Below are 114,673 nucleotides of genomic sequence, written 5' to 3'. Positions count from 1 at the left end.
TCGCTCCCGAGCATGGTCCACTCACGCCGCACCCGCCCATCGGCACCGGCGGAGACCTCATCGATGTAACGGAGAGTGTCGGCATTGGCCTGACCCTCATCACGAAACCACCACCTGTGCGAGGAGCAGGGGGCCACAGCGTTGCGTCCGCCGCCGGCAGGCGCCCGGCGGCTCGTCCTCGTCCGCGTCAGCCGCGCTTGGGCGGCTCGGCGACGAAGGCGCCGACGGATCGCCAGGTGCGCCGGACCTCGCCCGACACCCCGCGCCACCAGGCCTCGGCCGGGAGCTTGCCCGCCGGTTCGAAGGGCTCGCCGGGCCGGGGCAGGGCCACGGCCTGGCCCGCCTCCTCGGCCGCCTCCTTCGTCCACTCCCCCGGCTCGGCCCACGGGTGCGGGGCGAGGTTGAAGGTGCCCCAGTGGATCGGCAGCAGCGCGCCGTGCGGGGCGCCGCCCTGGAGGTCCAGGTGGGCGCGCAGGCCCTCCTCGGGGGTCATGTGGATGTCCGGCCAGAACTCGCTGTACGCGCCGATCTGGATCATCGTGGCGTCGAACGGGCCGTGCGCCGCGCCGATCTCCGTGAAGCCGTCGAAGTAGCCGGTGTCGCCGCTGTGGTAGATCCGGTGCTCGTCGCCCGAGACGACCCAGGAAGCCCAGAGCGTGTGCTGGGTGTTGCGCAGACCGCGGCCGCAGAAGTGACGGGCGGGGGTGGCGGTGAGCGTGAGCCCGCCGACCTCGGTCGACTCGTGCCAGTCCAGCTCGCGCAGCCGGTCCGGGGAGACCCCCCAGTGCTCGAGGTGGGCGCCGACGCCCAGCGGCACCGCGAACACGGTGTCCGTACCGGCCAGGGCCCTGATGCTGGGCAGGTCCAGGTGGTCGTAGTGGTCGTGGGAGATCACGATCACGTCGACGTCCCCGAGCGCCGCCAGCGGCAACGGCACCGGGTGCAGCCGCTTCGGTCCCGCGAAGGGGAACGGGGAGCAGCGCTCGCCCCAGACGGGGTCGAACAGGACCCGCCGGCCGTCGATCTCCGCGAGCACGCTGGAGTGGCCCATCCAGGTCAGCCGCAGTCCCGTGGCGGGCGACTCGGCCAGGTCGGCGAAGGTCGTCGGGTGGACCGGGACCGTGCCCCTGGGGGCGCGCAGCGGCCGGGTCTCCTTGTCGAGGAAGACCTTCGCGAGGTCCAGCGTGGAGCCGGAGGGCCGGGTGCGGGCAGGCCCTCCGGGGTTCTGGAAGACACCGTCCTTGAAGTGCGGGGACCGGCGGATGCGCGCCATGCGCGCACCGCCCGGGTCCGCGCCGAAGGCCGCGGGCCGCAGCGCGCGGAGGCCGGAGCTCGTGGAACGCGGACCGGTCACGGTACCTCCAGGGGGAGTGGCTGAGGTCCTCCATTATGGTCGGCGCCTCCGATAAGCCCGCGGCGGCCGGGCGGCACCGTGGTTCCGGCGCCCGCTACTGAATGCCCATTCAGCAACATTGACACGCCCGGGAGCCGCTCCGGATACTGACCCAGTACTGACTCATGATTCAGTAGCACCCGTCTGGACCGCCCCGTCGAGCACCCCGCCGGGCACTCGCCCCCTGGGCAGGCGACGACGACTCCCGCCCCCGCACCTGCACTCCCCGCCGATCTCGTGCGAGCCCTCACCGAGACCCGCTGCCGGCCCGCTCCCCCACCACCGTCCCCGAGGAGACCCCATGACCGCCGCCGCTCCCCTGATGTCGCTCGAATGGACCGATCACGTCACCGGCCGCCGGGGCTTCCTGGTGGTGGACCGGCTGGTGCGGGGCGTGGCCAGCGGCGGGCTGCGGATGCGAGCCGGCTGCACGCTGGAGGAGGTGGCCGGGCTGGCCCGCGGCATGACGATGAAGGAGGCCCTGCACTACAACCCCGAGGGCCGCTACGTCCCGCTCGGCGGCGCCAAGGGCGGCATCGACTGCGACCCGCGGGACCCGGGGGCGTACGGGCTGCTCGTGCGCTACCTGCGCGCCGTGCGGCCGTACATCGAGAGCTTCTGGACCACGGGTGAGGATCTCGGGCTGACCCAGGACCTGGTGGACCGGGCGGCGGCCGAGGCCGGCCTGGTCTCGTCCATCCAGGCGGTGTACCCGCTGCTGGACGACGAGGCGGCGGCCCGCCGACGGCTCGCGGACGCCTTCGCGGTGGAGGTCGACGGGATCGGTCTGGACGAGCTGGCCGGCGGCTGCGGGGTCGCCGAGTCGGTGCTCGCGGCCCTGGACCGGGCGTCGGTGCCGTACCGGGGCACCCGGGTCGCCGTCCAGGGCCTGGGCACGATGGGCGGGGCGACCGCGCGCTTCCTCGCCCGCGCGGGCCTGACCGTGGTGGCCGTCGCCGACGTCAAGGGCACGATCGCGAACCCGGCCGGCCTCGACGTGGAGGCGCTGCTGGCCGCGCGCGACGCGTACGGCACCGTCGACCGGGGCGTGCTGCGCCCGGGCGACCGCGAACTGCCCGGCGACGCCTGGCTGTCCACCGACGCGGAGGTGCTGGTGCCCGCTGCCGTCTCCTACGCCATCGGCATCGCCGACCAGGAGCGTGTCACCGCCCGCTGGATCGTCGAGGCCGCCAACATGCCCGTGGTCCCCGAGGCGGAGGTCCTGCTGGCCGCGCGCGGGGTCACGGTACTGCCGGACGTGGTGGTCAACTCCGGTACGAACGCCTGGTGGTGGTGGACGCTGTTCGGCGACATCGGTGCCGACGCCGACGAGGCGTTCGCGCACATCCGCGGCTCCATGCGCGCCCTGATCCAGCTGATGCTCGACCGGGCGGAGGCCGACGGCACGAGCCCGCGCGCGGCCGCCCACGCCCTGGTGACCGACCGGCTGCCGGTGATCGCGGAACGCTTCGGCTGGTACCGGTGACGGGACCGGGCGAGACGCCCGGGACGGCCTCGAACGACGTAGACACGCCGACGGGCAAGGAGACGGAGAGGGGGTCGTAACACCGGGGCCGGAAGCAGGGGCCGGAGGGGTGCGAAGCCGGGGCCGGAGGGGCGCGTCGCGGGCGTCCCACCTCTCGCCACTATCAACCTATAGCGCACCGGGGGGCTTGCGGCAAGGCCCCGGTCGTCCCGCAGAATCGCAGGCCGACGCCGATCACCTGCGGAAATGGGAGATTCACCAAGTGCGTTCACCGATGTCGGCCGACCCCACGGGCGCGACCCCGGATCCAGCCGGTTCCAGAAGCTCCATGACGACCAGCGCGTTCGATCTTCCCGAGCGCCTCGCCCCCAAGGCCGACCCGGCCCTCATCGCGCGCGACGAGCGGCACTTCGCGGCGATCGCGGAGAGCCTGCGGCAGACGATCGCCGAACTGTCCGAGCGTCTCGACGCCGAGCTCAGGGCGCCGGGCGGCACCGGCCGGCAGGCCATGGACCGGGACGCGGAGGTGCACCGGCTGACGGGCCGTCTGGGCACCCTGCGCCGCTTCGGCCTGGACCTGTGCCTCGGGCACATGGTCGGCGCGGACGACGGCGAACCGGTGTACATCGGGCGACTCGGTCTGACCGACAGCACCGGGCGCCGGTTGCTGCTGGACTGGCGCGCCCCCGCCGCCGAGCCGTTCTTCGCGGCGACCCACGCCGATCCGATGGGCCTGGCCAGCCGTCGCCGGTACCGCTGGAGCGGCGGCCGGATCAGTGACTACTGGGACGAGGTGTTCACCGCCGACGGGCTGGAGGGCCATGCGGCGCTGGACGACCAGTCGGCCTTCATCGCCAGTCTCGGCGGCAGCCGGTCGGCCCGGATGCGGGACGTGCTCGCCACCATCCAGGCCGACCAGAACGCCGTGGTCCGGGCGGACTCCCGGGGCGCGCTCGTGGTCGACGGCGGCCCGGGCACCGGGAAGACGGTCGTCGCCCTGCACCGCTCCGCCTACCTGCTGCACTCCGACCCACGCCTCGGGCACCGGCGCGGCGGCCTGCTGTTCGTCGGCCCGCACCAGCCCTACCTGGCCTACGTCGCGGACGTGCTGCCCAGCCTCGGCGAGGAGGGTGTGCGGACGTGCACCCTGCGGGACCTGCTGCCCGAGGGTGCGGCGGCGCAGGAGGAGGCCGACCCCGAGGTGGCCCGCCTGAAGTCGTCCGCGGACCTGGTGCGGGCGATCGAGAAGGCCGTCGCGTTCTACGAGGAGCCGCCCACGGTGGGCATGACGGTCACGACCCCGTGGTCGGACGTCCGGCTGACCACCGACGACTGGGCGGAGGCGTTCCGCGCACCGGGCCCCGGCACACCGCACAACGAGGCACGCGACCTGATCTGGGACGAGCTCGTCACGATCCTCCTGGACAAGCTGGACGGCGACGTACCGCCCGACCTGTTCCGCAGGGCGCTGCTGCACGACGAGGAGCTGGTCGGCGCCCTGCACGGCGCGTGGCCGCTGCTCGAAGCGGCGGACGTCGTCGGTGACCTGTGGTCGGTGCCCGCCTACCTGCGGCTGTGCGCCCCCTGGCTCGGCCCGGACGACGTACGGAGGTTGCGGCGTGCGGAGGCGCAGGCCTGGACCGTGTCCGACCTCCCGCTGCTGGACGCCGCGCGGCAGCGGCTCGGCGATCCGGACGCGGCCCGGCGCGGGCAGCGGCACAGGGCCGTGCTGGACGCGCAGCGCGAGCGGATGGCGCAGGTCGTCGACAACCTGATCGACGCCGCGTCCGCCTCCGGCGCCGACGGTGACGACGGCGAGGGCCTGGTGCGGATGCTGCGCGGTCAGGACGCCGCGGTCAGCCTGGTCGACGAGTCCGAACTGCCCACGGCCGGCCGTGACCCGCTCGCCGGCCCGTTCGCGCACATCGTCGTGGACGAGGCGCAGGAACTGACCGACGCGGAGTGGCAGATGCTGCTGTCGCGGTGCCCGTCGCGGAGTCTCACCATCGTCGGGGACCGCGCCCAGGCCCGGCACGGCTTCACGGAGTCGTGGCGGGAACGGCTGGCGCGGGTCGGGCTTGACCGGGTCGACGTGGCCTCCCTGAGCATCAACTACCGCACGCCCGAAGAGGTCATGGCGGAGGCGGAGCCGGTCATCCGGGCCGCGCTCCCGGACGCCAACGTGCCGACCTCCGTCCGCGGCAGCGGTGTTCCCGTCGTGCACGGGGCCGCCTCGGAGCTGGAGTCGGTCCTCGACGGCTGGCTCGCCGCACATGACGACGGGATCGCCTGCGTCATCGGCGCTCCCTCGTTCCGGGCGACGCCCCGCGTCCGCTCGCTGACCCCGGAGCTGTCGAAGGGGCTGGAGTTCGACCTGGTGGTCCTCGTCGACCCGGAGGCGTTCGGCGCGGGGATCGAGGGGGCGGTGGACCGCTATGTCGCCATGACCCGGGCGACGCAGCGGCTCGTGGTCCTCACGAGCGGCCCGGCGGACTAGCCCCTGCCCCCTGCGTGCGCGTACGGCGGCCCGATGGCCGGAACGGCACCGGCGAGCGGGCCCACCTGGAGCGCGGTCACCCTACCGGGCGGGCTCCGAGCAGCCCGCCCGGTAGGGTGACCGCGTGGCGAGAGTGCGGTTGAGCGTGGCCGAGCGGCGGGTGGAACTGCTGCGGGCCGCCATCGAGCAGATCGAGGCGCGGGGCGTGGCGGCGGTGCGGATCGCCGACGTGGCCGCGGCGCTCGGGGTGAGCAACGCGCTGGTGCTGTACCACTTCTCGACCAAGGAGAAGCTGGTCGCCGCCGCGTTCACCCACGCGGCGCAGGACGACCTCGCGCACCTGCGCAAACTGCTGGGGCGGCGCACGTCGGCGCTGCGCCGGCTGCGGGCCGCGGTGCGCTGGTACGCGCCGACCGGTCAGGCCAAGGGCTGGCGGCTGTGGATCGAGGGCTGGGCCGTGGCGCTGCGCGAGCCGGCGCTGCGGGAGGTCACCCGGGACCTCGACAAGGAGTGGAAGGCCGCGCTCGTCGAGGTCATCGCCGAGGGCGTGGCGGCGGACGAGTTCGTGTGCGCCGATCCGGTCGGTACGGCGCTGCGGCTGACCGCGCTGATGGACGGGCTGGCCGTCCAGCTCACCTCGTACCCGGGCTCGGTGCCGCGGTCCCGGGCGCAGGAGTGGGTCGACGAGGCCCTGGCCCGTGAACTGGGCCTGGACCGCCAGGCGTTGGCCGGGCGCTGACGCATCGCGCCGTACCGGCCGGACGTGGTCGTGCCCCTCGCCGTGGGCCGCACGGGTCGGGGCACGAGGAACCACTCACCGGCACCGGTCACCGGCATCGGTGCCTCCGGGTCAGGCCACGGAGGCGATCCGGAGCTTGATGTCGTCCGGCGACAGGGGGCCCTTCGCCGTCACATGGTCGCCGGAGGACTCGCCCCGCAGCCGGCGGCCGATCCACGGCACGAGGTACTCGCGGGCCCAGTGGACGTCGTCCCGGCGGACCTCCAGGGTGCCCCGGGGCGGCAGTGGGGGCCACGGCTGCTCCGGGTCGGCCGGCACGTCGAGACCGAGGGCCTGACCGGCGCGCAGGGCCACGCGCGTGTGCCCCTCGGGCGAGAGGTGGAGCCGGTCGCTGTCCCAGGCCCTGCGGTCCTGCACGGACTTGAGGGACCACAGGTCGAGCACGGGGCAGCCGTACCGGTCGGCGATGGCGCGCACGTGCCCGTTGTACGTGGCGATCTTGCCGCGCAGGTGCTTGAGCAGCGGGACGCCACGGGTGTCGAACCCGGTCGTCACCATCACCGTGCCCGCAGCCTCGGCCAGCGGGGCGAGGGCGCGCTCGAACCGCTCGGCCACCTCGTCCGGGTCGGTGCCGGGGCGGATGATGTCGTTGCCGCCGGCGCAGAAGGACACGAGGTCCGGGGCGAGTTCGACGGCCTGGGGAAGCTGGTCCGCCACGATCTGGTCCAGCAGTTTCCCCCGCACGGCGAGGTTCGTGTACTGGAAGTCGCCCTCGGGACGCCGGTCGGCGAGCAGTACCGCGAACCGGTCCGCCCAGCCCACGAACGCCCCGTCGGGACCGGGATCGCCCACGCCCTCGGTGAAGCTGTCCCCCACCGCCACGTACGACCCGATCACTGATCTGTTGTCACTCTTCGAATCGTCTGCCACGTCGGACCATGATTCACCTTCGGATGTGACCTACGCGACCGTAGGCAGGGGTTGACGAACGGTGAGATGGGACACCTTTAAAGAGTTTGCCAACCGGGAATACCGAAGGCCGGACCCGGGGATCGGGGGTCCGGCCTTCGGTGGCGTGTCAGGCAGGTGGTTCGGGTGCGGGCCGGGTCAGCCGACGGGGACGCCGTGCTCGCGGAGGTAGGCGACCGGGTCGATGTCGGAGCCGTAGTCCGGCGTCGTGCGGATCTCGAAGTGCAGGTGCGGGCCGGTCACGTTGCCGGTGGCGCCGGACAGGCCGATCTGCTGTCCCGCCGTCACGGCCTGGCCGGCCGAGACGGAGAGCTGGGAGAGGTGGCCGTACTGGGCGTAGTGGCCGTCGGCGAGCTTGATGACGACCTGGTTGCCGTAGGCGCCGCCCCAGCCGGCGGAGACGACCGTGCCCGCGCCGACGGCCTTGAGGGGCGTGCCGGTCGGTACGACGAAGTCGACGCCAGTGTGGTAGCCGCTGGACCACATGCTGCCGGCCGTGTGGTAGGCGGTGCCGATGGTGGCGCCGGCCACGGGGAGGGTGAAGCCGGCGGGGGTCGTCGTGGCGGCGGACTCCGCCGGCTTGGCCGCCGAGGCCTGCCGCGGGGCGAGGGAGGCCTTGGCGGGGGCCGGGGTCTTCGCGGGGGCCGAGGGCTTCGCGGGGGCCGGGGTCTTCGGGGTGGCCGAGGTGCGCTGCGGGGCGGCGGGCTCGGTACGGGTCCGGGTGGCCTGCTCGCCGAGCGTGAGCTTCAGGCCCGGGTGGATCAGCGCGGGATTGTCGCCGACGGCCCGGCGGTTGTCGTCGTAGAGGCGGTGCCAGCCACCGCCGACGTGCTGCCGGTCGGCGATCGTCGCGAGGCAGTCGCCGGCCTTGACGGTGTACACGCGTGCCGTCGCGTCCGCCTCGGCGGTGGACTTCTTCGCCGCGGCCGGAAGGGACTGCACGGCCTTTCCGGAGACGGCCTGCGCCGTGGGGGCGGCGTGCGCTCCGGTGGCCCCGAGGAGCGGGAGGGCCAGGGCGGCGCCACCCGTTCCGGCGACGGCGATGGAGCGGGAAAAACGCGGGGTCTTGGGACGTCGGTGCTTACCCTTCGCGGGCATGGCGCATTCCTCTCCGACGCCTGCGAGGTCAGCTGCCGGGTTCGGGCTGGAGTCGCCCGGCCGTGCGGTGCGCGGCTTCACCCCTGGCCTGTCGCGAGAACCGGGACAGGCGGTCGTGCCTGGTGGGTCCCCCGCTCCTGCCGAACACGGGTCATTTGTGCGGGAACTCCGGGCGGCGGCAGGATTCGGCGTTCCGTCCGGATTGGTGGCGAACGTAAGCGAGCGGGGAGGGCGGAAACAAGCGATCGGTTCCCGCCGTTCCCTATTCGCAAGATCGAAGGCGGGAATACCCGGTGACCCTCCGTGCATTCCCGCCCTCCGGGTCCCTTCGATTTCCCTGTAGGGCACGGGAATTACGTGGACATGCCGCGCGACATACGGTCACGATATGACGCCCCTCACAGGGAGTCCCACCACGTCCGTTTATTTGCTGGCGAGTTGGACTTGAAGTGCCAATCGGGTTGGAACGTTCAGATGCGACGGAGTCGGACAACCGTCGCATCCAGGTCACCCTTCAGCCCCGTACGCAGGCCATGGTGCAGGAGTACGGCACCTCGGTGCACTTCGCCTGATTCGCGGCATTCGTACGATCCTGCCGGGTCGAGTCCGCGCAGCCGCACCGCCGGAACCGGCTCGCCGTAGCTCTGCGCCTGAAGCCAGGCGAGGACCACCGTCTCGTCCCCGAGGACGTACTGGACGGCGCTCAGCCCGCCCGCCGGGGGCCGCAGCCGGTACAGCTCGCCCCGCTGCACGACCGGGCGGATCTCCTTGTAGAGCTCCACCCAGCCCCTGGCCTCGGCCAGCTCCTCCGCGCTCCACGCCGTGAGGTCTCCGCCGACGCCCAGCACGCCCGCCATGGCGCTGACGAATCGGAACCGCAGCGAGCTGACCCTGCCGTTGAGCTGGGTGTTCGGGCTGTCGGTGACCCAGGCGGCCATCACACGCGCGGGGTGGATCTGACTGAAGCCGTGCTGGATGGCGAGCCGGTCCAGCGGGTCGGTGTTGTCGGAGGTCCACACCTGGTCGGTACGGCTCATCACCCCGAGGTCGATCCGGCCCCCGCCGCCCGAACAGGACTCGAAGGCGACCCCCGGGTGCGCCGCGCGCAGCCGGTCCAGCAGGGCGTACAGCGCGTGGACGTGATCGATCCACAGGCGCTGCGGATACGGCTCGCCGGGCCAGCCGGCGTCGGTGAAGCAGCGGTTGAAGTCCCACTTCACGTAGTCGATCGGGGTACTGGTGAGCAGCGCGTCCAGCTGCTGCCAGAGGTGCTCCCGGACGTCCTCGCGGGCCAGGTTGAGGACGAGCTGGTTGCGCAGCTCGGTCCGCCTGCGGCCCTGCTGGTACTGCACCCAGTCGGGGTGGGCCCGGTAGAGGTCGCTGTCCTGGTTGACCATCTCGGGCTCGACCCAGATGCCGAACCGCATGCCGAGGCCGTGCACCTGGTCGGCGAGCGGCTTGAGACCGTGCGGGAAGCGGTCGGGGTTGGGGGTCCAGTCACCCAGCCCGGCGCGGTCGCCGGTGCGGGCACCGAACCAGCCGTCGTCCACCACGAAGAGCTCGCAGCCGATCTCGGCGGCGCGGCGGGCGAGGGCGGTCTGCTGCTCCTCGGAGATGTCGAAGTGGGTCGCCTCCCAGGAGTTGAAGAGCACGGGCCGGTCCCGCTCCGCGTCCGGGACGACGTACGCGCGCTGGTAGGCGTGCCAGGTGCGGCTCGCGGCGCCGAACCCGCCGTCGCTCCACAGACCGGCGAAGACCGGGGTGGTGTACGAGCCGCCGGGCTCCAGGAGCAGCAGGCCCGAGTCGTCGTATCCGGCGCCGCCGGTGATCTGGACGCGCCCGTCGGGGAGTTGGGCCACGGCTATCCGCCAGGAGCCGGACCAGCCGAGCGCGCAGCCGTAGACCTCGCCGTGCTCCTCGGTGGCGTCGGTGTCGAGCGCCACCCAGGGCAGGTGCTGGTGGCCGGTGTGCCCGCGGCGGCTGCCGATGATCTTCTCGCCGTGGGTGAGCGGAGCGGTGGTGAGCCGGGACTCGGCGGCCCAGCGGCCGTGCAGCTGGGACAGCCGCCAGCCCTCGCGGTCGGGCAGGGTCCAGGTGGCGGCGTCGGCGCGCAGCAGCTCCACGCGCGCCCGGCCGCCGTTGGCCACGGTCACCCAGCGCTCGACCACGTCACCGCGCATCCGGTGGTGCAGGGTGATCGCCAGGCCGTCGTCGTCGAAGAGCAGCCGCAGCTCCTCCCCCTCGGCGGCGGTCCGGTACGACACGAAGCGCCATTCGGTGCCGCGGCGTTCCCCGGTGCGCACGGAGAGGGCGGGGCGGACGAAGCGGGGGCCGCCTTCGACCGGGTACTCCTCGCGGCCGTCGAGCGGGGACTCGAAGGGCCAGTAGCCGGGCAGGGGGTTCGCGGCCAGCGCCTCGGCGTCGGCGAGCGCGATCCGCGGCCCCCAGTGGAGGTGCAGCAGCTCGTCGGCCGCGGTGAGGTGCAGGGCATAACTGCTGGTGGGCCCCGACAGGAGCCAGGTACGACCGTCTTCGGCGACAACCACCATCGAGACCTCACAGGTGTCAACAGATCCGCTCAAGCGCGAACATCATCAGGCTCCGTCGCCCCTGGTGGCAACGCCTGTGGACAACTCATTGCCTGAGGAAAGTGATGTCGTATGGTCGACGGAGCGCCCGTCGGCGAGCCGCGCCGGCGGGGCCGACCGCGAGGAGCCCCCGTGACGCAGCAGGTCCCGTCGACCGAGCCGGAGCTGGCCGGTGTGCGCAATTTCCGTGACGTGGGCGGGCTGCCCACCGTGGACGGACGGCGGGTGCGCCAGGGAGTCCTGTTCCGCAGCGGTCATCTCGCGCACGCGACCGCGGCCGACGCGGCTTTCCTCACCACGCTGGGCCTGCACACGATCTTCGACTTCCGCAACGCGGCCGACCAGAAGCTGGAGGGCCCCGACGTCGAGCTGCCCGGCGTGCGGAACGTGAACCTGCCGCTGAGCGACCCGGCGGACGGGGCCGAGTTCTGGAAGATGGTGCGCGACGGCGATCTCGACCAGCTCCGCGCGATCCTGGACGGCGGGAAGGGCGCCGACCGCATGATCGCCTCCTACCGGACGATCGTGAAGCAGCGCACCGGCGAGCACTCCCGGGTGCTGCACGCGCTGGCGGAGGATAGTGTGCCCGCGCTGATGCACTGTGCGGCCGGCAAGGACCGCGCGGGCATCTCGATAGCCGTCACGCTGCTGGCCGTGGGTGTGGAGCGCGAGGCGATCGTCACCGACTACCTGGAGTCCAACGCCAAGCACCGGCGCTACAAGGTCCGCCGCAGCGGCAGCCAGGACAGCGCGTACACGCCCGAGGTGATGGAGCTGCTCAGCCCGCTCTTCGACGCGCGCGCCGAGTACCTGGAGGCGGCGTTCGACAGCATCGAGGAGACCTGGGGCGGCGTGGACGCCTACCTGGAGAAGGGCCTCGGTCTCTCCGCCGGGACCCGCGACCGCCTGCGCGCGCGGCTGCTCAACTGAGGGACAGGGGGCCCGGCGCCGGCGACTCCGGGCCCATCGTGTCAGCCCTTGGCGCCGACCGCGAAGAGCAGGTAGAGGAACGCGGCGAGGACATGGCCGAGGGCGATGTAGATGATCAGCCGGATCCAGAGGGAACGGGGGAACTTCTCCTCGAAGTCACTCATAGCAGTTCTCCGGTCAGCGGGCCCAGGCACAGGGTGGCCGTGGGGCTCTGCAGCAGGGTGTGGACGAACAGGAGCTCCACGCCGTCGTGGCCCTCGGCGGCGAGGCGGTGCGGGGTGAGCGAGTCGAAATGCGCGCTGTCCCCGGGCGCGAGCAGATGCGCGGTGTCCCCGAGGCGCAGCCGCAGCCGCCCCTTGAGGACGTACAGCCACTCCTCGCCCGGGTGGACACGCACGATGTCGCCCTGGGAGCCGTACGGCACCTGCACGCGCAGGGCCTGCATGGCCCGGCCGGGGGCCCCGGCCTGGAGGTAGGTCCAGCCGCCCGCCCGGGTCGGCTCCATGTCGGCGGACCGCACGATGGCGTCCCGGTCGGCGACCCGCTCCCCCAGCAGTTCGGAGACGGTCGTACCGTAGATACGGGCGAGCGCGAGGAGCATCGGCAGCGAGGGCTGGCGGTGCCCGGTCTCCAGGCGCGACAGGTGGGCCGGCGAGAGCCCGGCGGCGCGGGCCGCGGCCTCCAGGGTGAGGCCGGCACGCCGGCGCAGTGCGCGCAGCTGTGGCGCGACGGCCGGGAGGTCGTCGCCCTGGTCCGCCGGGGAGGCGGCGTCTGAGGCTTCCATGCCTCCATTGACGGTCATTTTTGCCTGTCTGGCAATTTTCTTGCCTCTGAGGCAAAACCCCTGGGATCGCAGCCGCTGCCTGCCGCCCTGCTACGATCACCCTTAGGATTTGAACACGTTCAAACCAGGGGGTCGCACCATGCCCAGGACCGTCACTCCGGCGTCCGCCGACAGTCCCGCCACCGCCCTCGGACCCACCGCGCTCGTGCTGGGCGCTCTGGCCGCGGTGGGCGTGTGGCCGACGCTCACGCTCGGGCTGCTGCCCGTGATGCTCATCGCCGGAGGGCTCGCCGTCACCTTCGGCCTGACGGGCCTCCACTACGCCCACCGGGGTGTCGGCCGGACGTGGACCTCCGTGGCGGGTGTCGTCCTCGGCGCGGTCGGACTGCTCTACCCCTTCGTCGTCTTCTTCCTGCCGCTCCCCTTCTGAGCACCGTCGCTCCCTTCCGGGACCGCCGGCTCTCCTCGGAACCGCCCGCACTCAGCGGTTGGCCACCGCCTGCTTGATCAGGGTCTTGCCGAAGTCCCACATCAGCCCACCGCCGCTGTGCGCGTCGTCCATGACGGCGGTGAAGGCGTCCACGAACCGGTCCACGTCGGCCTCGTCGATGATCAGCGGCGGAATCAGCTTGATCACCTCCAGATGGTCGCCCGAGACCTGGGTGAGGATCCTGTGCCGTTGCAGCAGCGGCACGACGACCATCTGCGCGAACAGGCCCTTGCGCGCCGCCTGGAGCATGGCCCACCGGCCGCGCAGCTTCATCGAGGTCGGCCTGCCGAACTCGATGCCGATCATCAGGCCGCGACCCCGCACGTCGGCGAGCAGCTCGTACTTGCCGATCAGCGCGGTGAGCCGGGACTTGAGCAGTTCGCCGGTCGTCCGTACGCCCGCGACGATCTGCTCGTTCTCCATGACGGACAGCACGGCCAGACCGCACGCCATCGCCTGGGCGCCCGAGCCGAAGCTCGCCGAGTGGACCAGGACGCGGTCCATGGACGAGTAGACCTTCTTGAAGATCCAGTCCTTGCCGAGGGTGGCACCGACGGGTACGTAGCCGCCGGAGAGCGCCTTGGCCACGCACACCAGGTCCGGTTCGACGCCGTCCTCGTGCTGGTAGGCGTAGAAGTCCCCGGTGCGGCCGAGGCCCGTCTGCACCTCGTCGGCGATGAGCAGCGCCTTGTGCCGGCGCAGCAGCTCCTGCGCGCCGCGCAGATAGCCGGGCGGTGCCTCGTGCACGCCCTTGCCCTGGATGGGCTCGACGATCAGGGCGGCCACATCGCCCTTCTTCAGCTCCCGCGCCAGGGCGTCGAGGTCTCCGAGGGGTACGGCGGTGTCCGGCAGCAGCGGGGCGAAGCCGTCGCGGAAGCCGCTCTCGCCGTTCACCGAGAGCGCGCCGGTGGTCAGGCCGTGGAAGGCGTGGTCGCAGTACAGGACACGCGGCCTGCCGGTGGCGTACCGGGCGAACTTCAGGGCCGTCTCGACCGCCTCGGTGCCGCTGTTGCCGAAGAACACCCGGTCCAGGTGCGGGCTGTGCGCGAGCAGCCGTTCGGCGAGCAGTCCGGGCAGCGGCTGGCAGTCGAAGCGGGTGAGGTCGGCGAGGCCGAGGTCGAGCACGTCGTGCAGCGCCTTGCGGACGACGGGGTGATGGCGGCCCAGGCCCATCACCCCGAACCCGGCGAGCATGTCCAGGTGGTCGTTGCCGTCCGCGTCGAAGAAGTGGGCGCCCTCGGCACGCTCGTAGACCTTGTCGAAGCCGATGGTGTGCAGCATGCGCGGGAGCTGCGGGTTGAGGTGCTTGGCGTGCAGCTCGTAGCGTTCGGCTCCGCGCTCGGCGAGCAGGGCGCCGAGGTCGAACTCGGTGGTCATTCACTCTCCTTGGCTGTGCCGCCGGAGTCCCTGACGGCCAGGCTCGCGCTGATCCGCCCGGCGATCTCGACGGGCGTGAGACCGATGTCGGCCAGCACCTCGCCGCGCTTGGCGTGCGCGAGGAACTGCTCGGGGATGCCGAACCGCCGTACCGGTACGTCCACGTCGGCGTCACCGAGGGCGAGGGCCACGGCCGAACCGACGCCCGCCGCACGGCTGTTGTCTTCCACCACGGCCACCAGGCGGTGCTCGGCGGCGAGTCCGGGCAGGGCGGGGTCGACGGGCTTGACCCAGCGGGGGTCGACGACCGTGCAGGTGATGCCCCGGGCGTCCAGGAGTTCGGCGGCCTGCAGGCACACCGGTGCCATCACGCCGACGGCCACCAGCAGCACCTCCGGGCGCTCGCCGCGGTGCAGGACGTCCAGGCCGCCCACCCGGTCGACCGCCGGGATCTCCGGGCCGACGGACTCCTTCGGGAAACGGACCAGGGTCGGCGCGTCGTCCACGGCGACCGCCTCGCGCAGCTGGGCCCGCAACTGGCCGGCGTCGCGCGGGGCGGCGATCCTGAGGCCCGGGACGACCTGGAGGACCGACATGTCCCACATGCCGTTGTGCGAGGCTCCGTCCACGCCGGTGACACCCGCCCGGTCCAGTACGAAGGTCACCCCGCAACGGTGCAGGGCCACGTCCATCAGCAGCTGGTCGAAGGCGCGGTTGAGGAAGGTGGCGTAGACGGCGACGACCGGGTGGAGGCCGCCGGTGGCGAGGCCGGCGGCGGAGACGGCCGCGTGCTGCTCGGCGATGCCCACGTCCCACACCCGGTCGGGGAAGCGCTCGGCGAACTTCCCCAGACCGACCGGGTGCAGCATGGCCGCCGTGATCGCCACGACGTCCTCCCGCTCCTGCCCGATCCGCACGATCTCGTCGCCGAACACCGAGGTCCACGACGGTCCGCCGGCCGGCGTGAGCGGCGCGCAGGTGAGCGGGTCCATCACCCCGACGGTGTGGAAGTGGTCCTCCTCGTGGGCGAGGGCCGGTTCGTAGCCGCGGCCCTTCTCCGTGAGGCAGTGCACCAGGACCGGGCCGTGGAAGCGCTTCGCACGACGCAGCGCGGACTCCACGGCGTTGATGTCGTGGCCGTCGATCGGACCGATGTACTTCAGCCCCAGGTCCTCGAACATGCCCTGCGGCGCGAAGGCGTCCTTGAACCCCTTCTTCGCGCCGTGCAGGGACTCGTAGAGCGTGCCGCCGACGACCGGGGTCCTCAGGAGCACGTCCTTCCCCCAGGCCAGCATCCTCTCGTAGCCGTCCGTCGTGCGCAGGGTGGCCAGGTGGTTGGCGAGACCGCCGATGGTGGGGGCGTACGAGCGCTCGTTGTCGTTGACGACGACGATCAGCGGACGGTCCTTGGCGGCGGCGATGTTGTTCAGCGCCTCCCAGGCCATGCCGCCGGTCAGCGCGCCGTCGCCGATGACCGCGACGACATGCCCCTGCTCCCGCTGCACCTGGCGGGCCTTGGCGAGGCCGTCGGCCCAGCCGAGCGCCGTGGAGGCGTGGCTGTTCTCGATGACGTCGTGCTCGGACTCCTCGCGCGAGGGGTAGCCGGACAGGCCGCCCTTCGAGCGCAGCTTGGAGAAGTCCTGCCGTCCCGTCAGCAGTTTGTGCACATAGCTTTGATGGCCGGTGTCCCACAGAATGCGGTCGACCGGCGACTCGAAGACCCGGTGGAGCGCGATGGACAGTTCCACCACCCCCAGGTTGGGCCCGAGATGACCGCCGGTCCGCGACACCGCGTGCACCAGGAACTCGCGTATCTCCTCGGACAGTTCGCCGAGTTCCGCCTCGGACAGCGCCTTCAGGTCGCGTGGTCCCCGGATCGTCTCCAGAATGGTCACGCTCGGGCCCCCTCTCGGTCCGTGCCTTGCCTCAACTCAACTGGTCTGCGGGGCCCGTCCGCTCGGCGAGCTTCATGGCCTCCTCGATGAGGGTCTCCACGATCCTGGACTCGGGGACGGTCTTGACGACCTCGCCCTTCACGAAGATCTGACCCTTGCCGTTGCCCGAGGCAACCCCGAGATCTGCCTCGCGGGCTTCGCCGGGACCGTTGACCACACACCCCATCACCGCGACCCGCAACGGCACCTCCATGCCGTCGAGGCCCGCGGTGACCTCCTCGGCCAGCTTGTACACGTCCACCTGGGCCCGCCCGCAGGAGGGGCAGGAGACGATCTCCAGGCGCCGCTGCCGGAGCCCGAGCGACTCCAGGATCTGGATGCCGACCTTGACCTCCTCGGCCGGCGGCGCCGACAGGGAGACCCGGATCGTGTCGCCGATGCCCCGGGAGAGCAGCGCCCCGAACGCCACAGCCGACTTGATCGTGCCCTGGAAGGCGGGGCCGGCCTCGGTGACCCCCAGGTGCAGGGGGTAGTCGCACGCCTCGGCGAGCTGCCGGTACGCCTCGATCATCACGACCGGGTCGTTGTGCTTGACGGAGATCTTGATGTCCCGGAAGTCGTGCTCCTCGAAGAGCGACGCCTCCCACAACGCGCTCTCGACCAGCGCCTCCGGGGTCGCCCTGCCGTACTTCTGCAGCAGCCGACGGTCCAGGGAGCCCGCGTTGACGCCGATGCGGATCGGCGTGGCGTGCTCCTTGGCGGCGCGGGCGATCTCCCTGACCTTGTCGTCGAACTGCTTGATGTTGCCCGGGTTGACTCGGACCGCGGCGCAGCCGGCCTCGATCGCGGCGAAGACGTACTTGGGCTGGAAGTGGATGTCCGCGATCACCGGGATCTGGGACTTCCTCGCGATGGTCGCGAGGGCGTCGGCGTCGTCCTGGGTCGGGCAGGCCACCCGGACGATCTGGCAGCCGGACGCGGTCAGCTCGGCGATCTGCTGCAGGGTGGCGCCGATGTCCGACGTGCGGGTCGTCGTCATCGACTGCACCGAGACCGGGGCGCCGCCCCCGACCGCCACCGGCCCGACCTGGATCCGCCGCGCATGGCGCCGCGGTGCGACCGGACGGGCCGGTACCTCGGGAACGCCCAAGGGAACGGCGGTCATCGGGTCACTCCCGGTTTCCGGAGACGGTCTCGCGCATGGCCCGCAGGGACTCCTTCAGGGAGCCCATCGTGGCGAGGACGGCGGTGGGCTCGTAGCCGCAGTGCGCCATGCAGTTGGCGCAGCGCGGGTCCTTGCCCCGGCCGTACTTGTCCCAGTCGGTCTTCTCGATGAGTTCCCGGTACGTCGGCACGTATCCGTCGCTCATCAGGTAGCAGGGGCGCTGCCAGCCGAAGAGCGAGTAGTTCGGGATCGCCCACGCGGTGCACGGGAAGTCGACCTTGCCCTCCAGGAAGTCCAGGAAGAGCGGGGAGTGGTTCAGCCGCCACTTGCGGCGGTTGCCGCCCGCGAAGGCCTTCTTGAACAGCTCGCGGGTCTGCTCCACGCCGAGGAAGTGCTCCTGGTCGGGAGCCTTCTCGTACGCGTAGGCGGGCGAGATCATCATCTCGTCGACCTTGAGGTCGTCGTTGAGGAAGTTGAGCACCTCGATGATGGTCTGCGGGGTGTCGGTGTTGAAGAAGGTCGAGTTGGTGGTCACGCGGAAGCCGCGCCGCTTGGCCTCCTTGATGGCCTCCACCGCCTCGTCGAACACCCCCTCCTTGGCGACGGACTCGTCGTGCCGCTCGCGCAGCCCGTCGATGTGGACGGCGAAGGCGAAGTACGGGGAGGGCGTGAACTTGTCCATCTTCTTGCGCAGGAGCATCGCGTTCGTGCACAGGAAGACGTACTTCTTCTTCGCCACCAACTGCCGCACGATCTCGTCGATCTGCGGGTGCATCAACGGTTCTCCACCGGCGATGGAGACCATGGGCGCACCGGACTCCAGCACCGCGCCCACGGCCTGGGCGACCGGCATGCGCTGCTTGAGCACACCCGCCGGATGCTGGATCTTGCCGCACCCCTCGCACTTGAGGTTGCAGGCGAAGAGCGGTTCCAGCTCGACGATGAGCGGAAACTTGTCCCGCCTGCGGAGCTTCTGTTCAGCCAGGTATGTAGCGACCTTGATGGACTGACGCAACGGCATGGCCATCTGGCTCACCTCCGGGGGAGCAGCAAGGAACGGTGCCATTCGGTAAATGCTGGAAGAACGGAACGCAGGACGCGGAAAGCCGATATTCCCCCGCGCACCGTGCCGATCCGGACGAGTTCGTGTTCAGGGGCGTCCACGACCACCCGTACAGCCGCGACGGGCCGGTCGCCGGCGCGCACCGCGCTCAGGAGCGTGGCCGCCGACTCCATGTCGACGGCGATCGCACCGGTCGCGAGCAGGTCGGAGCGCTCGGGGCCGCGGACGACGTGGTCGGAGCCGGTGAGCGGGCCGGTGTGGACCGTGCGCCCGGGCAGCAGGCGCGCGAGTTCCTTCACCAGCAGTTCGGTACCCACACAGGCGACCGTGCCGCGCGGGTCCCGGGTCTCCTCGGCGACGACCAGGTCGCCGGGGTGCATGCCGGGGGCGAGCCCGGCGCAGAAGCCGGTGGCCAGGACGGCCGCGTCGGCCAGCGCCGGGTCGCCGAGCCGCCCGGTGACGGAGCGTTCCGCCGCCCGGGGGCCCATGCCCGTGCGGACGACCGTGTACGGCCCGCCGGCGCCGCCGCGGTCGCCGGTGCGCAGGGCGAGGTGCTCGATGCCGAGCGCGCAGGCGATCAGCAGCGGGACCGGGCCGGGCTGGCTGGTCAACTCAGCCCCCCTGTGCCTCGACGAGGGCCTTGCCGGCCTTGGCGAGCGGGGGCCGCTCGAAGGGGTCGCCGTGCAGGTACCGGCCGAGCGCGGTGAGCGGGAACACCTGCCGGTACAGGTGGTAGTTGATGGAGAAGTCCCACGGGAAGCCGGTGCCGGTGAAGTACGGCTCGTCCCAGGTGCCGTCCTCCCGCTGGGTGTCGGCCAGCCAGCGGACGCCGCGCTCGACGGCCTTGGAGTCCTTCTCCCCCGCCGCGAGCAGCGCCATCAGCGCCCACGCGGTCTGCGAGGCGGTGGAGGCGCCGTGGCCGCTCCACTCCCCGGCGTCCTTGTAGGAGCGCAAATCCTCGCCCCAGCCGCCGTCGTCGTTCTGGACGTCCTCCAGCCAGGCCACGGCACGCCGGATCGCCGGGTGCGTGCCGGGCAGGCCGGCCGCGGTGAGCGCCGGCACCACGGAGCCGGTGCCGTAGATGTAGTTGACGCCCCAGCGGCCGAACCAGGAGCCGTTCGCCTCCTGTTCGGCGAGGAGCCAGGCGATGCCGCGCCGGGCACGCGGGTCGTGGGCGAGGCCCTCGGCCGCGAGCATCTCGACCACGTGCGCGGTGACGTCCGCGGACGGCGGGTCGATGACCTCGCCGAAGTCGCAGAACGGCAGCCGGTTCGGGAACGGGCTGGTGTTGTCGACGTCGAAGGCGCCCCACGCGCCGTTCTTCGACTGCATGCCGAGGTTCCAGCGCACGGCCCGTCCGATCGCGTGGTCGACGCGCTCGGGGTCGTGGTGCCTGACCCGGCGCAGCGCGAGGGCCACCTCGGCGGTGTCGTCGATGTCCGGGTAGTTGTCGTTGTGGAACTCGAACGCCCAGCCGCCCGGCGGGAGTCCGGGGCGCTTCACGGCCCAGTCGCCGGGGCGGACGATCTCCTCGCCGAGCATCCAGTCGGCCGCCCGGACCAGTTGGGGGTGGTCGGCGGGCAGTCCCGCGTCGGCGAGCGCGATGGTGGCGAGGCAGGTGTCCCACACAGGGGACTGGCAGGCCTCGATCATCCGGGCACCGTCCTCGCGCCATACGGCGAAACGGTCCAGCGAGGCGAGGCCCTCGCGCATCACCGGATGCCGGAGGTCGTAGCCGAGCAGGTGCAGGGCGATGACCGAGTAGACGGCCGGGGGCTGGATGCCGCCCCAGCAGCCGTCGTTCTCCTGCCGCTCGATGATCCAGCGGGCGGCGGCGTTCATCGCGGCCTTGCGCACACCGCGCGGCACGACCTTGCGCAGCTGGTGCAGCGCCTTGTCCAGCCGCTGGAAGGCGCCGTCCCAGCTGGCCACCGGCGCCAGGGGCCGGGCCGGGTTGGGGTCGGCCGGGTCGGTGTGCAGCTCGTCCAGCGGGAAGGGGGCCGGGCGTACCGGGCGCTTGGCGGAGACGACGGTGAGCGGCACGATCGTCTGCCGGGCCCAGCAGCCGAAGTCGTAGATGTTGAGCGGCATCCAGGTCGGGAACCAGATGAGCTCCGGCGGGAGTTCGGGCAGGTCCTCCCACTTCCACCAGCCGAACAGGGCGAGCCAGATCCGGGTGAACACGCGGGCCGCGGCGATGCCGCCGCGCTCACGGATCCAGGCGGCGGCCTTCGCCATGTGGGGGGCCTCGGGCAGGTCGCCGGCCAGGCGGAGGGCGACGTACGCCTCGATGGTGGTAGAGAGCTCGCCGGGTCCGCCGTAGAAGGTGGCCCAGGTGCCGTCCTCGCGCTGCTCGCCGCGGACGAACTTCGCGGCTGCCAGGGCCGTCGTCTCGTCGAGGATGCCGAGGAACTGACGGAGCAGCAGGTCCTCGGCGTCCATGGTGACGTTCGTCTCCAGGTCGCCCTTCCACCAGCCCTGGGCGTCCTGCCGGGCGAGCAGGAAGTCGGTGGCGCGCCTCGCGGCGTGCGCGGCGGCTTCCCGTACCCCGGCCGCCTCGGGGGTGGTGACGGTGGTGTCGCTGGCCGCGGCAGCGCGGGGCGGCAGGGTCGCCCCGGTGCTTCCGTCGGTCGTCGCTGTCATGGCTTCCCCTTCGTGCAGTCGTGCGAGTCGTGCTGCTGTGGGTCCGCCGTCGGCCGGTGTCCTGCCCCGTAAGGAGGCACCGGCCGGCGACTAAGCGAGGCGTGTCGAGCCGATGGCGATCATCTCTTCCGTACGACGACGAAGTCGGCGAGCGCCGTGAAGGAGGCCCGCACCGGGTCGGGCATGTGGACGGCGTCGAGGGCCTCGACGGCGATGACGTGCTGGCGGCGTGCTTCCCCGGCGGTCCACTCGCGGCCGCCGGCCTCCTCGATGAGGGCAGCGCGGGCCGCGAACTCCTCCTCGGAGAAGTTCTCGAAGTCGCTGCTCTTGGCATCGGCGGCGAGGATCTCGCCGAGCCGCTCCGAGGCCGGGCCGCCGGCCGCGAGGGCGGCCACCACCGGCAGGGACTTCTTGCGCTGGCGCAGATCGCTCCAGGTCTGCTTGCCGGTGGACTCCGGGTCGCCCCAGATGCCGAGGAGGTCGTCGACGGCCTGGAAGGCGAGGCCGAGGTGGTAGCCGTACTTCTCCAGCGCGTCGGCGGTGGCGTCGTCGGCGCCGCCGAGGACGGCGCCGATGGAGCTGGAGGCGGCGAGCAGGGCGCCGGTCTTGTTGCCCTCCATCTCCAGGCACTCCTCGACGCTGACCCGGTCGCGGTGCTCGTAGGAGATGTCCTGCGCCTGACCGTCGATCAGGGCGCGGGTGGCGGTGGTGAGCCGTCGGGTGGCGCGGCCGGCCTCGACGCTGCCGAGCTCCAGCAGGACCTCGTTGGCGAGGGCGAACAGGGCGTCGCCGACCAGGATCGCCTGGGCGGGGCCGTGCACCTTCCAGACGGTGTCGCGGTGGCGGCGCTGCTCGTCGCCGTCCATCAGGTCGTCGTGCAGCAACGAGAAGTTGTGGACGAGTTCGACGGCGACGGCGCCGGGGACGCCCACCTCGGGCGCGGCGCCGGTGACCTCGGCGGAGAGCACGGCGAGCGCGGGCCGTACGGCCTTGCCGCCGTCGCCGTCGGCCGGGTTGCCGGCCGCGTCGATCCAGCCGAAGTGGTAGGCGGCGACGGTGTCCATCGGAGGCGCCAGGCGGTCCACGGCCGCACGCAGGACCGGGGTGGCCAGGGTCCGGCCGCGCTCCAGCAGCGCGGTCACGTCCACCGCGGCCCGTGGAGCGGGCTTCGAGGCCGGGGGCACAGTGGGCACAGTCTCTCCTCTTGTTGCGGTACCGGGGGTGCGGGGGCCTGCCGCATGCTCCAGACCGGGCATCAGGCCGCCTCCTCGAACTCGAAGAGGTGGCGGGGGCGGGGCCGGCCCAGGGCGCTCAGCGCGGCGTCGGCCGCGCTCACTCCACTGCGGACCGCACTCTCCATGGTCGCGGGCCACCCTGTGGCGGTCCACGCTCCGGCCAGGTACAGGCCGGGGGACTTGGTGCGGGCGCCGGGCCGCAGCCGCCCGACGCCGGGGGTGGGGGCGAACGTCGCCGTGCGCTCCCGGGTCACGAAGAAGTCCTGCACCACGGCCGCCCGGGTGCCCGGGATCAGCCGCTCCAGCTCGGGCAGGTAGCGGTCGCGGAGGTCGGCGACCGGTGTGTCGATCTCGTCCTGGGCGGCGGACTGGGACAGCGCGAGGTACTGGCCCGTGCGCAGCCCCGAGGCGTCGGTGCGGTCGAAGACCCACTGCACGGGGGTGCCGAGGGCGGCGAAGAAGGGCTTCGCGAGCACCTTGCGGTCGTAGACGACGTGGACGTTGAGGATCGGCGCGGTGCCGATGTCCAGCAGCCGCCCCTGGTCGTCGAGGGCGCCGGGCGGCAGCAGGTCGTGGGTCTCGCGCTGGGGTACGGCGAGGACGACGGCGTCGGCGTGCAGCGTCTCGCCGGAAGCCTGAACGTTCCAGCTCCCGTTCTCGTTGGAGGAGATGGAGGTGACGCGTGTACGGACCTCGGTACGCACGCCCGCGGAGTCGAGCGCCTTGCGGGCCAGCCGGTCGTGCAGTTCGCCCAGCGGGACGTGGGACCAGCCGATGTCGGCCGCGCCCGGGTCGGACAGCAGACCGGTCTTGAACACCATCGCGGCGAGTCCCAGGGAGGCGTCGCCGGCGACCGCGTTGAGGGTGGCGACCCCGACCAGGTCCCACAGGGCCTCGACGGCGCGTGCCGACTGGCCGTGCGCGGTCAGCCAGCTGCCGAAGTCCTGGGTGTCCAGGGCCGGATCGGCGGGGTCGAGCCCCTGGAGCGCGAGCGCGGCCCGGCCCACGGCGGCACGCTCGGCGAGCGAGAGGTGCGGATAGGCGGCCAGGCTGCGCCCCAGGTGGAGGGGGACGGGCAGCGGGTCGCGCCGCAGCCGGCCGAGCCGGCGTCCCGCGGGTTTGTCGACGTCGACGACCGGCACGTCCAGGCGGTCCTGCAGGGGCGCCAGTGCCGCGCCCTCGATCCGGTCGAGGAACCAGCGGTAGGCGGTGCAGCAGCGCAGGTACACGTGCTGGCCGTTGTCGACGGTCAGCTCGCCGCGCCGGAAGGAGAAGGCGAGGCCGCCGAGCCGGGGTCTGCCTTCGAGCAGGGTGACGTGGACGCCCGCGTCGGCGAGTGCGAGCGCCGCGGTGATGCCCGCGAGGCCGCCGCCGACCACGACGGCACCGCGGCCGGGGGCCTGCGGGGTGCCGGCGCGCTCCTGCGCGGGGCGTGAGCCGTCGCTCATCGTGCGTCCTTCCGTGCGTGCCGAGCGTGCTGGTTGAACGGTGCACGCCCGGTCGTCGCAGTCAGGGACGCCACGCCGCAGCGGAGGGTTGCGTGCCGCATCGACGCCGGTTCGCTGGGGTCCATCAGGTGCGCCTCCTGACGGTCCGCCAGGAGGCGTGGCGGGTCACGTGCCGGGCGTCGAGACCGGAGAGGCCGCGCACGGCGACATAGGCCTTCTCGTGTCCGGGCAGCGAGACCCGGCCGCGCAGGACGGCCTCCGGGTCGCGCTCGATGCGGTCCAGCAGCCGGCGGTAGATGCCGGCCATGGCGGCCACGCAGGCGCCGCTGCGCCGGTCGAGCATCGGGAGGAGCCGGTAGCCCTCGGCGAACAGCGCCCGGGCGCGCCGCACCTCGAAGTGCACGAGGCCCGCGAAGTCGGAGCCCTCCGGCGGGGTCGGCCCGTCGAACCCGGCCGAGCAGCCGAACTTGGCGAGGTCGTCGGCGGGCAGATAGGTACGGCCGCCCTCGGCGTCCTCCCGGACGTCCCGGAGGATGTTGGTGAGCTGCAGCGCGAGTCCGAGGGTGTCGGCGTACTCGGAGGCACGCTCGGCGCCGCGCGCCCCCGGTTCGGTGCCGAACACGCCGAGCGAGAGCCGGCCGATGGCGCCGGCGACACAGCGGCAGTAGACCTTCAGGTCGTCCCAGGTCTCGTAGGTCTCCCCGCGCACGTCCATCTGGACGCCGTCGATCAGCTCGTCGAGGCCGCCGAGCGGGATGGGGAAAGCGCGTGCGGCGTGGCTGAGGGCGACGGCCACCGGGTCGGTGTCGTCCTCCCCGACCTCGCCCGCGCGGACGCGGGCGAGCAGCGCGCGGGTGTCGTCGAGCCGTGCCACCTTGACCTCGTCGGCCAGGTCGCCGTCGCCGATGTCGTCCACCCGCCGGGAAAGCGCGTACAGCGCCGACATGGCGCGGCGCTTCGCCGTAGGCAGCAGCCGGATGCCGTAGGCGAAGTTACGGGCCTGCTGCCCGGTGACGGCCTCGCAGTAGCTGTACGCGGCGAGTACCGGAGCGGACACGTGCGGCGGAGAATCCACGGTCCGGATCACCCCTCTCCTCGCAGGATCGCGCCCGCCTCACGCAGCAGCTGGACCTTGCCGGGTCGGGGCGGGCCGGGAAGTACGTCGTATTCGGCGGCGGCGATCGCCCGGATCGCCGCCCTCCCCCCCGCCACGAACCCCGCGAGCAGCAGCTTCAGCCTGCCGTTGACGCTACCCACCAGGGGGGCGCCTTCATTCAGCAGATCGCGGGCGCGTTGACCTTCGTATGCAACCAGGGCGCGCACCGATGCGCTCGCGGTTTTCGCGGCGAGATCCGTTTCCTGCACGTGAAAGCGCTTCATGTCCTCGGCGGGCAGGTAGATCCGGTCGCGGCCGAGGTCCTCGGCGACGTCCTGGAGGTGCTCCACGATCTGCAGTGCGGTGCAGACGGCGTCGGACCGCCGGATCCGTTCGGGGGTCGCGGTGCCGGTGACGGCGAGGACGAGGCGGCCCACGGGGTTGGCGGACAGCTCGCAGTAGGCGAGGAGGTCGTCGTAGGTCTCGTAGCGGCGGACGAGCTGGTCCTGGCGGTTGGCGGCGATCAGGCCGAGGAACGGCTCGGGGGTGAGGGAGCGGCGGCGGACGGTGGGCTGGAGCCGGCGCAGCAGCGGATGGCGCGGGGTGCCGTCGAAGACGCGGCGCAGGTCGGCCTCGAAGGCGTCGAGCAGGACGAGGCGGTCCTCGGCGTCGGTGGCCGACACGCCGAGCACGCGGGCGTCGGCGCCGCCGGGGGCCAGGTCGCCGTCGCCGATGTCGTCCACGAGGCGGGCGAAGCCGTAGACGGCCATGAGGTCGTCACGCCAGGCCCTGGGCAGGAAGAACGGGGCCACGGGGAAGTTCTCGCTCGTGGCCTTGTCCAGGGTGGCGCGTTCCAGATCCGGCGCCGTGTCGCCGGCCGTCACCGGGCGCTACCCGGCGCGGGGACGGCACATGCGGCGTTGAGCTGGGGAGTTTCCGTAGCCATTGCCGTCACATCTCCCGTTCTACACTGCCGACCCAATACACACTATTTCGGACACGCCGCCCGGTAATCCGCGGGAGCGCCCTGTCGGAGGGTGTCGCGCATTATCGCCCCACTTGCCGCTTTCCGGCACCGGTACAGCTTACGTTGTACAGCGCGGCCAGGTCCGTCGGGGTGTCCTGCGCATCACAAGAACACACCGATTGGCGCCAAGATTCCTAGCGCCAGGCGGAGTTGACGTTTCCTTTGCAGACGCAGGGCCCCGCCGGACGGTTGCCGGCGGGGCCCTGGCCGAAAGGGGCTACTTGCCCGTGAACTTCTCGTATTCCTTCAGGACCTCTTCGGTGGGCCCGTCCATACGCAGTTCGCCGCGTTCCAGCCACAGCACGCGGTTGCAGGTGTCGCGGATGGACTTGTTGTTGTGGCTCACGAGAAAGACGGTTCCGGCCTCCTTCCGCAGTTCCCGGATGCGCTCCTCGGAGCGCTTCTGGAACTTGCGGTCGCCGGTGGCGAGGGCCTCATCGATCATGAGGACGTCGTGGTCCTTGGCGGCGGCGATGGAGAACCGCAGCCGGGCCGCCATGCCGGAGGAGTACGTGCGCATCGGCAGGGTGATGAAGTCGCCCTTCTCGTTGATCCCGGAGAAGTCGACGATGTCCTGGTAGCGCTCCTTGATCTGCTCCCGGGACATGCCCATAGCGAGACCGCCGAGGATGACGTTGCGCTCGCCCGTCAGGTCGTTCATCAGGGCCGCGTTGACGCCGAGCAGCGAGGGCTGGCCGTCGGTGTAGACCTTGCCGCTCTCGGCGGGCAGCAGGCCGGCTATGGCACGCAGCAGGGTGGACTTGCCGGAGCCGTTGGAGCCGATGAGGCCGATGGCCTCGCCGCGGTAGGCGATGAAGGAGACGCCGCGCACGGCGTGCACCTTGCGCACCCCGCGCTCCTCGCCGCGCTTGACGATGCGGCTCAGCGCGGCGGTGGCGCTGCCCTTGCCGGTCTTGGCGCCGTTGACCCGGTAGACGATGTGCAGGTCGTCGGCGATGACCGTCGGGCGCCGGTCCTGGGTGTTCTGCTCAGCCACGGCCGTACCGCTCCTCCGCCTTCCAGAAGTACACGAAGCCACCCGCGAAGACGGCCACGGCCCAGAACAGGGCGATGGCCCACACGTGCGGCGGCAGGTTCGAGGAACCGTATCCGTCGATCAGGGCGAACCGCATCAGGTCCATGTAGACCGCGGCCGGGTTGACCTGGAGCAGCCGGACGATCCACTCGGGGCGGCCCGCCATCATCGTGCTGATGGAGAACATGACACCGGAGGCGTACATCCAGGTGCGCAGGACGAAGGGCATCAGCTGGGCGAGGTCCGGCGTCTTGGCGCCCATGCGGCCCACGATCAGCGCGAGCCCGGTGTTGAACAGGAACTGCAGCACCAGCACCGGGACGATCAGCAGCCAGGACAGGCCCGGGTAGCTGCCGAAGCCGATGGCCACGATGAACATCACGATCATCGAGAAGAGCAGCTGCTGCAGCTGCTGCAGCGAGAACGAGACGGGCAGCGAGGCGCGCGGGAAGTGCAGGGCGCGCACCAGCCCCAGGTTGCCGGAGATCGCGCGGACGCCCGTCATCACCGAGCTCTGCGTGAACGTGAACACGAAGACGCCCGTGACCAGGAACGGGATGTACACGTCCTTGGACATGCCCCGGCTGGCTTGCAGAATGACGCCGAAGATGAAGTAGTAGACCGCCGCGTTCAGCAGCGGGGTCACCACCTGCCACAGCTGGCCGAGCTTGGCCTGGCTGTACTGCGCCGTCAGCTTCGCCTGCGAGAAGGCGAGGATGAAGTGGCGGCGCCCCCACAGCTGAGCGACGTATTCGCCGAGCGAGGGCCGGGCACCGCTCACCGAGAGCCCGTACTTCGCGGCGAGGTCGGCCGGCGTCAGTCCCTCGTCGGGCGACGGGGCCGCGGTCACCGCGACCGTGCCGTCGTGCGTGGTCTCACTCACAGGTGGAAACTTTCGTCTTCGGGTTCAACTGCTTGCGCGCCGCCTTCTGGGCGGACGCGTTCACGAGCGCCGCGACGGTCGCCCTGTCGCGGCCTCTCACGTCGAGCTTGTCAGATCACCGGAGGGCGGCCCAGTCGTGTGAGCCGCCACACAGTGCGCCAGCGCATCGGACGGCGGGGGCCGCACGACGTGCTCCAGCCCTCCCGGAAACCGCCGAACCAGGCCTTCAGCGCCGGCCGGGAGGGGCGGCGCAGCAGCGTGAGCAGCAGCCAGACCCCCAGGTAGACCGGGACTAGAGGGGCGGGGAGGTTGCGGCGGGCGAGCCAGACCCGGTTGCGGGCGACCATGCGGTGGTAGACCGCGTGCCGCGAGGGCGCGGTCGTCGGGTGGTACAGCACCATGTCGGACCGGTAGTCGATCATCCAGCCCGCGTCGAGGGCCCGCCATGCGAGGTCGGTTTCCTCGTGGGCGTAGAAGAACGCGTCCGGAAGGCCGCCGACCTCCGCGAACACGCGGGTGCGGACGGCGTTGGCGCCGCCGAGGAACGTGGTGACCCGGGAGGAGCGCATCGGGTCGGAGGCGCGCAGCCGCGGCACGTGCCGGCGCTGGGTCTCGCCGGTCTCGGGGTCGGCGATACGAAAGCTGACGATGCCGAGCTCGGGGTCCGCGGCGAAGGCCTCGCGGCACAGCTCGGCGGTGTCGTGCCGGGCGAGCAGGCCGTCGTCGTCGAGGAAGAGCAATATGTCGACATCGCGACCGCCGGGGCCGAAGGCCTCTATGCCGACGTTCCGGCCGCCGGGGATGCCCAGGTTCTCGGGCAGCTCCAGCGTGCGCACGCCCTCGGGGACGTCCGGGACGGGCGAGCCGTTGCCGACGACCACCACCTCGACGCGGTCACCGTCCTGCTTGGCGACCGAGTCGAGCAGGGCGCGCAGCTCCTCGGGCCGGTTGCCCATGGTGATGACGACGGCGCCGACGCGCAGGGCCGTGCTCACTTCAGCCTGCTGGAGGCGAGGATGGACACGAGGTGCAGCAGGGTCTGCAGCAGCGCGATGCCGGCGAGCACCGCGACACCGAGCCGGGAGAAGAACAGGTCGCCGCGGGCCTGGTCGACGACGGCCAGGACCAGGATCAGCAGGGACGCCTCGATACCGAGGATCAGCCGGTGGAACTTCAGGGCGGCGGCCGCGCGGCGGGCCAGCGCCATGCCGGAGGTGCGCATCTCGGCGGCGGCCTCCTGCACCGGCGGCTTGCCGGCCTGGTGGCGGGCGACGCCGACGAGATCGGTCTCGGCCTTGATGAGGATGGCGCCGAGCGCGGCCAGGGTGCCGAGGAAGGCCCACAGCCAGTCGATACGGCCGCTGCCCCACAGGTCGGCGGCGCGCAGACCGAAGCCGACGAGGACCGCGGCGTCGGTCAGGTAGGCGCCGACCCGGTCCAGGTAGACGCCGTTCAGCGAGTACTGCTGCTTCCAGCGCGCGATCTCGCCGTCGACGCAGTCCAGCAGCAGGTACATCTGGACGCACACCACGCCGAGCACCGCGCCCGGGATCCCCGGCACCAGGAGTGCCGGGGCCGCGAGCACGCCGAAGACGGTCATCAGGTACGTGAGCTGGTTGGGCGTGACCCTGGTGTTGACCAGGTAGCGGTCGACCCGCAGGGAGACCTCTCGCATGTAGAGGCGCCCCATCCAGTGCTCACCGCTGCGCCGGTCCTTCACCCCCGCGGGGTGGACGACCGGACGGAGTTCAGCTACCGATGGCCTTGACATAGTCGGCGTAGACGTCCTTGATCTGATGGGTTTCGAGGGCGAGGTGTTCGAGGATCGTGTAGCGGCCGGGCCGGGTCTCCGGGGCGAACTCCACGACGCGGACGAACTCGTCCACGGTGAAGCCGATCTCCTCCGGAAGCACCGGAAGCCCGTGCCGGCGCAGCACCTCGGCCATGAACGCCGCCTCCTCGTGCGCCCCGCGCAGGTACATCGCGAAGGCCGCACCGAGGCCGCACTGCTCGCCGTGGGCGGCCGCCCGCTTCGGGAAGAGCAGGTCGAAGGCGTGGTTGATCTCGTGGCAGGAGCCCGAGGCCGGCCGGGAGTCGCCCGAGATCGACATCGCGACGCCCGTGAGGACCAGCGCCTCGGCGAGCACCTGGAGGAAGCCGTTCTCCCCGATGCCGCCCGGGTGCCGGAGCACCGCCTCGCCGGCCTGCCGGGCCATGGCGGCGGCCAGGCCGTCGATCTGCTCGCCCTTGACCCGGTTGGCCAGCTCCCAGTCCGCGATCGCGTTGATGTTGGACACCGCGTCGCCGATGCCGGCGCGCACGAAACGGGCCGGGGCCTCGCGGATGACGTCCAGGTCGATCACGGCCGCGATCGGGTTCGGCACACCGTAGGAGCCGCGGCCCGCGTCGTTGTCGAGGGTGGCGACCGGCGAGCACAGACCGTCGTGGGCGAGGTTCGTGGGGACGGCGACGAGGGGCAGGCCCACGCGCGCCGCGGCGAACTTCGCACAGTCGATGATCTTGCCGCCGCCGAGGCCGACGACCGCGTCGTAGCGGCCGGACTGCATCTCGCCGGCCAGCCGGACGGCGTCGTCCAGGGTGCCGCCGCCGACCTCGAACCAGGTGGCGCCGGGCAGCGAGGGCGAGATCCGCTCGCGCAGCCGGGCGCCGGAGCCGCCGCTGACGGCGACGGCGAGCCGGCCGGAGTGCGAGATGCGCTGGTCGGCGAGGACGCCCGCCAGGTCGTCGAGGGCACCCGCGCGGATGTCGACGACGACCGGCGAGGGGATCAGCCGGGTCAGTACTGGCACGCGATCTCCCGTCCCCGGGCGAGGTCGTCGTGGTTGTCGATCTCGACCCACTTGACGTCACCGATCGGTGCCACGTCGATCTTGAAGCCGCGGTTCACCAGCTCCTGGTAGCCGTGCTCGTAGAACTGCTGCGGGTCCGTCTCCCAGACCGTCTTCAGCGCGTCGGCCAGTTCGATGGCGGCGTCGCCCTCGATCAGGGTGACGCCGATGTACTCGCCGGTCGCCTCGGCGGGGTCCATCAGCTTGGTGATCTTGCGGACGCCCTTCTCGGCGTCGACGACGACCTTCATCTCCTCGTCCGCGAGGGACTTCACGGTGTCGAGGGCGAGGATGATCTTCTTGCCCTCGCCGCGGGCGGCGAGCAGCGTCTTCTCGACGGAGACCGGGTGGACCGTGTCGCCGTTGGCGAGGATCACACCGTCCTTGAGGGCGTCACGGCCGCACCACAGGGAGTAGGCGTTGTTCCACTCCTCGGCCTTGTCGTTGTCGATCAGGGTGATCTTGACGCCGTACTTCTGCTCCAGGGCCGCCTTGCGCTCGTACACGGCCTCCTTGCGGTAGCCGACGATGATCGCGACCTCGGTCAGACCGATCTCGGCGAAGTTGCCGAGGGTGAGGTCGAGCACGGTGATCGAGTCCTCCGCGCCCGCGGGCCCCACCGGCACCAAAGCCTTGGGAAGGGTGTCGGTATAGGGGCGCAGTCGCCGTCCGGCGCCTGCCGCCAGCACGAGGCCGATCATGCGGGTTCTCCTTCATCGTGTACGGCGGGCGCCCCAGCGGACACCCAGAAGCGGATGCTCTCGACGAGCACCACCAGGGCGACGGCCACGGCGAGCACCGTGAGCGCGACCTTGAACTGCGAGGCGGTGAGCACCGCGGCCAGGACGGTGACGAGCAGCGTCCGCCCTTCGTGCCCCCCGATGGCGCGCACCAGCCGGGCCGGCGGCGCGCCGGCGTTGCCGCGGATGCGGTACACCGTGTCGTAGTGATGGTAGGCGACGGCGGCCACCAGGCCGAAAGCCGCGGGGAGGGCCCCGTTCACCCCTGCTTTGCCCGCGAGGGCGAGGACGGTGCCGTACTCGGCGGCCCGGAAGACCGGCGGGACGAGCCAGTCGAGGGCGCCCTTGAGGGGGCGGGCGACGGCGAGGGCCGAGGTCAGGACGTAGACGAGGGCGCCGACGACGGGCAGCACGCTGCCGCGGCCGGTCAGGGCCGAGCAGGCCACGACGACGGCGCCGCCGAGCAGGGCGACCGCGGGGACGGCGAGGCCGGGCAGGCCCCGCTTGAGCGGGCGTCGCAGGGCGTCGGCGAGCGGACCGGAGTCGGCGAGGTCGGCGAGGGCCTGCGCCGCGCGGTCGGTGCGGCGGGCCTTGCGGGTCAGCGAGCGCAGCACACGGCCCGCCGTGGTGTAGGCCGCCGCGAAGGCGCAGCCGATCAGCAGCACGTAGAAGGTGATGCGGGGGGTGGTGGCCGCGGTGAGCACGGCGATCATCGCCCAGCGCTCGCCGATCGGCAGGACGATCATGCGGCGCACCCAGACCGTCCAGCCGACGCTGTCGAGCCGGTCGGAGAGGGCGGCGGTGGGGCTGGTGTTGGCGGTGGCGTCGTGGTTGGCCTCGTTGAACGAGAAGTCCACCACGTGCCGGCAGGTCTGCAGGACCATCGCGCCGAGCGCCAGGGCCCACACGTCGTCGCCGCCGCGGGCGGCGCCGAGGGCGAGGCCGGCGTAGTAGGCGTACTCCTTGGCCCGGTCGAAGGTGGCGTCCAGCCAGGCGCCGAGCGTGGAGTACTTGAGGGCGTAGCGGGCGAGCTGGCCGTCGGTGCAGTCCAGCACGAAGGAGGCGATCAGCAGCACACCGGCGGCGACGAAGCCGGCGCGGGTGCCCGTCGCCGCGCAGCCGGCCGCTATCAGGGCCGTCAGCAGCGAGGCGGTGGTGACCTGGTTCGGGGTGAGGCCCCGGCGCGCGCACCACCGGGCGAGGTAGCGCGAGTAGGGGCTGATGAAGAAGGTGGTGAAGAAGCCGTCGCGGGACTTCACGGCGGACTTCAGGCGTACGGCCTCGTCGTCCACGGAGGCGACGGCCTGCCGTGCCTCGTTGCGGGCCTGCGGGTCGTCGGGCACGGCCGCGACCAGGCTGCCCAGCTCGGGGCGGTGCACCTCGGCGCCGTCGGCGTCCAGGGCGGTGACGATGCCGTCGGCGAGGCTGTCCACGGCGAGGGCGGTGCCGCCGCCGGCGGAGGTCTCACGGGCCACGGCCCGGGTGAGGGCCTGCCGTGCGCCGGGCTGGGCGGTGACGGCGCCGGGTACGGCGGAGAGCGGGAAGCGCGGGTCGGTCAGGCCGAGGCGCAGGGCGTGCAGGTGGCCGACGAAGCGGGCGTCGACCACGGCCACGCGGTCCGCGGCGGGAGCGGCGGCGAGCAGGGTCTCCGCCCCGGAGGCGTCCGCTGCCACCTGGACGTCGAAGCCGAGGGACCGCAGATCGCTCTCGAGCGACGATCCGGGGACCGGCTGACCGGTGACGATGGCGGTCGGCAACCGAACTCACTCCCTGGGGGTCGGCGCGCGGGCGCCGGTCTGCGTGGTGGGGCGCCCTTGGCCGCGGGACCCGGGCGGCATGTCGGCAGAGGGTATCGGATGGGCGGAAGCCCATGTTCACCGGCCGTTCACGGCCCGGTCCACGGGGGCTGCCCCGTCCTTTGCCGCGATCATCATCGGTGATCCGGGGCCCGCCCCACAAACCCTGGGGGGCAGACCAGGGCAACCGGGACACCCCGTGGGCTCGGCATAGGGTGGACGACCATGACGTGGCTGATCACCGGCGGAGCCGGATACATCGGGGCGCATGTGGCACACGCCATGGCCGGCGCCGGAGAGAGCGTCGTGGCGCTGGACGACCTGTCGGCCGCCGTGCCCGCCCGGCTGCCCGCGGGGGTCCCGCTCGTCGAGGGCTCGACCCTGGACGGGGAGCGGCTGAAGCGGGTCTTCGCCGAGTACGGCGTGACGGGTGTGGTGCATCTCGCCGCCCGCAAGCAGGTCGCCGAGTCCGTGGCCCGGCCCACCCACTACTACCGGGAGAACGTCGGCGGGCTCGCCACGCTCCTGGACGCGGTGGCCGGGGCGGGCATCCGCCGGCTGGTGTTCTCCTCGTCCGCGGCCGTGTACGGCAACCCGGACGTGGAGCTGATCACCGAGGACACCCCGTGCGCCCCGGTGAACCCCTACGGCGAGACCAAGCTGGCCGGTGAATGGCTGGTGCGGGCGGCGGGTCGGGCGCACGGGATCTCCACCGTATGTCTGCGGTACTTCAACGTGGCGGGCGCGGCCGCGCCCGAACTCGCGGACACCGGTGTCTTCAACATCGTGCCGATGGTCTTCGACCGGCTCACCCGCGACGAGGCCCCGCGCATCTTCGGCGACGACTACCCGACGCCGGACGGCACCTGCGTGCGGGACTACATCCACGTGGCCGATCTCGCGGAGGCCCACCTGGCGGCCGCGCGGCGCCTGGCGGGCGGGGACCTGCCGGGCGATCTGACGCTGAACATCGGCCGGGGCGAGGGCGTCTCGGTGCGCGAACTGATCGACGTCATCGGCGAGGTCTCCGGGGACCGCAGGCCGCCCGTGGTCGAGGGGCGCCGCCCGGGGACGCGCCGCGCGCGGTCGCCTCGGCCGAGCGGGCCGCCGAGGCACTGGGCTGGCGGGCCCGGCGCGGGGTGCGGGAGATGATCGACTCGGCCTGGCGGGGCTGGCAGCTGCACCACGGGGCGTGAGCCCCCACCGCCCTGACCTGCGCATCGTTTGCGCAGGTCAGGGCAGATGACAACGGTGTTCAGTGCCGCGTTGCCCCATACCCCCCACCCGTAGTTCACTGGCTCGTGACCCACACGGAAGGCGGTAGTCATGGGGGCAGGGCACGACCACGGGCACGCGCACTCCCACGCGCCGCCCACGGGTACGGCCGCGGTCGCGTACCGGGGCCGGCTGCGCATCGCGCTGGGCATCACCCTCACGATCATGGTGGTCGAGATCGTCGGCGGTCTGGTCGCCGACTCGCTCGCGCTGGTCGCGGACGCGGCGCACATGGCGACCGACGCGGTGGGCCTCTGCATGGCCCTGCTCGCGATCGCCTTCGCGAACCGGCCGGCGAGCACGAACCGCACCTTCGGCCTCGCCCGCGCCGAGATCCTCGCCGCGCTGGCCAACTGTCTGCTGCTGCTGGTGGTCGGCGGGTACGTCCTCTACGAGGCGATCGAGCGGTTCGTCACACCCGCCGACACCCGGGGCGGGCTGATGATCGTCTTCGGTCTGCTCGGCCTGGCCGGCAACTCGGTCTCCCTGGTCCTGCTGATGCGCGGGCAGAAGGAGAGCCTGAACGTGCGCGCCGCCTTCCTCGAGGTGGCCGCGGACGCCCTCGGCTCGGTCGCGGTGCTGATCTCCGCGACCGTGATCCTGACCACGGGCTGGCAGGCGGCCGACCCGATCGCCTCGCTGGTCATCGGGCTGATGATCGTGCCGCGGACGCTGAAACTGCTGCGCGAGACGCTCGACGTGCTGCTGGAGGCGGCGCCCAAGGGGGTCGACATGGCGGACGTCCGGGCGCACATCGTGGCGCTGGACGGCGTGGAGGACGTGCACGATCTGCACGCCTGGACGATCACCTCCGGCATGCCCGTGCTCTCGGCCCACGTGGTGGTCAGCTCCGAGGTGCTGAACGCCATCGGCCACGAGAAGATGCTGCACGAACTCCAGGGCTGCCTGGGCGACCACTTCGACGTGGAGCACTGCACCTTCCAGCTGGAGCCGGGCGGGCACGCGGAGCACGAGGCGCGGCTCTGCCACTGACGCCCGGACTGCTGTTCGACGCATGTCCGGACGGTTCCCGGTGGCGAACGCCGGGCACGATGATCCATCGGATCCCACTTCCGGTGCCGCGCCGCGCGCGGACGTGCCGGGAAGTGCCGGGAGTGCCGGATTCGTACGGCAGACTTGGGGTGCGAAGACCGAGGCGAAGGATGGGTATGCCGATCACACCTGCCACCGCGACGCACAGCTCGTCGAACGGCACCGCAGAGGCGATTTTGCTGGAACTGGTCGACGAGAAGGGTGTGACGACCGGTACGGCGGAGAAGCTCGCCGCTCATCAGCCGCCGGGACAGCTGCACCGCGCGTTCTCGGTGTTCCTCTTCGACGAGCACGGCCGGCTGCTGCTCCAGCAGCGGGCCCTCGGCAAGTACCACTCCCCCGGTGTGTGGTCCAACACCTGCTGCGGCCACCCCTACCCGGGCGAGTCGCCGTTCGCGGCGGCGGCCCGGCGCACCTACGAGGAGCTGGGGATCTCCCCGTCGCTGATGGCGGAGGCGGGCACGGTCCGCTACAACCACCCGGACCCCGCCTCCGGACTGGTGGAGCAGGAGTTCAACCACCTGTTCGTCGGCCTGGTGCAGTCGCCGCTCGCGCCGGACGAGGAGGAGGTCGCCTCGACCGCCTTCGTCACGGCGGCCGAGCTCGCGGAGCGGCACGCCCGTGACCCGTTCTCGGCCTGGTTCATGACCGTGCTGGACGCGGCCCGCCCGGCCGTCAGGGAGCTGACGGGCCAGTCCGCGGGCTGGTGAGGACGTCCGGCGGCGCCGGAGGGCCGAGGCCCTCCGGTCCGGCCGCGCGGCCGGGCCCGGCCGCTAGGACAGCATCGCCGGTTTGAGCGGCAGGGCCGCCCAGATCACCTTGCCCCCGCTCGACGTGTGCTCCACGTCGACCACCCCGCCCGCCTCCCGGGTCACCTCCCGGACCAGGAGCAGCCCCCGGCCGCCGGTCTGGCCGTGGTCGGCCTCCAGCGCGGTCGGACGGTAGGGGTGGTTGTCCTCCACGGACACCCGCACCCATTCGGCCCCGACGGCCACCTCGACGGCCAGCATCGGCGACAGCAGGGCCGCGTGCCTGACCGCGTTCGTGACCAGTTCGGAGACGATCAGCAGCAGGCCGTGCACCAGGTCGTCGGAGACCGGCACGCCCTGGCGCAGCAGCAGGTCCCGTACCGCGCGCCGTGCCTGCGGGACCGATGCGTCAACGGCGGGCGCGGTGAACCGCCAGACCCCTTCGTAGGGCAGTGGGTCGGCCGGCCGTTCCGCGTCCCCCGCTGGGCGCGGGCCGTCCCCGCGCCCGTGGTTGTCCATCGTCCGGTCGCCACCCTCGCGCTCGATTGTCACCACACGTCGAGTGTTGGTAACGATCCGCCCCGGTCCGTCGGACTGAACACAAGTCAGCTGGTATCGAGCGGTTTCTGATCGACTGCGCATGACATGGGTACGGGTGCGACTGTTTCCCGGCCTCCGCGTGCCGGTTCGCGAACTATTCGGGTTGTAGGCGTTCGGTCCTCCCACCCGTGGCGGCGGCGTGCGCCGTGCCCGCGGGCCCCTCGTCGCACCGGCGCGCCCGGCGGCTACCATCCGGCGCATGGAGCCCCAGCTGTCGTACCAGGTCGCCGACTCCGTCGCCACCGTGGTCATCCGCCATCCGGCCAAGCGCAACGCCATGACGGCGGCGATGTGGCGGGCGCTGCCGCCGCTGCTCGACCGGCTCGCGCACGACCCGGACGTCCGGGTGCTGGTGCTGACCGGTGAGGGCGGCACGTTCTGCGCGGGCGCGGACATCAGCACGCTCCAGGGGTCGCCGGAGGAGGCGCAGGGGCTCGCGGTGGCCGCCGAGGAGGCCCTGGCCGCCTTCCCCAAGCCGGTCCTGGCCGTGGTGCGCGGCCACTGTGTGGGCGGCGGCGCGCAGCTCGCGGCCGCCTGCGATCTGCGGCTTGCGGAGGAGGGCGCGCTGTTCGGGGTGACACCGGCGCGCCTCGGCGTCGTGTACCCGTCGTCGTCCACGCGGCGGCTGGTGTCCCTGGTGGGGCCGGCCACCGCCAAGTACCTGCTGTTCACCGCCGAGTTGATCGACGCCGGGCGCGCGCTGCGCACCGGTCTGGTCGACGAGGTGCTGCCCGGCGGCGAACTCGACGAGCGGGTGGCCGAGTTGACCCGGATCCTGGTGTCGCGTTCCCAGCTCACCCAGGCCGCCGCCAAGGAGTTCGCCAACGGCCGCGACGACCGGGACGGTCACTGGACGACGCAGGCACGCGGCAGCGGCGACACCGCGGAGGGCGTCGCCGCGTTCCTGGAGCGCAGGCGGCCGGAGTTCACCTGGAGCGTGCCTACGCCAGGGTGAAGCGGCTGCCGGTGCGGAACTCCTCCACCAGGTGGGCGGGCGCCTTGTGCGGGGAGCCCGCGTCGTACGGCGGCTGCGGGTCGTACTCGGTCAGCAGCTGGACGGCCTGGGCGTGATCGTCACCGGCGATCCTGCCGACCAGGGTGAGTCCCATGTCGATGCCGGAGGAGACGCCGGCGGCGGTGACGTACCGGCCGTCGGTGACGACCCGCTCCTCCGTCGGTTCGGCTCCGTACTCCTTCAGCAGGTCGAGCGCGGCCCAGTGACAGGTGGCACGCCGGCCCCGGAGCAGCCCCGCGGCGCCGAGCAGGAGCGATCCCGAGCAGACCGAGGTCGTCCAGGTGCTCGTCGCGTCGACGGCGCACAGCCAGTCCAGTACGGCCGCGTTCTCCAGCTGCTCGAAGGTGCCGGGGCCGCCGCACACCACCACGACGTCGGGACTTCGGACCTGATCGAGGGACTTGTCCGCGGTGAGGGCGAGGAACCCGGTGTCGGTGCGCACGGGGCCGGGCCGCTCGGCGACGAAGTCGAGCCTCACGTCCGGGAGCCGGCTGAGGATCTCGTAGGGTCCGACGACGTCCAGGGCGGTGAAGCGGTCGTGGACGAGCATGGCGATGTGCACGGGCGTCTCCTGAGGGATCGGTGGGCGGGTTCAGTGGGCGGGTGCCGGGTGGAAGCGCCGGCGGTACTCGGCGGGCGGGGTGCCGAGCGTGCGGACGAACGCGCGCCGCATGGCCTCGGGGGTGCCGTAGCCGCTGGCGCGGGAGATCTCCTCGATGCCGTCGGTGGAGTCCTCCAGCAGCCGGCGGGCGTGCTCCAGACGGACCCGGTCGACGTAGCGGCCCGGGGTGGTGCCGGTCTCGTCCCGGAAGGCGCGGGCGAAGTGGCGCGGGGAGAGCCGGGCGCGGGCGGCGAGCGAGTCGACCGTCAGATCGCCGGCCGGGTGCTCGCTGATCCACCGCTGGACCTCCCGCAGCGGTGCGCGCCGGGCGGTCTGCGCGGCGAGCTGGGCGCTGAACTGGGCCTGGTTGCCGGGTCTGCGCAGGAAGACCACCAGGTGCCGGGCGACGGTCAGGGCGACGTCACGGTCCAGGTCCTCCTCGACCAGGGCGAGCGCGAGGTCGATGCCCGAGGTCACGCCCGCCGAGGTGGCGACGTGGCCGTCACGGACGTAGATCGGCTCGGGGTCCACGCGCACGGCCGGGTGGTCGCGGGCGAGCGTGTCGCAGTGGGCCCAATGGGTGGTCGCGCGGCGCCCGTCGAGCAGGCCGGCGGCGGCGAGCAGGACGGCGCCCGTACAGACGGAGACGAGACGCCGGGCGCGCGGGCCGCGGGCGCGCAGCCACTCGGTCAGCCGCGGGTCGGGGCTGCGGGTGCCCTCGCCGCCCGGGACCAGCAGGGTGTGCGGGTCGGGCACCTCGGTGAGCGCCCCGTCCGGGACGAGGGTCAGGCCGCTGGAGGCGCGCACGGGGCCGCCGTCCAGGGACGCGGTGCGGATGCGGTACGTCCCCGGTGTGTGCCGCTCGGCACCGGCGAACACCTCGAGCGGGCCGGTGACGTCGAGGCTCTGCACGCCGTCGAAGAGGACGAGGAGAAGGGTGCGCTGCGGCATGTGACGATTCTTCGGCGGCGCGCGCACGGCCGCAATGACGTCCTTCCCACCTTTTCTGCCACGAGGAGGTTCGGGCGCCCGCGGCGGAGGTACCCGATCTTCGCCGCCCGGTCACCGGAACCGGGCGGTCGACGGAAGGGAGAGTTTCGTGTTCCGTGCCATCGCAGACGTGCTGCGGCAGATCGGCGGGGCCATCGCCACGGTGGTCACGCTGCCTTTCCGGGCGGTCGCCCGGCTCTTCGGCGGCGCCTCGTCCACCGCCCGCGGCAGCCGCGCCTGAGTCGCGCTTCCGGCGCCCGCCGCCCCGCCGCGGGTGCCGCGGGCGCCGGGCGCACCCCGGGTCCCGCGCCCCGCCGCGTGCCGCCCTGATCCCCGGTCGGCGGTGTCACCTGCCACAATTGCCGCGCAACCTCAGTGGAGAAGGCGGTACGGGATCGTGACGACACCCGGATCCATCGAAGCAGGATCCATCGAAGGCAGGATCGCCGAGGAGCTCGGCGTACGGGAGCGGCAGGTGAAGGCCGCCGTGGAACTGCTCGACGGCGGTTCCACCGTGCCCTTCATCGCCCGCTACCGCAAGGAAGCGACCGAGATGCTCGACGACGCGCAGCTGCGCACGCTCGAGGAGCGGCTGCGCTACCTGCGGGAGCTGGAGGAGCGGCGCACCGCGATCCTGGAGTCGGTGCGCGAACAGGGCAAGCTCACCGAGGAGCTGGAGGCGCGGATCCGCGGCGCCGAGACCAAGGCGCGTCTGGAGGACATCTACCTCCCGTACAAGCCCAAGCGGCGCACCAAGGCGCAGATCGCGCGCGAGGCGGGCCTGGAGCCGCTCGCGGACGGCCTGCTGGCCGACCCGTCGGTCGATCCCGCGGCGGCCGCCGCCGCGTTCGTGGACGCCGGCAAGGGCGTCGCCGACCCGCAGGCCGCGCTGGACGGCGCGCGGGCGATCCTCGCCGAACGGTTCTCCGAGGACGCCGACCTGATCGGCGAACTGCGCGAGCGGATGTGGGTGCGCGGCCGGCTGGCCGCGAAGGTCCGCGAGGGCAAGGAGGAGGCGGGCGCCAAGTTCGCCGACTACTTCGACTTCGCCGAGCCGTTCACCGACCTGCCCTCGCACCGGATCCTGGCGATGCTGCGCGGCGAGAAGGAGGAGGTCCTCGACCTCGTCCTGGAGCCGGAGGAGGCGACCGAGGGGCCGTCCTCGTACGAGGGGATCGTCGCCCACCGGTTCGGGATCGCCGACCGGGGCCGCCCCGCGGACAAGTGGCTGACGGACACGGTCCGCTGGTCGTGGCGCACCCGGATCCTCGTCCACCTGGGCATCGACCTCAGGCTGCGGCTGCGGACGGCCGCCGAGGACGAGGCGGTGAACGTCTTCGCGGCGAACCTGCGCGACCTGCTGCTCGCGGCTCCGGCCGGTACGCGCGCCACGCTGGGCCTGGACCCCGGTTTCCGCACCGGTGTGAAGGTCGCCGTGGTCGACGCCACCGGCAAGGTCGTCGCCACGGACGTGATCCACCCGCACGTCCCGGCGAACAGGTGGGACGAGGCGATCGCCAAGCTGGCGCGGCTGGCCGAGGAGCACAAGGTCGACCTGGTCGCCATCGGCAACGGCACGGCGTCCCGCGAGACCGACAAGCTCGCGGCCGAACTCATCGAGAAGCACCCGGCGTTGCAGCTCACCAAGGTGATGGTGTCCGAGGCGGGCGCGTCGGTGTACTCGGCGTCCGCGTACGCCTCGCAGGAGCTGCCCGACATGGACGTGTCGCTGCGCGGCGCGGTGTCGATCGCCCGGCGCCTGCAGGACCCGCTGGCCGAGCTGGTGAAGATCGACCCGAAGTCGATCGGGGTCGGCCAGTACCAGCACGACCTGTCCGAGGTGAAGCTGTCCCGCTCGCTGGACGCGGTCGTCGAGGACTGTGTGAACGGCGTGGGCGTGGACGTCAACACCGCGTCCGTGCCGCTGCTGGCGCGCGTGTCGGGCATCTCGTCCGGGCTCGCCGAGAACATCGTGGCGCACCGGGACGCCAACGGGCCGTTCACGTCCCGCTCGGCGCTGAAGAAGGTACCGCGGCTCGGTCCGAAGGCGTTCGAGCAGTGCGCGGGCTTCCTGCGCATCCGCGGCGGTGACGACCCGCTGGACTCGTCCAGCGTCCACCCGGAGGCCTACCCGGTGGTGCGCCGCATGGTGAAGACCACGGGCCAGGAGGTCGCCTCCCTCGTCGGCAACACCGGGGTGCTGCGCTCGCTGCGGCCCGCCGACTTCGTGGACGACACCTTCGGTCTGCCGACCGTCACCGACATCCTCAAGGAGCTGGAAAAGCCTGGTCGCGACCCGCGTCCGGCGTTCCGGACGGCCACCTTCAAGGAGGGCGTCGAGAAGATCTCCGACCTCTCCGCCGGGATGGTCCTGGAGGGCGTGGTCACGAACGTGGCGGCCTTCGGCGCGTTCGTGGACATCGGCGTCCACCAGGACGGTCTGGTGCACGTGTCGGCGATGTCCAGGACGTTCGTCAAGGACCCGCGGGACGTCGCCAAGCCCGGTGACATCGTCAAGGTGAAGGTCCTCGACGTGGACATCCCGCGCAAGCGGATCGCGCTGACCCTGCGCCTGGACGACGAGGCCGCCCCGCAGGGCCAGGGCGGCGGCCGCCAGCAGCGCGGCGGCGGTGCCCGGCCGCCCCAGCAGCGGCAGGGCGGTCAGGGCCAGCGGCAGGGCGGTCAGGCACAGCGGCAGGGCGGTCAGGGCGGTCAGGGCCAGCGGCAGGGCCGCGGCGGTGGCGACCGGGGCGGGCGGCAGGCGCCGGCGCCGGCCAACAGCGCGATGGCCGACGCGTTGCGCCGCGCGGGCCTGCTGGATCCGAAGAAGCGCTGACGCGGAGGGGGCCGGAGCCGCTCGGCTCCGGCCCCCTCTACGTCCTCCCAGCGGCGGGGCACCCGGGCCGTGGCCGCCGACCGGTGCCGCGACGCCACCGAGGTGGCCCCGGACGATTTCCCGCAGGGCTCGGGCGCAGGACGCCCCGCCCGGCGCACGGCCACCGGCCACCCCACTCCCGCCTGCGCCCTGGCGCCCGGTCACCTAGCCGTCGGCCACTTCGCGGCGGCGGGTCACCTGGAGCGCGTCCGGCGTCCGACAAACGGCCGTCGACGACCGGCGCCGCACCACCGCCCGGCGACCCGCTCCCGCCATGTCCTCCCGGCGTCCTGGCGCCCGGTCACCCTGCCGTCGGCCACTTCGCGGCGGCGGGTCCCCTGGGCCACGTCAGGCGTCCGACAAACGGCCGTCGATGATCGGCGCCGCACCGCCACCCGGCGACCCGCTCCCGTCCTCCCCGCGTCCTAGCGTTCGGTCACCTTGCCGTCGGCCACTTCGAGGCGGCGGGTCACCTGGACCGCGTCCAGCATCCGGCGGTCGTGCGTGACCAGGAGCAGCGTGCCGTCGTAGGCGTCGAGTGCCGACTCCAGCTGCTCGATGGCCGGCAGGTCGAGGTGGTTGGTCGGCTCGTCCAGGACGAGGAGGTTGACCCCCCGGCCCTGGAGCAGCGCGAGGGCGGCGCGGGTGCGCTCGCCCGGGGAGAGGGTCGCGGCCGGACGCAGCACGTGGTCCGCCTTCAGGCCGAACTTGGCGAGCAGGGTGCGCACCTCGACGGGTTCGGTGTCGGGGACGGCCGCGCAGAAGGCGTCGAGCAGCGCCTCGGGGCCGTGGAAGAGGCCGCGGGCCTGGTCCACCTCGCCGACCAGGACGCCCGAGCCGAGCGCCGCGTGCCCGGAGTCGAGCGGGACCCGGCCCAGCAGCGCCCCCAGCAGCGTGGACTTGCCCGCGCCGTTGGCTCCGGTGACCGCGATCCGGTCCGCCCAGTCGATCTGCAGCGACACCGGTCCGAAGGTGAAGCCGCCGCGCCGGACCTCGGCGTCCCGCAGGGTCGCGACCACCGCGCCGGAACGAGGGGCGGACGCGATCTCCATGCGCAGCTCCCACTCCTTGCGGGGCTCATCCACCACGTCCAGGCGTTCGATCATGCGCTGGGTCTGACGGGCCTTGGAAGCCTGCTTCTCGCTCGCCTCGCTGCGGTACTTGCGGCCGATCTTGTCGTTGTCGCTGCCGGCCTTGCGGCGGGCGTTCTTCACGCCCTTGTCCATCCAGCCCCGCTGCATCCGGGCGCGGTCCTCGAGGGCGGACTTCTTCCCCTCGTACTCCTCGTAGTCCTCGCGGGCGTGCCGGCGGGACACCTCGCGCTCATCCAGGTAGGCCTCGTAGCCGCCGCCATAGAGGTTGATCTGCCCCTGGGCGAGGTCGAGTTCGAGGACCTTGGTGACGGTGCGGGTGAGGAACTCGCGGTCGTGGCTGACGACGACCGTACCGGCGCGCAGGCCCGTGACGAAGCGTTCCAGCCGCTCCAGGCCGTCGAGGTCGAGGTCGTTGGTGGGCTCGTCGAGCAGGAAGACGTCGTAGCGGGACAGCAGGAGGGAGGCGAGGCCGGCCCGGGCCGCCTGGCCGCCGGACAGGGAGGTCATCGGCTGGTCCAGGTCGACGGCGAGGCCGAGGGAGTCGGCGGTCTCCTCCGCACGCTCCTCCAGGTCGGCGCCGCCGAGGTCCAGCCAGCGCTCCAGGCTGATCGCGTACGCGTCGTCGGCGCCGGGCGCACCGTCCACCAGTGCCTGGGTGGTCTCGTCCAGCACGCGCTGTGCCTCGGCGACGCCGGTGCGCCGGGCCAGGAACTCCCGGACGGTCTCCCCGGGCCTGCGCTCCGGCTCCTGCGGGAGGTGGCCGACGGTCGCCGTCGGCGGGGAGAGCCGGAGCTCGCCCTGCTCGGGCGTGACCAGCCCGGCGAGGAGCCGCAGCAGGGTGGACTTCCCGGCACCGTTGGCGCCGACCAGCCCGATCACGTCACCGGGCGCGACGACGAGGTCGAGCCCGGCGAAGAGGGAGCGGTCGCCGTGCCCGGCGGCGAGGTTCTTGGCGACGAGGGTGGCAGTCATCAGACGCCGATCCTAATGGGCCGGGCGCCGCGCCCTCAGCCGCGCCCGCCCCGGCCCACCGGCGCCGTGAGGACACCCCCGGAGGTCCGGGCGACGACGTACGCCTCCCCCCTGACCGCCCGGGGGTCCAGGTCGACCCGGTGCCGGCCGGGCTCCAGGGTGCCGTCGAACACGTCCTGGCTGCGGGTGCGGTGAAAGCGGTCGAGGCGGTGGGCGGTGACCCGGACCCGGCACGGGGAGGTCACCTCGATCTCGGCCGCGCCGTCCGCGGCGGTCAGCCCCGTCAGCCGGCGTTGCGGAAGCGGGCTGCGGTCCAGGGCGTGCTCGATCTGCGCGACGAGCAGCGGCACGATCGGGGCGAGTCCCGCCACCGCTGCCACCTCGACCCCCGCCTCGTCGAACGCCCGCAGCACGGCGGCCCGGTCGGCCTCGTCGACGGCGCGCCCGAAGGCGACGGCGTCGTAGCCGCGCAGTTCCTCGGCGGGTACCTGCCGGGCGTCCTGGGTGATGTCGGCGCCGACGCCGATGGTGCGCAGGGCGGCGGCCAGCCTGGCCAGGACCGCGACGCGCGCGCCGATCAGCAGCACCCGGCGGCGGGGGGCGGCGGAGCCGTCCGTCAGGGCGCCGAGTGCCGCACGGTACTCGGGCCCGCGGAAGCGGAACGGCCCTATGCCGTGGTAGCCGTTGCGTTCCAGATCGGCCCGGCCCTCCGTCTGCCAGGCGAAGTCCCGCCAGACGTAGTCCTCGCCGTCGCGCTCGATGACGGCGGTGACGGCGCCACAGCCCAGGTCCTCGCACTCGGGGCAGCCGTAGATGACGAACCGGCCGTCGGGCAGCGGGGGTTCGGCCTCCAGCAGCAGGGCGCGCACCTGCGCGGTGAAGATGGCGGGCGGGACGTCCGAGGCGAGCGGCGAGACGGCGTCCAGGTCGGACAGCCGGAACAGCAGCGGACGGCCGTCCACGACGAAGTCCACGAAATCACGGTGGACGCGGTAGCCGCCGTCGGCGAGGACGTCGCCGGCGCGCATCGCCGGTGCCAGGCCGAAGGTCGCGTATGCGGCAGACATGCTGTGAGTATCCCCACACCGGGATGCGGGTGAGCACGGCATGACAGATTCGGCCGGACAGGGCCTATCGTCCAGGCGTGGACAGCGAGCCGAGGGACGAAGTGATCGTGGTCGGGTCCGGGGTCGCCGGACTGACGACGGCCGTGGTGCTGGCCGAGTCCGGACGGCGGGTGCGGGTGTGGGCGCGGGAGCCCGCCGGTCGTACGACCTCGGCGGTCGCCGGCGGCCTGTGGTGGCCGTACCGCATCGAACCGGAGCGGCTGGTCGGCGAGTGGGCGCTGCGGACCCTCGCCGTGTACGAGGAGCTGGCGGACCGCCCGGAGGAGACGGGCGTACGCCTGGTCGACGGCGTACACGGCGGGACCCGGCTGGACGAACTGGGCGACTGGGCGGGCCGGGTGCCGGGGCTGCGGGCGGTACCGGACGGGCTGGCGGCCCGGCTGCCCCTGCTCGACATGCCGGCGCACCTGGAGTGGCTGCGGGAGCGGCTGGCGAAGGCCGGCGGGTCGGTGGAGGAGCGGGAGGTGACCGACCTGGCCGCGGTTCCCGCCGCGGTGGTCGTCAACTGCGCGGGGCTCGGCGCCCGTTCCCTGGTACCGGATCCGGGGGTGCGCCCGGTGCGCGGGCAACTGGTCGTGGTGGCGAACCCGGGGGTCGCGACCTGGTACACCTCGGTGGACCACTCCTCCGCGGAGTCCACGTACTTCTTCCCGCAACCGGGCGGGCTGGTGCTGGGCGGTACGGCCGAGGAGGACGACTGGTCGCTGGAACCTGACCCGGACACCGCCGCCGCGATCGTCGCCCGGTGCGCGCGGGTCCGGCCGGAGATCGCCGGGGCGCGCGTGCTCGCGCACCGGGTGGGCCTGCGCCCGGCCCGGGACGCGGTACGGCTGGAGCGCGAGCCCCTGCCGGACGGCCGCGTGCTGGTGCACAACTACGGCCACGGCGGGGCCGGGATCACCGTGGCCTGGGGATGCGCGCGGGAGGCGGCCGGAGTGGCGTTCCCGGCCGCCTGACGCGCGGGCCGCGCCCGGATCGGGCGCGGACCCTACTGGGGGACGTGCCCCGAAGGGCGCGGTGCGCGCACGCCCCGCGAGGCGTCCGGCCCGGGTTCCGCGGCCGTGCTGCCCGCGGTGGCCCGGGCGAAGGCCGCGCGCCGCCGACCAGCGGGAGCCTCGCGCTGGTGCCGGACAGCGCCACGGTGAGCGTGGGCCGGGTGGACGGCGGGTCGATGAGGTCCTTGTCGGTGCCGGCGACGATCAGGGCCAGCCGGTGCCCCTTGGGGACGACGTGGTCGGTGGCCGCGAGGTCGAGGGTGATCGTGTACGCCTTGCCGGGGGTGAGCGGGCCCCCCTTGCCGAGGGAGGCGTGGTGGCCGAGGTCGGCCCAGCCGCGGCTGAACACGGTGTGGCCGACGCGGGCGGTCTTCGCCCGGGTCTCCTTGAAGCAGGCGCTGTCGCCGGCCGTGCTCGCACCCCAGCAGGTGCGGCCGGTCAGCGTGGTGATGCCCTCGGCCGGGTCGGCGTAGTCGCGGATGGTGTCGGGGCCGAGGTCCACCAGGACGGCGGACAGGTGGGCGGAGGTGGTCGTGGGGGTCGCGGTCACGGTCACCTTGGACGAACCGGACAGGCGCAGGTCGTGGGTGAGCGGTGCGGTGAGGAAGCCGGCCTTCTCCGGGGTGGACGTGCCGAGGTGCGCGGCCCAGTCGGTCTCGCTCAGCCGGGGGTCGTCGGTGAAGGTCTCGGTGCCGCGCGCGGGGCGCAGCCCGAGGGTGCCCACGCCGGCCTGTGCGCCCTTCGCGGGGTGCAGAGTGGTGGCGCGGGTGCCGGGCGCCGGCCAGGCGCGGGAGGTGACCCACTGGTCGGGGTGGCGTTCGACGTCAGCCGTCGGCTCGCGGTCGATGCCGTTGTCGTAGCCGAGGAGTTCGTGGTCGAACCAGCGGTGCAGGGTGTCGACCCAGGCGCCGCGCCGGTAGTCGAAGGGGTCGACGTGCCCGGTCTGGGAGAGCCAGATCTTCCGCTCGACGCCGTGCTTCGCGAGGGCGTCCCACCACTGGCCGAAGTGCTTGGTGCGCACGTTGAGGTCCTGCATGCCGTGCACGACGAACACGCTGGCGCGCACCTTCGCGGCGTCCTCGACGTAGTCGCGCTCGGTCCACAGCGGGGTCCAGTCGCCGCTGCGCGGGCTGCCGTCGGCGAGTTTTCTCTGGACGGCCGCGCAGTGGGCCCGCGCGGTGTCGCTCTCGACGTAGCCGGCGAGTTCGTCGGGGCCGCCGTCGTAGAGCGGGGCGCCCTGGGCGAAGTAGTAGTCGTACCAGGAGGAGATGGCGCTGATCGGGACGATCGTCCGCAGGCCCTTGACGCCGGTCGCGGCGACCCCGTTGGCGATGGTGCCGTCCCAGCTCTTGCCGATCATGCCGGTTCTGCCGTTGGTCCAGCCGGCCCGGACGCGCGTGCCGCCGGTGCGGCTGCTGTACGCGTCGGCGCGGCCGTTGAGCCAGTCGACGACGGCCTTCGCGGACCGGATGTCGGACCGGCCGCCGACGTCCACGCAGCCGTCGGAGCGGTTGGTGCCGGCGAGGTCGACGCCGACGAAGGCGTAGCCGCGGGGCACGAAGTAGTTGTCGTAGAAGAGCGGCATCTGCGCGACGTGCCCGTGCGCGTCGTACGTCTTGAGCTGGCTCTCGTTGCCGCGCCCGCAGCAGGAGTAGTAGGGGCTGGCGTCCATGATGACCGGCACCTTGCGGTGCCGACGGGCGGGTTCGGCGGGCCGCACGATGTCGGCGGCGACCCGGTCGTGGCGCCCGTCGCCGTCCTCGTCGAGGCCCGTGTCGACCCACACGGACTCCCGGATGGCGTGGGCGTAGGAGTAGACCGGCCGGCTCTGGCGCGGGTGCGCGGCATGGGCGGCGGCCGGGGTGAGGAAGAGGGCCGTCAGGGTGACGACGGCCGCTGTCACCAGCGGTCTCCAGATCGTGAAGCGCGTGCGAATCGGCATGCGCGGACGCTACTCCGGTCAACTCCCGCGCAGAAGAGGGCACCTGGGGGACACGGGTGCGCTCGTGACGGCCGAATGGCGATCGTGTGACAGCAGGTGCCGTGGACAGCCGAGGGGCCACAGGGTCTGAATAGGCTGCGAACAGAGTTCTCCGAACGGACCTGTGGTCCCGACGACTTGGAGCTGACGTGCACCGAAGAATCATCGCCCCGGGCGCACTGGCGGCGGCCTCCCTCCTGCTGGCGATCCCGGCATCGGCCGCGAGCCACTCCCCCGGCGCGCCGGGCATCGGCGACCCCTACTACCCTAACTACGGCAACGGCGGCTACGACGTCTCCCACTACGACCTGAGGCTGCAGTACCAGCCGAAGACGGACGAGTTGCAGGGCACGGCGACGATCCGGGCGAGGACCACGCAGGACCTGTCCAGCTTCGACCTCGACTTCCTGCTGGACGTCGGCGAGGTGCGGGTCAACGGCGCCCGGGCGGCCTTCTCGTCCTCCGGCGAGCACGAGCTGGTCGTCACGCCGAGGACACCGCTCGCGAAGGGCACGGAGATCACGGTGGTCGTCCGCTACGCCGGAGTGCCGTCCACGAAGAGCGCGTACGGCTTCACCACCTGGCACCGCACCCCGGACGGCGCCGTCGCGGCCGACGAGCCCGAGGCGGCCTGGTGGTGGTTCCCGAGCAACGACCACCCGAGCGACAAGGCGACCTACGACGTGTCCGTGGCCGTACCGGACGGCACCCAGGCCCTCTCCAACGGCACCCTGCAGTCCACGTCCTCCAAGCTGGGCTGGACGCGTTACAACTGGCGGCAGAACAAGCCGCAGGCGACCTATCTGGCCACGCTGGCGCTCGGCCGGTTCGACATCACCACCGGTACCTCCGACGGCGGGGTGCCCGTACTCAACGCCTACAGCAAGGACCTGGGCGACAACGACGGGGCCGCGCGGGCGAGCGTGGAGCGCACCGGGGAGCTCGTCGACTGGCTGAGCGGCTATTTCGGGCCGTATCCGTTCTCCTCGGCCGGCGGGTACGTGCCGAACACCACCACCGGGTACGCGCTGGAGACCCAGACCCGGGTCTACTACAGCCCGAAGCAGTTCGCGAACGGCTCCAACACCTCGGTGGTCGTGCACGAGCTGGCCCACCAGTGGTACGGCGACGACGTGTCGCTCAAGCGCTGGAAGGACATCTGGATCAACGAGGGCTTCGCCCGGTACGCGCAGTGGCTGTGGTCCGAGCACGAGGGCGAGGGCACCACGCGGGAGCTCGCCGACTACGTGTACGCCTCCCACCCGGCCGACGACGCGTTCTGGACGGTGAAGCCGGGTGACCCGGGCGCGGACGGGCAGTTCGACGCGGCCGTCTACGACCGGGGGGCCGCCGCCATCCAGGCGCTGCGCGACGAGATCGGTGACGACGCGTTCTTCGCCGTGCTGAAGGGCTGGCCGAAGGAGCACGCGTACGGCAACGCCTCCGTGGCCGACTTCCAGAGGTACGCCGAGCAGGTGTCCGGCAAGCCCCTGTCGGCGCTGTTCGACACCTGGCTGTTCGAGCCCTCCAAGCCGGCCGCGTCCGCGGTCCGCTCCCCGGCCGTGACCGGCGGGGCCGCCGTCGCCCGGCCGAAGTCCGTCACCCAGCCGAAGTCCTGGAAGGGGATCGAGGCCACGAACGGCGTCCACGGCCACTGACCGGGGACGTCCTCACCGGGTCGGTGCGGCCGCCCGCGCCAGCAGTTCGTCCCGGCCGATCGCGTCCGCGCGGGAGGCCGGGACGGTGCAGGCGTAGGCCCCGGCGACCGCCCCGTACGCGGCGCACCGCTCGGGCGGTTCGCCGCTGAGCCGGCCGTAGAGGAACGCGGCGGCGAAGGCGTCGCCCGCGCCGTTGGAGTCGACGACGGGTGCGGGCGGGGCCACCGCGGGGATCCGGGTCAGCCTTCCGTCCGCCAGCAGGTACGCGCCGTCCGCTCCGGCGGTGGCGACGACGGTCTCGGCCCGGCCGCGCTCGGCGATCCGCCGCACGGTCCGCTCGGGGTCGGCCAGGGCGGCGGCCGACAGGAAGACGACGTCGGCCGTGTACGCGAACGGCTCGTGGTACGGGTTCTCGCCGTCCCAGTCGTGCAGGTCGGTGGAGAGCGGTACGCCGGTCTCCCGGAGCACCGGCAGCGCCTGGGCGCAGGGCTGGGTGATGGTCACGTGCACATGCCGGGCGGCGGCGGCCAGCTCGCGCAGGACGGCCTCGGGGAACCGGTCGTCGGGGTGGCCGCGGCTCGTGTCGTACAGGGAGAGCCGGCGTCCGTCGGGGCCGACGAGGTTGACCGCGCGCTTGGTCCCGGCGGGCTGCGGCAGCGCGGTGAGGGCGATGCCGTGCTCCTCGTGCAGGGCGCGGACGAGGTCGCCCTCGGGGTCGTCGCCGAGCAGGTCGCAGTGGTGGGTGACGAGGCCCAGCCGGGTCAGGCCCAGCGCCACGAAGTCACCGGTCTGCCCGGCCCGGGTACGGATCCCGGAGTCGATCATGTAGCTGTCCGCGTACGGCAGCGGCAGCTCGGGGACCTGGACGATCGTGTCCACACCCGCGCCGCCCAGCACGATCACCTCGGTCCGCGCCCCCATCAGCCACCCTCCCCGTGGTCGTACACCGTGACCTGGACGCCGCGCCGCACGAGTCGTTCCGTGACGAGCGGTTCCACGCGGGACCAGGTGCCGCCCGCCAGGCCGCAGCCTATGCGGGGCATGTGCACGGACGCGCCCCGTTCGATCACTTCGCCGGCGAGGCGGGCGAGGGCGGTGTCGATCGCCTCGTAGCGCACGGGCACGCCCTTGCTCCCGGTCCGGACACCGCGCCGGCCGATCAGTTGGCCACCCAGAGCCGCCGGTCCACGGGGACCAGCTGGACCGCGCCCAGGCCGAAGTCGTTGTGTGCGCGGCCGCGGTGCCAGGCCCGGTACGCCGCCTCGGGTCCGGGCCATCGCCGGGAGAGCGCGAGGACGAAGCCCTTGCCCCAGCCGCCGATGTCGTTGCAGACATGGGCGATGACCTTGGGGCCCTTGCTGAACGGGGTGGTGGCGTCACCCCGGAGGTAGGTGATCTCCGGCATGACGCCACCGTAGGGGGTGCCGCTGACAGCGGCACCGGTACTACTGCGGGCCCGTGGACATCCGGGACAGCTCCTGCTCGGCGTTCTGCGACACCCGGCGGCGTACGGCGAACCAGCCGGCGACCAGCATGACGGCGAGCACCGGGATGAGGAGCAGGGTCTTGCGGCCGACCTCGGGGTCGTTCCACATCATGCCGAGGCAGACCAGCAGGAAGACGATCGTGGCGATCTCCGTGACCGGGCTGAACTTCAGCTGGAAGTGCGGCCGGGCCACCAGGCCGGCGCGGGCCCGGCGGACGAACAGCATGTGGCAGAGCATGATGATCACCCACGTGCTGATGATGCCGAGCGAGGCGACGTTCAGCACGATCTCGAAGGCCTGGCTCGGCACCAGGTAGTTCAGGCCGACGCCGAGGACGCAGACCGCGCAGGTCAGCAGGATGCCGCCGTAGGGGACCTGGCTGCGGTTCATCCGGGCGGTGAACTTCGGCGCGGAACCGGCCATGGCCATGGAGCGCAGGATGCGGCCGGTCGAGTACAGACCGGAGTTCAGCGAGGACATGGCCGCGGTCAGCACGACCAGGTTCATCACGTCGCCGGCGGCCGGGACACCGATCTTGGACAGCACGGTCACGAACGGGCTCTGGTCGGCGGTGTACACCGAGCCGGGCAGGAGCACCGCGAGCAGCACGACCGAGCCGACGTAGAACAGGCCCACGCGCCACATGATCGAGTTCACCGCGCGCGGGACGACCTTCTCCGGCTCGGCGGTCTCACCGGCGGCCACGCCGACCAGTTCCAGCGCGGCGTACGCGAAGATCACGCCCTGCATCACCAGGACGACCGGCATCACGCCGTGCGGGAACACCCCGCCGTTGTCGGTGATGACGCTGAGGCCGGGCGTGTGGCCGCCGACCTTGTGCTGGGTGGCGAGCAGGAAAATGCTGATCAGCATGAAGCCGACGATGGTCGCGACCTTGATGATCGCGAACCAGAACTCCATCTCGCCGAAGATCTTCACCGAGATCAGGTTCACCGCGAGGACCACCGCGAGGGCGATCAGCGCCAGCACCCACTGCGGGATGGACGTGAACATGCTCCAGTAGTGCGTGTAGAGCGCGATCGCGGTGATGTCGGCGATACCGGTCGTCGACCAGTTGAGGAAGTACATCCAGCCGGCGACGTAGGCGCCCTTCTCGCCCAGGAACTCCCGGGCGTAGGACACGAACGATCCGGAGGACGGGCGGTAGAGGACCAGCTCGCCCAGCGCCCGGACGACGAAGAAGGCGAAGACGCCACAGACCAGGTAGGCCAGTGCGAGCGCGGGTCCCGCGTTGTGCAGCCGGCCGCCGGCGCCGAGGAGGAGGCCGGTGCCGATGGCTCCGCCGATGGCGATCATGTTGACGTGGCGGGCCTTGAGGTCCTTGCTGTAGCCGGCGTCGCCCGCGTCCGCGGGGGTTCCGGCCGCCGTGTTGTGGGGGGCGGCCTGCGCCGATTCCACGGCTTTCTTGCTCACGGGTGGTTCCACTTCCTGGTGCGCCCGGACCTTGTGGGCCCGGGGGTCGTACAGGTCATGGCCCGCGCCACCCATGATGTGTCGCGGCACAGACCAAGGCAGCAGCTTCCCAGAAGGATCACCGGGTACACGATGGCCCATGTCACACAGCGGCGCTTGTCACAGCCGCATCGGGCGGGTCCGGCGGGTTTCACAGCAGTGGTGGGACAGCGATACTGCTGTACATGACGACCGATGCCGAGGACCGGACGGAGCCGGGTGGGCCGGAGCTCACGATCGACGAGCTGGCCGCGCGTGCGGGCGTCACGGTCCGCACCGTCCGCTTCTACGGCAGCAAGGGGCTCCTCCCGCCGCCGGAGATCGGGCCCCGCCGGGTCGGCCGGTACGGCCCCGGGCACGTGGCCCGGCTGGCTCTCATCGAGGAGCTGCAGCACCAGGGCATGACCCTGGCGGCGATCGAGCGGTACCTGCGGCAGCTGCCGCCGGACCTCACTCCGGACGATCTGGCGATCCACCGCGCGGTGGTCGCGTCCTGGGCGCCGGAGGCCGTGGAGACGGTGTCGCGGCACGAGCTGGAGCGGCGGGCCGGCCGGCCGCTCGGCGAGGAGGACGTGGAGCGTCTCGCGGCGATGAACGTGATCGGGCCGGTGGACGGCGGCACGTTCCGGATGGACGCCGGGCTGCTGCGGCTCGGCGTCCAGCTCCTCGACGTACCGCTGTCGCAGGAGACGATCCTCGCGGCGCGCAAGGTGCTCGTGGAGCACTCGCGCGCCGCGGCTCACGAACTCTCGCGGCTCTTCCTGGGCGAGGTGGCGGAGCGTGACACCCGGGACGTGCGGTCCCTGTCGGCGCACATGCACCCGTTGGTGGTGCAGGCGCTGCTGACCACGTTCCAGCGGTCGCTGCGGGAAGAGCTGAGCGAGTGGGTCAGCGGGTCACGAACGGCCTGAGTCGCCGAACCGCTCCCCCTTCTCCGCCTTCTCCACGAGCAGCGCGGGCGGGGTGAAGCGGTCGCCGTAGCGCTCGGCGAGTTCGCGCGCGCGGGCCACGAAGCCGGGCAGGCCTCCCTCGTAGCCGTTGATGTACTGGAGCACACCGCCGGTCCAGCCCGGGAAGCCGATGCCGAGGATCGAGCCGATGTTGGCGTCGGCCACGGACGTCAGCACTCCCTCCTCGAGGAGGCGGACGGTGTCGAGCGCCTCGGAGAAGAGCATCCGCTCCTGCATGTCACGGAACGGGATCTCGTACCCGGGCTTGGTGAAGTGCTCGCGCAGGCCCGGCCAGAGCGCGGCCCGCTTGCCGTCCTCGGCGTAGTCGTAGAAGCCGGCGCCGCCGCTGCGGCCGGGGCGCTCGAACTCGTCGACCATGCGGTCGATGACGGCCTCCGCCGGGTGCGCGGTCCAGGTGCCGCCCGCCTCCTCGACGGCCCTGCGCGACTCGTTGCGGATCTTGCGCGGGAGGGTGAGGGTCAGCTCGTCCATGAGGGAGAGCACCTTGGCCGGGTAGCCGGCCTGGGCCGCGGCCTGCTCCACGGAGGCGGGCTCGACGCCCTCGCCGACCATGGCGACGCCCTCGTTGATGAAGTGGCCGATCACGCGGGAGGTGAAGAAGCCGCGCGAGTCGTTGACGACGATCGGCGTCTTGTTGATCTGCCGGACCAGGTCGAAGGCCCGGGCGAGGGCCTCGTCGCCGGTCTGCTCGCCCTTGATGATCTCGACCAGCGGCATCTTGTCGACCGGCGAGAAGAAGTGCAGCCCGATGAAGTCGGTCTGGCGCTCGACGCCCTCGGCAAGCGTGGTGATGGGCAGCGTGGAGGTGTTGGAGCACAGCAGCGCGTCGGGGGCGAGGACGGACTCGATCTCCTGGAACACCTTGTGCTTGAGGGCGGTGTCCTCGAAGACGGCCTCGATCACCGCGTCGCAGCCCGCGACGTCGGCCACGTCCCCGGTGGGCGTGATGCGGGCGAGCAGCGCGTCGGCCTTCTCCTGGCTGGTGCGTCCTCGGGCGACGGCCTTGGCGCACAGCTTCTCGGAGTAGCCCTTGCCCTTGAGGGCGGCTTCCAGGGAGACGTCCTTGAGGACGACGTCGATCCCGGCGCGGGCGCAGGAGTAGGCGATGCCGGCGCCCATCATGCCGGCGCCGAGGACGGCGACCTTGCGGACCTGGCGGGGCTCGATCCCCTGGGGGCGGTTGGCGCCGGAGTTGACGGCCTGGAGGTCGAAGAAGAACGCCTGGATCATGTTCTTCGAGGTCTGCCCGGCGGCCAGCTCCACGAAGTAGCGGGCCTCGATGACCTGGGCGGTCTCGAAGTCGACCTGGGAGCCCTCGACGGCGGCGGCGAGGATGTTGCGCGGCGCCGGGTAGGGCGCGCCGCCCGTCTGCTTGCGCAGGCTCGCCGGGAAGGCGGGCAGGTTGGCGGCGAACTTCGGGTTGGCCGGCGTGCCGCCGGGGATCCGGTGACCGGGCTTGTCCCACGGCTGCTGGGACTCGGGGTTGGCGTCGATGAACGCGCGGGCCTTGGCCAGCAGCTCCTCGGGCGTGGCGGCGACCTCGTGCACGAGGCCGTTCTCCTGGGCGCGCCGGGCGTTGTACTGCTGTCCCTGGAGGAGGACCTTCAGCAGCGCGTCGGCGATGCCCAGCAGCCGTACGGTGCGGACGACTCCGCCGCCGCCGGGGAGGAGGCCGAGGGTGACCTCGGGACAGCCGATCTTGGTGCCGGAGGTGTCGAGGGCGACCCGGTGGTGGCAGGCGAGGGCCAGCTCGAACCCGCCGCCCAGCGCGGCGCCGTTGATCGCCGCGACGACGGGCTTGCCGAGGGTCTCGATGCGGCGCAGGTCCCGCTTGATGGCGAGGCCGCCGTCGAGCAGGTCCTGGGCGGTGTCGGGGGTGACGCGGATCAGGTCGCGCAGGTCGCCGCCCGCGAAGAAGGTCTTCTTCGCCGAGGTGAAGATGACGCCGCGGATCGAGTCCTTCTCGGCCTCGAGGCGGTCGGCGATCGCGGTGAGGGAGGCACGGAACGCCTGGTTCATGGTGTTCGCGGACTGGTTCGGGTCGTCCAGGACGAGGGTGACGACACCGGTGTCGTCCTGCTCCCAGCGGATGGTGGTGCTCTCGGTCATGACAGTCGTCTCCGTTGAAGTCGCTTGATTCCGCAGGGAGGTCAGATGCGCTCGATGATGGTGGCGATGCCCATGCCGCCGCCGACGCAGAGGGTCGCGAGGCCGTACCGCTTGTCCTGGCGCTCGAGTTCGTCGATGAGCGAGCCGAGGATGATGGCGCCGGTGGCGCCCAGCGGGTGGCCGAGGGCGATGGCGCCGCCGTTGACGTTGACCTTGTCCAGGGACAGGCCCATGTCCTTCACGAAGCGCAGCACGACCGCGGCGAACGCCTCGTTGATCTCGACCAGGTCGATGTCGTCGATGGTGAGGCCGGCCTTGGCGAGCGCCTTGCGGGTGGCGGGGGCCGGGCCGGTGAGCATGATCGTCGGCTCGGAGCCGGAGACGGCGGCGGAGACGATCCGCGCGCGCGGGGTGAGGCCGTGGCGCTCGCCGACCTCCTTGGAGCCGATCGCGACGAGCGAGGCGCCGTCGACGATGCCGGAGGAGTTGCCCGCGTGGTGGACGTGGTCGATCTTCTCGACCCAGTGGTACTTCTGCAGCGCCACGGCGTCGAAGCCGCCCAGCTCGCCGATGTCGGCGAACGACGGCTTGAGCCGCGCGAGGGAGTCGGCGGTGGTGCCCGGGCGCATGTGCTCGTCGTGGTCCAGGACGACCAGGCCGCTGCGGTCCTTCACCGGGACCACGGAGCGCTCGAAGCGGCCTTCCTTCCAGGCGGTGGCGGCGCGCTCCTGCGAGAGGGCCGCGTACTCGTCGACGTCCCGGCGGGAGAAGCCCTCGATGGTGGCGATCAGGTCGGCGCCGATGCCCTGCGGGACGAAGTTGACGGACAGGTTCGTCATCGGGTCGTTGAACCAGGCGCCGCCGTCGGAGGCCATCGGGACGCGGGACATGGACTCGACACCGCCGGCGAGGACCAGGTCCTCCCAGCCCGAGCGGACCTTCATCGCGGCCATGTTGACCGCCTCGAGACCCGAGGCACAGAAGCGGTTCTCCTGGACGCCCGCGACCGTGTCCGGCAGACCGGCGGCGATCGCGGCGATCCGGGCGATGTCGGACCCCTGGTCGCCCACCGGGCCGACGACGCCGAGCACGATGTCGTCGATGGCGGCGGGGTCGAGGCCGGGGAAGCGGTCGCGGAGCTCGTGGATGAGGCCGACGACCAGGTCGATGGGCTTGGTGCCGTGCAGGGCGCCGTTCGCCTTGCCGCGGCCCCGCGGGGTGCGGATCGCGTCGTACACGTACGCTTCGGTGCTCACTGGTGTGCCTTTCGGGAGGGTGGGCCGAGCGGGTGGGCCGGTCAGTCGCCGTCGGCGACCGGGTCGTCGTTCACACGTTCTGTCATTCCCCAGTCGCGCGCCACCGTCCCGGTGTCCGCTCCGGGCCGGGCGGGGCCGCTGCGGATGCCGGTGGGGGTGGCGGAGAAGCGGGGCGCGGGGGCGGGCTGGGTGATGCCGCCGTGGTCGGTGAAGGTGCCGCGGGCGGCGAGGTGCGGATGGTGGGGTGCCTCGCGCAGGGACAGGACGGGGGCCACGCAGGCGTCGGAGTCCTCGAAGACGGCCGTCCACTCGTCCCTCGTGCGGGACTTGAAGCGGGCCGCGACCCGTTCGCGCAGCTCCTCCCAGCGGGTCCAGTCCTGGTGGGCCGGGGCCAGGTCGTCCAGGCCGAGCAGGCGCAGGAACTCCGCGTAGAACCGGCCTTCCAGGGCGCCGACCGCCATGTGGCCGCCGTCGGCGGTCTCGTAGGTGCCGTAGTAGGGGCAGCCGCCGTCGAGGAGGTTGGCGGCGCGCCGGTCCTGCCAGCCACCGGCGGCCAGCATGCCGTGGATCATCGCGGAGAGGTGGGCGGTGCCGTCGACGATGGCGGCGTCGACGACCTGTCCGGCGCCGGTCGCGCGCGCGTGGTGCAGGGCGGCGAGGACGCCGACGACCAGGTAGAGGGAGCCGCCCGCGTAGTCGCCGAGCAGGTTGGCGGGGACGGCCGGGGGCTCGTCCGGACGGCCGATCATGCCGAGGGTGCCGGTGACGGCGATGTAGGCCACGTCGTGTCCGGCGCGCTGGGCGAGGGGGCCGTCCTGGCCCCAGCCGGTCATACGGCCGTAGACCAGGCGGGGGTTGCGGGCGTGGCAGTCGGCGGGGCCGACGCCGAGCCGCTCGGCGACGCCCGGGCGGTAGCCCTCGATGAGGACGTCCGCTCGGGCGGCCAGGTCCAGGACGCGGGCGGGGCCGTCCGGGGCCTTGAGGTCGACGAGGACCGAGCGCTTGTTGCGGTTGGTGATGTCGTACGCCGGGTCGATCCCGAGGCCCTGGCCGCCCGGCCGGTCCACCCGGACCACGTCCGCACCGAGGTCGGCCAGCAGCATGGCGGCGAACGGGCCCGGCCCGATCCCGGCCAGCTCGACCACGCGCACGCCGGAGAGCGGGCCGCTGCCCGGCATCGTCGGCGTCCCTGCCGTCGTCATGCGTCCAGCCCCCAAGGGTGTGTGACACAACTGATGTAACACCGGTGATGCTAAGAACACGTTCCACCGGACACAAGACCTGAACGAGCAAGCGCTTAGCCAAGTGCCCGGACGAGCCGATGATCACCCGGCCGGGTGATGATCGCCAGCGGGGCGGGCGGCCGCCTCCTCCGGCTCGTCACGGCCGGTCGTGCGCGTGCCGAGCGGAAGCGGCCGACGGCCGGTCGCGCACTCGGGCGCGACCGGCCTCGGAGGGGGTCGTCCGGGATGCCCGCGGACTCCTGACGTCGCCGTGACGCCGCCGTGCACAGCAGGAGTGGGAGCACACCGGACGCCGGTCCCGGCCTGGTGGCAGCCGGCAGCCGGTGTTGCGCCCGCCCCTCCTCCTGCCGAAAGAGGGGAGCTCTGCTGCGCCCTGCAGCCCCCGCTGCGCCCTGTCGTGCCTCGCTGCGCCGCCGCAGCCCGGCGAGCGGCAGTCGACGAGTGGCGGCAGGCCGAGGGCTGCCCGCGGCGCCCGAGCGCGACGGGGACCTCTTCCAGGTGCTGCACCTGTCCGCCCCCGGCCGGGACCGGCTCCCGCGCGGTCGGCAGTGGTGAGCCGCGTCCGCACCGTCGTCGGTGACGTCCGACCCGGGGAACTGGGGGTGTGCGACGCGCACGACCATCTCTTCCTGCGCAGCCCGCAGTTGCCCGGCCAGGAGCTGGACGACGCCTCCGCGGCACAGTCGAGCCGGCCGCATTCCGGGCGGCTGGCGGGGCGGCCGCAGCCCGAGGTGGCCACGAAAACAATCGCTGCCAGAGCCTCCCGGTCGTCGGCCCGTCCGCCGGCCGCCGCCCTGCGCACGCTTCACCTCCGTCGGTGGCACCACCCGCCGGAACCGCACCCACAACTCTTCCGGTACCAACCGCTCAATCAGATCCGTCACGCAGATCCGTCACGCATGAATCAACGAACTGTCGCACCATCAGAAACGCCGTCCCAAGGGTCCTTACGCGAGCCGGAACCGGGCGCGTCGTGCCGGCGTCTCTGCCGCCGCAAGTGGCAGACGCGCCGCCCTACTGAGGGAGCATCCGCGATGACCTGGAGAACCTGGGGAACCTGGAGAGCACTGATCGCGAGTCTGGCCCTGCTCATCGGCCTGACCGCCGCGGGCGCGTCGCCCGCCTTCGCCGGGCTGGACGGCCCGGTGGCGAACTACATCGACCAGCACTGCGGCATCGACACCATCGGCAGCGGCAAGACGACCATCGCGGTACCCGTGGACCGGGTCACCCTGAACCTGGAGGCGGTCGGGCACAGCCCCGCCGATTCCAAGATCACCGCCGTCTACACCATCCCCGGCACCAGCAAGTACGGCACCCTCTTCGGCCAGTTCGACCCGCTCAAGGGCAATGCCACCTTCAACTACACGGTGGACAACCCGCCCGCCGGCGCGACGCTGAGCATCAGCTACGAGGTCGCCTGGACCGACGGCACCTACTACAGCGCCACGCGGACCCGCCCCCTGCTCACCTGCACACGGGACGACACCACCGGGGTCGACAGCGGGTATGGGGGCGCAGAAGCCCGCGCCACCGTCTTCCAGCAGTGCACCAGCGTCGGCACGTGGCCGTACTCCGTGCGCGCGGTGGACGTGACGGTGCACCTCTCGCACGACCGCTACCCGGCCGACTACGCGGGTCAGCAGGTCTGGGCCGACTACTGGATTCCCGGCAAGAAAGGCTACACCTCGGGGGTGTCCGGCACGGCGAACTCCGTCGGGGACGCGTGGGTGACGTTCCGGCTGGTCGCCCCGCCGACCGGGGCCGAACTCGACATCCTGTCGAGTGTCAGGTCCGTCTACGGCCGCACCTACCCCGTACACACGTGGGTCCCGATCTCCTGCTGAACGGCTCCGATCTCCGACACGGCTTGCCGGCGGAGCTGACCTAATGGCGACCTCGCCCGGCGATGTCGCTGCACAGCTGGGTCATGCGCCGGCTTTGATCCACGCCGTTTCGCCAACGCGGCTCGGCGGCCTTCGGGACCGCCTCGTCATTCAGGTGGACCGACAGCACTGCCGCATCGGCGATCGAAGGGAACTCCTCCAGCCGGACCACCACTTCTTCCCGGGAGGGCGCCCGGCGGGCGTCGGCGGCGAGCCGGGCTCACGGCGCGGCGGGCGGGATGTTCTGGTTGGCGTGGAAGAAGTTTCCGGGGTCGTACGTGCGCTTGACCGCGGCGAGCCGGTCGAAGTGGTCGCGGTACGTCCCCCGGACCCGGTCGGCGCTCTCCTCCTCGCCGAGGAAGTTGATGTAGGCGCCGCCCATGGAGTACGGGTGCAGGTCGGTCCAGTAGTCGACGCACCACTGGCGGACCAGGTCGGCGTTGGCGGGATCGGGGTCGATGCCCGCGATGACGCCGGACCACATGGCGTTCCGGTAGGCCCAGGCCGTCTCGTCGGCGGCGACCCGGTGGGCGGCCCCGTCGACCGGGTACAGGTGCATCGTGGACAGGCCGGTGGGCAGGTTCTGGCCGTACTTCTCGTGCACGGCGATCGCGTCGTCGCAGACGGCGTCGAAGAAGTCGCCGCGCCAGTACCACTGCAGCCCCGTCGGCATCAGGTCGTCGAACAGGGACTGCAGGGCGGGGTAGGGCATGGGGGCGGTGAAGTGGAACGCCGGCGGCCCGGGCGCGTTGACGACCGTCAGCACCTTCTCCAGCCGGTCCCCCGCCAGGTCGCCCGTGTAGCACCACACGACGCCGCACATCTTCCGTCCGTGGATCGCCTCGGGGAAGGGCGGCCCGGGCGGCACCGCCAGCAGGGCGTAGAAGCCGGTGAGCTCGGTCGGCGCGGAGGGCAGGAACTCGCGGTACCACTGGAGGACTTCGCGGGTGCGGTCGACGGGCCAGACGGTCAGCGCGACGCCGACGGTGTCCACGGGGTGCAGCCGGAAGGTGAACGAGGTGACCACGCCGAAGTTGCCCCCGCCACCCCGCAGGGCCCAGAACAGGTCCGGATGCTCCTCCTCGGACGCGGTGACGAACGTGCCGTCGGCGAGGACCACGTCGGCCGACAGCAGGTTGTCGATGGTCAGGCCGTACCTGCGGGTCAGATGCCCGTGCCCGCCGCCGAGGGTGAGACCGCCGACTCCGGTGGTCGACACGATCCCGGCCGGAGTGGCCAGGCCGAAGGTGTGTGCCGCGTGGTCGAGATCGCCGAGCAGGCTGCCGCCGCCCACCCGCACCGTGCTCGTCCGCGGGGAGACGTCCGCCCAGCGCATCGGGGCCAGGTCCAGCGTCAGCGCGCCGTCGGCCACGCACAGTCCCGGACCGCTGTGTCCGCCGCCGCGCACCGCCAGGTCCACCCCGGTGTCCTGGGCGAAGGCGATCACCGTCCGGACGTCGGCCACGTCGACGCATCCGGCGATCGCCGCCGGACGCCGGTCGATCATGGCGTTGTAGATGACGCGGGCCTCGTCGTAGCCGGGGTCTCCCGGAGCGAGGACCTGTCCCCGCAGCGCCCCGCGCAGGCTCTCCAGAGCCGCACTGCCGATACCGCCCATGATCGAACACCCCTGTTCCCGCGCGTGGCGGACGGACTCGGGCACGACGTCCGGGCGGGCTGCGGGGGCGTGGGACACGGGTCCGTGTGCGCCTGCGATGAGGACCGGCAGGGCGAGAACCCCGCCGGCACCATTGTCCGTCCGCCCGCCGGGCCCCGCAGTTCGGCCGGCGGGTACGGACTCACGCGGCCCCCGGTCGCGTGGCGCGCGCGGACGGGACCGGGCTGCTTGGATCGGGTCATGGCCGACGCGGATCTGCGGAGTATCGGAATCCTTCTGTTCCCGGGTGTCGAGGAGCTCGACGCCGTCGGCCCGTGGGAGGTCCTGTCGTACTGGACACGCACCTTCGCCGGGGACGGCTGGCAGGTGTTCTGCTTCTCCGCCGACGGAGAGCCCGTGACCTGTGCGAAGGGGCTCACCGTCGCGGCGCACGGTGCGACGGCCCGGATGCCGGACCTGGACGTGCTGCTGCATCCGGGCGGCCGGGGGACCCGCCCCCAGCTCGCCGACGAGGCGCACCTGGAGTGGGTCCGCGCCCAGCGCCGGTCGGTGCCCCTGATGACGAGCGTGTGCACCGGCTCGCTGGTCTTCGCGGCGGCCGGACTGCTGGCCGGGCGCCCGGCGACCACCCACTGGGCGTCGTTGGACCTGCTGGCGGAACTCGATCCGACGATCGACGTACGGGCCGGCGAGCGGTTCGTCGACGACGGTGACGTGGTCACCTCCGCGGGCATCTCCGCGGGCATCGACATGGCCCTGCACCTGGTGGCCCGGCTGGCGTCGCCCGAGCGGGCGCGCGAGGTGCGGCGCGGCATCCAGTACGACCCGCGGCCCCCGGTGTGAACCGGCCGTGCGGTACCCCTCCGCCCGGCGGGGTACACCGCGCGCTAGCCTCTGCCACCACAGTGGCGCGGGCCGCACACAGCGAGGGGTGTCATGAGCAGGCTAAACCGGACGGACCGTCCCTATGACCTCGTGCTCTTCGGAGCCACGGGCTTCGTCGGCACGCTCACCGCGGAGTATCTCGCCGCGCACGCGCCGAAGGAGCTGCGCTGGGCGGTGGCCGGGCGCGACGCACGGAAGCTGGAACGGCTCCGGGAACGCCTGGCCGGCGGCAGCGGCGGCACCGACGTCGGTGTCCTGCGCGCGGACGTGGACGAACCGGCCTCCCTGCGCGCCCTCGCCGAGCACGCGCGCGTGGTGGCCACGACCGTCGGGCCCTACGTGCTCCACGGCGAGGAACTGGTCGCCGCCTGCGCGGACGCCGGCACCGACTACCTGGACCTCACCGGCGAGCCGGAGTTCGTCGACCTCATGTACGTACGGCACGACGCACGCGCGCGTGAGACGGGTGCCCGCCTGCTGCACGCCTGCGGCTTCGACTCCGTGCCCCACGACCTCGGCGCGTACTTCACGGTGCTGCAGCTGCCGCCGGACGTGCCGCTGACGGTGGACGGGTACGTGACCGCCGACGCGGCGTTCTCGGGCGGCACCCTCGCCTCCGCGCTGAACCAGATCGCGCGTGGCCGGCCGATGCGCGCCGCCGCCCGTGAGCGGTACCGGCACGAGCCGCGGCTGCCGGCACGCCGGGTGACCGCGCCCGCGGGCCCGCCGAGGTTCGTCGGGGAGCTGGGCGCGTGGGCGCTGCCGCTGCCGACCGTCGACCCGCAGATCGTGCGGCGTTCGGCGCGGGCGCTGGAGCGGTACGGCCCCGACTTCCGCTACCGGCACCATGCCGCCGTGCGGCACCTCCCGGTCGCCCTCGGCGGGGTCGCCGCCCTGGGCGCGGTGGCCGCCGCCGCCCAGGTGCCGCCCGCCCGCCGCTGGCTGTCGGACCGGCTCAGGCCTGGGGACGGACCGAGCCCGGAGAAGCGGGCGCGGAGCTGGTTCAGGGTGCGCTTCGTCGGCGAGGGCGGCGGACGGCGCGTGTTCACGGAGGTCGCGGGCGGCGACCCGGGCTACGACGAGACGGCGAAGATGTTCGCCGAGGCGGCGCTCAGCCTGGTCTTCGACGACCTCCCGCCGACGGCCGGCCAGGTCACCACGGCGCAGGCGATGGGCGACGCCCTGATCGGCCGGCTGCGCGCCGCCGGCATCACCTTCCGGGTGGCGGCGAGCCGGTAGCGGGCCCGGATCCGGCGAGTCGGCAGCCCGGGGCCGGCGGGGCCGGAGGAGGGGGCGCCGGGCCGGGTGGAGGAGCCCGACGAGACGGAGTGGGCGCGGGTTTCGTGCCTTCGGCGGTGTCAGGAGGCCGTCGGCGCGTCCCGGACGTCCCCCGCCGCCCGGGTCCCCACCGCCTCGCGGAGGGCGCGGCGGCACAGGGCGTCCGCCCTGCGCGTGGTCTCCGGCAACCGGTAGCGGGGGGTCAGCGCCAGCGTGTGCGCGAGGGCGTTGTCCAGGCTCACCCGGTGACCGACCGAGACGAACACCGGCTTGACGCCGTCCCGGGTACGCAGGGCGCGGCCGACCTCCTCGGTCCCGGCCAGCAGAGGGCTGGAGCCGCCCCGCGCCCCAGCCGGGTCGTCATGGGTGAAGGTGAACGGGTTCTTGGCGACGCCGATGGTCGGCAGACCGGTGAGGACGCCCAGGTGGCTCGCGAGGCCGAAGCGGCGCGGGTGGGCGAGGCCGTAGCCGTCGCACACCACCAGGTCCGGCGGGCACGGCAGGGCGTCCAGGGCGGCCCGTACGGTGGGGATCTCCCGGAAGGCGAGGAGGCCCGGCACGTAGGGGAAGGAGACCCGGCCCACGGCCGTCGCCTCGGCGACGACCTCGAGGGTGGCGGCGTCGAGGACGACCGCCGCCGCCGCGACCAGGTCGCGTTCGTCGTCGTAGGCCACGTCGACCCCGGTGACCCGGCCCGTCCCGGGCGGCGGCCCGGGCTCGTCGAGCACCACCCGGCCCCGCAGTTCGTCCTGTACGGCGCGGGCCTCTTCCTCGGTCGCGGGCCAGCCCGCGGGTACGCCTACGGTCGTCATGGTGCCCTCGACTGTACGGTTGCCCGGACCGCCGCCGCGGCCCGGGGGTAGGCTCGTGATCATGTTCGTGCTGGAACTCACCTACACCGCGCCGCTCGACGCCGTGGACGCGCTGCTGCCCGACCACGTGGCCTGGCTGGAGGAGCAGTACGAGAAAGGCCTCTTCCTGGCGTCCGGACGCAAGAACCCCCGCGACGGCGGGGTGATCCTCGCCGTCGCGGGGGACCGGGCCGGCATCGAGGAGATCGTCGCGGGCGACCCGTTCACCGTCGCCGGTGTGTGCGCGTACCGCGTCACCGAGTTCATCGCCACGAAGACGGCGCCCGAACTGGCGCGCCACCGGCAGACCCTGGACTGAGCCGCCGGCTCAGCCCTTCTTCCTGTCCAGCGCGCGCTGGAGCTCGTCCTTGTTCATGTGCGAACGGCCCTCGATGCCGCGCTGCTTGGCCTCGTTGTACAGCTGGTCGCGCGTCGGGCCCTGCGGGCCCTCACGGTTGCCCGACCGCTGACCGCCGCGCCTGCCGGACGACATGTCCTGCGTCGAGCTGCGGCTGGCGGTCCTGGACTCACCGGAGCGGGCGCGTTCCTTGTTGACCGTGCGCGCGGCGATCTCCTCGGCGCGCCCGGTGCTCTCGCCGCGGTCCTGCGCGCTCTTCTTGATGTGCTCGTACTGGCGCTCGCGCTTGGGGCTGGAACCGGCTGGCATGATCGCTCCCTTCCTTTGCGGTGGGAAACGAGTACCCGGCTTTCGCGGGCTTACCTCGGCGCCCCCGCGGGCCCCCCGGTCAGCGTTCGAGACGGGCCACTCCGCCCTGCTCGCCGGCCGCCCAGCAGCCGAGATCGGGCGCGCAGTCCACGGTGTCGTAGGAGCCGGTGTCGACCGTCCGCCAGGTGCGGCCGCCGTCGGTGGTCAGGTCGGTGCCGGTGGGGCCGACGGCGAGCGCGGCGGCGCGGCTGTGCGGGAGCCAGGCGGCGCCGGAGCGGTAGGCGGGCGGCGGTGTCGCGGCGGCCCGCCAGGTGCGGCCCCGTCGCCGGTGACGGCGGCGGCCCGTGGGGACGGCTGGTCGGGACGGTAGTCGCCGCCGACCGCGAGGCCGTGGCGGCGGTCGCGGAAGGCGAGCGCGAAGACCCCCTTGGCGGGATCGCCGGCCGGTACCGGCGCGTCGGCGGCCCGCCAGGTCAGTCCGCGGTCGGCGGAGTGCAGCACGCGCGCGCGGGCGCCGCCGCCGGTGGCCAGCCAGACGTCCCGCGGCCCCGCGGTGACCAGGCACTGGCCGCTCGCGGCGAACCCCGCCTCGCCGTCCAGGGCCGGTGGCATGCCCCGGGCGGGGAGCACCCGCCAGGAGCGGCCGCCGTCGCTCGTGGACAGGATGCGGAACCGGCCGTCCACCGGGTCGCTCATGGCGAGCCCGTGGCGGTGGTCGAAGAAGGCGAGGCAGTCGTAGAAGGCCTTCGGGTCGGTGTTGCGGAAGGACTCGGTCCAGGTCCTGCCGCCGTCGGCGGTGCGGTAGACCCGGGACGCCTCGCCCTCGCCGATGGCGAGCGCCACCGCGTGCCGTGCGTCGTAGGCCTCCACGTCCCGGAACTGGAGGTCGGACGCTCCCGGCGGAGAGACGTTCCGCCAGCTCGCTCCGCCGTCCGTGGTGCGCAGCACGGTGCCGCCGGTCCCGGCGAGCCAGGCGGTGTTCCGGTCGACGGCCGCGAGCCCCCGGAAGCGGACCTGCGGGGCGCCGGAGTCCTTCACCGCCCAGTGCACCCCCGCGGGGCCGGTGCCGTGCACCCTGAGCTGCCCGGCCTCGGCCGCCGGGACCGTCAGCGCGGCCAGCGCCGCCCCGCAGGCCGCTCCCGCCGCCAGCAGCCTGCCGGCCCGTCCCTCGCGTCGCGTGCTTCCCAAGCGCCTCATGGCGGGCGAAGCTAGTCCATGCCTCCGGCGCCGTCCAGAGGACCAACTCCCGCACAGGACGGGCGATATCGGACGGTCATTGCCATCGGGAAAGCTCCAGCTCCGCACCATGCATGAACGCGGTGACCGAGGTCACTCGTTCCCCGTGTGCACGCAATGGCCGAATCCGTCGTCTCTTCCAGTGCCGGGTGCCGGTCACCCGGGCGCAGTCCAGCCGTCACAAGGGAGCAAGGCGTTGTCCACCGTCATCGAGCAGCCCGTAGAGGCCCGTCTCGTCGCCGCCGCACCGCGCATGCCGAGCATTCCCGCCACGCTGCGCTACGACCGGAGCGACCCGTTCGCCGTCCGCATGACGTTCCCGGCCCCGGCCACCCTGGAGGGGGTCGAGGTGTGCTGGACCTTCTCCCGCGAGCTCCTCGCGGCCGGTCTCGAGGCCCCGGAGGGCCACGGGGACGTCCGGGTGCGGCCGTACGGCTACGACCGCACCGTCCTGGAGTTCCACGCCCCCGAGGGCACGGCGGTCGTGCACGTCCGCTCGGGCGAGATCCGGCGGTTCCTGGAGTCGACCGGCGAGCTGGTGCCGGTCGGTCTCGAACACCTCCAGCTCGACCTGGACGACGGCCTGGCCGAGCTGATGCGCGACGCCGCCTGACCGCTGCGCGCGTGAATCGTGACCGCCGCGCGCGCTCGAATCATGACCGCTACGCGCGCGTGAACAGCGCGTTCAGCTCCCCGTAGGGGTATCCGCCGGCCAGGAACCCGTGCGTGCCCTCCTCCAGCAGCTCCCGCGCGGCACGGCGGACCAGGGCGTGGGCGGCCTCGGCGAGGCCGGAGCCCGCGCTGATCCGGGCGACGCCCAGCGCGGCCAGCTCCGCGACCGTGGGCGCGCCGGGCAGCAGCAGCACGTTGACCGGGCCGTCGACGCCCGCGACCAGTGCCTTGACCGTCTCCGGGTCGACGGCCCCGGGGACGAAGATCCCGTCGGCGCCCGCGGCGAGGAAGGCGGCGGCCCGCTCCAGGGTGTGGTCCACTCCCCCGGCGCCACGCAGGAACGTGTCGATCCGGGCGTTGACGAACAGCGGTACCCCGGCCCGGTCGGCGGCGGCGCGGACCGCGGCGATCCGGGCGGCCTGCTCGGCGACGGGCCGCAGCGCCCCACCGCCGCCGTACCGGGCGTCCTCGATGTTGACGCCGACCGCGCCCGCGGCGAGCACGGCCCGGACGGTGCCGGCGACCCCGGCGGGGTCCTCGGCGTAGCCGCCCTCGATGTCGGCGCTGACCGGGACGCTTACGGCCGCGGTGATCCGGGCGACCGCCGCCAGCGCGCGGTCCCGGTCCAGCCGGTCGCCGTCGGCGGCACCGAGCGCCCAGGCGACACCGGCGCTGGTGGTCGCGACGGCCGCGGCGCCGGCCTGCGCCACGACGGCGGCACTGGCCGCGTCCCAGGCGTTGGGCAGGACGAGCGGCCGGCCGGGCACGTGCAGGGCGCGGAAGGCGAGAGCGGTCTCGTGGAGCGGGTGCGGAAGCGTCATGGGCCCAGCCAAGCAGCCGTGGCCCCGCGGCTTCCGGCAGGAATACGACATGTACGTCGGCCGCCGGGTGGACGGTAATCGCGTTGACAGCCCCCGACGGCTCTCCTACGGTGTAGAGCGGTTCTGTTGCCGTCGATTGGAGAAGGACGTTGCTCGTCTGAGGTCCTGAGACACCGCGTTCACACCGGTCAGGTGTGCGTGGCGTACGACCTCGGCGTCCGAGCCGTCCTCATGGCACAGGCCTTTTTTCATGGCCTCCTTCCGTGCCCCAGGCCCTTCGGTTTCCGCCTCGCGGTGTCTCGACACGCGTCCACCCGAACGCACCCACCCCTCGCGAGGCATCCATGTCAGCTTCCCTCACCTGCACGTCCCTGTCCTTCGCCTGGCCCGACGGCACCGCCGTGTTCGACGGCCTCGACGTCGCCTTCGGCCCCGGCCGTACCGGGCTCGTCGGCGTCAACGGATCGGGCAAGTCCACCCTGTTGAAACTGCTGGCCGGGGAGCTCGCGCCGGCCGACGGCACCGTCAAGGTGACCGGCGAGGTCGGCTACCTCCCGCAGAACGTCACCCTCGACACCGCGCTCCGGGTCGACCAGGCCCTCGGCATCGCCGAACGGCGGGCGGCGCTGCACGCCATCGAGGCGGGCGACACCGCCGAGGAGCACTTCGAGACGCTCGGCGACGACTGGGACGTCGAGGAACGCGCCCTGGTCACCCTCGGCGAGCTCGGCCTCGGCGACATCGGTCTCGACCGTACCGTCGGCGAGGTCTCCGGCGGCGAATCGGTGCTGCTGCGGCTCGCCGCGCTGCTGCTGCGCCGGCCCGACGTCCTGCTGCTGGACGAGCCCACCAACAACCTCGACCTGTACGCGCGCCGCCGGCTGTACCAGGCCGTCACCGCGTGGCCGGGCGTGCTGGTCGTGGTCAGCCACGACCGGGAACTGCTCGACCTGGTCGACCAGATCGCGGATCTGCGCGCCGGGGCCGTCACCTGGTACGGCGGCAACTTCTCGGACTACGAGGAGGCCCTCGCCGTCGAACAGGAGGCCGCCGAACGGATGGTGCGCGTCGCCGAGGCCGACGTGCGCAAGCAGAAGCGCGAACTGAGCGACGCCCAGGTCAAGCTGGCCCGGCGGAAGCGGTACGGGCAGAAGATGTTCGAGTCCAAGCGCGAGCCGAAGATCGTCATGGGGGCGCGCAAACGCGCGGCCCAGGAGTCCGCCGGCAAGCACCGCATCATGCACGAGGAGCGGCTCGCCGAGGCCCGGGAGCGACTGGACGAGGCGGTGGACGCCGTACGCGACGACGACGAGATCCGCGTCGAGCTGCCGTACACCGCCGTACCGCCGGGCCGGCAGGTCCTCACCCTGGAGAAGCTGGAGCTGGCGTACGGGGCGCGCGTCGAGGGCATCCTCGATCTGCGCGGCCCGGAGCGGATCGCGCTGGTCGGCCGCAACGGCTCGGGCAAGACGACGCTGCTGCGCACGGTCGCCGGGGAACTCGCGCCGGTGGCCGGCGAGGCGCTGGTGCACGTACCGCTGCGGTTCCTGCCCCAGCGGCTCGACGTGCTGGACGGCGAACGGACGGTCGCGGAGAACGTGGCCCGGTTCGCGCCGGGCGCCACCAACAACCGGATCCGGGCGCGGCTGGCCCGCTTCCTGTTCCGCGGCGCCCGGGCCGACCAGCGGGCGGCGACCCTGTCGGGCGGGGAGCGGTTCCGGGCGGCCCTCGCCGCACTGATGCTCGCCGAGCCCGCGCCCCAGTTGCTGCTGCTCGACGAGCCGACCAACAACCTCGACATGGCGAGCGTCCGCCAGCTGACGTCGGCCCTGGAGAGTTACGAGGGCGCCCTCCTCGTGGCCAGCCACGACCTGCCGTTCCTCGAGTCGATCGGCATCACCCGCTGGCTGCTGATGGAGGAAGGGACACTGAGGGAGGTGACGGAGGAGGAGATCGGGGACCCGGCGTGAGTCCCTGACGTCTCAGGAGGGGCACAGCCTGACAACGAGGGGTGTCGCCCCGCCCGGCGCGCCCTGCATGATGGCGGACCGGTGCCGTGTCACCGGCACCGGAAAGCCGCACCCCGACCCGACCGACCCGACCGACCCGACCGAATCGAAAGGCCCGTCGTGCCCAGCAAGAAGGCCCTCGTCCGCCGCCCCGGCCCCCGCCTCGCCGAAGGCCTGGTGACCCACATCGAGCGGGAGAAGGTCGACGTCGGGCTCGCCGGTGAGCAGTGGGAGGCGTACGTCGAGGCGCTGCGCACCCACGGCTGGGAGACCGTCGAGGTCGAACCGGCCGACGACTGCCCGGACTCGGTGTTCGTCGAGGACACCGTCGTCATGTTCCGGAACGTGGCGCTGATCACCCGGCCGGGCGCCGAGTCCCGCCGGGCGGAGACCGCCGGCGTCGAGGAGGCGGTGGCCCGCCTCGGCTGCTCGGTCAACTGGATCTGGGAGCCGGGCACCCTGGACGGCGGGGACGTCCTGAAGGTCGGCGACACCGTGTACGTCGGCCGGGGCGGGCGCACCAACGCGGCCGGCGTGCAGCAGTTGCGGGCGGCCTTCGAGCCGCTCGGCGCGCGCGTGGTGGCCGTACCGGTGAGCAAGGTGCTGCACCTGAAGTCGGCGGTGACCGCGCTGCCGGACGGCACGGTGATCGGGCACATCCCGAAGGTGGACCGGCCCTCGCTGTTCCCCGGATTCCTGTCCGTGCCGGAGGAGTCCGGCTCGCACGTCGTCCTGCTCGGCGGCAGCAAGCTGCTGATGGCGTCGAGCGCCCCCAAGACGGCGGAGCTGCTGACCGACCTCGGCCACGAGGTGGTCACGGTGGACATCGGCGAGTTCGAGAAGCTGGAGGGTTGTGTGACCTGTCTCTCGGTCCGGATGCGGGAGTTGTACGCCTGAATCCCGGGGGCGCCGTCACTCGTACAGCCCCGGACCTGCGGGTCCGGGGCTGTGTGGCATGCCCTACCGAAGCCACGGCCGACCCCGCTGATCAGCGATCTTTACGGTGCTCTTAACCTACGGCTTCGTAACCTACGGATTCGTAGCCTACGATCTCGTAGGTTTCCCGGCACCGCTCGCCGGACCGTCCCCCTCCGTTTCCCCCTGCTCGGCGTCCCCCTGGAGTTCCCGTGACGATCACCTCCCCTCACCTCGGCAGCCCGTCCGTCTGGACCGACGCGAAGCTGCTGTACGCGCTGGAGGAAGTGGTCGAGACCGAGCTGAACCGGCACCTGAAGGTCGCCAAGGACTGGATGCCGCACGAGTACGTGCCGTGGAGCGACGGCCGTAACTTCCCGGGCCTGTTCGAGGACGGGCAGGCGTGGGAGAAGGAGCACTCCAAGGTCACCGAGATCGGCCGCATCGCCCTCGTGGTCAACCTGCTGACCGAGGACAACCTGCCCAGCTACCACCACGAGATCGCCTCGCTCTTCGGCCGCGACGGCGCCTGGGGCACCTGGGTGCACCGCTGGACCGCCGAGGAGGGCCGGCACGGCATCGTGATGCGCGACTACCTGCTCACCTCGCGCGCGGTGGACCCGGACCAGCTGGAACAGTTCCGCATGTCGCACATGAGCGAGGGCTTCGAGTCCGACAACCGGCACTCGATGCTGCACTCGGTCGCCTACGTCGCCTTCCAGGAGCTGGCCACCCGCATCTCGCACCGCAACACCGGTCACCAGTCCGGCGACCCGGTCTGCGACCGCATGCTGTCCCGCATCGCGACCGACGAGAACCTGCACATGGTCTTCTACCGCAACCTGCTGAAGGCCGCCTTCGAGCTCGCCCCCGACCTGACCATGCAGGCGGTCCGGGACGTCGTGGTGAACTTCCGGATGCCCGGTCACGGCATCCCCGGCTTCGAGCGGGCCGCCGCGCAGATGGCGATCGGCGAGGTCTACAACCTGCGCATCCACCACGACGACGTGCTGCAGCCCGTGCTGCGCTTCCTGAAGATCATGGAGATCGACGGCCTCGGCCCCGAGGGGCTCAAGGCGCAGGAGGAACTCGGTCTGTTCCTGGGCGGCCTGGACGCGGAGGCCCTGAAGTTCGACGAGAAGCTGGCCGCCCGCAAGGCCCGGATGGCCGCGCGCGCCGCCGGCTGACGCCGCGCCGGCCGGCACCGGGCGCCCCGTCGCGGGCGCCCGGGTGTCAGGAGGAGGCGCGCCTCAGCGCGAGGCGCTCCTTCTCGGACAGCCCGCCCCAGACGCCGAAGCGCTCGTCGTTGGCGAGCGCGTAGTCCAGGCACGCGGGGCGCAGTTCGCACAGGGCGCAGATTCGTTTCGCGTCCCGTACCGAGCTGCCCGGCTCGGGGAAGAAGAAGTCCGGCCCGGTCTGCGCGCACAGGGCCTGCGCCCGCCAGGTCTCGTCGGCCGGGGTGATCGTGTCGAAGTGCATGGCCAGGATCGTGCCGTGCGGCGAAAAACGTTCGATCAACGTCGGGTCAACGACGTCCTGGGCCGCCGGCCGTCCCGATGATGCTCCCCGGTGACACGGCCGCGCACGGCGGCGCGCGGGGCGACGGCGAAAACGGTGCGGGCATGTCCGGTCACCCACGGTGACCCGGGGCGTGTTCCGGCGCGTCGCGCCGGTCCGGCAGCGATTGTCGGTGGGCGGTGCCAGACTCGGCAGTGCGGCAGCCGGGACCCCTTCCGAGGAGGGCGAAGATGCTCACCACCCGTTTCGTCGACGGCGCTCCGAACTGGATCGACATCGGCACCTCCGACCTCGACGGCGCCCTCGCCTTCTACGGCGGCCTGTTCGGCTGGGAGTTCCGGTCCGCGGGTCCGGACGCGGGGGGCTACGGCTTCTTCCAGCTGGAGGGCAGGACCGTCGCGGGCGGCATGCGGACCGGCCCCGACCAGGGGCCGCCGAGCTGGACGGTGTACTTCCAGAGCGAGGACGCGCAGGCCACCGCCGAGGCGGCCGAACAGGCGCACGGCCGGGTGCTGGTCCCGCCCATGGACGTGATGGGCCAGGGCCGCATGGCGGTCCTCGCCGACCAGGCGGGCGCGCCGTTCGGGCTCTGGCAGCCCGGGCGGACCAAGGGCGTGGACATGGCGGACGAGCCGGGCGGGCTGTGCTGGGTGGAGCTGTACACGCCGGACATCGCGGCCGCCGCCGCGTTCTACTACAAGGTGCTCCGCCTGGAGACCTCGGGCATGCCCTTCCCCGGCGGGACCTACACCTGCGTCAATCCGGCCGCCGGCGGGGAGGACGCGATGTTCGGCGGCATGGTGCCGATGGCCGACGCCCCGGACGAGGTGGCGGCGGGGCCGCACTGGCTGCCGTACTTCGAGGTGGAGGACACCGACGCCGTGGTCGAGCAGGCGCGGCGGCTCGGCGGGACGGTGCGGACGCCCGCGACGTCCGTGGAGGGCGTGGGCCGCATGGCCAAGCTGGCCGACCCGCAAGGGGTGCGTTTCGCGGTGATCCGCAGCGACTCACCGCAGAGCTGAGGCGACCGGCCGCGGGCGGCCACGGAACGCGCGGCGGCCAGGGCCCGTCGTGCGGATCAAGCCGGCCTGATCCGCACGACAGACCCTAGGCGGAGGCGCGGCGGACCAGTGTCGTCGGCAGGATCACGCCGCCGTCCTCGCCCGACGGCTCGTCCGGTTCCGCCCGGGTGTCCGAGCCCGGCGCGGGGGTTCCGTCCCGGCCGGCGGGCGGGCCGCCCCGCAGCAGCAGACGGGCCATCAGCCGGCCCATCTCCTCGATGTCCTGGCGGACGGTCGTCAGCGGCGGATCGGCCTCCTCGGTGACGGGCACCATGTCGTCGAAACCGATGACGGCCACGTCCTCGGGCACCCGCCGGCCGTTGCGGCGCAGCACGCGCAGGGCGCCGAGCGCGGTGAGGTCGTTGGCGGCGAACACGGCGTCCACGTCCGGGCAGCGGTCGAGGAGGGCGCGCATTGCGCGTTCGCCGCCGGCCGGCGTGAAGTCGCTCTCCTCGACCAGCCGGGGATCGCCGCCGCCCATCACCTCGTCCATGACGTCCCGGTACCCGTCGAGCCGGTCCACCGCCGAGGTCTGGTCCAGCGCGCCGGTGATGTGCGCGACGCGCCGGCGCCCGAGGTCCACGAGGTGCCGTACGGCCGTACGGGCACCTCCCCGGTTGTCGCTGTCGACGTACACCGGGCCGGGCGTGCCGTCGCTGAAGTCGGGCCGGCCGCCGAAGACGGTGGGCACGCCCGCCGTGCGGATCAGGCCGGGCAGCGGGTCGTCCAGGTGCAGCGAGAAGACCAGCGCGCCGTCGACGTGGCCTCCGGCGAGGTACCGGGCGACGCGCGCGTGGTCGGCCCGGCCCTCGGTGAGCAGCAGGACGAGCTGGTTGTCGTGCGCGGTCAGCTCCTTGCTGATGCCGCGCAGTTGCAGGGCGAAGAAGGGGTCGGCGAAGACCCTCGTCTCCGGTTCGGCGATGACGACGGCGACGGCGTGGTGCCGCTTGGTGACCAGGCTGCGCGCCGCCTGGTTGGGGACGTACCCCAGTTCCGCCACGGCCTGCCGCACCCGCTCGGCCAGCGGCTCGCGCACCCCGTCCCCGCCGTTGACCACCCGTGACACGGTGGCCCGGGACACCCCGGCCCGGGCGGCCACGGCCTCCAGCGTGGGACGCGACACTGCCTCGGTCACTTCGGGACTCCTCATCGGCGGCTGCCGGTCAGGATAACCGCGGGCCGGGCACGCCGTTGCGGGGGAACCGATGCCGGGTCCGGCTAGGACGTCGGCTCGCGCCTCGCCCGGCTCGGCTGGACCCGCTTCGGTTCGCCCGGCATCTTCGGGTACTCCGGCGGGTACGGCAGGTCGCCCAGACCGTGGTCGTGTTCGTCCCGGCGGGCCAGTTCCAGCAGGGCGTCCAGGGAGTAGGCGTGGTCGTCCATGTCGGCGTGCACGTCGCCGAGTTCGGCGAAGCGGGCCGGCATCGTGGCGAGGTCGAAGTCGGCCGGGTGCGCCACGCCGACCTCGTCCCAGCGCAGGGGGGCCGAGACGGACGCGTTCGGGCGGGGACGCACGGAGTAGGCGGAGGCGATGGTGCGGTCGCGTGCCGTCTGGTTGTAGTCCAGGAAGATACGGCGCCCCCGTTCCTCCTTCCACCACTTGATGGTGACCTGCTCGGGCATCCGGCGTTCCATCTCCCGGCCGACGGCGATCGCGGCGCGGCGCACCTGGGTGAAGGTCCAGCGGGGTTCGATCGGCACGAAGACGTGCAGACCCCGGCCGCCGGAGGTCTTGGGCCAGCCGCGCAGCCCGCCGAACTCCTCCAGCACGGCGCGCAGTTCGTGGGCGGCACGGACGGCGTCGTCATAGTCGGTGCCCGGCTGCGGGTCGAGGTCGATGCGGAGTTCGTCGGGGTGGTCCACGTCGGTGGCGCGCACCGGCCAGGGGTGGAAGGTGAGGGTGCCGTACTGGGCGGCCCACACCACGGCCGCCTCCTCGGTGGGGCACATCTCGTCGGCGCTGCGCCCGCTGGGGAAGGTGATGTGGGCGGTCGGGATCCAGTCGGGCATGCCCTTGGGGGCGCGCTTCTGGTAGAACCACTCGCCGCCGACGCCGTCCGGGTAGCGCTCCAGGGTGGTGGGGCGGTTGCGCAGGGCGCGGAGGATGCCGGGCGCCACGGCGGCGTAGTAGCGGGCCAGGTCCAGCTTGGTGTAGCCCGGTTCCGGGAAGAAGACCTTGTCGGGGCTGGACAGCCGTACGGTCCGGCCGGCCACCTCCAGTTCCACCGCAGCACCCATGCGGCCACGGTAGGCGCCCCCCGCACGGCTCGCACACCGGGCGGCGGCGGACGGGTACGAGCAGAATCGAGGCATGGATCTGCCGGTGATGCCGCCCGTGAAGCCCATGCTCGCCAAGTCGGTGGCGAAGATCCCACCGGACATGCACTACGAGGCGAAGTGGGACGGGTTCCGTGCGATCGTGTTCCGCGACGGCGCCGAGGTCGAGCTGGGCAGCCGCACCGGAAAGCCGCTGACCAGGTATTTCCCCGAGCTGGTCGAAGCGTTGAGGGAGCGGGTGCCCGAGCGGTGCGTGCTCGACGGGGAGATCGTGATCGCCCGGAACGGGCGGCTGGACTTCGACGCGCTCACCGAGCGGATCCACCCGGCCGCTTCGCGGGTGCGGACGCTCGCCGAACGGACGCCGGCCTCGTTCGTCGCCTTCGATCTGCTGGCCCTCGGTGACGAGTCGCTGGTCGGACGGGAGCTGACCGAGCGCCGGGCCCTGCTGGAGCGGGCATTGGCGGCGTCGACGCCGCCGGTGCACACGGCCCCCGCGACGACCGACATCGAGCTGGCCCGGCAGTGGTTCGAGCGGTTCGAGGGCGCGGGCCTCGACGGCGTCATCGCCAAGCCGCTGACGCTGCGCTACCTCCAGGACGAGCGGGCCATGTTCAAGATCAAACACGAGCGGACGGCGGACGTCGTGGTGGCCGGGTACCGCCTCCACAAGAGCGGGCCGGTCGTCGGCTCGCTGCTGCTCGGGCTCCACGACGAGGAGGGCAGGCTCCAGCACGTGGGCGTGTCGGCCGCCTTCCCCATGAAGCGGCGGGCGGAGCTGATCGAGGAGCTGGAACCGCTGCGGATGGACGACGTGCGGGGGCACCCGTGGGCGGCCTGGTCGGACGAGGCCGCCCACGAGACGGCCCGGCTGCCGGGGGCACCGAGCCGCTGGTCCGGCAAGAAGGACCTGTCGTGGGTGCCGCTGCGGCCGGAGCGGGTCGCGGAGGTGGCGTACGACCACATGGAGAACGGGCAGCGGTTCCGGCACACGGCCCGCTTCCGCCGCTGGCGCCCGGACCGTACGCCGGAGAGCTGCACCTACGCCCAGCTGGAGGAGCCGGTGCGCTACGACCTCGCCGAGATCCTCGGCGAGAGGGAGTGACCCGGCGACCGCGGCCGGCCTCCGCTCAGGGCTGCATGAGCACCTTGACGGCGCCGTCCTGCTTGCGCTGGAACATCTCGTAGGCGTGCGGTGCCTCGGCGAGCGGCACCCGGTGGGTGGCGAAGTCGTCGACGCCGAGCGGGTCCTGGTCGGTGAGGTAGGGCAGGATGTCGTCGGTCCAGCGGCGGACGTTGGCCTGACCCATGCGCATCTGGATCTGCTTGTCGAAAAGGGTGAGCAGCGGCATCGGGTCGGCCATGCCGCCGTACACACCGCTCAGCGAGATGGTCCCGCCGCGGCGGACCAGGTCGATGGCTGTGTGGAGCGCGGCGAGCCGGTCGATGCTGAAGCGTTCCGCGAAGGGCGCGGCGATCTTGCGCGGCATCATGGCGGTGGCCGTCTGGGCGAGCTTCGCGGCGGCGCTGCCGTGCGCCTCCGTGCCGACCGCGTCGATCACGGCGTCCGGGCCCCGGCCCGAGGTCTCCTCGCGGATCGCCTCCACCAGCGCCTTCTCGTCGTCGAAGGCCCTGAGGTCGTACGTCTGGACACCGCGCCGCTTGGCCCGGGCGAGCCGCTCCGGCACCAGGTCGATGCCGAACACCCGCTCGGCGCCCCGGGCGAGGGCGATCCGGCAGGACATGTCGCCGATGGGCCCCAGGCCGAGGACCGCGACCGTGCCGCCGGGCGGGATCGCCGCGTACTCGACGGCCTGCCAGGCGGTGGGCAGCACGTCCGAGAGATAGACGAATCGGTCGTCCGACGGGCCGTCGGGCACCTTGATCGGGCCGAACTGCGCCTGCGGGACCCGCAGATACTCGGCCTGCGCGCCGGGCACGGCGCCGTACAGCCGGGTGTAGCCGAACAGGGCGGCGCCCATGCCCTCGCCGTGGACCTGGGTGGTCTCGCACTGGGTGGGCAGCCCGGTGTCACACATGAAGCAGTGCCCGCAGGCGATCTGGAACGGCACCACGACCCGGTCGCCGGGCCGCAGGTTCGTCACGTCGGAACCGACCTCCTCGACGATGCCCATCGGTTCATGGCCGAGGATGTCGCCCGGGGTCATGAACGGCGTGAGCACCTCGTACAGGTGCAGGTCGGAGCCGCACAGTCCGGTGGACGTGATGCGGATGACGGCGTCCGTGGGCTCCTCGATCCGCGGATCGGGCACGTCGTCCACCCGTACGTCCCGATGGCCCTGCCAGGTCACTGCCTTCATGGGGTCGCGCTCCCTTGCCTCGCGTGCGCGCCGGTACCGCCCTGGCGCATCCGGCGCGGCTGTGTCTGCGTCCTGCGTGCGATGGCGGCCGGGTACCCGTGCGCACCACACCGAACCACGCCGCGTCCGGACATGGCCATCGATGTCCTCATGAGCGCACAATCGGACAGACGAACGGGGTGGCGACGGTGGGCATGGCACACAGGGCGCGTGGACGGCGCGCCGCACTCACGGCGGCGGTGCTGGCGGCCGCGCTGACGGCCTCCCTGACGGCGGGCTGCTCCGGGCAGGGCCGCCCCGGCGACGACGGCGTCCCGGGCCGCACACCGGCACCGGACGCCTCGGCCACGGCGGCCGGCTCCCCGCTCGCCGTCAAGATCGACAATGTGGCCGGTGCCCGCCCGCAGACGGGTCTGGACGCCGCCGACGTGGTCTACGCCGAGCAGGTGGAGGGGGGTCTGAGCCGGCTGCTCGCGGTGTACGCGACGCGGTTCCCCGAGACCGTCGGACCGGTGCGCAGCGCCCGCGAGTCGGATCTGGAGCTGCTGCGCCAGTTCGGCCGGCCCACCCTCGCCTTCTCCGGTGCCCAGCGCAGGCTGCTGCCGCTGATCGACCGGGCGCCGGTGGAGGCGAGGTCGCCCGACGAAGCCCCGGACGCCTACTACCGGGGCAGCGGCAGGGCCGCACCGCACAATCTCTATCTGCACCCGGCCGGGCTGCTGTCCACGGCGCCCGGCGCGGGCGCGCTCACCACGGGCTTCCGGTACGGCCCGGCCCCGGCCGGCGGCACTCCCACGGCCACCCGGACCGTGCGCTATCCGGCCGCCCGCTTCACCTTCACCTGGTCCGCCGGGCGCGGGGGCTGGCTGGTCGCGATGGACGGCACCCCCACGACGACGACCGACGGCCCCCGGCCGGCGCCCGCGACGGTCGTGGTGCAGTACGTGCGGATCCGCGCCTCCGGGTACCACGACGTCCTCGGCAACCGCACGCCGTACACCGAGACGGTCGGCTCGGGGCGGGCGGAGGTGCTCCGGGACGGGCGCTCCTTCACCGCCGGCTGGTCGCGGCCGACGGCGGGGGACGGCACGGCGTTCACGACGGCGGACGGCGCCCCGCTGGACTTCGCCCAGGGCCAGGTGTGGGTGGTGTTCGCCCCGGCTCCCTAGCGGCGCCCGCGCGCCGGGCCGGTGTCCCGCCCGCCCGGATCCCGTCAGCCCCGCGCGGTCTGCGGTTCGGCCGCGTTGCGCAGGTCCTCCGCCGCGTCGGCGACCCGGCGGATCAGGTCGAAGAACACCGTCTGCTCCTCGGCGGAGAGCGGGGCGAGGAACACCTGGTTCATACGGGCGGTGCGCACGGCCAGTCTGCGATGGGTGCGCAGGCCGTCGTCGGTGAGGCGGAGCAGGGAGCGGCGGCCGTCCTCGGGGTCGCGCACCTTGTGCAGCAGTCCGCGGCGGCCGAGCCGGCTGATGACCTCGGCGATGGTCGACCGGTCCAGGCCCACCCGCTCCCCCACGGTCCGCTGGTCGAGGCCGGGCTCCGCGACGAGCGCGTTCATCACCGCGAACTGCGGCGAGGTGATCTCCTCCGAGACCATCGTGTTCCACAGCAGGTAGTGGGCCTGCTGGAGCCGGCGGGCCAGGTGCCCGGGATGGGTGGCGAGGTCCACGGCGGCCATGCCCGCTCCCTAGTTGGATTCGTTGGTGCACTGAACGATACCCGGCAGCCGCTTACCTGTCTCCAACCGATAGCTCCTGTCTACGCTGCTCTTGACGACCCTGGGCGCCGGTGGCAGCGTGTGGGACACCTCGCTGAAATACTCAGTGCGCTGACTAGTTCCGGAGAGATGGGGCTTCACGGATGGACAAGGTGGTGGCCACCGCCCCGGCGGCGGTGGCCGATGTGCCGGACGGCGCGTCCCTCGCCGTCGGCGGGTTCGGGCTCAGCGGTGTGCCGAACGTGCTGATCCAGGCGCTGCACGAGCGCGGCGTCCGCGGGCTGGGCGTGGTCTCGAACAACTGCGGGGCCATGGAGACCGGGCTCGCGGTGCTGCTGGCCGCGGGGCGGATCGCCCGGGTCACCGGCTCGTACATCGGCGCCAACAAGGAGTTCGCCCGCCAGTACCTGGCCGGGGAGCTGGAGGTGGAGCTGATCCCGCAGGGCACCCTCGCCGAGCGGCTGCGCGCGGGCGGCGCCGGCATCGCCGCCTTCTTCACCCCGGCCGGGGTCGGCACCCAGGTCGCCGAGGGCGGACTGCCCTGGCGCTACGACGGCTCGGGCGGGGTCGCACTGGCCTCGCCGCCCAAGGAGGTGCGGGAGTTCGACGGGGTGGAGTACGTCCTGGAGCGCGCCATCCGCACCGACTTCGCGCTGGTCCGCGCCGCGAAGGGCGACCGGCACGGCAATCTGGTCTTCAACCGGTCGGCCCGGAACTTCAACCCCCTCGCCGCCATGGCCGGGCGGATCACGGTGGCCGAGGTGGAGGAGCTGGTCGAGCCCGGCGAGATCGACCCCGACGCGGTGCACGTGCCGGGGGTCTTCGTGCAGCGGGTCGTGCCGCTCACCCCGGAGCAGGCGGCGGACAAGAAGATCGAGCGGCGCACGGTCTCCGCGTCCTCGGCACGGGGGACGGTGAACGGCTGATGGCCCGGACACGCGAGGAGATGGCCGCCCGTGCCGCCCGCGAGCTGCGCGACGGACAGTACGTCAATCTCGGCATCGGTCTGCCCACCCTGATCCCGAACCACCTGCCCGAGGGCGTCGAGGTGGTGCTGGAGTCGGAGAACGGCATTCTCGGCACCGGCCCCTACCCCGGCGAGCACCAGGTCGACCCGGATCTGATCAACGCCGGCAAGGAGACCGTCACCGTGCTGCCGGGCGCGTCCTTCTTCGACTCGGCGCTGTCCTTCGCGATGATCCGCGGCGGGCACATCGACGTCGCCGTCCTCGGGGCGATGCAGGTCTCCGCCGGCGGCGACCTGGCCAACTGGGCCGTGCCGGGCAAGCTCGTCACCGGCATCGGGGGCGCCATGGACCTGGTGCACGGCGCCCGTCGGGTGATCGTGGTGATGACGCACACCGCCAAGGACGGCTCCTCCAAGATCCTCAAGGAGTGCACCCTGCCGCTCACGGGCAAGGCGTGTGTGAACCGGGTCATCACCGATCTCGCCGTACTGGACGTCACCGCCGACGGACTCGCCCTGGTGGAGACCGCCCCGGGTGTGACCGTTGACGAGGTGGTCGCCGGGACCGATGCGGAACTCGTCGTCGCGGAGAACCTGCTGTGAACCCCGTCCACCTCGTCGACGCCGTCCGCAAGAACCGCGATGTCGCCGGCACGGCCGTGCTCCGGGCGGGCCCGCCGACCTCGGTGCCGGGCGGCACCGGCGTGGCCACCCTCTGCCTCGGCGTGGGCCAGGCCTCGCCCTCGCTCTCGTCCTCCCCCCCCGCTCTCGCTCTCGTCCTGGAACGATAGGAATCCTCAGGTACCGCCATGCCCCTCACCCAGCAGGACATCGACCGGGAGATCGCGGCCGAGCACGCCGCGTACGAGAAGCGGGTCGCCGAGGGCGCGCCCGTCGAGCACCACCCGCGTCGCGACTACGCCCCCTACCGCTCCTCGGTGCTGCGCCACCCGAAACAGCCCCTGGTCGCCATCGACACCGCCCAGGACCCCGAACTGGTGGAGCTGCACTCCCCCGCCTTCGGGGAGCGGGACGTCACCGAGATCGACAACGACCTCACCCGGCAGCACACCGGCGCGCCGGTCGGTGAGCGGATCACCGTCTCCGGACGGCTCCTGGACCGCGCCGGGCGCCCGGTCCGGGGCCAGCTGATCGAGATCTGGCAGGCCAACTCGGCCGGGCGGTACGCGCACCGGCGTGAGCAGCACGACGCCCCGCTCGACCCGAACTTCACCGGAGTGGGCCGCACCCTCACCGACATCGAGGGCCGCTACCACTTCACCACCGTCCAGCCGGGTCCCTACCCGTGGCGCAACCACGTGGGCGCCTGGCGCCCCGCCCACATCCACTTCTCGGTGTTCGGCGCGGCGTTCACCCAGCGGCTCGTGACCCAGATGTACTTCCCGAACGACCCGCTCTTCCCGTACGACCCGATCCTGCAGTCCGTGACCGACGACGCGGCCCGGCAGCGGCTGGTCGCCACCTACGACCACGGCCTGTCGGTGCCGGAGTTCTCCCTCGGCTACCACTGGGACATCGTGCTCGACGGCCCGGCCGCCACCTGGATGGAAGAAGGACGCTGACCGCCATGACGAAGACCGACACGAGCGGCCCGGAGCGGGTGCTGCCCACACCGTCCCACACGGTCGGCCCGTTCTACGGCTACGCGCTGCCGTTCCCCGGCGGCGAGGAGATCGCACCGGCCGGACACCCGGACACGGTCACCGTGCACGGGTACGTCCTCGACGGCGAGGGCCGGCCGCTGCCGGACGCCTTCGTCGAGGTGTGGGGCGCGTGCCCCGACGGCACGGTCCCCCGGGTGGACGGCGCCCTGCGGCGCGATCCGGCGACCGGCGGCCATCTGGGCCGCAACGGCGTGGAGTTCACCGGCTGGGGCCGCGCCCAGACCGACGCGAACGGCCACTGGTACACCCGTACGCTGCGGCCCGGCGCGCGCGGCGGCGGCGCGCCGTACCTGAGCGTGTGCGTCTTCGCGCGGGGCCTGCTCACCCATCTGTTCACCCGGATCTACCTGCCGGGCGACGAGTCCGCGCTGGCCGCCGACCCGCTGCTCGGCCGGCTGGGCGAGCGCCGCGGCACGCTGATCGCGGACGAGGAGGCGGCGGGCACCCACCGTTTCGACATCCGCCTCCAGGGCGAGGGCGAGACGGTCTTCCTGGAGTTCCGGTGACCTCGGCGTTCCCGGCCCCCGACGACCACGACGCCGGACTGCTCGGCCCCGGGTGGACCGGTGCCCCGGCGGCCCGCACGACGGACGACACCGCCTACCTGCGCGCCCTGCTCGACGCCGAGGCCGCCCTGACCCGCGCCCAGGCCGCGTTGGGCCTCGCCCCCGCCGAGGCCGCCGCCGCGGTGACCGAGGCCGCCGACCCGGCCCGCTTCGACCTCCGCTCCCTCGCCGCACGCGCCCGTGCCGGCGGCAACCCGGTCATCCCGCTCGTCGCCGACCTCACCCGGGCGGTGGGCGAACCGTACGGCCCCTACGTGCACCGGGGTGCGACGAGCCAGGACATCATGGACACCGCCGCCATGCTGGTCGCCGCGCGCACCCTGGACCCGGTCCTCGCCGACCTCGCCCGGACCGAACGCGCCCTGGCCCGGCTGGCCGCCACCCACCGGGACACGCCGATGCCGGGGCGCACCCTCACCCAGCACGCGGTGCCGACGACGTTCGGCCTGAAGGCGGCCGGCTGGCGCGCCCTGGTCCTGGACGCACGCGACCGGACCGCCCCGGTACGGCAGGCACTGCCCGCGCAACTCGGCGGCGCAGCCGGCACACTGGCCGCCTTCCGGGCGTACGGCGCCCCGGACGCGACCGCGCTGACCGAGGCGTACGCCCGTGAAGTGGGCCTGGCCGCCGCGCCGTTGCCCTGGCACGCGCTGCGCACGCCGGTCGCCGACCTCGCCGGCTGCCTCGCGTTCACGGCGGGCGCGCTGGGCAAGCTCGCCGAGGACGTGCTGACCCTGTCGCGCACCGAGACGGGTGAGGTCTCCGAGGGCGACGGCGGCGGCTCGTCGGCCATGCCGCACAAGGCCAACCCGGTGCGCGCCACCCTTCTCGCGTCCGCCGCCCGCCGGGCCCCGCAGCTCGCGGCCACTCTGTACGGCTCCCTCGCCGCCGGGGACGAGCGGCCGGCCGGGGCCTGGCACGCCGAGTGGGAGCCGCTGCGCGAACTGCTCCGGCTGACCGGCGGCGCGGCCCGCGACGCGGCCGAACTCGCCGAGGGGCTGCGGGTGGACCCGGCGGCCATGCGGCGCGATCTGGGCCTCTCCCGGGGGCTGATCGTCTCCGAGCGCCTGTCCGCCGTCCTCGCCCCCCGCCTCGGCCGCGCCGGGGCGAAGGACCTGCTCACCGAGCTCGCCCGCCGGTCCCACGCGGAACGCCGGTCCCTCGGCGAACTCTTGTCCGAGGAGACCGAGTTGAAGGATCTGGACCTGCCCGAGCTGACGGACCCCGCCCGTTACACCGGCTTCGCCGGTGACCTCACCGACCGTGCCCTGGAGCGACGTTGACCGTGAAAGTCCTCAACCACCGGGTGGAAGGCGCCCCCTCCGCTCCCCCGCTGCTGCTCGGCCCCTCGCTCGGCACCTCCCTGGCCCTGTGGGACGGGGTGGCGCCCGAACTGTCCGCAGGGCACCGGGTGGTGCGCTGGGACCTGCCGGGTCACGGCGGGTCGGCCGCGGACCTGATCGGGCCCGGCGCGACCGTCGGCGACCTCGCCGCGCTGGTGCTGGACCTGGCCGACACGCTCGGCATCGACCGGTTCGCCTACGCGGGCGTCTCCCTCGGCGGTGCGGTCGGCCTGCATCTGGCCGTGCACCGTCCCGAGCGGCTGACCTCCCTGGCGGTGCTGTGCTCCTCGGCCCACTTCGGGGGTGAGGCACCCTGGCGGGAGCGGGCCGAGCGGGTGCGCCGGGAGGGCCTGGGGTGGCTGGTGGAGAGCGCCGACGCGCGCTGGTTCACGGCCGGGTACTCCGATCCGCGGCTGGTACGGGACCACCGTGAGGCCGACCCGGAGGCGTACGCCGCCTGCTGCGACGCGCTCGCCGCCTTCGACCTGCGCGACCGGCTCGCCGACATCGCCGTGCCCACCCTCGCCGTGGCGGGCCGGGAGGACCCCGCGACCCCGCCGGCACACCTGCGGGAGATCACCGACGCGGTGCCCGGCGCGACGCTGGTGGAGCTGCCCCGGGCCTCCCACCTGGCGCCGGCCCAGTGCCCGCGTGCCGTGCTCACCGCGCTGCGCGCCCAGCTCGACGGGCCGCCCGCGAGCGGGACGTCCGTACGCCGGGAGGTGCTGGGCGACGCCCACGTGGACCGGGCGCAGGCCCGCCAGACCCCGTTCACGGCCCGCTTCCAGGACTTCATCTCCCGTTACGCCTGGGGGGAGATCTGGACCGATCCGACGCTGTCCCGCCGTGAACGCAGCATGATCACCCTGACGGCGCTGGTCGCCCAGGGTCACCACGACGAACTCGCCCTGCACGTCCGGGCGGCGCGCCGCAACGGGCTGACGCCGGACGAGATCGGCGCGGTGCTGCTGCAGAGCGCGGTGTACTGCGGGGTGCCGGCCGCCAACTCGGCGTTCGCGGTGGCGCAGCGGGTGCTGGCCGAGGAGGAGCGGACGGGCGAGGAGCGGACCGCGGGCTGACGCCCGGCCGGGGGCGGGGCCGAGAAGCCCCCTCCCGCGCCGCACCGGCCGCCGGTCCTCCCGCGCCGTCACCGGCCTCCGCTATCCCACCCGCCCCGCTTCCAGCGCCTGCTGGGCCTGGGTCACCAGTCCGTCCGCCCCGCACGCCCGGGCGAGGTCCAGACCTCGTTCGAGCTCCGCGACGGACCGCGCGGCGATGCCGTACTCGACCCGGGCCGCCGCGTGTTCGTACTGGCAGGGTGAGGCCTCCAGGTAGGTGACGGCCTGCGCGGCGAGGGCGACCGCGCGCGGTCCGCTCGCCAGGGCGGCGGCGCAGCGCAGGGCCTCGCCGATGGCGGTGTCCGTGCCGAACCGCTCGGCCTGGCGTCGGGCGTCGGCCGCGAGCTGGGCGGCCCGGGCCGGGTCCTCGTCGGCGAGGGCCTTGGCCAGCTCGATGGACCACGGTGCGAGGACGGGGTTGTGGCCGCCCCGGGAGACCGCCGTCTTCTCGGCGGCCTCCAGTTCGTTGACGCCCTCCTCGGTACGGCCGACGGCGAGCAGCAGCCTGCCGCGCACGGAGCGGATGTCGGGCAGCACGATCGTGGACGGGTAGGGCGGCCCGAAGCCGTACTGCTCGGCGATCGCCCAGGCCTCGTCGATCCGGCCGCGGGCCAGCAGGGTGTCGACGAGTCCGCAGGTGGAGGACCAGTACAGCGGCAGGCCGCGGCCGACGCGCTCGGCGAGCACCAGGCCCTCGCGCAGGGTGGACTCGGCGTCCTTCAGCCGGCCCTGCCTGCGGTAGGCGAGTCCGAGGAAGGCGTTGGCCAGGGAGAGGTGGCCGCCGCGCCAGCCCGCGCCGGTGTAGACCCGGCGGGCCTCCGCGAAGAGGCTCTCGGCACGGTCGAGCCGGTCCGCGTAGGCGTACGCGCTGCCCAGCATCATCAGCAGTTCCATGCCCCACTCCGGGTCGGTCCAGCCGAGTCCGGGCGCGAGGCGGCCGTTGACGAGGGCCCGGTCGCACAGTTCGAGGACCCCGGCGGCGCTCTCGCCGTGGGTCATCGCGTCGAAGCCGCGCAGGATCAGCAGGGCGCGTTCGGCGTTGTCGCGGCCCGAGCAGGTGCGGGCCAGTTCGGCGAGGCTGCGGGAGCGGGCCGGGGCGACGGTCTCGCCGTGGATGTTCTCCCACATGTACTGGAAGGCCTGGAGCCGCATCCGGGCGGGGCCCGCGTCGTGCCGGGAGGCCTCGGCCTCGACCGTGCGGACGGCCTCCTCCAGCTGGTCGTTGTGGAGCAGCGCCTGCGAGAGGCGGACGACGGCGTCCACCCGGTCGTCACCGTCGAGTCCGGGCGTGCCGAGCGCGCTCTGGAGGTGGTCGATGGTGACGGCGGGCGCGGTCAGCAGGGTGGCGCAGCCCAGTTCGTAGAGGACGTGCGCGTGCACCTCGGGGCGCGGCGGCTCCTCCAGGGCGCGCTCCAGACAGCGCCGGGCCGCGTCCGGGGCGCCGACGGCCAGGTTCTCGCGGGCGGCCTCGCGCAACTGCTCGACGAGTTCCTCGTCGTCGTCCGGGTGCACCTTCAGCAGGTGCCGGGCGGCCTCGGCGGCGCCGCGGCCGAGCTCGGTGATGATCTGGGCGGCGACGCCGTGCATGGCGGTGCACACGCCGGGCGGGATGGAGTTGTAGACGGCGGTGGCGATCAGCGGATGGACGAACTCCAGCCCGCCCTCCTCGCGTTCGGTCCCGGACTCGGGGTCCGGCGCGGTGAGGATACGGGCGCTGCAGAGGAGTTCGGCGCAGTGGCGGGCGATGTCCTCGTCCATGGTGGCGAGACGGGCGACCATGTCGACAGTGATGCCGGTGCCGAGGATGGCGGCCGCCCAGGCGAACCGGGTGGCCTCCAGGCCGAGGCCCTTGAGCCGGTCGACCAGTCCGCCGCCGCGCGCGGAGCGGTTCAGGGCGCGCAGCTCCCCCGCTCCGGCCTCGACCGGCTGGAGTTCGCTGTCCCGCACCTTGGCGAGGAGTTCGACGGTGTCGTAGAGGTTGCCCGCGGTGACGGCCCAGACCTCGCGGCAGAACGCGTCGTCGGCGTGCCGGCCGACGGTGGCGCGGGTGAGTCCCGCGATGGCGGCGGGGGTGAGGGCGCTGAGGTTGGTGACGGGGCGGGCCGCCGCGGCGGCGACGGCTTCGAGGTGGCGTGCGCTGTCCCCGCTGACCTCGCCGGGCCGGCGGGCGACCACGACGAGGACGGAGACGTCCCGCACGCACTCGGCGAACGCGGCCAGCCAGCGCAGGGTCTCCTGGTCGGCCCAGTGCGCGTCGTCGACGAGCAGCACGAGCGGCCATTCGCGGCGGGCGAGGCGGCGCACGGCAGCGACGAGTCCGTCGCAGACGTACTGCGGGTCGGGGTTGCCTTCGCCGGGATCGGCTATGCCCAGGGCGGGGCCGGCGATGTCGTACCAGTCGCCGAGGTACTCGCGGGCCTCCTCCGGCATCAGGGACAGCAGCGCGGGCTGGAGCAGCTGCCGCACCACGTTGAACGGAACGGACCTCAGGGTCTCCGCCCCGCGGGCCGTCCAGACCGTGCAGCCACGGCGTTCGGCGATGCGGCGGGTCTCCGCCAGCAGCGCCGTCTTGCCGAGCCCGGCCTCGCCGCGGAAGACGAGCAGGCCGCCCGCGGACGACTGGTCCGCGCACAGGAGGTCGAGTGCCTCCGCGACGGTGTCGATCTCCGCTTCCCGCTCCCACAGGGAAGCCGAGCCGGCCGCCGGCGGCCGTCCCTCCGTCATCCCGTTACCTCCCCAGGTCGCCCGAATGACGTACAGACCACGAGCGTAGCCGTCCGGTGGGATGTGTGGTGGCCGGTCGGGACACCTGTTGCCCCGCCGGGTGAAAGTGGGTGCGCCCGGACGACGCGCGCCCGGCCGGACCAGCCGGTCAGCAGCGGACGGAGCGTCAACATTGGTGGAGACCAGGCCGGTTCTCGGCACCGGCGCGAGGACGCGCGGGCCGACGGTGCGCGCGGTGGCCGCGGGGTCGGTGGGGAACCTCGTGGAGTGGTACGAGTTCGGCGTCTACGGGTTCCTGGCGACCGTGCTCGCCGACCGGTTCTTCGCTCCGGCGGGCGACGGGGGTGCCGGTGCGCTGGTGCGGACGTACGCCTCCTTCGCGCTGGCGTTCTTCTTCCGGCCGCTCGGCGCGTGGGTGTTCGGCAGGCTGGGCGACCGGTTCGGGCGGCGGCCGGTGCTCATCGGGGTGGTGGCGCTGATGTCGGGCGCCACCGCGCTGATCGGCGCGCTGCCCACGTACGGGACCGTGGGAGCCCTCGCGCCCTGGCTGCTGACCTCGCTGCGGATCGTCCAGGGGCTGGCGGCGGGCGGTGAGTTCGGCGGTGCGGTGGCGCTGCTGACGGAACTCGCCCCGCCGGGCCGGCGCGGTCTGTACGGGGCGTGGCAGTCGTTCACGGTGGCGCTGGGGCTGCTCGCCGGGGCGGGGGTGACGGCGGTGACGGCGACGGCGCTCACCGGCGCGCAGCTGGCCGCGTGGGGGTGGCGGCTGCCGTTCCTGCTGGCGCTGCCGCTGGGGCTGGTGGCGCTGTGGCTGCGGGCGGGGCCGGCGGAGGAGGCGTCGGAGCGCGGGCCGGGGCGTCGGGAGCCGGCCGTGCGGCTGGGCTGGCGGGTGCCGGCGCTGGCGGCGGCGCGGGTCATGGGCTGGTCGGCGGCCGGCTACACCTTCCTGGTCGTGCTGCCGTCGTACCTGCAGCTCGCGCTGCACACGGACATGCGGCACGCGCTGCTCGCCGCGGTGCCGGCGAACGCCGGGTTCGCGGCGGTGATCCTCCCGGCGGGGCTGCTCAGCGACCGGGTCGGGCGGCGGCCGGTCCTGCTCGCGGGGGCCGTGCTGGTGGTGGTGACGGCGCTGCCCCTGCTGCGTCTCCTGCAGGATCCGGGCGTCTCGGGCACGGCCAAGGGCTGGGCCCTGGCGGCGGCGGGCGCGGTCGTCGGGCTGATGGCGGGACCCGGGCCCGCGCTGCTGGCGGAGATGTTCCCGAAGCGGGTGCGCTGGACGGGGCTCGGTCTCGCCTACGCCCTGTCGAACGCGCTGTTCTCCGGCTGCGCGGGCCTGGTGGTGACCGAGGCGGTGCGGCGGACCGGGAACCCGGACCTGCCCGCCTTCTACGCGGCGGCGGCCTGCGCGGTCAGCGCCGTCGCCCTCATGGGACGTTCCAGGGAAGAGGTGAACCGATCGTGCTGGTGATCGGACTGATGTCGGGTACGTCGTACGACGCGGTCGACGCCGCGGCGGCCGAACTGCGGCTCGACGGGGACAGGTTGACGCTGCGGCCGCTGGGGATGGTGAGCGCCTCCTACGACGCGGGGCTGCGGGCGTCCCTCGCTGCCGCGCTGCCGCCGGCCGCCGTGCCGCTGGCGGAGGTGTGCCGGCTCGACACGGGCATCGGGCGGGCGTTCGCGGCGGCGGCGGTCCGGGCCAACCGTGAAGTGTGCGCGGAGCGGGCGGAGTTGGTGGCCTCGCACGGGCAGACGGTGTTCCACTGGGCGGAGGGCGGCCGGGTCCACGGCACGCTCCAGCTGGGACAGCCCGCCTGGATCGCGGAGGCGACCGGCCTGCCGGTGGTCGCCGACTTCCGGGCGCGGGACGTGGCGGCGGGCGGCCAGGGGGCGCCGCTGGTGAGCCTGGTGGACCTGCTGTGGCTGCGGGGCAGACCGGGCCGGCCCGTGGCGCTGAACATCGGCGGCATCGCCAATGTGACGGCCCCCGACGGGACGGCCTTCGACACCGGGCCGGGCTGCGCGCTGCTGGACGCGGCGGTCCGGGAGTTCAGCGGGGGGCGCCTCGCGTACGACGCGGACGGGGCGCTGGCCGCGCGCGGCGAGGTGGACGGGCGGTTGCTGCACCGGCTGCTCGGGGAGCCGTACTACGCGCTGCCGGCGCCGAAGACGACCGGCAAGGAGGTCTTCCACGCCGGGTACCTGCGGTCGGCCGGGCTGCTGGACGGTGCGCGGACCGAGGACGTGCTGGCCACGCTCACGATGCTGACGGCACGGACGATCGCGGACGCGGTACGGGCCGTCGGCGCCACCGAGGTCGTCGCGTCGGGCGGCGGCATGCGCAATCCCGTGCTGGCCGGCACGCTGCGGGAACTGCTCGCGGAGATCCCGGTGCGCGCCTCGGACGAGCTGGGGCTGCCGGCCGCGGCGAAGGAGGCGTACGCCTTCGCGGTGCTGGGCTTCCTGACCGCGCACGGCCTGCCGGCCACGGACCCCCGCAGCACGGGCGCCCGCCACCCCAGCGTGCTCGGCTCGCTGACCCCGGGCACCGCCGGCTTCCGCTGGCCGGCACCCGCTGAGTACCCGCCGCAACGCCTGGTGGTCGAGACCCCGGAACGGGCCACGGCGAACGGCACCCCGGTCGGGAGCCGGTGACGGAGAGCAGGTGCACTGGTCGGGCCGGGTGCCGGGGAGACGGCGCCCCGCTGGGCCCGGTGGCCCGAACATCCGGTGGCCCGGCACCGAATGACAGTGAGTCGCGCCCTGCCCTTGCGGCGATGACGGCGAGGGCAGCGCCGACCCCCCACGGCGGGGTGACGGCGAGGCGGCGCCGGGCCTCGACTGCGGCCCGCCCACGCGTGACACCCGGCGCGGACCGCGTTCAGCACCGTCGGCGGCACCCGGCCGGAACGACAGACCGCCCCGGGCTCGAACGGCCGGTGATCCGGCGCCGGGTGACGGCGGGCACGGGGCGGCCGGTGACGGCAGATACGGACGGCCGGTGACGCGGACAGTGGCGGCAGGCCCGGGCGGCTCGCGCGGGGCCGTCATCGGGCTGAGCCGGCGGCGGAAAGGCGCGGGTGACGAAGAAAACCGTGCCGAAATGTTCCGGTCCGCGTGATTGGCGCCGGATCCTCTCATCCCGCTTTCACCGTCGCCTCTTACGGTGGGGACATGACGCAGGTGACTCCTCCCGGGTGGTACCCCGACCCCGGGCAGACGAATGACGGTCCGCCCACCGAGCGCTGGTGGGACGGCAAGGCCTGGACGGACCAGACCCGCCCCGCCGGGACGGCCGCCGCCTGGGGTCCCCCTCCGCACCAGACCTACCCGGCCGGCGCGCCGTCCGCGCCCGCGGGGTACGGCGCATACCCGGGGCATTCCGGATATCCGGGGTATCCGGGGTATCCGGGGTATCCCGCCCAGCCGGCGGCCGGGTCGCGGCGCGGTCTGCGTACCGGCATAGCCGTCGCGGCGGCGGTCGCGGTCCTGACATGCATAGGTGTCGGCGTGTACGCCCTCACGAAGGGCGACGACGGCGGTGACCGCGCCGGGTCGCAGCAGGGACAGCCGGGCGGGCAGGACGGCGGCCGGGGCGGAGGGTTCGGCGGGCCCGGCGGCGGCTCGGGCGGCTCCGGAGGCTCGGGCGGCCCGGGGGTTCCGGGGGCCCGGGCGGCGGGTCGCCCTCGCCGGGCGGCACCGCGGTGCCCAAGGTCGAGGGCGGCGGCACGGTGCCCGACCCGGTGAACGGCATCAGCATGCCGGTGCCGAAGGGCTGGACCGGGTCGACGATCAGCGCCGGTGTGCAGGTGACCTCCGACAACTCCTACAAGTGCCCGGGCAACAGCTCCCAGACCTGCACCGCGGGCGGCGCCTACAGCGCGCCGGCGGTGGCGCTGGGAATCAACGCCGACACCGCGGAGAAGGCCGCCAAGGCGGACATCGCCGCCAACGCCAAGCAGTCCTACGGCGGCACCACCTACGGCAGCATCACCTCGCACGAGGTGCTGGCGTCCAAGGCCGTGACCGTGGCCGGGCAGAAGGGCTACCTGGTGCGCTGGAAGGCGGTCACCAGCAAGGGCGCGGACGGCTACGTGGAGTCGGTGGCCTTCCCCTCCCCCAACGACGCCAAGCAGATCGTGGTCGTGCGGTTCGGCGTGGACGTCGGCCAGAAGGTCTCCGTGATCGACGAGATCCTCGGCGGCATCAAGGTGTCGTCCGGCGGCGGGAACGGCCAGAACGTCTGACCGGCGCCCCCGGCACCCCGGGCGCCCCGGCACCCGGCGGGCGAAAGCAGTCGGCCGGGTGGGACGCCCCTCCGCTCAAGGGGAGTCCCACCCGGCCGGGGGGTGCGCGCCGCCCCCGTCCCCACGGTGCGGCGCGAGCAGGTCGCCGTTCTGTCATCCCGTGAACGGCGGCCTGGGTTCCTGTGTCAGTCCGAGCGCGGGCAGCACGGTGGCCTCCACGAACCGGACGAGGTAGTCGGCGTCCGCGTACTGGCCGCTGAGCACCGGCCGGACCCGCAGCACGCCGAACATCATGGCGGGGATGTAATCCAGCGCGAGGTTGCCCGCGGAGACCTCGCCCCGGGCCACGCCCCGATCGAGGATCTCCCGGAGCGCGGCGATCTCGGGGTAGACCAGCGCCTCGCGCAGCGCCTGCGCCAGTTCCTGGTCCGCCGTCACGGCGTGCCCGAGCGCCTGCATCAGCCGGGCGTCCTTGCCGGACCAGTCGCCCGCGGCCCGCGCGGCCTGGCGCAGGTCCTCGGCGAGCGAGCCGGTGTCGATGCCGGCGAAACGCACCCGGCGGCTGGCGCGCAGCGCCGCCGCGACGAACTGGGGCTTGGTCTTCCACTGCCGGTAGAGCGTGGACTTGCTGCAGCGGGTGCTGGCGGCCACGCCCTCCATGGTCACCGAGTCGTAGCCGCACTCGCGGATCTGCTCCAGCACGGCGTCGAAGAACTCCCGCTCACGCTCGGGCGTGAGTTTGGAGCGGCGCGAGGCGTTGACCGTCTCCGGTCCGTCCGCGGCCTGCGACGTCATGCGGCACTTCCCCTCACTCGTGTACGGCGTTCGTCCCGCGCGGCCCGCTGAAGCCCGGCTCCAGCGGTGCCCGGAACGCTGACTCCAGTGTGTCGCACATCAATCGATACGCAAGTGTACCGGTACTCAAGCGTATCGGTACACTGACGTATCGGTACAGTGTCGTATCGGTACTCGCTCGTATCGATGAGACCGACGAGCCCCGGGGTCCGCCCGGGGCCCGCGCACCACCACACGCACCACCGTCAGCGAAGGGGCCGGGGGATGAATGCCCGAACCGAGCCTGCAGAGGCCCAAGCGGAGCCGGACGCCACCACACGCCCGGCACTGATACGTGAGTTTCTGCTGGTGGCGGGGCTCTTCCTCGTCTACAAGCTCGGACGGCAGCTGGCCACCGGCCACACCGGCGAGGCCTTCCGCAACGCCCGTGACGTGTGGGAGCTCGAACGGTCGGCGCACCTCCCGGACGAGACGTCCGTCCAGTCCGCACTGCTGCACGGCGACGGCCTCGTCCACCTGGCGAACACCTACTACGCGACCGTCCACTTCCCGGCCACGCTGGCCTTCCTGGTCTGGCTGTACCTCAGGCGGCCCGCGCACTACATATGGGCGCGCCGGGTCCTCGGGGCGGTCACCGCGGCCGCCCTGGTGCTGCCGTTCACCTTCCCGCTGGCCCCGCCCCGGATGCTGAGCGGCACCGGCCTCGTGGACACCGCCCGGATCTACGGCCCGTCCGTGTACGGCCCGCCGTCCAGCGACCACCTCTCCAACCAGTTCGCGGCGATGCCCTCGCTGCACTTCGGCTGGGCGCTGATGGTGGCGGTCGGCCTGATCGCGGCCACCCGGTCCCGGTGGCGGTGGCTGTGGCTGCTGCACCCCCTGCTCACCCTGCTGGTGATCGTGGGCACCGCGAACCACTACTGGCTCGACGCGATCGTCGCGACGGCGATGCTCGGCCTCGCCCTCGCGGTGATCCACCCGCCGAGGCGGACGGCCACCACGGCCGGCCGCGGCGCGGAACGGCTCCCCGCGGGCACCTCCGTCCTGGTCGGAGCGGGCCGATGAGCGCCGCCGCCCTCGCCGCCGTGGGCCTGTCGCTGATCTCGGCCGTCGCCTACGCGCTGGCCGCCGTCGCCCAGGAGCGGCTGGCCGGCCGCGGCGCCGGCTCCGGCCTGGTGCGCCTGCTGGGCACCGGCGCCTGGTGGGCGGCGGTCGGCCTGAACGCGGCGGCGGCCCTGCTGCACGTCGTCGCCCTCAAGTACGGCCCGTTGACGCTGGTCCAGCCACTGGGCGCGCTCACCCTGGTCGCGGCGGTACCTCTCGGGGCGCGGGCCGCCGGGCGGCGGGTCAGCACGGCGGAGTGGCGCGGTACGGCGCTGACGCTCCTCGGGCTCGCCGCGCTGCTGGTCACCGCCTCGGGCCCTGCACCCGCCCGGGTGCTCTCCCTGACCGAGGCGCTGGCGGTCGCCGGTACGACGGCCGCCGCGATCGGCCTGCTGTCGCGGCCCGGTGCCCGGCCGGGCCTGCGCCACGCCACCGCGTCCGGGTTCGCCTCCGGTGTCGCCTCCGCGCTGACCCAGACGGTGACCGTGGCGGCGACCGACCGGACCGGCCCGGCGCTCGGCACCGAGGTGGTCGTGGTCGCGGTGCTCGTCGCCGCGTTCGCCGTGGGCGGGCTGCTGCTGTCGCAGACCGCGTACCGCGGCGGGCTCGGCGCCCCGCTGGCCGTGGTCACCCTCACCAACCCGGTGGCCGCCGCGGTGATCGGCCTCACCCTGCTCGGACAGGGCCTGCGGGGCGGCACGGCCGGCCTGCTGCTGGCCCTGGCCGGGGCGGCCCTGGCCGCGAGGGGCGTGCTCCTGCTCACCCGCACGGCCCCCGGACCGGCCGACACCGCACCGCCCGGCGATCGCGACGGCTTCGACGCGGACGACGCGGACGCGCACGAGGAGCACCCGGTCGCGGCCGTACTGGCGCTGGAGTCCCGGAAGGCCGCCGCCGAACCGGCGCTGGTACCGCGGCAGCCGGAGCAGCCGGGACATCTCACCGCACTGTGACCACAGACGGCGGCGGCCGGTGCCGCGGGACTCCCGCGTGCACCGGCCGCCGCCGTCGTACCGTTGTGGGGCCGCCGATCAGCCCCAGCCCCGCGCGTCCTGCTTGAGCGCGGTGTCGACCGTCAGGGCGGTCGCCACCACGAGGCTCAGCAGCGGCTCGGGCAGCTGGTAGTGGATCTGCAGGACGTAGTTGTCCGCGGTCGTGAACAGCGTCTTGGCGAGGCCTTCCCAGGTCTTGGTGATCCGGGCGACCTCGTTGTCCGCGTGGTCGACGATCGCGAAGTTCCACGCCCGCCAGTTCTCCGCCTTGATCGCGCCGACCTGCTGGCCGTTCACCATCATCGCGAAGTTGATCTTGCCGATCATGTTCTTCTGGACGATCTCGCCGATCGGCGCGCCGTCCGGGCGGCTCACGATCACGCGGGACTTGAAGATCTTCGCCGGCCGGGTCAGCAGCAGCTGCGGCTGGCCGTAGGCGTCGCGGATCTCCAGCTTGTGGGTCATGAACTGGTCGAGGCTGGAGACGAAGCGCAGGATCTTCTTCAGCGCGCTCTGCCCGACCTGGGTGACCGAACCGAGCTCGCGGCCGTTCTGATCCATGACCTTGTACTCGTTGGTCAGCTCGATCAGCTTGGCCTTCTGGTTCACGACCAGAACGGGCTCGGTGAACAGGGTCCCGCCGCCGGGGCCGCCGCCCTGCACACCGGCCTGCTTCTGCACCTGACGCTGCACCTTGGCGTCAGGACCCTGCGGCTGGGGCGGGATGTGGGCGGCGGGCTGCTGGGGAACCTGGCCGGCGGCCTGCTGCGCCGGGTTGGTGTGCTCGGTCCACTGCGCGCCGTCCCAGTAGCGGAGCGTCTGGGCCGCCCCGTGCGGATCCGGGTACCAGCCTGCAGGAGTGTTCGATTGCGTGGTCACCGGGGCACACTACCCTGATGTGACCGGTACCTGACCAGTCCGCACGGAGCGGTGTTCATCGCCCGTTCACCCCGTCACGATGGCCGGGTCGCTGACGCCGGGCAGGCCGTTCTCGACGTGACCGGCGAAGCCCCGCAGGAACGCCGCGTCGGCGTCCGTGGTGACGGTCAGGTCGTACCAGCGCTTGCTCGCCGCGAGGCCGAACGTCTGCTTCACGGTGGCCCCGGACCGCACGGTGACCGTGACCGGGCTGCCGCCGTAGCCGTTCGCGACCTTCAGGGTCACCGTGCCGGAGCCCTTGTTGGTGAACGTGAGCTCCACGCCCTCACCGGCGTGCCGGGCGGTGACCTCGGGCCCCTTGACCTTGTTGCGTCCCCTGAAGACGCGCAGGAAGCCGTTGGGGCCGTGCACGGCGAGGTCGTAGGAGCCGCCGGAGTAGGCCGAGTTCCAGGTGTCGGAGAGCGTCTTGCCCGCCTCGGTGGTGTAGCTCCACGGGCCGTCGGTACGGCTGTTGGAGGTGACGAGGAAGGCCGCGCCCGCCTGCGCCCCCGAGGCGAAGGTGAGCGTGAACTTCCCGGCCGCGGTGTCCGCCGAACCGTCCACGACCGGGGCGTACTTCAGCGGACGGGTGGGCCGGCTGCCGCGTTCCTGCCTGGGCAGGGAGGGGTTGGCCGGCGGGGTGGGCACGTAGTCGGGATGGCGGACCCGGTCCGGCGGCTGGTATCCGGCCGTGGACGGCAGCACGACCGGCGCGCTGTCCTTGCGGGAGAAGTCGAAGGCGCTGGTCAGGTCGCCGCAGATGGCGCGCCGCCAGGGCGAGATGTTGGGCTCGCGCACCCCGAAGCGGCGCTCGATGAACCGGATGATGGAGGTGTGGTCCAGCGTCTCGGAGCAGACGTAGCCGCCCTTGCTCCAGGGGGAGACGACCAGCATCGGCACCCGCTGGCCGAGCCCGTAGGGACCGGCGACATGGCCGGCGTCGCCCTTGAACAGGTCGAGCGAGGGATCCACCGTCGACCTGCCCTGCGCGGCGGAGGCCGGCGGGAAGGGCGGGACGACGTGGTCGAAGAACCCGTCGTTCTCGTCGTACGTGATGAACAGCGCCGTCTTCGCCCACACGTCGGGGTTGGAGGTGAGCGCGTCGAGCACCTGCGCGACGTACCAGGCACCGTAGTTGGCGGGCCAGTTGGGGTGCTCGGTGAAGGCCTCGGGTGCGGCGATCCAGGAGACCTGCGGCAGCCGGTCCGCCCGCACGTCGGCCTTGAGCTGGTCGAAGTAGCCCTCGCCCTTGCGCGCGTCCGTGCCGGTGCGGGCCTTGTCGTACAGCGGGTCGCCGGGCCGGGCGTTGCGGTACTGGTTGAAGTAGAGCAGTGAGTTGTCGCCGTAGTTGCCGCGGTAGGCGTCGTTGATCCAGCCCCAGCCGCCGTTCGCGTCGAGACCGTCGCCGACGTCCTGGTAGATCTTCCAGGACACCCCGGCCTGCTCCAGGCGCTCGGGGTACGTCGTCCAGCCGTAGCCGGCCTCGTCGTTGCCCAGGACCGGGCCGCCGCCCTTGCCGTCGTTGCCGGTGAAGCCCGTCCACATGTAGTAACGGTTGGGGTCGGTGGAGCCGATGAACGAGCAGTGGTAGGCGTCGCAGACGGTGAAGGCGTCCGCCAGCGCGTAGTGGAACGGTATGTCGTCGCGGGTTAGGTACGCCATCGTCGTCGCGGACTTGGCGGGCACCCACTTGTCGTACCTGCCGTTGTCGAAGGCGGTGTGCCCGTCGTTCCAGCCGTGCGGCAGGTCCTGGATGAAGGCCAGGCCGAGGTCGTCGGCGTCCGGGTGGAAGGGGAGGACGTCCTTCGTGCCGTCCGACTGCTTCCAGACCGACCTGCCGTTCTGGGTGACGGGGCGCGGGTCGCCGAAGCCCCGGACCCCCCTGAGCGAACCGAAGTAGTGGTCGAAGGAGCGGTTCTCCTGCATCAGCACGACGATGTGCTCGACGTCGTCCACCGAACCCGTCCGGTGGCGGGCGGGCAGGGCCGCCGCGCGCTGGATGCTGTTGGACAGTGCCGTGAACGCCGTCGTGGCACCCGCGAGTTGCAGGAAATGCCGCCGATTGAATTCGGGCATGAGTGAGGATCCTCTCGTCCTGACGTACGCGACACCGCCAGATGACGGAATCTGCGCGCAGCGAGTGTTCCAAGAGCAGCAAACGTCAGGGAAGGGTCGGGTGGCGCCCGTGTGAAACTCGGCGGTCCGTGCGGTGCCGTGGCCCGTCCCGCCGGCCGCGGTCGCACGGACCGCGGCCGGCGGGACGGGCCGGCCCCGGGGCCGGGCCGGGTCAGCTGATGAAGGAGCCCGGGGCGCAGGCGCTCGCCGCCACCCACACGTGCGACATGATGTTGTCGTTCATGTTCCTGCCGTTGGTGAAGTTGTTGCGGCCGAGGTTGTCCACGTACAGCTCGCCCGGCTTGAGGCAGCCGTAGGCGTCGGACGGGTAGTCCGCGAAGTAGTAGAAGGCCACGACGTCCTTGCCGCCGACGTAACCGCTGTTCATCACGGAGGAGGCGGCGTTCGCGTCGGTTCCGGTGAACGGACCGTACGGGTCGCCCCAGTTGGAGTCGTTGCCCGCCGTGACGCCGAGCAGCTCGCCCTGGCAGTCGGCGTCCCGCCAGGCGCGGACGTTGCCGTCGCGGCCCGGCCACTTGGCGTTGCAGCCGCTCGCCGCGTGGGCGGAGGCGGGGAGGGCGAAACCGAGGGCGGCGAGGCCCAGGGTGACCACGGAGACGGCCAGTTTGCGCATGATGCTTCCTTTTCTGCCGGTGACGGCTGGTGAGAGAGCGGGTGGTGCGGTCCGCGCGGTGGCGCGGGGCTCGTGGGGCGGGCGAGGGTGGCCCGCCGGGCGGTGGTACCGGGCGCGCACACCGGGACCGGAGGTCAGGCGCGCGGCGGCACGATGCGTTCGGCGCCGCGCAGCGCGGCGAGCCTGCGCTGCCGGTAGGCGTCGAGCGCGGTGCGGTAGGCCTTGGGCAGTCGGCCGAGGTAGTACGCCTCGCGGGCCCGGCCGACGGGACCCAGGGAGACGGTGCGGGCGCAGGTGGCGTCGGCGACGGCGACGCGGGTCTCGGCGGCGTACGTCCTCGCCTCCGCCGCCCGGCCCTGTCCGGCGGGGTGGTCACGGGTGGCGGCCTGGCGGGCGGCGTCCGGGTCGGGGTAGGCGTGGCCGGCCCGCGCCATGCAGCGCGACCAGGCGTGGACCGCGCTGGTGAACCTGCCGTCGTGCAGCAACTTGCCGACGTACAGCGGCCGGAGGTTGCTCGCGGTCGTGTCCAGCCGGAACCAGGTCGCCGGATCGCCGTACAGCTGCTTCTCGGCGGCGCCGGTGCAGCCGCCGGACTGTTTCGCGACCGTGCCTCCGCCGGGCTCCTCGGTCCGCAGCAGTTCGGCGGCGCGTCCACCGTCCAGCGCAGTGTCGTAGGCGGCCTTGCGGGCGGCCGGCAGGGCGGCACGGTAGGCGCCGTTGGGGTTGCGCAGCCGGGCCCGTTCCTCCTTGGCCCGGATCCGGCTGCCGTAGCCGTGGGCGCGGGCCCATCCGACGTCGTCCTGAACGTAGCGGAGGGGCCGGCTCTCCTCCCGCGTCAGCGTCCGGTCCTCCCAGTACCGGAAGCCCTGCCGGGCCATGCAGCTCCGGATCAGCCGCTGTTGGGCGTCCCCGATCCGCAGGTCCTCGGTGTAGGTGAGATCGCGCGCCTGGGCCCGCGCGGCGGGCGCGGCGGGCGGGCCGGACGCGCCGTCCCGGGCGCAGCCGGTCAGGGCGAGTGCCGCCGCCGCGACGACGACGGCCGCCTGCGTGACCGTCCCGCGGAGGGCGTCGGTGCGCTTCATCGGCAACTCCTGGGCGTGGGGTACTGGTGGAAGGGGTGGGTGAGGGGCCCTGCGTGTCTCCGGGACGTGCGTGCCCCGGCCGGGCGCGGAGCGGCGGGTGGGGCGCCCGCGGTGCGCGGGCCCGTCCCGTCGGGGTGCGCCGCGCACCGGCCGGATGCGCCTCGTGGACCCGTGCGCCGCCGGTGTGCGCTTCGTCCCGTAGACGGCCCGGGACGCGCATCCGTATGACCACCGGCCCACGGGAATTTCCGGCGCACCGGCGGGCAGGCGGATCTCGCGGATTCCCGCCGCCGGTCATACGAGTGGCGTCGCACGGCCGTCTCCCGTACGGGCGGACCTGTGCCCACCCACCGGATCCGGCCAACTGCCCTGAGGGGGACACGGGTCCGCGCGGGGCCCCGGCACCGGGCACGCGGCGCCCGAGAGCGGTCCCGGGCCGCGTTCCACGAGGGGCCGGATCACGCCAGGACGGCCCGGCTTCCGGCAGGTCCGAAGGGGGTGCGCGGATATCGTTGTCACCCGCCCGCGCGGGGGCGGTCGGGCGAGGCGATCGGGGTTCGATGTTCGAGGTACGTCTGCTCGGTCCGGTCGAGGTGTGGGAGGGCGGACGGCGGGCGCCCCTCGGCGGGTCGAAGCCCCTGGCGGTCCTCGCCGCGCTCGTCGTGCACCTCGGTGAGGTGCTGTCCACCGAGCGGCTGGTGGACTGCGTGTGGGACGAGCGGGCGCCGGCGACCGCGGGCGCCCTGGTCGCCACCCATGTCTCCGCCCTGCGGCGGGCGCTGGCCCGGCTCGGTGCCGCCGAGGTCGTCCGCACCCGTCCCCCGGCTACCTCGCCGACCTCGCCCCCGCCCAGGTGGACGCCCGCCGCTTCGAGGAACTCCTCGCGGCGGGCCGCGGGGCGGCCGGGGCGGGACGGCCGCAGGAGGCGGTGGAGGCGCTGGGCGAGGCCCTCGGCCTGTGGCGGGGCCGGGAGGCGCTGGAAGGGCTCGGCCAGTCGTTCGCGCGGATCGAGTCGGCCCGGCTGGCCGAACTGCGGCTGGTCGCCCAGGAGGAGTCGTTCGGGCTGCTGCTGGAACTGGGCCGCGAGGACGAGACCATCGCCCCGCTGCTCGCGCACGTCGCCGCCCATCCGCTGCGGGAGCGGCCCCGCGGCCAGCTGATGACGGCGCTGTTCCGCACCGGCCGGGTCTCCGACGCGCTGCGCGCGTACCGGGACGGCCGTGCGCTGCTCCGGGACGAGCTCGGCATCGACCCCGGTCCCGAACTGCGTTCCCTGCACCAGGCGGTGCTCACCAACGACACCGCTCTGCTCGGCACGCCGTCCTCCCGGCGAACGCCCGGCACCGTGCCGGCACCCCGGGTGCCCCGGGCCGCGGCCGGTACGGGCGAGGGCACGGTCCCCGGCACCGCCCGGGTGGCCGTCTTCCCGCCCGCCCCGTCCCATCTCCCGCCGGACATCGCCGACTTCGTGGGCCGGAGTACGGAGGTGGCCTGGGCGACCCGGCTGCTGGAGGGCGCCGGGGGCGCCGGCCGGACGGCTCCGCCGATCGGGGTGATCTCCGGGCGCTCGGGCACCGGCAAGACCGCGCTCGCCGTGCACGTCGGGCACCGTACCGCCGAACTCTTCCCGGACGGACGGCTGTTCATAGATCTGCGGGCGGCGGACGCCACCCCGCTGCAGCCCGCCGACGCGCTCGCCCGGCTGCTGCGGGCCATGGGCGCGGACGCGGAGGCCCTGCCCGGAGGCCTGGAGGAGCTGACCGGGCTGTACCGCACGCACGTCGGGCACCGGCGGGTGCTGCTCATCCTCGACAACGCCGCTGGCGAGGCCCACGTACGGCCGCTGCTGCCGCCCGGTGCCGGTTCGGCCGTCCTGGTGACCAGCCGCCGGCGGCTGGTGGCGCTGGAGGGTGCGGCGCATCTGGACCTGTCCGTGCCGGGTGAGCAGGACGCGCTGGAGCTGCTGCGGCGGGTCGCCGGTACCGAGCGGACGGGTGCCGAGCCGGAGCGGGCCGCGGAGATCGTCGCCCTGTGCGGGCGGCTGCCGCTCGCGGTCCGCATCGCCGGGGCGCGTCTCGCGGCCCGTCCGCACTGGGCGCCCGGCCGGCTCGCCGGGCGGCTGCGCGACGAACGGCGCCGGCTCAACGAACTCAGCGCCGGTGACCTGGAGCTGCGGTCCAGCCTGGAGCTCGGGTACGCCGACCTCGATCCGCCGGAGCAGCGGGCGCTGCGCCGGCTGGCTCTGCTGGGCCTGCCCGACTTCGCGTCCTGGATCGCCGCCCCGCTGCTGGACATCGGCACCGAGGAGGCGGAGGAGGCCGTCGAGCGGCTGGTGGACTGCCACTTCATCGACGTCATAGGGGTCGACGAGACCGGCCGGGCCCGCTACCGCATCCACGACCTGGCCCGCGAACACGCCCGTGAGCGCTGTCTCGCGGAGGACGGTGCCGAGGAGCGGGCCGGCGCGGTGCTGCGGCTCGTGGCCTGCTGGCTGGACCTGGCCCGCAAGGCGGCGGCGCGGGGGCCCGGCGGCGCGGCCCGGCACTTCCCGGAACCGGCCGCCGTACGCGCGCTCGACGCGGAGACGGAGGCGTCGCTGCTGCGGCGGCCGGCGGCCTGGTTCGCCGCCGAGCAGGCCGGGCTGCTGGCCGCCGCCGTGCACTGCGCCGACCACCAGCTGTCGCGGGCCGCCCGGGACCTGGCCGGGGCGCTGATGGCCGGATCGGCGGCCCTCTACAACCAGTTCGACGCCTGGTCCCGTTCGCACACGGCGGCCATGGCGGCGGTACGCCGCGGCGGGGACACCGAGGGCGAGGCCTGGCTGCTGGCCGGTCTCGGCCAACTGCACTACGAGAAGGACGATTTCGACACCTCGTACACCTACTTCGCGGACGCGCTGCGGCTGTTCGAGGAGCACGGCGGCGTACGGCGGGGGAAGGCGGTGGCCCTGGCCGGCATGGGCACCGCCCGTCGGGAGCAGGCGCGCTACGAAGCGGCGTCGACCCTGCTGCGGGCCGCGCTGGAGTGCTACGGGGCGGCGGACGACCTCGGCGCCCGCGCCCGGGTGCTGTACGGCATCGGGTACGTGCACCGGGAGCTGGGCGAGGACGCCGAGGCACGGCGGGCGCTGACGCAGGCCCTGGAGCTGTACCGGGCGGCCGCCGACCGGCACGGGGAGGGCCTGACCCTGCGCTCCCTCGCGCTCTGCCACCGTGCCGAGGGCGAACACGCGGAGGCGGAGCGGGTGCTGGGGGACGCGCTGCGGCTCTTCACGGAGCTGCACGACACCTTCGGCGTCATGTACACCGAGCAGTCGCTGGCCAAGGTGGAGCTGCGCACCGGCCGCAGCGCGCGGGCGGTCGAACGGCTGGAGCGCTGTCTGGCGGTCGCCCGGGAACGGCAGGACCGGTTCGGGGAGGCGCTGGTGCTGCGCACGCTGGGCGAGGCGCGGCTGGCCGCCGGTGACACCGGCGGTGCCCGCGACCCACTGGAGCGGGCGTGCGCCATCTGGGAGGAGGTGCGGCTGCCGCTGTGGCGGGCGCGGACCCGCTGGGACCTGGCGGCGGTGTGGGCCGCGGACGGCGACGCTCGGGCGGCCCGGGCGGCCCGCGCCGAGGCGCTGGCGGTGTTCCGCTCGCTGGGCTGCCGGGAGGCACGCGAACGGGAGGCGGACGCCGGCTGACGGAGCGGCCCTGCAGAACCCCTGCTCGGCCGCTTGCAGAGGACCTGCAGAGCGGCTGCAGAGGCCCCCGGCAGGCTGTTCACCGTGACGGACATCATCCCGCTCTCCGACCCGCGGGTCGCCGAGGTCACCGAACGCGAGTGCGGTGAACCACTGGTCGACCTGCGCGACACGTCCGAGCTGCTGCTCGACCGGCGGCAGGCCGACGACACGGGTGCCTACGCCCACCTCAGGTCCGGGGCGCTGCGGCGCCTGGTGCTGGCGCAGGACCTGCTGCCGGCCGGCGTCCGCCTCCTGGTGGTGGAGGGGTACCGGCCGCCGGACCTGCAACTGCGCTACTTCGACAGTTACGCGCGGACGCTGCGCCGAAGCCACCCGGACGCCGGGCCGGCCCTCATCCGCGAGCTGGCCAGTGCCTACATCTCCCCGCCGGAGGTCGCCCCGCACGTCAGCGGCGGCGCGGTGGACCTGACGCTGTGCACCGCCGACGGCACCGAACTGCCCCTGGGCACCGAGGTGAACGCGACCCCGGAGGAGAGCGGCGGCGCCTGCCGCACCGCGGCGCCCGGTATCGGCGCCGAGGCCCGCGCGCACCGCGAGCTGATGGCCCGGGTGCTGACCGCGGCCGGGTTCGTCAACTACCCCACCGAATGGTGGCACTGGTCCTACGGCGACCGGTACTGGGCGCTCATGCGCCGCGCCCCGGCCGCCCGTTACGGCCCGGCGGCACCTCCTCTTCCGGCCGCGTGACCGGCGGACCGGCGGACACCACGAGGCGCCGGCCTCCCGTGCCGTGCCGCTACGAGGCGGACCGTACGGCACGGCGGCGGGCGCGCACCGCAGCACGATCGACCGACGGGGGAACATCCATGGACACCACTGGCGGCACCTGCGCGCCGGCGACGCGTGAGCGGGCCGGTTTCGGACCGCGCGAGTTCGACGCCTCCTTCACCGCCGACATGCCGAGGCTGCGCAGACGGCTGATGGCACTCACCGGCAATCCGCACGACGCCGACGACCTGGTGCAGGAGACGTACCTGCGGCTCTCCCGCCGCGCCCACGCCCAGGCGCTCGGCGAGCAGCGCCACCCGTACGCCTACACCTGTACCGTCGCGCTCAACCTGCTGCGCGACTCCTGGCAGCACCCCTCGCGCCGGGAGCGGGCCACGGACCGGCTGCCGGAGACCGGCTGGGACGGCGGACTCGGCCGCTACGAGGCGAACGCCACGGCCCTCGCCCTGCTCGGCATGCTCTCCCCGAAGGAGGCGGCCGCGGTGATCCTCGTCGACCTGGAGGGCCTGAGCCACGACTCGGCCGGTGAACGGCTCGGCGCCCACCGCGGCACCGTGCAGCGCAACCGGATGCGGGCGCTGGCCAAGATGCGGGCCGCGCTCACCGCACAGACCCCGGTGCCACGCCCCGACGGGGGTGGGGCGCGGCACCGGCAAGGCACCACGACGGCACCCGCCGTCGCGGCGCACACACCCCCCACCGCCGTCACGGGCCTCGTCGGTGACGGACCGTCGACGAACGAAGGATGTGCTCCTTGACCACCTCGACCGCCCGCCGGTTCCTCGGCCGGGCTTTCGCCACCGCCCTGGCGGCGGCCCTGGCCGCCTGTATCCCGACCGCCGCGAGAGCGGCCACCGCCACGCACCACGCGCCCGCCACCACCGCCTCGGCGCAGGCGAGTTGTGGTGTCCTCACGTCCGGCGCCTCGGCCACCGCCGAGGCCGCCGTGAACGCGGCCTGCTCCCAGATCGGCGTCTGGTACAGCTGGGGCGGCGGCCACGGGGCCACACCGGGCCCGACGTACGGCTACTACGACGGATCCGACCCGGACAGCATGCACGACGACGAGCGCCTGGGCTTCGACTGCTCCGGCCTGATGCGGTACGCCTACTACCGGGCCACCGGCAAGGACCTGCTCAACGGCACGGCGAACGACCAGTTCCACACCTCCAAGGCCGCGGCCCGGTTCTCCGCCGGCCAGGGCACCGGCCCGCTGGTCCCCGGCGACCTGATGTTCTGGGGCAGCGGGCACATCCATCACGTCGCCCTGTACCTGGGCGCCGGGCAGATGGTCGAGGCGTACGAGTCCGGTACGCACATCCGGGTCACCGCGGCGCGCACCGGCGGCGACTACGCGGGCGCCGTCCGCATCAACCCGACCGGCGCGCCCACTCCCCCGCCGGCGGACGGCGGCACGGTCTTCGAGACCTGGGGCACCGGGGTGCGCACCCACTCCACGCCGAGCGTGCGGAGCGCCGTCGTGGACACCTTCGCCGGCCCCACGCAGGTCTCGGTGCAGTGCCAGGAGCACGCCGAGACGGTCACCGCGGACGGCTACACCAACGACGCCTGGTCCAGGCTGTCCGACGGTTCCTGGCTGACCAACATCTACGTCAAGGGCCCGGCGTGGCTGCCGGGCGTCCCGGACTGCGGCGGTGACAGCCCCGCGCCGCCGAGCGGGGGCAGCAAGGCCCACCAGACGTGGGGTACCGGGGTGCGCACGCACAGCCAGCCGAACGTGAACGCGGCCGTGGTGGACTACTTCGCGCAGCCGACGACCGTCAACGTCGTCTGCCAGACGCACGCGCAGCAGGTCACGGCGGAGGGCTACACCAACGACGCCTGGTCCAAGCTGACCGACGGATCGTGGATGACCAACATCTACCTCAAGGGCCCGGCCTGGCTGACGGACGTGCCCACCTGCTGACAGAGCGCCCTCCCGGAGCCGGTCTCCCCGGTTTCGGGAGGGCGCATGCCCAGGGGCCGGTGCCCATGCTCCCGCACGGACGCGCACCGGTTCGGAGAAGTCCTCATATGGGGGGATCGAGAGGATGAACAGCGGTAATATCCGGCGCACATGACACCCGCCGGCCCCTTTTCGCGCCGGTGCGGGAGGGGGAGGACGACCATGATCCGCAAGTGTGCGCTGGCGCTCGGGGCGATACTGCTGGCGAGCGGCTGTGGCGGCTCCTCGCAGCACGAGTCGGGCGCCGGGCGGTCCCCGTCGGTGGACGCGTCCACCTCGTCGGCGTCCGACACCGCCTCGCCGACGCCGGAGGCCACCGGGTCCTCCCCGGAGCCGGCCCTCACCACCGAGGAGCCCGTCGAGGAGACGTCCGCCGAGGAGACCCCCGCCTCCGACCCCCTCGCCAGCGACGACGGGGAGGACACCACCGACGACGACACCGAGCCGGCCGGGGACGGCAGTGTGGACTGCGCCGGTCTGGCCGGCAGCGGGACGTTCACCGACCCGCTGCGACTCGGTTCGCTGGACGGCCCGGTGACCGCCCGGGGCTGCGCTCCGCTGACGCCGGGCTCGCCGTTCAACGTCCGCTACTTCTCGTTCACCCTGTCCGGCTCGCCCGGCTCGAACGCGCACGCCGGGGCGTCCTTCACCCTCACCCAGGACGCGCTCGGCCCGGTGTACCCGGCCATCGTCCAGCCCAACGGGTGGGTCCTCAAGCACAGTCTGGGGTCCGGGTACTGGACCGGGACGGAGCCCGACTTCACCGGCCGGTACCAGCAGATCGGGGACCTGGCGCCGGGCACGTACATCCTGCGCACGGAGAAACTCGACACCGCGCTGCACTCCATGACCACGCCGTCGTACGACGTCGTCGTGGACCCCGACTCCTCGTCCTACTGAGCCCCGCCGGGCCCCGCCGGGACGCACGCGTCCCGGGTGCCCTGAACCCGGGACGCGGCGGCCGAGGTGGTCAGGACGTCAGGTACGCCTCCACCTCGCTGAACTGCCCCGCCGGCCAGCCGGTGTTCGCGCTGACACTCAGGCGCAGGTAGCGCAGGTCCGTGCCGCTCGGCAGGGACACGGTCGCCGTGTTGCCGGTCGCCGGGTCGAAGCGGTAGCCCCGGGAGCCCACCACCGTGGCGTAGGCCGAACCGTCGGTGCTGCCGAGCACGGTGATCGTCTGCGTGCGGGCGCCCCAGGCAGCGGACGGGGGCAGCTTCAGCACCAGCCGGCGCACCGGGTACGACGAGCCGAGGTCGACCGTCCAGGCCTGCGGGAAGGCGTTGTTGGCCGACTCCCAGTACGAGTTGGCGTCACCGTCGGCCGCCTTGCCCGGCGTGTAGACGTCCTGGGAGCCGGTCGCGGTGGCCGGGCGGCCCTTGGCCAGATTGCGGCCCGGGTCGGGGTCCGGGTTGCCCTGTCCCGGTTGCGGCCAGGTGGAGCAGTCAGTCCAGGTGCTGGACCAGCCGGAGTTGCCGCCGCCGTCGGTGAGGGTGAAGGACCCGGAGTTCGCCGGGTACGGGCAGTTGTAGACGCCCGCCGCGCCCACCTGGGTGGCGGTGACGTTCCTGAAGGTGGCCGCGCCCTGCGCCTCGGCCTGGACGACGACCGTCCCGGTGTTGCGCACGGTCGCGCCGGTCACGTCGACGTTCCGCACCGGATAACCCCGTCCGCCGCCCGAGACGAACTCGAAGGCGCTGTACGGGCTGTCGATGATCGTCGTGTCGGTGATGTCGACGGTGGCGTTGACGGCGCTGTCGTACGAGTCGACGCGCAGCGCGCCCATGGGGTGGTTCCAGTTGGGGTTCATCGCGCCGGTGCGCACCAGGGTGTTGCCGTCGACGGTGATGGTGCCTGCCAGCGGGCTGAAGGGGTCGAGGAACTTCTGGTTGGAGATGGCGATGCCGCTGCCGAGGGCGTTGGTGTCGGAGACCAGGTTGTTCTTCACGGAGATGTCGGTGCCGCCGTAGATGGCGATGCCGTTGGCGAGGTTCGGCTGCGAGATCGTGTTGTTCTCGAAGCTGGAGTTCGTGTCCGGGGCGTACAGCGACCACATGGCGAGGGAGTCGTCGCCCTGGTTGCGCAGGAAGTTGTTGCGGACGCGGACCCCCTTGGCGGAGCCGTTGAGGTTGAGGCCGTCGGCGGTGGTGTCGAGGATGCGGCTGTTCTCCACCACCAGGTTGTCGTTGTTGCCGGTCAGCCACAGCCCGACCTTCAGGTGCTGGAGCCACATGCCGGAGACGGAGGAGTTCGGGCCGAGGGAGCCGTTGACGAAGTTGTCGGGGCTGGAGTCGACGCGTTCGGTGACCTCGCCGATGACCGCGAAGTCCTTGATGTGGACGTTTCCCGAGGAGCTGGTCTGGTCGACGAAGCGGGAGGTGCGCACGACCGAGTACCAGCTGCCGGCGCCCTGGAGGGTCACGTTCTGCACACCGCTCAGGGAGGACGTGACGCGGTAGTCGCCGGGCGGTATCCACACCGTGCCGCCCTGGGCGGCGGTGATGGCGTCCCGGAAGGCCTGGGTCGAATCGCCGTTGCCGCTGGGGTCGGCGCCCTTGGCGACGACCGACACCGAGCCGGCGGGCTGCGAGGCGGCCGCGGCGACCTGCTCGAAGTCGGCCACGTCGACGGTGACCTGGGTCCCCGTGGACTCGACGGCGACCTTGTCGCCGGCCTGGACGTCCCGGCCGAGCAGCAGGCGGGCGTTGTCGAAGAAGTGGTGCGTCTTCGCACCGGCGATCCAGCCGGTGTCGACGTACGAGTACTTGGAGGTCACCGGGATCGTCCTGGCCAGCCGGGTGCCGTTGACGTACACGTTCAGCGTGCCGGACTGGCCGTCCGGGACGCTGTAGGCGAGGTTCACCGCGTTGGCCGCGCGCGGCACGGTGAACTCCACCCGCTGCCCCGACGACAGCCGGACGGCCTGCCGGCCGGAGGCTTCCGAGGCGAGGGTGCCCTGGGTGTGGTCGGGGCCGATCTTCGTGCCGGTGGTCGTCGCCGACTCGGCCTCCACGGAGGTGAAGGGGAGGGTCGCGCCCGAGGCGGCGTGCGCGGCCGGGGCGACGGCGACGAGCATGCTGGCGGCGAGGGCGACGACCGCGCCGATGGCCGGCGTGCGCCGGAGATGTGCGGCGGTGCTGCTGTGCATGTGCTGATCCCTTCGTGGTGGGGGTGCGGGGGACAGCTGTGCGCGGCGGCTCAGGCCTGCAGCCAGGCCGCCGTGTCCTGCGGCAGCCGGCCGGTGTCGTCCAGCGGGCCGCTGCTCAGCAGGAGTCGGGAGTGCGCGGGGAGCCGGGCGGGCGTGGTGGCGAGGTTCACCACGCAGATCGCGCCGTCCGCGCGGGAGAAGGCGAGGACGCCGTCGGAGGCGGGCAACCAGGTCAGGGGGCCGTCGCCGAACACCGGGCGGGCGGCGACGGCCTCGCGGTACAGGGTGAGCACGCTGTGCGGATCGTCCCGCTGCCGGTCGACGGCGTACGACGGCCAGTCCGCCGGCTGCGGCAGCCACGGCTCCTCCTGTGAGCCGAAGCCCGCGTACGGCAGGCCGGCGGCCCACGGCAACGGTACCCGGCAGCCGTCGCGGCCGGGGTCGGTGCCTCCCGAGCGGAAGTACATCGGGTCCTGGACGCGGTCGACGGGGATCTCGGCCTCCGGCAGGCCCAGTTCCTCGCCCTGGTAGAGGTAGACCGAGCCGGGCAGGGCCAGGGACAGCAGGGCGGCGGCGCGTGCCCGGCGGGTGCCGAGCGCCAGGTCCGTGGGCGTGCCGAACGTCTTGGTGGCGAAGTCGAAGGCGGTGTCCTCGCGGCCGTAGCGGGTGACGGTGCGGGTGACGTCGTGGTTGCACAGCACCCAGGTCGCCGGGGCGCCGACGGGGGCGTGCTCGGCGAGTGTGGCCTCGATCGAGGCCCGCAGCCGGGCGGCCTCCCAGGGGCAGGACAGGAAGGAGAAGTTGAAGGCGGTGTGGAGTTCGTCGGGGCGCAGGTAGCGGGCGAAGCGCTCGGTGTCGGGGAGCCAGACCTCGCCGACGAACACACCGCCGTACTCGTCGGCCACGCGCCGCCAGGAGCGGTAGACGTCGTGGAGTTCGTCGCGGTCGACGAACGGGTGCGGCTCGGGGCGCGCGGCGAGGTCGGGCAGGTCCGGGTCCTTGGCGAGGAGGGCGGCCGAGTCGATGCGGACGCCGGCGACGCCCCGTTCGAACCAGAACCGCAGGATGTCCTCGTGTTCCTGGCGGACGGCCGGGTGCGCCCAGTTGAGGTCGGGCTGCTCGGGGGTGAACAGGTGCAGGTACCAGTCGCCGTCGGGGAGGCGGGTCCACACCGGTTCGGTGGAGCCGGCGAACTGTGACGGCCAGTCGTTGGGCGGGAGTTCGCCGTCCGGCCCGCGTCCGGGGCGGAAGTGGAACAGCTCGCGCTCCGGGCTGCCCGGCCCGGCGGCGAGGGCGGCCCGGAACCAGGGGTGCCGGTCGGAGACGTGGTTGGGCACGATGTCGACGATGGTCCGGATGCCCAGCTCGCGTGCCTCGGCGATGAGTTTCTCCGCCTCGGCGAGGGTGCCGAACGCCGGGTCGACGGCCCGGTAGTCGGCGACGTCGTAGCCGCCGTCCTTCATCGGTGACAGGTACCAGGGGTTGAACCAGAGGGCGTCCACGCCGAGTTCGGCCAGGTACGGCAGCCGGGAGCGGACGCCCGCGAGGTCCCCGGTGCCGTCGCCGTCGCCGTCGGCGAAGCTGCGGACGTACACCTGGTAGATGACGGCCGAGCGCCACCAGTCAGGGTCGTTCTGGGCATGGGTGGGCTGTCCCACGGAGCGTGCCTTTCGGTAGACGGGGCGGCGGTGTCAGCCCTTGGTGCTGCCCGCGCTGATCCCGGCGATGATGTGCCGCTGGAAGACGAGGAACAGGGCCACCATCGGGATGCTGGCGATCACCATCGCGGCGATGAGCACGGTGAGCTGGATGTTCTGCGACAGCTGCACGAGCGCCACGCTGATCGGCTGCTTGTCGGTGTCGGAGAAGACCATCAGTGGCCACAGGAAGTCCTGCCAGACGGCGACCAGGGCGAAGATGGACACCACGCCGAGCACCGGGCGGGACATGGGCAGCACGACCGACCACAGGGTGCGCAGCTTGCCGGCGCCGTCCATCTCGGCGGCCTCCAGCACGTCCCGCGGGAGCTGGTCGAAGAACCGCTTGAGCAGGTACAGGTTGAAGGCGTTGGCGACGGCCGGCAGCCAGATGGCGAGGGGGTCGTCGAGCAGGCTGGTGTGCACGAGCGGCAGGTCGGCGACCGTGAGGTACTTGGGTACGACGAGTGCCTGGGCCGGCACCATCAGGGTGGCGAGGATGCCGCCGAGGACCACCTTGCCGAAGGCGGGCCTCAGCTTGGACAGGGCGTAGGCGGCGGCCGTGCAGAACACCAGCTGGAAGGCCCATGCGCCGGCGGCCTGGACGAGGGTGTTCTCCAGGTGCCGCGGGAGCTCCATCAGGTCCCAGGCGTCGGTGTAGCCGCCGCTGTTCCAGTGTGCGGGCAGCAGGGTGGGCGGGGTGCGGGCCACCTCGTCGGGGGACTTCAGCGCGCCGGTCACCATCCAGTAGACCGGGAAGAGGAAGGCGAGCGCGAAGAGGAGCACGACGCCGGTGAACACCGCCCAGTAGGCGGCCTTTCCGCGCGGGCGGGCGAGGGTGGCCGGCGAGATCAGGGTGCGGGTGCCGCTCATGTGTCCCCCTCGGAGCGGGTGAGCCGCAGGTAGACCGCGGAGAAGGCGCCCAGCAGGAGCAGGAGCAGCACGCTGAGGGCGCAGGCGCCGCCGAAGTCGTTGTAGAGGAACGCGTACTTGTAGATGAGGTAGAGGACGGTGACGGTGGCGTTCTCGGGTCCGCCGCCGGTGATGACGAACGGTTCGGTGAACACCTGCATGGTGGCGATGATCTGCAGGAGCATCAGCATGAGGATCACGAACCGGGTCTGCGGGACCGTGACGTGCCGGACGCGCTGGAGCAGGTTGGCGCCGTCGAGTTCGGCGGCCTCGTACAGCTCGCCGGGGATGGACTGCAGGGCCGCCAGGTAGATGAGGACGGTGCCGCCCATGTTGGCCCAGGTGGCCACGATCACCAGGGAGAGCAGTGCGGTGTCGGTGCCGTTGGTCCAGTTCGAGGTGGGCAGGTGCAGCATGCGCAGCGTCTCGTTGGCGAGGCCGGCGCCGGGGTCGTAGAACCACTTCCACAGCAGGGCGCTGACCACGGGCGGGATCATCACCGGCAGGTAGACGACGACCCGGAAGAACGCCTTGGCGTGTCGGAGTTCGTTGAGGACGAGGGCGAGCAGGAAGGGGACGGCGAAGCCGACGAGCAGGGCCAGCAGGGTGAAGGTGAGGGTGTTGCGCCAGGCCGCGGAGAACTCGGGGTCGTGCAGGACGCGGGTGAAGTTGGCGGTGCCGACCCACTCGGGCGACGAGCCGGGTGTGTACTTCTGGAAGGCGATCACGACCGCGCGGATCGCGGGGTACCAGGAGAACAGGGCGAAGCAGATCAGTCCGCCGAGGAGGAACGCGTAGGCGCGGGCCTGGTCGGCCAGGCGGCGCCGCCTCCGGTCCCCTGCCGGAGGCGGCACCGGGACCGGGTGGGCGGCGGCCGGTGCCGGGGGCCGCCGCTCGGCCGTCTTCGTCATGCCGGTCAGCTCCGGGCCAGGATGCTGTCGATCTTGCCGGACGCCTCTTCGAGGAGCTGGTCGATGTCCGCGTCCTTCTTGGTGAGGACGGCGGAGACGACTCCGTCGAGGACCGTGTAGATCCGCTGGGCGTCCGGGGGCTCGATCTTCATCCGGAGCTTCTGGTTGCCGTCGAGGAAGGACTGGTAGTTCTCCACCGGGACGTTGGCGTTGGCCTTCTTGGCCTGCTGGTCCTTGGCGTCGGCGGCGCCGGTGAACAGCCGGGGCTCGGGCAGGCCGACCGGGGCGTCGTTCTGCTTGGCGCGGGCGTAGTCGCCGAGGAAGCCGGCGCCGGGGGTGAGGAACATGTGGTCGAGCCACTTCAGGCCGGCGCGGATCTGGGCCGGGGTGTCCTTCTTGTTGAACATGTAGCCGTCGCCGCCGACGAGGGTGCCCTTGCCGCCGGGCATGGGGGCGAGGGCGAGGTCCTTGTAGTTGCCGCCCTTCTCCTTGACGAGGATCGGGATGTTGTCCGGGGCGGAGAGGTACATGCCGAGCTTGCCCGAGCCCATCAGCTGCTGGACGTCGTTGATGACGAGGAGCTGCTTGCTGCCCATCGAGTCGTCGGTCCACCGCATGTCGTGGAGGTTGCGCAGGACGGCGTGGCCCTCGGGGGTGTCGACGGTGGCCTTCTTGCCGTCCGCGTCGACCACGTCCCCGCCCTGTGAGTACAGCTCGGCGGTGAAGTGCCAGCCGCCCTGGTTCTGGGCGCTGTAGTCGGCGTACCCGACGGTGCCGTGTCCGAGGGCGGC

At 72.9% G+C, this 114,673-nt stretch carries 95 protein-coding genes, 9 pseudogenes and 1 riboswitch (1 of these 105 running past the window's edge); of the genes and pseudogenes, 45 read left to right on the top strand and 59 right to left on the bottom strand.

The genetic code is table 11. The annotated features are described in order from the left end of the window. Positions 1–187: 187 nt before the first annotated feature. Positions 188–1,354: an MBL fold metallo-hydrolase gene (locus tag N8I86_RS31500; RefSeq protein ID WP_263279276.1), complete on the bottom strand. Its 1,167-nt coding sequence runs from the start codon at positions 1,352–1,354 to the stop codon at positions 188–190. Positions 1,355–1,694: 340 nt separating this feature from the next. Between N8I86_RS31500 and N8I86_RS31495 the strand changes: the two genes are divergently transcribed. The 3 genes from N8I86_RS31495 to N8I86_RS31485 all read left to right on the top strand — a co-directional run bounded on the left by N8I86_RS31495 (position 1,695) and on the right by N8I86_RS31485 (position 6,115). After that, on the top strand, positions 1,695–2,879 hold the full coding sequence (locus N8I86_RS31495; protein WP_263279275.1) for a glutamate dehydrogenase: 1,185 nt from the start codon (positions 1,695–1,697) through the stop codon (positions 2,877–2,879). Between the two features lie 328 nt (positions 2,880–3,207). Then, positions 3,208–5,376, top strand: a complete 2,169-nt coding sequence (gene helR, locus N8I86_RS31490; protein WP_263279274.1) for an RNA polymerase recycling motor ATPase HelR — start codon at positions 3,208–3,210, stop codon at positions 5,374–5,376. Positions 5,377–5,500: 124 nt separating this feature from the next. Further along, positions 5,501–6,115, top strand: a complete 615-nt coding sequence (locus N8I86_RS31485; protein WP_198960361.1) for a TetR/AcrR family transcriptional regulator — start codon at positions 5,501–5,503, stop codon at positions 6,113–6,115. A gap of 111 nt (positions 6,116–6,226) precedes the next feature. On the opposite strand, the gene N8I86_RS31480 is transcribed toward N8I86_RS31485, so the two are convergent. The 3 genes from N8I86_RS31480 to N8I86_RS31470 all read right to left on the bottom strand — a co-directional run bounded on the left by N8I86_RS31480 (position 6,227) and on the right by N8I86_RS31470 (position 10,731). After that, positions 6,227–7,012, bottom strand: a complete 786-nt coding sequence (locus N8I86_RS31480; protein ID WP_073891440.1) for an SGNH/GDSL hydrolase family protein — start codon at positions 7,010–7,012, stop codon at positions 6,227–6,229. Positions 7,013–7,222: 210 nt separating this feature from the next. After that, positions 7,223–8,182 carry a M23 family metallopeptidase gene (locus tag N8I86_RS31475; protein ID WP_073891441.1) on the bottom strand — a complete coding sequence of 320 codons (960 nt, stop codon included), beginning with the start codon at positions 8,180–8,182 and terminating at the stop codon, positions 7,223–7,225. 4 nt (positions 8,183–8,186) lie between these two features. Beyond that, positions 8,187–8,342: riboswitch (cyclic di-AMP (ydaO/yuaA leader) on the bottom strand. 310 nt (positions 8,343–8,652) lie between these two features. After that, on the bottom strand, positions 8,653–10,731 hold the full coding sequence (locus tag N8I86_RS31470) for an alpha-galactosidase (protein ID WP_263280180.1): 2,079 nt from the start codon (positions 10,729–10,731) through the stop codon (positions 8,653–8,655). A 171-nt stretch (positions 10,732–10,902) separates the two neighbouring features. Between N8I86_RS31470 and N8I86_RS31465 the strand changes: the two genes are divergently transcribed. After that, positions 10,903–11,700, top strand: coding sequence for a tyrosine-protein phosphatase (locus N8I86_RS31465; protein WP_123440354.1), 798 nt, complete (start codon positions 10,903–10,905; stop codon positions 11,698–11,700). Positions 11,701–11,741: 41 nt separating this feature from the next. On the opposite strand, the gene N8I86_RS31460 is transcribed toward N8I86_RS31465, so the two are convergent. Beyond that, positions 11,742–11,864, bottom strand: a complete 123-nt coding sequence (locus tag N8I86_RS31460) for a DUF6126 family protein (RefSeq protein ID WP_073891447.1) — start codon at positions 11,862–11,864, stop codon at positions 11,742–11,744. After that, positions 11,861–12,484 carry a helix-turn-helix domain-containing protein gene (locus N8I86_RS31455; RefSeq protein ID WP_073891449.1) on the bottom strand — a complete coding sequence of 208 codons (624 nt, stop codon included), beginning with the start codon at positions 12,482–12,484 and terminating at the stop codon, positions 11,861–11,863. Before N8I86_RS31455 ends, N8I86_RS31460 begins: the two co-directional genes overlap by 4 nt. Before the next feature lie 139 nt (positions 12,485–12,623). Between N8I86_RS31455 and N8I86_RS31450 the strand changes: the two genes are divergently transcribed. Continuing rightward, positions 12,624–12,914 carry a hypothetical protein gene (locus N8I86_RS31450; RefSeq protein ID WP_073891451.1) on the top strand — a complete coding sequence of 97 codons (291 nt, stop codon included), beginning with the start codon at positions 12,624–12,626 and terminating at the stop codon, positions 12,912–12,914. A 51-nt stretch (positions 12,915–12,965) separates the two neighbouring features. On the opposite strand, the gene N8I86_RS31445 is transcribed toward N8I86_RS31450, so the two are convergent. From N8I86_RS31445 to N8I86_RS31365, 18 genes are all read right to left on the bottom strand, one after another. Next, positions 12,966–14,351 (bottom strand): aspartate aminotransferase family protein, encoded by a 1,386-nt coding sequence (locus tag N8I86_RS31445; protein ID WP_073891453.1) that lies wholly within the window; start codon positions 14,349–14,351, stop codon positions 12,966–12,968. Then, a complete protein-coding gene (gene dxs, locus N8I86_RS31440; RefSeq protein WP_073891455.1) occupies positions 14,348–16,246 on the bottom strand; it encodes a 1-deoxy-D-xylulose-5-phosphate synthase in 1,899 nt (632 codons plus the stop codon). Before dxs ends, N8I86_RS31445 begins: the two co-directional genes overlap by 4 nt. A 31-nt stretch (positions 16,247–16,277) precedes the next feature. Next, positions 16,278–17,411 (bottom strand): flavodoxin-dependent (E)-4-hydroxy-3-methylbut-2-enyl-diphosphate synthase, encoded by a 1,134-nt coding sequence (ispG, locus tag N8I86_RS31435; protein WP_073891457.1) that lies wholly within the window; start codon positions 17,409–17,411, stop codon positions 16,278–16,280. A gap of 4 nt (positions 17,412–17,415) precedes the next feature. Continuing rightward, positions 17,416–18,438, bottom strand: coding sequence for an adenosyl-hopene transferase HpnH (gene hpnH / locus N8I86_RS31430; protein ID WP_073891459.1), 1,023 nt, complete (start codon positions 18,436–18,438; stop codon positions 17,416–17,418). A gap of 5 nt (positions 18,439–18,443) precedes the next feature. After that, a complete protein-coding gene (locus N8I86_RS31425; RefSeq protein WP_073891461.1) occupies positions 18,444–19,085 on the bottom strand; it encodes a phosphorylase family protein in 642 nt (213 codons plus the stop codon). Position 19,086: 1 nt separating this feature from the next. Beyond that, the gene (gene shc, locus N8I86_RS31420) at positions 19,087–21,117 is read right to left on the bottom strand and encodes a squalene--hopene cyclase (RefSeq protein ID WP_263279273.1); all 2,031 of its coding nucleotides are present in this window, start codon (positions 21,115–21,117) and stop codon (positions 19,087–19,089) included. Positions 21,118–21,236: 119 nt separating this feature from the next. After that, on the bottom strand, positions 21,237–22,373 hold the full coding sequence (locus N8I86_RS31415) for a polyprenyl synthetase family protein (RefSeq protein ID WP_073891465.1): 1,137 nt from the start codon (positions 22,371–22,373) through the stop codon (positions 21,237–21,239). After that, entirely contained in the window at positions 22,373–23,800 is a 1,428-nt protein-coding gene (gene hpnE, locus N8I86_RS31410) for a hydroxysqualene dehydroxylase HpnE (protein ID WP_263279272.1), read from the bottom strand. Before hpnE ends, N8I86_RS31415 begins: the two co-directional genes overlap by 1 nt. Continuing rightward, complete coding sequence (locus N8I86_RS39465) at positions 23,797–23,901, bottom strand: DUF6380 family protein (protein ID WP_352228235.1); 105 nt, start codon at positions 23,899–23,901, stop codon at positions 23,797–23,799. Before N8I86_RS39465 ends, hpnE begins: the two co-directional genes overlap by 4 nt. A gap of 23 nt (positions 23,902–23,924) precedes the next feature. Next, on the bottom strand, positions 23,925–24,887 hold the full coding sequence (hpnD, locus tag N8I86_RS31405; protein ID WP_263279271.1) for a presqualene diphosphate synthase HpnD: 963 nt from the start codon (positions 24,885–24,887) through the stop codon (positions 23,925–23,927). Beyond that, positions 24,884–25,780 carry a squalene synthase HpnC gene (gene hpnC / locus N8I86_RS31400; RefSeq protein ID WP_263279270.1) on the bottom strand — a complete coding sequence of 299 codons (897 nt, stop codon included), beginning with the start codon at positions 25,778–25,780 and terminating at the stop codon, positions 24,884–24,886. Before hpnC ends, hpnD begins: the two co-directional genes overlap by 4 nt. A 360-nt stretch (positions 25,781–26,140) precedes the next feature. Then, a complete protein-coding gene (locus N8I86_RS31395) occupies positions 26,141–26,920 on the bottom strand; it encodes an ABC transporter ATP-binding protein (RefSeq protein WP_073891475.1) in 780 nt (259 codons plus the stop codon). Further along, positions 26,913–27,842, bottom strand: coding sequence for an ABC transporter permease (locus tag N8I86_RS31390; RefSeq protein ID WP_073891477.1), 930 nt, complete (start codon positions 27,840–27,842; stop codon positions 26,913–26,915). Before N8I86_RS31390 ends, N8I86_RS31395 begins: the two co-directional genes overlap by 8 nt. A gap of 110 nt (positions 27,843–27,952) precedes the next feature. Continuing rightward, positions 27,953–28,825, bottom strand: coding sequence for a glycosyltransferase family 2 protein (locus N8I86_RS31385; RefSeq protein WP_073892118.1), 873 nt, complete (start codon positions 28,823–28,825; stop codon positions 27,953–27,955). 8 nt (positions 28,826–28,833) lie between these two features. Then, positions 28,834–29,613, bottom strand: a complete 780-nt coding sequence (locus tag N8I86_RS31380) for a CDP-alcohol phosphatidyltransferase family protein (RefSeq protein WP_073891479.1) — start codon at positions 29,611–29,613, stop codon at positions 28,834–28,836. Next, positions 29,591–30,652: an iron-containing alcohol dehydrogenase family protein gene (locus N8I86_RS31375; protein WP_073891481.1), complete on the bottom strand. Its 1,062-nt coding sequence runs from the start codon at positions 30,650–30,652 to the stop codon at positions 29,591–29,593. Before N8I86_RS31375 ends, N8I86_RS31380 begins: the two co-directional genes overlap by 23 nt. Continuing rightward, positions 30,640–31,392 carry a phosphocholine cytidylyltransferase family protein gene (locus N8I86_RS31370; protein ID WP_123440345.1) on the bottom strand — a complete coding sequence of 251 codons (753 nt, stop codon included), beginning with the start codon at positions 31,390–31,392 and terminating at the stop codon, positions 30,640–30,642. Before N8I86_RS31370 ends, N8I86_RS31375 begins: the two co-directional genes overlap by 13 nt. Then, positions 31,389–33,188 (bottom strand): CDP-alcohol phosphatidyltransferase family protein, encoded by a 1,800-nt coding sequence (locus tag N8I86_RS31365; protein WP_263279269.1) that lies wholly within the window; start codon positions 33,186–33,188, stop codon positions 31,389–31,391. The genes N8I86_RS31370 and N8I86_RS31365 overlap by 4 nt, the downstream gene beginning before the upstream one ends. 264 nt (positions 33,189–33,452) lie before the next feature. On the opposite strand from N8I86_RS31365, the pseudogene galE reads away from it, so the two are divergent. The 3 genes and pseudogenes from galE (at position 33,453) to idi (ending at position 36,265) form a co-directional block, all read left to right on the top strand. Next, positions 33,453–34,423 (top strand): annotated as a pseudogene (gene galE / locus N8I86_RS31360) (UDP-glucose 4-epimerase GalE). Between the two features lie 130 nt (positions 34,424–34,553). Beyond that, on the top strand, positions 34,554–35,495 hold the full coding sequence (locus N8I86_RS31355; RefSeq protein WP_263279268.1) for a cation diffusion facilitator family transporter: 942 nt from the start codon (positions 34,554–34,556) through the stop codon (positions 35,493–35,495). 176 nt (positions 35,496–35,671) lie between these two features. After that, complete coding sequence (idi, locus tag N8I86_RS31350) at positions 35,672–36,265, top strand: isopentenyl-diphosphate Delta-isomerase (RefSeq protein WP_073891493.1); 594 nt, start codon at positions 35,672–35,674, stop codon at positions 36,263–36,265. 63 nt (positions 36,266–36,328) lie between these two features. On the opposite strand, the gene N8I86_RS31345 is transcribed toward idi, so the two are convergent. Continuing rightward, the gene (locus tag N8I86_RS31345; RefSeq protein ID WP_073891495.1) at positions 36,329–36,823 is read right to left on the bottom strand and encodes an ATP-binding protein; all 495 of its coding nucleotides are present in this window, start codon (positions 36,821–36,823) and stop codon (positions 36,329–36,331) included. 280 nt (positions 36,824–37,103) lie between these two features. On the opposite strand from N8I86_RS31345, the gene N8I86_RS31340 reads away from it, so the two are divergent. Then, on the top strand, positions 37,104–37,859 hold the full coding sequence (locus tag N8I86_RS31340; protein ID WP_123441329.1) for an enoyl-CoA hydratase/isomerase family protein: 756 nt from the start codon (positions 37,104–37,106) through the stop codon (positions 37,857–37,859). On the opposite strand, the gene N8I86_RS31335 is transcribed toward N8I86_RS31340, so the two are convergent. Both N8I86_RS31335 and N8I86_RS31330 read right to left on the bottom strand, forming a co-directional pair. Next, positions 37,846–38,469 (bottom strand): DJ-1/PfpI family protein, encoded by a 624-nt coding sequence (locus N8I86_RS31335; RefSeq protein WP_388931886.1) that lies wholly within the window; start codon positions 38,467–38,469, stop codon positions 37,846–37,848. The genes N8I86_RS31340 and N8I86_RS31335 overlap by 14 nt on opposite strands. A 42-nt stretch (positions 38,470–38,511) precedes the next feature. Further along, entirely contained in the window at positions 38,512–39,471 is a 960-nt protein-coding gene (locus N8I86_RS31330) for a GlxA family transcriptional regulator (RefSeq protein ID WP_073891501.1), read from the bottom strand. A gap of 148 nt (positions 39,472–39,619) precedes the next feature. Between N8I86_RS31330 and N8I86_RS31325 the strand changes: the two genes are divergently transcribed. Together N8I86_RS31325 and N8I86_RS31320 are read left to right on the top strand one after the other, a co-directional pair. Continuing rightward, the gene (locus N8I86_RS31325) at positions 39,620–39,751 is read left to right on the top strand and encodes an LPFR motif small protein (protein WP_256339419.1); all 132 of its coding nucleotides are present in this window, start codon (positions 39,620–39,622) and stop codon (positions 39,749–39,751) included. 156 nt (positions 39,752–39,907) lie between these two features. Then, positions 39,908–42,346 carry a Tex family protein gene (locus N8I86_RS31320; protein ID WP_263279267.1) on the top strand — a complete coding sequence of 813 codons (2,439 nt, stop codon included), beginning with the start codon at positions 39,908–39,910 and terminating at the stop codon, positions 42,344–42,346. A 464-nt stretch (positions 42,347–42,810) separates the two neighbouring features. On the opposite strand, the gene N8I86_RS31315 is transcribed toward N8I86_RS31320, so the two are convergent. Next, positions 42,811–44,451 carry an ABC-F family ATP-binding cassette domain-containing protein gene (locus tag N8I86_RS31315; protein WP_263279266.1) on the bottom strand — a complete coding sequence of 547 codons (1,641 nt, stop codon included), beginning with the start codon at positions 44,449–44,451 and terminating at the stop codon, positions 42,811–42,813. Between the two features lie 35 nt (positions 44,452–44,486). Continuing rightward, positions 44,487–45,518, bottom strand: coding sequence for an oxidoreductase (locus N8I86_RS31310; protein ID WP_073891507.1), 1,032 nt, complete (start codon positions 45,516–45,518; stop codon positions 44,487–44,489). A gap of 101 nt (positions 45,519–45,619) precedes the next feature. On the opposite strand from N8I86_RS31310, the gene N8I86_RS31305 reads away from it, so the two are divergent. Further along, on the top strand, positions 45,620–46,534 hold the full coding sequence (locus N8I86_RS31305; RefSeq protein ID WP_263280179.1) for an FAD-dependent oxidoreductase: 915 nt from the start codon (positions 45,620–45,622) through the stop codon (positions 46,532–46,534). A 32-nt stretch (positions 46,535–46,566) separates the two neighbouring features. Here the strand turns inward: N8I86_RS31305 and N8I86_RS31300 are convergent. Beyond that, positions 46,567–48,515, bottom strand: a pseudogene (locus N8I86_RS31300) (Xaa-Pro dipeptidyl-peptidase). A 188-nt stretch (positions 48,516–48,703) separates the two neighbouring features. Between N8I86_RS31300 and N8I86_RS31295 the strand changes: the two are divergent. Next, a complete protein-coding gene (locus tag N8I86_RS31295) occupies positions 48,704–50,212 on the top strand; it encodes a M1 family metallopeptidase (RefSeq protein WP_263279265.1) in 1,509 nt (502 codons plus the stop codon). Positions 50,213–50,224: 12 nt separating this feature from the next. Here N8I86_RS31295 and N8I86_RS31290 read toward each other — a convergent pair whose 3' ends face one another. From N8I86_RS31290 to N8I86_RS31280, 3 genes and pseudogenes are all read right to left on the bottom strand, one after another. Continuing rightward, positions 50,225–51,133: a PfkB family carbohydrate kinase gene (locus N8I86_RS31290; protein ID WP_263279264.1), complete on the bottom strand. Its 909-nt coding sequence runs from the start codon at positions 51,131–51,133 to the stop codon at positions 50,225–50,227. Then, positions 51,133–51,617, bottom strand: a pseudogene (locus tag N8I86_RS31285) (macro domain-containing protein). Before N8I86_RS31285 ends, N8I86_RS31290 begins: the two are co-directional and overlap by 1 nt. A gap of 40 nt (positions 51,618–51,657) precedes the next feature. After that, the gene (locus tag N8I86_RS31280) at positions 51,658–53,133 is read right to left on the bottom strand and encodes an amino acid permease (RefSeq protein WP_073891517.1); all 1,476 of its coding nucleotides are present in this window, start codon (positions 53,131–53,133) and stop codon (positions 51,658–51,660) included. A gap of 224 nt (positions 53,134–53,357) precedes the next feature. On the opposite strand from N8I86_RS31280, the gene N8I86_RS31275 reads away from it, so the two are divergent. Continuing rightward, positions 53,358–54,083 (top strand): MerR family transcriptional regulator, encoded by a 726-nt coding sequence (locus tag N8I86_RS31275; protein WP_263279263.1) that lies wholly within the window; start codon positions 53,358–53,360, stop codon positions 54,081–54,083. Here N8I86_RS31275 and N8I86_RS31270 read toward each other — a convergent pair. The 3 genes from N8I86_RS31270 to N8I86_RS31260 are packed head-to-tail and all read right to left on the bottom strand — an operon-like array spanning position 54,069 to position 58,710. Further along, on the bottom strand, positions 54,069–56,252 hold the full coding sequence (locus N8I86_RS31270) for a 3-hydroxyacyl-CoA dehydrogenase NAD-binding domain-containing protein (protein ID WP_073891521.1): 2,184 nt from the start codon (positions 56,250–56,252) through the stop codon (positions 54,069–54,071). The genes N8I86_RS31275 and N8I86_RS31270 overlap by 15 nt on opposite strands. A 41-nt stretch (positions 56,253–56,293) precedes the next feature. Beyond that, positions 56,294–57,508, bottom strand: a complete 1,215-nt coding sequence (locus N8I86_RS31265) for an acetyl-CoA C-acetyltransferase (RefSeq protein WP_073891523.1) — start codon at positions 57,506–57,508, stop codon at positions 56,294–56,296. Positions 57,509–57,549: 41 nt separating this feature from the next. Beyond that, complete coding sequence (locus N8I86_RS31260; protein ID WP_317633626.1) at positions 57,550–58,710, bottom strand: CaiB/BaiF CoA transferase family protein; 1,161 nt, start codon at positions 58,708–58,710, stop codon at positions 57,550–57,552. Positions 58,711–59,223: 513 nt separating this feature from the next. On the opposite strand from N8I86_RS31260, the pseudogene N8I86_RS31255 reads away from it, so the two are divergent. Continuing rightward, positions 59,224–59,307: pseudogene (locus N8I86_RS31255) on the top strand (DUF4865 family protein); the annotation flags it as partial. Continuing rightward, positions 59,301–59,473 (top strand): annotated as a pseudogene (locus tag N8I86_RS31250) (phosphotriesterase); the annotation flags it as partial. The pseudogenes N8I86_RS31255 and N8I86_RS31250, both read left to right, overlap by 7 nt. On the opposite strand, the pseudogene N8I86_RS31245 reads toward N8I86_RS31250, so the two are convergent. Beyond that, a pseudogene (locus N8I86_RS31245) lies at positions 59,474–59,636 on the bottom strand (IS5/IS1182 family transposase); the annotation flags it as partial. 150 nt (positions 59,637–59,786) lie between these two features. On the opposite strand from N8I86_RS31245, the gene N8I86_RS31240 reads away from it, so the two are divergent. Then, on the top strand, positions 59,787–60,599 hold the full coding sequence (locus tag N8I86_RS31240) for a hypothetical protein (protein WP_263280228.1): 813 nt from the start codon (positions 59,787–59,789) through the stop codon (positions 60,597–60,599). A gap of 40 nt (positions 60,600–60,639) precedes the next feature. Here N8I86_RS31240 and N8I86_RS31235 read toward each other — a convergent pair whose 3' ends face one another. After that, on the bottom strand, positions 60,640–60,810 hold the full coding sequence (locus N8I86_RS31235) for a hypothetical protein (RefSeq protein ID WP_263279262.1): 171 nt from the start codon (positions 60,808–60,810) through the stop codon (positions 60,640–60,642). A 48-nt stretch (positions 60,811–60,858) separates the two neighbouring features. Continuing rightward, positions 60,859–62,256 carry an FAD-binding oxidoreductase gene (locus tag N8I86_RS31230; protein ID WP_263280177.1) on the bottom strand — a complete coding sequence of 466 codons (1,398 nt, stop codon included), beginning with the start codon at positions 62,254–62,256 and terminating at the stop codon, positions 60,859–60,861. 240 nt (positions 62,257–62,496) lie between these two features. On the opposite strand from N8I86_RS31230, the gene N8I86_RS31225 reads away from it, so the two are divergent. Beyond that, positions 62,497–63,099, top strand: a complete 603-nt coding sequence (locus N8I86_RS31225; protein WP_198960362.1) for a DJ-1/PfpI family protein — start codon at positions 62,497–62,499, stop codon at positions 63,097–63,099. 93 nt (positions 63,100–63,192) lie between these two features. Continuing rightward, positions 63,193–64,380, top strand: coding sequence for a saccharopine dehydrogenase family protein (locus tag N8I86_RS31220; RefSeq protein WP_263279261.1), 1,188 nt, complete (start codon positions 63,193–63,195; stop codon positions 64,378–64,380). Positions 64,381–64,499: 119 nt separating this feature from the next. On the opposite strand, the gene N8I86_RS31215 is transcribed toward N8I86_RS31220, so the two are convergent. Beyond that, entirely contained in the window at positions 64,500–65,231 is a 732-nt protein-coding gene (locus N8I86_RS31215; RefSeq protein WP_123440328.1) for an endonuclease V, read from the bottom strand. Positions 65,232–65,292: 61 nt separating this feature from the next. Here N8I86_RS31215 and N8I86_RS31210 point away from each other — a divergent pair, with 61 nt between their 5' ends. After that, complete coding sequence (locus N8I86_RS31210) at positions 65,293–65,589, top strand: YciI family protein (protein ID WP_073892128.1); 297 nt, start codon at positions 65,293–65,295, stop codon at positions 65,587–65,589. Between the two features lie 9 nt (positions 65,590–65,598). Here N8I86_RS31210 and N8I86_RS31205 read toward each other — a convergent pair whose 3' ends face one another. Together N8I86_RS31205 and N8I86_RS31200 are read right to left on the bottom strand one after the other, a co-directional pair. Next, entirely contained in the window at positions 65,599–65,937 is a 339-nt protein-coding gene (locus tag N8I86_RS31205; RefSeq protein WP_073891531.1) for a plasmid stabilization protein, read from the bottom strand. 79 nt (positions 65,938–66,016) lie between these two features. After that, positions 66,017–67,134 (bottom strand): annotated as a pseudogene (locus N8I86_RS31200) (WD40/YVTN/BNR-like repeat-containing protein). Positions 67,135–67,369: 235 nt separating this feature from the next. Here N8I86_RS31200 and N8I86_RS31195 point away from each other — a divergent pair. After that, positions 67,370–67,786: a spore wall synthesis regulator SsgD gene (locus N8I86_RS31195; protein ID WP_073891533.1), complete on the top strand. Its 417-nt coding sequence runs from the start codon at positions 67,370–67,372 to the stop codon at positions 67,784–67,786. A 49-nt stretch (positions 67,787–67,835) separates the two neighbouring features. Here the strand turns inward: N8I86_RS31195 and N8I86_RS31190 are convergent, their stop codons facing one another. Continuing rightward, complete coding sequence (locus tag N8I86_RS31190) at positions 67,836–68,666, bottom strand: isocitrate lyase/PEP mutase family protein (protein ID WP_073891535.1); 831 nt, start codon at positions 68,664–68,666, stop codon at positions 67,836–67,838. 344 nt (positions 68,667–69,010) lie between these two features. Here N8I86_RS31190 and N8I86_RS31185 point away from each other — a divergent pair, with 344 nt between their 5' ends. The 3 genes from N8I86_RS31185 to N8I86_RS31175 all read left to right on the top strand — a co-directional run bounded on the left by N8I86_RS31185 (position 69,011) and on the right by N8I86_RS31175 (position 72,777). Further along, positions 69,011–70,636, top strand: coding sequence for an ABC-F family ATP-binding cassette domain-containing protein (locus tag N8I86_RS31185; protein WP_123440326.1), 1,626 nt, complete (start codon positions 69,011–69,013; stop codon positions 70,634–70,636). A 159-nt stretch (positions 70,637–70,795) separates the two neighbouring features. Further along, on the top strand, positions 70,796–71,572 hold the full coding sequence (gene ddaH, locus N8I86_RS31180) for a dimethylargininase (protein WP_073891539.1): 777 nt from the start codon (positions 70,796–70,798) through the stop codon (positions 71,570–71,572). A 230-nt stretch (positions 71,573–71,802) separates the two neighbouring features. Further along, the gene (locus N8I86_RS31175; protein WP_263279260.1) at positions 71,803–72,777 is read left to right on the top strand and encodes an acyl-ACP desaturase; all 975 of its coding nucleotides are present in this window, start codon (positions 71,803–71,805) and stop codon (positions 72,775–72,777) included. A gap of 46 nt (positions 72,778–72,823) precedes the next feature. On the opposite strand, the gene N8I86_RS31170 is transcribed toward N8I86_RS31175, so the two are convergent. Next, complete coding sequence (locus N8I86_RS31170) at positions 72,824–73,069, bottom strand: WhiB family transcriptional regulator (RefSeq protein WP_263279259.1); 246 nt, start codon at positions 73,067–73,069, stop codon at positions 72,824–72,826. 269 nt (positions 73,070–73,338) lie between these two features. Here N8I86_RS31170 and N8I86_RS31165 point away from each other — a divergent pair, with 269 nt between their 5' ends. Continuing rightward, entirely contained in the window at positions 73,339–74,130 is a 792-nt protein-coding gene (locus N8I86_RS31165) for a VOC family protein (protein ID WP_263279258.1), read from the top strand. A gap of 85 nt (positions 74,131–74,215) precedes the next feature. Here the strand turns inward: N8I86_RS31165 and N8I86_RS31160 are convergent, their stop codons facing one another. Both N8I86_RS31160 and ligD read right to left on the bottom strand, forming a co-directional pair. Further along, positions 74,216–75,304 (bottom strand): LacI family DNA-binding transcriptional regulator, encoded by a 1,089-nt coding sequence (locus N8I86_RS31160; protein ID WP_263279257.1) that lies wholly within the window; start codon positions 75,302–75,304, stop codon positions 74,216–74,218. An 83-nt stretch (positions 75,305–75,387) separates the two neighbouring features. Further along, a complete protein-coding gene (gene ligD / locus N8I86_RS31155; protein WP_263279256.1) occupies positions 75,388–76,407 on the bottom strand; it encodes a non-homologous end-joining DNA ligase in 1,020 nt (339 codons plus the stop codon). 73 nt (positions 76,408–76,480) lie between these two features. Here ligD and N8I86_RS31150 point away from each other — a divergent pair, with 73 nt between their 5' ends. Beyond that, on the top strand, positions 76,481–77,551 hold the full coding sequence (locus N8I86_RS31150) for an ATP-dependent DNA ligase (protein WP_073891549.1): 1,071 nt from the start codon (positions 76,481–76,483) through the stop codon (positions 77,549–77,551). Between the two features lie 25 nt (positions 77,552–77,576). Here the strand turns inward: N8I86_RS31150 and N8I86_RS31145 are convergent, their stop codons facing one another. After that, positions 77,577–78,767 (bottom strand): zinc-dependent alcohol dehydrogenase, encoded by a 1,191-nt coding sequence (locus N8I86_RS31145; protein WP_263279255.1) that lies wholly within the window; start codon positions 78,765–78,767, stop codon positions 77,577–77,579. 194 nt (positions 78,768–78,961) lie between these two features. On the opposite strand from N8I86_RS31145, the gene N8I86_RS31140 reads away from it, so the two are divergent. Beyond that, positions 78,962–79,936, top strand: coding sequence for a DUF3048 domain-containing protein (locus N8I86_RS31140; protein WP_263279254.1), 975 nt, complete (start codon positions 78,962–78,964; stop codon positions 79,934–79,936). A 44-nt stretch (positions 79,937–79,980) separates the two neighbouring features. Here N8I86_RS31140 and N8I86_RS31135 read toward each other — a convergent pair whose 3' ends face one another. After that, positions 79,981–80,445, bottom strand: a complete 465-nt coding sequence (locus tag N8I86_RS31135; RefSeq protein ID WP_263279253.1) for a MarR family winged helix-turn-helix transcriptional regulator — start codon at positions 80,443–80,445, stop codon at positions 79,981–79,983. A gap of 182 nt (positions 80,446–80,627) precedes the next feature. Here N8I86_RS31135 and N8I86_RS31130 point away from each other — a divergent pair, with 182 nt between their 5' ends. The 7 genes from N8I86_RS31130 to pcaDC are packed head-to-tail and all read left to right on the top strand — an operon-like array spanning position 80,628 to position 86,124. Continuing rightward, on the top strand, positions 80,628–81,410 hold the full coding sequence (locus N8I86_RS31130) for a CoA transferase subunit A (RefSeq protein WP_263279252.1): 783 nt from the start codon (positions 80,628–80,630) through the stop codon (positions 81,408–81,410). Further along, positions 81,410–82,054 (top strand): CoA transferase subunit B, encoded by a 645-nt coding sequence (locus tag N8I86_RS31125; protein ID WP_263279251.1) that lies wholly within the window; start codon positions 81,410–81,412, stop codon positions 82,052–82,054. Before N8I86_RS31130 ends, N8I86_RS31125 begins: the two co-directional genes overlap by 1 nt. Beyond that, positions 82,051–82,242: a hypothetical protein gene (locus N8I86_RS31120; protein WP_263279250.1), complete on the top strand. Its 192-nt coding sequence runs from the start codon at positions 82,051–82,053 to the stop codon at positions 82,240–82,242. The genes N8I86_RS31125 and N8I86_RS31120 overlap by 4 nt, the downstream gene beginning before the upstream one ends. A gap of 18 nt (positions 82,243–82,260) precedes the next feature. Then, the gene (gene pcaH / locus N8I86_RS31115; RefSeq protein ID WP_263279249.1) at positions 82,261–83,034 is read left to right on the top strand and encodes a protocatechuate 3,4-dioxygenase subunit beta; all 774 of its coding nucleotides are present in this window, start codon (positions 82,261–82,263) and stop codon (positions 83,032–83,034) included. Positions 83,035–83,039: 5 nt separating this feature from the next. Next, on the top strand, positions 83,040–83,642 hold the full coding sequence (gene pcaG / locus N8I86_RS31110) for a protocatechuate 3,4-dioxygenase subunit alpha (RefSeq protein WP_263279248.1): 603 nt from the start codon (positions 83,040–83,042) through the stop codon (positions 83,640–83,642). Then, a complete protein-coding gene (gene pcaB, locus N8I86_RS31105; protein WP_263279247.1) occupies positions 83,639–84,985 on the top strand; it encodes a 3-carboxy-cis,cis-muconate cycloisomerase in 1,347 nt (448 codons plus the stop codon). Before pcaG ends, pcaB begins: the two co-directional genes overlap by 4 nt. Next, a complete protein-coding gene (gene pcaDC, locus N8I86_RS31100; RefSeq protein WP_263279246.1) occupies positions 84,982–86,124 on the top strand; it encodes a bifunctional 3-oxoadipate enol-lactonase/4-carboxymuconolactone decarboxylase PcaDC in 1,143 nt (380 codons plus the stop codon). Before pcaB ends, pcaDC begins: the two co-directional genes overlap by 4 nt. Before the next feature lie 81 nt (positions 86,125–86,205). Here pcaDC and N8I86_RS31095 read toward each other — a convergent pair whose 3' ends face one another. Continuing rightward, positions 86,206–88,887 (bottom strand): ATP-binding protein, encoded by a 2,682-nt coding sequence (locus tag N8I86_RS31095; RefSeq protein ID WP_073891566.1) that lies wholly within the window; start codon positions 88,885–88,887, stop codon positions 86,206–86,208. 175 nt (positions 88,888–89,062) lie between these two features. Between N8I86_RS31095 and N8I86_RS31090 the strand changes: the two genes are divergently transcribed. The 3 genes and pseudogenes from N8I86_RS31090 to N8I86_RS31080 all read left to right on the top strand — a co-directional run bounded on the left by N8I86_RS31090 (position 89,063) and on the right by N8I86_RS31080 (position 93,134). Next, entirely contained in the window at positions 89,063–90,355 is a 1,293-nt protein-coding gene (locus tag N8I86_RS31090) for an MFS transporter (protein ID WP_263279245.1), read from the top strand. Then, positions 90,346–91,542, top strand: coding sequence for an anhydro-N-acetylmuramic acid kinase (locus N8I86_RS31085; protein ID WP_263279244.1), 1,197 nt, complete (start codon positions 90,346–90,348; stop codon positions 91,540–91,542). Before N8I86_RS31090 ends, N8I86_RS31085 begins: the two co-directional genes overlap by 10 nt. Positions 91,543–92,061: 519 nt before the next feature. Further along, positions 92,062–93,134 (top strand): annotated as a pseudogene (locus N8I86_RS31080) (DUF2510 domain-containing protein). 153 nt (positions 93,135–93,287) lie between these two features. On the opposite strand, the gene N8I86_RS31075 reads toward N8I86_RS31080, so the two are convergent. Further along, positions 93,288–93,929, bottom strand: coding sequence for a TetR/AcrR family transcriptional regulator (locus N8I86_RS31075; protein ID WP_263279243.1), 642 nt, complete (start codon positions 93,927–93,929; stop codon positions 93,288–93,290). Between the two features lie 264 nt (positions 93,930–94,193). On the opposite strand from N8I86_RS31075, the gene N8I86_RS31070 reads away from it, so the two are divergent. Together N8I86_RS31070 and N8I86_RS31065 are read left to right on the top strand one after the other, a co-directional pair. Then, positions 94,194–94,994 carry a phosphatase PAP2 family protein gene (locus N8I86_RS31070; protein ID WP_263279242.1) on the top strand — a complete coding sequence of 267 codons (801 nt, stop codon included), beginning with the start codon at positions 94,194–94,196 and terminating at the stop codon, positions 94,992–94,994. Then, entirely contained in the window at positions 94,991–95,986 is a 996-nt protein-coding gene (locus N8I86_RS31065; protein ID WP_263279241.1) for a DMT family protein, read from the top strand. Before N8I86_RS31070 ends, N8I86_RS31065 begins: the two co-directional genes overlap by 4 nt. A gap of 78 nt (positions 95,987–96,064) precedes the next feature. Here N8I86_RS31065 and N8I86_RS31060 read toward each other — a convergent pair whose 3' ends face one another. The 4 genes from N8I86_RS31060 to N8I86_RS31045 form a co-directional block, all read right to left on the bottom strand. Then, positions 96,065–96,904, bottom strand: coding sequence for a phospholipid scramblase-related protein (locus N8I86_RS31060; protein ID WP_073891579.1), 840 nt, complete (start codon positions 96,902–96,904; stop codon positions 96,065–96,067). 66 nt (positions 96,905–96,970) lie between these two features. Continuing rightward, positions 96,971–99,019: a phosphocholine-specific phospholipase C gene (locus N8I86_RS31055; RefSeq protein ID WP_263279240.1), complete on the bottom strand. Its 2,049-nt coding sequence runs from the start codon at positions 99,017–99,019 to the stop codon at positions 96,971–96,973. A 211-nt stretch (positions 99,020–99,230) separates the two neighbouring features. After that, positions 99,231–99,692 carry a hypothetical protein gene (locus N8I86_RS31050; protein WP_073891584.1) on the bottom strand — a complete coding sequence of 154 codons (462 nt, stop codon included), beginning with the start codon at positions 99,690–99,692 and terminating at the stop codon, positions 99,231–99,233. A gap of 134 nt (positions 99,693–99,826) precedes the next feature. Next, complete coding sequence (locus N8I86_RS31045; protein WP_263279239.1) at positions 99,827–100,774, bottom strand: hypothetical protein; 948 nt, start codon at positions 100,772–100,774, stop codon at positions 99,827–99,829. A 224-nt stretch (positions 100,775–100,998) separates the two neighbouring features. On the opposite strand from N8I86_RS31045, the pseudogene N8I86_RS39100 reads away from it, so the two are divergent. The 6 genes and pseudogenes from N8I86_RS39100 to N8I86_RS31015 all read left to right on the top strand — a co-directional run. Continuing rightward, a pseudogene (locus N8I86_RS39100) lies at positions 100,999–101,526 on the top strand (AfsR/SARP family transcriptional regulator); the annotation flags it as partial. Positions 101,527–101,627: 101 nt separating this feature from the next. Next, on the top strand, positions 101,628–104,456 hold the full coding sequence (locus tag N8I86_RS31035) for a BTAD domain-containing putative transcriptional regulator (RefSeq protein ID WP_263279238.1): 2,829 nt from the start codon (positions 101,628–101,630) through the stop codon (positions 104,454–104,456). 84 nt (positions 104,457–104,540) lie between these two features. Next, the gene (locus tag N8I86_RS31030; protein WP_123440305.1) at positions 104,541–105,206 is read left to right on the top strand and encodes a M15 family metallopeptidase; all 666 of its coding nucleotides are present in this window, start codon (positions 104,541–104,543) and stop codon (positions 105,204–105,206) included. Positions 105,207–105,325: 119 nt separating this feature from the next. Beyond that, entirely contained in the window at positions 105,326–106,006 is a 681-nt protein-coding gene (locus tag N8I86_RS31025) for an RNA polymerase sigma factor (protein WP_263279237.1), read from the top strand. Then, positions 105,994–107,175: a C40 family peptidase gene (locus N8I86_RS31020; RefSeq protein ID WP_263279236.1), complete on the top strand. Its 1,182-nt coding sequence runs from the start codon at positions 105,994–105,996 to the stop codon at positions 107,173–107,175. Before N8I86_RS31025 ends, N8I86_RS31020 begins: the two co-directional genes overlap by 13 nt. 201 nt (positions 107,176–107,376) lie before the next feature. Next, positions 107,377–108,114 (top strand): hypothetical protein, encoded by a 738-nt coding sequence (locus N8I86_RS31015; protein WP_263279235.1) that lies wholly within the window; start codon positions 107,377–107,379, stop codon positions 108,112–108,114. Between the two features lie 70 nt (positions 108,115–108,184). Here the strand turns inward: N8I86_RS31015 and N8I86_RS31010 are convergent, their stop codons facing one another. The 5 genes in view from N8I86_RS31010 to N8I86_RS30990 are tightly spaced (at most 50 nt apart) and all read right to left on the bottom strand, a layout consistent with a single transcriptional unit that may run on beyond the window. Then, positions 108,185–110,362 (bottom strand): discoidin domain-containing protein, encoded by a 2,178-nt coding sequence (locus N8I86_RS31010; protein ID WP_263279234.1) that lies wholly within the window; start codon positions 110,360–110,362, stop codon positions 108,185–108,187. 50 nt (positions 110,363–110,412) lie between these two features. Next, entirely contained in the window at positions 110,413–112,020 is a 1,608-nt protein-coding gene (locus N8I86_RS31005; protein WP_263279233.1) for a glycoside hydrolase family 13 protein, read from the bottom strand. A gap of 33 nt (positions 112,021–112,053) precedes the next feature. Then, entirely contained in the window at positions 112,054–112,932 is an 879-nt protein-coding gene (locus N8I86_RS31000; protein ID WP_263279232.1) for a carbohydrate ABC transporter permease, read from the bottom strand. Beyond that, the gene (locus tag N8I86_RS30995; RefSeq protein ID WP_263279231.1) at positions 112,929–113,882 is read right to left on the bottom strand and encodes a carbohydrate ABC transporter permease; all 954 of its coding nucleotides are present in this window, start codon (positions 113,880–113,882) and stop codon (positions 112,929–112,931) included. Before N8I86_RS30995 ends, N8I86_RS31000 begins: the two co-directional genes overlap by 4 nt. A gap of 5 nt (positions 113,883–113,887) precedes the next feature. Next, positions 113,888–114,673: the 3' portion of an ABC transporter substrate-binding protein gene (locus N8I86_RS30990; protein WP_263279230.1), read on the bottom strand. Its footprint extends 567 nt past the window's final position; 786 of the gene's 1,353 nt are visible here — the last part of the coding sequence; its start codon lies off the right edge, out of view; it ends in the stop codon at positions 113,888–113,890.

This window comes from Streptomyces albidicamelliae (assembly GCF_025642175.1).
In the GTDB taxonomy this organism is placed as follows: domain Bacteria; phylum Actinomycetota; class Actinomycetes; order Streptomycetales; family Streptomycetaceae; genus Streptomyces; species Streptomyces albidocamelliae.
Note: the sequence above shows the minus strand (reverse complement) of the source record. Positions and strands in the feature narration are given on the sequence as shown.

Coding starts and splice junctions, on each gene's coding strand:
- N8I86_RS31495 (WP_263279275.1), top strand. CDS start 1,695: ATGACCGCCGCCGCTCCCCTGATGTCGCTCGAATGGACCGATCACGTC.
- helR (WP_263279274.1), top strand. CDS start 3,208: ATGACGACCAGCGCGTTCGATCTTCCCGAGCGCCTCGCCCCCAAGGCC.
- N8I86_RS31475 (WP_073891441.1), bottom strand. CDS start 8,182: ATGCCCGCGAAGGGTAAGCACCGACGTCCCAAGACCCCGCGTTTTTCC.
- N8I86_RS31470 (WP_263280180.1), bottom strand. CDS start 10,731: ATGGTGGTTGTCGCCGAAGACGGTCGTACCTGGCTCCTGTCGGGGCCC.
- N8I86_RS31460 (WP_073891447.1), bottom strand. CDS start 11,864: ATGAGTGACTTCGAGGAGAAGTTCCCCCGTTCCCTCTGGATCCGGCTG.
- N8I86_RS31455 (WP_073891449.1), bottom strand. CDS start 12,484: ATGGAAGCCTCAGACGCCGCCTCCCCGGCGGACCAGGGCGACGACCTC.
- N8I86_RS31450 (WP_073891451.1), top strand. CDS start 12,624: ATGCCCAGGACCGTCACTCCGGCGTCCGCCGACAGTCCCGCCACCGCC.
- N8I86_RS31445 (WP_073891453.1), bottom strand. CDS start 14,351: ATGACCACCGAGTTCGACCTCGGCGCCCTGCTCGCCGAGCGCGGAGCC.
- ispG (WP_073891457.1), bottom strand. CDS start 17,411: ATGACCGCCGTTCCCTTGGGCGTTCCCGAGGTACCGGCCCGTCCGGTC.
- hpnH (WP_073891459.1), bottom strand. CDS start 18,438: ATGGCCATGCCGTTGCGTCAGTCCATCAAGGTCGCTACATACCTGGCT.
- shc (WP_263279273.1), bottom strand. CDS start 21,117: ATGACAGCGACGACCGACGGAAGCACCGGGGCGACCCTGCCGCCCCGC.
- N8I86_RS31415 (WP_073891465.1), bottom strand. CDS start 22,373: ATGCCCGGTCTGGAGCATGCGGCAGGCCCCCGCACCCCCGGTACCGCA.
- hpnE (WP_263279272.1), bottom strand. CDS start 23,800: ATGAGCGACGGCTCACGCCCCGCGCAGGAGCGCGCCGGCACCCCGCAG.
- N8I86_RS39465 (WP_352228235.1), bottom strand. CDS start 23,901: ATGCGGCACGCAACCCTCCGCTGCGGCGTGGCGTCCCTGACTGCGACG.
- N8I86_RS31380 (WP_073891479.1), bottom strand. CDS start 29,613: ATGTCAAGGCCATCGGTAGCTGAACTCCGTCCGGTCGTCCACCCCGCG.
- N8I86_RS31370 (WP_123440345.1), bottom strand. CDS start 31,392: ATGATCGGCCTCGTGCTGGCGGCAGGCGCCGGACGGCGACTGCGCCCC.
- N8I86_RS31355 (WP_263279268.1), top strand. CDS start 34,554: ATGGGGGCAGGGCACGACCACGGGCACGCGCACTCCCACGCGCCGCCC.
- idi (WP_073891493.1), top strand. CDS start 35,672: ATGCCGATCACACCTGCCACCGCGACGCACAGCTCGTCGAACGGCACC.
- N8I86_RS31345 (WP_073891495.1), bottom strand. CDS start 36,823: ATGGACAACCACGGGCGCGGGGACGGCCCGCGCCCAGCGGGGGACGCG.
- N8I86_RS31340 (WP_123441329.1), top strand. CDS start 37,104: ATGGAGCCCCAGCTGTCGTACCAGGTCGCCGACTCCGTCGCCACCGTG.
- N8I86_RS31335 (WP_388931886.1), bottom strand. CDS start 38,469: ATGCTCGTCCACGACCGCTTCACCGCCCTGGACGTCGTCGGACCCTAC.
- N8I86_RS31330 (WP_073891501.1), bottom strand. CDS start 39,471: ATGCCGCAGCGCACCCTTCTCCTCGTCCTCTTCGACGGCGTGCAGAGC.
- N8I86_RS31315 (WP_263279266.1), bottom strand. CDS start 44,451: ATGACTGCCACCCTCGTCGCCAAGAACCTCGCCGCCGGGCACGGCGAC.
- N8I86_RS31310 (WP_073891507.1), bottom strand. CDS start 45,518: ATGTCTGCCGCATACGCGACCTTCGGCCTGGCACCGGCGATGCGCGCC.
- N8I86_RS31290 (WP_263279264.1), bottom strand. CDS start 51,133: ATGGGGGCGCGGACCGAGGTGATCGTGCTGGGCGGCGCGGGTGTGGAC.
- N8I86_RS31275 (WP_263279263.1), top strand. CDS start 53,358: ATGACGACCGATGCCGAGGACCGGACGGAGCCGGGTGGGCCGGAGCTC.
- N8I86_RS31270 (WP_073891521.1), bottom strand. CDS start 56,252: ATGACCGAGAGCACCACCATCCGCTGGGAGCAGGACGACACCGGTGTC.
- N8I86_RS31260 (WP_317633626.1), bottom strand. CDS start 58,710: ATGACGACGGCAGGGACGCCGACGATGCCGGGCAGCGGCCCGCTCTCC.
- N8I86_RS31240 (WP_263280228.1), top strand. CDS start 59,787: ATGACCTGGAGAACCTGGGGAACCTGGAGAGCACTGATCGCGAGTCTG.
- N8I86_RS31230 (WP_263280177.1), bottom strand. CDS start 62,256: ATGGGCGGTATCGGCAGTGCGGCTCTGGAGAGCCTGCGCGGGGCGCTG.
- N8I86_RS31225 (WP_198960362.1), top strand. CDS start 62,497: ATGGCCGACGCGGATCTGCGGAGTATCGGAATCCTTCTGTTCCCGGGT.
- N8I86_RS31220 (WP_263279261.1), top strand. CDS start 63,193: ATGAGCAGGCTAAACCGGACGGACCGTCCCTATGACCTCGTGCTCTTC.
- N8I86_RS31215 (WP_123440328.1), bottom strand. CDS start 65,231: ATGACGACCGTAGGCGTACCCGCGGGCTGGCCCGCGACCGAGGAAGAG.
- N8I86_RS31210 (WP_073892128.1), top strand. CDS start 65,293: ATGTTCGTGCTGGAACTCACCTACACCGCGCCGCTCGACGCCGTGGAC.
- N8I86_RS31205 (WP_073891531.1), bottom strand. CDS start 65,937: ATGCCAGCCGGTTCCAGCCCCAAGCGCGAGCGCCAGTACGAGCACATC.
- N8I86_RS31190 (WP_073891535.1), bottom strand. CDS start 68,666: ATGACGCTTCCGCACCCGCTCCACGAGACCGCTCTCGCCTTCCGCGCC.
- N8I86_RS31185 (WP_123440326.1), top strand. CDS start 69,011: ATGTCAGCTTCCCTCACCTGCACGTCCCTGTCCTTCGCCTGGCCCGAC.
- N8I86_RS31170 (WP_263279259.1), bottom strand. CDS start 73,069: ATGCACTTCGACACGATCACCCCGGCCGACGAGACCTGGCGGGCGCAG.
- N8I86_RS31165 (WP_263279258.1), top strand. CDS start 73,339: ATGCTCACCACCCGTTTCGTCGACGGCGCTCCGAACTGGATCGACATC.
- ligD (WP_263279256.1), bottom strand. CDS start 76,407: ATGGGTGCTGCGGTGGAACTGGAGGTGGCCGGCCGGACCGTACGGCTG.
- N8I86_RS31150 (WP_073891549.1), top strand. CDS start 76,481: ATGGATCTGCCGGTGATGCCGCCCGTGAAGCCCATGCTCGCCAAGTCG.
- N8I86_RS31145 (WP_263279255.1), bottom strand. CDS start 78,767: ATGAAGGCAGTGACCTGGCAGGGCCATCGGGACGTACGGGTGGACGAC.
- N8I86_RS31140 (WP_263279254.1), top strand. CDS start 78,962: ATGGCACACAGGGCGCGTGGACGGCGCGCCGCACTCACGGCGGCGGTG.
- N8I86_RS31135 (WP_263279253.1), bottom strand. CDS start 80,445: ATGGCCGCCGTGGACCTCGCCACCCATCCCGGGCACCTGGCCCGCCGG.
- N8I86_RS31130 (WP_263279252.1), top strand. CDS start 80,628: ATGGACAAGGTGGTGGCCACCGCCCCGGCGGCGGTGGCCGATGTGCCG.
- N8I86_RS31125 (WP_263279251.1), top strand. CDS start 81,410: ATGGCCCGGACACGCGAGGAGATGGCCGCCCGTGCCGCCCGCGAGCTG.
- pcaH (WP_263279249.1), top strand. CDS start 82,261: ATGCCCCTCACCCAGCAGGACATCGACCGGGAGATCGCGGCCGAGCAC.
- pcaG (WP_263279248.1), top strand. CDS start 83,040: ATGACGAAGACCGACACGAGCGGCCCGGAGCGGGTGCTGCCCACACCG.
- N8I86_RS31095 (WP_073891566.1), bottom strand. CDS start 88,887: ATGACGGAGGGACGGCCGCCGGCGGCCGGCTCGGCTTCCCTGTGGGAG.
- N8I86_RS31075 (WP_263279243.1), bottom strand. CDS start 93,929: ATGACGTCGCAGGCCGCGGACGGACCGGAGACGGTCAACGCCTCGCGC.
- N8I86_RS31070 (WP_263279242.1), top strand. CDS start 94,194: ATGAATGCCCGAACCGAGCCTGCAGAGGCCCAAGCGGAGCCGGACGCC.
- N8I86_RS31065 (WP_263279241.1), top strand. CDS start 94,991: ATGAGCGCCGCCGCCCTCGCCGCCGTGGGCCTGTCGCTGATCTCGGCC.
- N8I86_RS31055 (WP_263279240.1), bottom strand. CDS start 99,019: ATGCCCGAATTCAATCGGCGGCATTTCCTGCAACTCGCGGGTGCCACG.
- N8I86_RS31050 (WP_073891584.1), bottom strand. CDS start 99,692: ATGCGCAAACTGGCCGTCTCCGTGGTCACCCTGGGCCTCGCCGCCCTC.
- N8I86_RS31045 (WP_263279239.1), bottom strand. CDS start 100,774: ATGAAGCGCACCGACGCCCTCCGCGGGACGGTCACGCAGGCGGCCGTC.
- N8I86_RS31025 (WP_263279237.1), top strand. CDS start 105,326: ATGGACACCACTGGCGGCACCTGCGCGCCGGCGACGCGTGAGCGGGCC.
- N8I86_RS31020 (WP_263279236.1), top strand. CDS start 105,994: ATGTGCTCCTTGACCACCTCGACCGCCCGCCGGTTCCTCGGCCGGGCT.
- N8I86_RS31015 (WP_263279235.1), top strand. CDS start 107,377: ATGATCCGCAAGTGTGCGCTGGCGCTCGGGGCGATACTGCTGGCGAGC.
- N8I86_RS31010 (WP_263279234.1), bottom strand. CDS start 110,362: ATGCACAGCAGCACCGCCGCACATCTCCGGCGCACGCCGGCCATCGGC.
- N8I86_RS31000 (WP_263279232.1), bottom strand. CDS start 112,932: ATGAGCGGCACCCGCACCCTGATCTCGCCGGCCACCCTCGCCCGCCCG.
- N8I86_RS30995 (WP_263279231.1), bottom strand. CDS start 113,882: ATGACGAAGACGGCCGAGCGGCGGCCCCCGGCACCGGCCGCCGCCCAC.